Genomic DNA, 106,194 nt, shown 5'->3' with positions numbered 1-106,194 from the left:
TGAGAAGTTCTTTAATTAAAGCGGGATCAATCGAATTCATGTTAATTCTCCTGTGTAAATGCTTCTCTTTTTAATTTCGAAGCATAATCAATTATTTACATTTACACAAAATTCCTTACAGGCTCTTGTATCCCACCCATTGGGTCGTACATTATCCCGAAAACCACAATTTATTCAAAAATTTCTCAGCATTACCGGAGCTCAAAGCCTTTAATTGATTTTCATTCAAATCATTCGACAAAGATTTAAAAACCTCGGGTATTTTCCCGGCATGTTCATGTTCCTCATAATAAAACGGCGCCCGGCTTTGATCATCGAAATTCTTTGTATAAAAGAAATCAGCGCCAATGCACAAAGAATTTTCTCCGCCCAATTCCAAACCGTGTAAGATATGCTCTTTTAATAGATGCGGTCCGTCCAATCCAACCATCCTACGAATGAAAGTCATTCCGATTATGCCTTTTCTTCTGATTATTTCAAGAGATATATTTTCAGGCAAGTTTCTCACAATTGGAGCGAGCTTCCTAAAATTCGAATGACTGGCCATCACCGGGATATTAAGGTTCTTTTTATCAATATGTTCAATAATATCATTTGCCAATGCTTCGCTGGTATGAGAGAAATCGACCGCGATCTGCTTCCCATCCATAAATTCCAACAAACTCTTACCATCATCTTTCAAACCAAGCTTTGAATCATTTCCTCCCCCAAATCGGTTTTCCTCAACATGAGTCAGACTGATATAAATTATTCTATGACCGGCGTTCAATATCTCATCCACTCGGGGAAAAGCCAAATCCAGTTTCTCATCCTCCTCGCAAAGTCCAGCAGCGCTTTCAATCGATAAAGCAGTAATTACTTTTCCCGATTCCAAATTAGGCACTTCAGTCATTGAAGTAGTTATTGGAACCAGAATATTGTCAAATTTCCGAGTCATCTCTTCATAGATCGAGATTTCATTCTTAGCCATTTCCACACTGCCCGGCTCGGTGGGAGCATAAACGGCCATGACCTGAAATCCAACACCGCCTTTAATCAACCAGGGAAGAGCACATCCGATATCGCCCATCTTTTCGGGATGACCATCGCTAATCTCATATAAATAGTGCAACATATCACAATGCATGTCTGCGATTTTATGGTCCCTTAATCCGTTTTTTATATAATTAGACATGTTTCTCCCAATTTTGAAGTTCCAAAATATTTCCTTCAGGATCGGCCAGATAGGCAAAGGTTATTTTTCCCACCCCCTCAATTTTACGGGTGGATAGATTCCCTATCCGAGTCCCACCGTTGGATAAAACCAACCTGCTTGTTTCTTCCACATCTTTTACCTCAAAGGCTATATGAGCAAATCCCGAACGATTTATCGGTTTTCCATCTGCTTCAGCAATATTGTTATATTGGAAAATTTCCAAAGTCGGACCCACCTCTCCAAATCCCGGTAATCGCAGATGAATCCCTGTTATTTGCGCGTTGTTAACTCCGGTAGCCTCATCAACCCATTTCCCCGAAAGATTTCGTTCAGGGGGCAAGGGAAAGCAACCAAAAACAGCCTGATAGAAATCGGCAAGCCGTCTCCAGTTATTTGACACTATATTAATATGCACAAATTTGATAAATCCTCCTCTTCCATCTCCATGATAGTTGATAGAAATGTCCTATGGTTTACAATTTCGACACGGGGATAGTCCTTCAAAAAATGGCTCTACCCGATCGGTATATACAATCTTCCGCGAATCCGGAATGTTTTCCACCGATTTGCAGTCCGGTCGATGAAAACGGTACGTTTTTGAATTGCCTATATAATGAGACTCCGGATTATATGGATTCGCCCAAATGCCCAAAGTATCCAAAATCGCCTGTCGTTGAGCGTTGAGAAGCCTTTCCAAAAGATCCCGGTCTTGAAAATTGTCCGGAAATAAATAAACATTGGCCAGTCCGGCCTGCAGAATCCTTTCATTAATTAATATTGAATCCCGATAAGTATATGCCAGCAATCGACCGTAACCATCTCTTTTGCGTGAACCAAATTTAAGGGTTACCTGCTTATTTAGTATCAGTGATGATAAAAATGATTTTGCCGAATCATACAATAAATCGCCTTTTTCCGGAGTATCAATCCCCAACAATCTTACTTTCCCACGACCTTCCAATTCAAATGAATCACCATCGATAACTTTAATTACGAAAAATTCATCAGGAGAATTTATCCCCATTTGCCCGATAAACCTGAAAAGTAGAAAAAACGCTGTCAGAACTATTAAAAAGATATAATGGCGTTTTCTCATAAATCACCAATAACGGAGACATGGCTCAATCCCGAGTCTTCTGCTTCAATCGCGATTATATTTTCCGCAAGCTCTTTGACTTCTTCGATATGAGATACAATTATTATTTGCCGAAATCTGTTTTTCAGCTTCGCCAGCCCATTGATAATCAATTCCTGTCTAACGCTGTCCTGGGAACCGAAAATTTCGTCAAGAATAATAAAGCTCTGGTCAATTCCGGCCGTTTCAGCCATTTCGATTGAAATCGCCAGTCTAAAGCATAAATTGGCAAGGTCGATTTCTCCGCCTGAAAAACGGTCTATCGGGAAACTCTCGCCTCTATCAAAGAGACACAAATTGTAGTTTTCATCGAGTTCCGCCTGCTGGTAACGACCGTCGGTCATTTCGTTGAATAATTGCGAGGTACGCGTCGATAAGGCAGGTCGAATCCGGCCAATTAAATACACTCGAAATTCGGCGAATAATAAATTTAACTTTTCCTGATACGTCAATTGCTCCCGCAGGATCGAAATTTCGGATTTTACCTGATGATATTGTTCAAGCTGGGATTCAATGGTTTTAATTTCACTTTCAATTAACCGAATACCGCCCTTTAATCGTTCCAGATTCAACTCTGTTTTGCCAATTTCATCTCTTTGAGACTCAACTTCTGTTTGAAGATTCGAATAAGTCTCCGGATCATAATTCAATTTATCGAGTTCACTATTGAGTTCCTGCTCACGAGTATTACTTTGCGACAATTCCTTTTCCAAGTGATTAATGCTTGACAGAATTTCATCCCGTTGTTTGGCCTTTTCGCATAAACTTAGAAATAAATCTCTCTCTTCTTGCAGCCGTTTGAAATCATTTTCCGTTTGAATCAGGGTTTCCGGGGAGAATTCAACCTGTCCAATCTCAGATATTCGCCCTGCAATTTTTTCCCTGGCGCTCAAATTATCGCTGATTATCTGTTCCGCGGCCTTGAATTCGGCTTCGGCGGCTGCCAACTGAAGGGTAATTTTCTCCAATTTCCTTTTCTCATTGCGGGCCGACTCGATTTTCATATTAAGCTCAGTTCCGGCCGATTTTAATTCCTCCAAATACGATTTTAACGGCCCTGTTTTTTCTTCAAGCGATAGCATTTCCTGTTTGAAATGAGTTTCTATCTGCGAAAACTCATCTCCAAACGGGCGCAAACATAATTCACAAACAGCATCGGGGCCCAGCTTTTTAATTTGTTTTTTTTGGGCTTTGAGCTTTTGTAATTCCGAGTTCAAGGCCGCCAATTTCTGTGATTCGTCAAGATATTTTTTGCGGAGATAATCCTGCTTTTTTTCAAATTCTCCGATTGCTGATTCGGGATCACCAAATTGCTCTTTATTGTCCGTTAATTCAGATATTTCCCGAGATAACTCGGATCGCCGCCCATTATTACGATTTTCTTTGGCATTAAGCTCATCAAGATCGTTTATCAGGTGTGTTCTTTCATCCCATCTGACTTTGGCTTCCATTAAATCCTCAACCTGATTCTTTAGCTTGTCCAATCCCTTGACACTCTTTTCCAATTCGGGTAATTGCTTAACCGCCTGCTCCAACTCGCCATGCTTGCGCTCAAGATCTTTTTTCCCCCGCGAAAGACTATCTCGTCCGGCTGCGATCGCGGCTTTTTCCTTATCCAAACGGTTAAATGAAGTTTCAGCCCTTTGATATGATTTAATCTCGTCTGAAATTTTCTGGAATTTTCCATTCAATCCCGTCAAATGCTCCTGCTCAGCCGATTCTTCCTTTACAAGAGTCTCCAAACCATCCTTTTTATGAGCCAGGTTAGATTTGGTCTCTTGAGGATCGATCTGCACACTTTCAAGAGTTTTTATCTTCTCCCGGGTCAGTCTTATATCGGCTTTCAGAGATTCAATCGCGGCATCCAGCCGGCCAACCCCAAGCATTTTAGCCAGGTGATTCCGGCGCTCGGCCGGTCGAGCGTCGGAAAGAGCGTTGAGTTCTTTTTGACGGGCGAAAAAGCTGGAGAGAAATCCTTTCAGATTAAGACCGAGAAGACGAATCAAATATAGCTCAACCTCTTTAGTCGTAACGGCATCTAATTCACCCTGACGGGTAAGAGAAGTATCGGTTCTATTCGATTTTCCGGATATTGTTCGCGTCAGGCAATAAGCGTTACCGCCAAGCTCGAACTCCAATTCAACTAAACAGGCATCTTTTTCTTCGGCGGTTTGGCGTTTTATTCCGTCTTTTCCTGTTCGGGCCGCTTTATTACCGTATAGGCACCACAAAATGGCTTCGAGGATGGTTGATTTCCCCGCCCCGTTGCGCCCCACAATTCCGATAATCCCATCGACAAATCGAATTTCCAGATTTTCAAACCGGCGAAAATTGCTCAATCGGAGTTTTCTCAGAATCATATTCTATCTTAGTATAAAAGCCGAATCGAAGCAAGGCTCAAATCGGCTAAACACCTGAATTTGGTGGCCTTGAGTGTAATTTTTTTTACCTGAAAAGGCCAAATAATCCTTGACAAAAAAAGATAATATCCTATTTTGACTCTGAGCGTGTGTTATTGGTTATTTGGGGTTTGAGCCGAACTTGCCAAAATAACCACAAGAATACCTCTTATACTGGCCTTTGATGTATCGTAAAAAACTTGAGAAACTACTCAAGGTTCTTTATGTTTTTTACAGGGGTCTATTAATACTGCTAACGTACAACACGTAACAGAAACCCCTCAGGGTTATAACCTGATATATCCGTCAGGCGTAGTTATCTTTTTCAGTATCCAACTTAATTAATGAGAATTAAACACAGTAGATATATAGGAGGACGTTATTCCGCTCAGAAGTCTTTTGTAAGAGTCGGGTGCTAAAAAGCAAAACACAGCTTATTTGGAGTTAAGCGTCCACCTCAGAAAAATACTGAGAAAAGCTTTCACTCCTTACTCCATAATAGGAATCTTTAGAATAGTTCATTAAAATTTATTTCCGCACCATCCCTAGACAAGATCCGCGGAAACAAGCAATCTTCTTACCGGTAGTTCGGTAAGATTCTGCTCAATGAACGATTCTGAAAGATTGCCAGAGAAAAAAAGAAGAATATTTTATAAAATGAACTTTCTCTGCCTTTCCTAATTTTAAGGAGGAAATAAATGTCTAAAAAATTGTTAATCGCAGTACTAACTCTCGGGTTATTAGTTGCTTTCGGCGGAGTTGCGATTGCGGGCGATATTGATAATCGGAAAACTGAAAATGAAGAACTGATTACCTATAAGTCTCGCCCCAACGACATTCCAGTGGAAATAGTAAATGAAGCATCTAACGCCCTTGAGAAACCTGCTGCATATCGCCACCTGTACGCATCACCAACAACCGTCTTCCCTCCGGCCCCGGTGGTATGTTCATCAATTGTTCCTCACTCCGATGTTGTTTTAGGGTACGAACCAGTCCCTATATACTCATATGGAGTTGATTTTATGAACATGAGGTTCAGATTGCCGGCCCCATATCCATGCACATTGACGGCAATTAACATTGGCATTGATCAGGACGCGTATGTTGGGAACCCGGATATGGAAGTATCCATATTTAGTGGTTGCGCCCTTAACCCGGGTACCACAGTACCGGTTGATGAATATTACCGGTTTACTGTGCCGTGGGCTGAACTACCTCAGGGTACGGGCCCGGCATGGGTCACCATTGATTTAACCGGAATGGGCGTTGTATTTGATGGTGGTACAATGATAAAAGTCGGCGTAACAGTGGATGCCGCTTCCCAGGCTCTCGAAGAAAGCTTCGGGATACTCTGGGATGATGCCTCGGTGACCACCTTTGACTATCGCTTCGGTGTTCCAGCTGGCGCTAGTGCCTGTTATGTCTGGACAGGTTGCTCAGAAAACCCTGGTACTTATTGTTATCAGGCTTACCTGATCAACATTGAGATATGTTCCGGCGAAGATCTATTCTCAAATTGCGATCAAATCCAGGATTATGTGAATTACCCGTATACTACATACTGGTGGTTCTCTGATGATCCGGACTATATTGATTATCGCAACGTTCGTTTTACCGGTCTTGACGATACACTCACTGGTCTAACGGTCGGTATCTACGCTCTTGAAGATATGAGTGAAGTATATAATACCGAAGTTGACATTGACGTAATTGTTACCGGCTCATCCGGTGGTTATCCGGATATGTCCGATATCCTCTGGTCAACGACTATTCAGGGTGAAGATGTAAATGTCGGTACAATGACTGGAAATTTCGTCTCTCTTGGCTCACCTATTGCTGTGAAAGGTGATTTCCACGGCGTTGTTTCCATCGGCGATGGTGGATTACCCGGATATGCCGGTATTCTCTCAGGTGCTGCAGGTGCAGGTACCGGACGAAGCGGCGCTCTTGATAACTCCGTGGAACCGCCGGAATGGTATACCTCCGGACGTAACTACGGTATCCAAGCGCATCTTTGCTTAAATAGATACGGTACATGCATTACTGATGCCGACTATCTCGATTACGGTCCGTATTTTATTCGCAGACTGCCCGGTAGTTATGGCACCAGAGGTTATTTCCAGAAGATTCAAAGCATCGGTCTGGGATGTCGATTGGAAGAAATCCGCGCGTATTTTTATCAGAGCGAAACTGCAGCGCCTTACGCAACTTCAGCTCAGATAAGAATTTACGACAACGATGGCGCTCATGATATATATGATCCAGGCGGTCCCGATGAATTTGATTTTGAAGCCGGTCTCCCGGGTACTCTGGTTCATACTATCGAAGTAACCGGTGCTGAAATTATCGCCAACGGATTCCAGCCGAACGCTTACGTCTTTGATGTATCGGCCGAAAATATCCGTTTTGATGAATATGTCTGGGTCGGTATTGAAATTATGGCTCCCGATGGCGGCCAGGATATGATTTTGCGGTTTAATCCTGGCGCGGCCAACGGCTACTATACTGAATACGAAACAGCTCTGTTCGGTAACGGCCCTTTTGCTCCGTGGGAATATAATACCCAGGGCTTTACTTATGAGCAGAATTTCTGGTCAAATCCGAAACATCAGATGATTGATGTTGATGTCTGCTGTGAGCCTCCTCCGGAAGCTGAATGCAGCGAAACCGGTGATGACTGGCCGACCGCGTCGCACGACTTCCGTCGGACAGCGCGTTCGTTCTCATCGTCCGGCGACGCTCGTTGCCTCCAGGACTTGGCTTGGGATTACAAGGACCCTCTTAGCTTAAGCTATGGCCGCGGCTTAATTGCCGACGGCATCCTGGTCGTTCCGTTTGCCTCGGCTGTCAGAGCCTGGGATCTTGCTTTAGACTCTGACGTGCCGATTTGGGAAGTTAGCGGTCTGCCGAATATGGGTACCGCTAACGATGGTTCTGTCGCACAAGTCGACGGAAAGGTCGTATTCCCGAATGGTAACGGTCAGGGATTGACTTGCGTCGATCTCTATACCGGAGCTATAATCTGGTGTCGCGGTTTATTCCCGACCGGATTCACTACCGGATACAGTGTTGCCTGGGTTCAGCCTGTAATTCTTGGCGATGTCGTATATGCCAGCTCGCAAGAGGGTACGGATGGTACCGCTGAACTTCGTGCCTGGAATATGGCTGACGGTACCGATTTTGGCGGCTGGGCTGTTCAACCGGTACTCTTGGATGGCGCCACCTATACATCGCTGAGTTCTAACGGCGCTGACGTTCTTTACGTCGGCACCAATGGTAACGGCAATACGGGCGACCTCGAAGGTGTAGGTTCCTTCTATGCTATTGATGCCGCCGACGGCTCCATCATCTTCCAGATGCAGGGCGACGACTGGGGTACTTACCGTTATGATATCGACGGCGCTGAAAACACTATTGAGACATGGCAAGAGGGTTCGGCTGTCATCGATGTTAATGGTGATATCTATGTACGCTCTGACTTCCAGGTCGAAGCCTCCGGCGCTCCTGCTGCTGCTCTGTATAAACTGAATTCGGCCGGCGTCATACAATGGGGCGTTGCAACCGAATATCCTTCTCGTGGAGCTCTTTTGCTTGACGTCAATATTGTTTATGTCGGGTCATGGGCAGGCTGGGCCAATGAAACAGGCGGTCTTAAGGCATATAATAAGATCAGTGGAAATATGCTCTGGGATGCCGCAGTTGTTAATGCGGGTAACATAGGCCCATTAGATGCCTGGGAATTCTATAACACAACCAATGGTTGGGGTGCGATTGATTGTCAGACGCTCATGCGTGACCTCGTTTATATGCCAACGGGACGCTTAGAAGGCTATGCCGTATATAACGGAGAAAATGGTACGCTTGAATTTGAATATCTGCTCGATCCGTCTTCCAATTACTCATCCGGTGTTTTGCTTGATGATAATCATGTCGTCTTCCAGAACCGTGCCGGTGAAGTGTATGTCATGGAAAATGGTGCGGAAGAAATCGCTCGTCTGCGTATCTTAAAGGCAGAAGAATTCCAACCCGTTCCGTTCCTGGTTGGCCCCGGCTATGCCGTACCTACTTTTGAGGATGTCTTCATGAATGCCGGTTGTGCAAACTTAACCGGTACTCTGACGGCTGATGAAGTAGCTCCCTCGATTTCAATCACATCGGTGGATCCATCCCGTATTAGACGCATGGGTTCACTGGCTAATAAAATGATCCGCAACAGCTATCCCGAAATGATTGAAGGCAGTGGCAAACTTATCGGTATTAATGACGTTGATATTGACATGACCGCCTTTGCCAAAGATAGCTATAGCAACAGTGCCGCTTATGCTCAACCGGCCTGGTTAACCAGCTTCACCGAAACCTTTAATCTCGGCGATGGCGACATGTTTAGTATGGATTATATCGTTGACGGTGATCTGGTTACTCGTGGTGCGCATGACTGCTACTTTACGATTAATTCCAATGCTCAATATTATTTGAACAATCCGGAATTTATGCCAGCCGTTAACCTTGGTGTTATCGGTGGTTGCTTGGCATCCTTCGATACTCTGTACTGGGGTACCGAAATTCAGCATTATTCCATTATTTACAACAATGGTATGATCGCGCAAGATGCTCGTGATTTAGGTCTTCAGTTCTGGGTTGGCGGTAGTGAGGATTACTGGTGTTACTTCATCGGTTTCCTGATGTTCGGTCAGGATGACCGGAGCTTCGCGGTGACTAACGCAACATGGGCAGCCGACGATTACGAAACTCTCCTGGCGGATCCGAACTGCTCCGGTGAATGTATCAGTTATGTCGAACGCGACATCGTTCTCGGCTCATTCAAACCCGAAGGAGAAACGAGCTACCAGGATATCCGTGGTGAAGCCGTTACATATGCCTATATTGACTCTGTTATCGATTTCGGTTGCCATGGCGACTGGGATTGGACCGCGCTTGATTGTAACTACAGCAACGATCTCACTATGGGTATGAGCTTCAAGTGTACCGAATACGGCGCCTATGGCGTTCCTGATCTCAACAACATTCTGATTACCAGGCTTGAAATATCCAACCGTAATACTACTGCGATTGATGACCCGGTTTACTGGGCTCAGCATGTTGATCATGACCTTGGCTACGCTTATCCCTCGGGCGAGGTATTAGGCGGTTACAACTTTGGACGATTCTTCTTCCTTGATGATTATGATGTTGCCTGGGGTGGCGCTTGTAGTGACGGCTATGAAGTAAATACCAACGTTTTTGGTTCCGGAACTATCGGAATACCCATGAATGGAGTTGTAACTTGTGGGCAGGACCTCATAAACGTCTTTGACGACGCTGAGGTTCCCAGTTTGTATGACCTGGTCATAGATTGGTGTAAGACTGTCGACGGCGAATTCTTCTATCCTGAGGAACTCGATCCGGATCCGGATGGTGACGGTGTTTATGAATGTACACCATTTGAGGATGCAGGTGACATTCAAGCCACTTATCTGTACGATGGATTTACCCTCGCTGCTGCTGGTGAAGAAGGCGACATGGTCGACATCGGTATGTATCGTTTTGGGTATAGTTTGGACTATGAAACACTCGTTGGCCCTAACACCTTTGATACTGCACTTATAGAGAATACCGCAATAGTGGCTCAGCAATTCGCAGGCTTCAACCGTGGCGATGGTAATGGCGATGGCGTCATTAATCTCGCTGATGTCGTTTACCTGTACAACTACATAAACGGCGAGGTCGAAGGCCCGAAATTCCAACATCTGGCTGATGTCGACGCTTCCGGCGAAGTTGATCTTGGTGACGTTCGTTACTTGTGCGACTTCTGCTTCTGCGTTGGAAACGCTCCGATTGGCGAATGGGTTTTACCCGATATTTGCCCGGAACCGTAAATTAGCTGAGATATATATTTCTTTAGGAAGCAAGGTTTTTCCTTGCTTCCTTTTTTTTTGCCCGTATCATTATAAAAATCAAATCAAACACTCAAAAAACGATGATGTAATGCCGCCTGAAAACGATATAGATTTATTTGCGCTTTCCGCATTCAAAATCATAAGAGATTATTTTGATATAATTCTCTATCGCGCTGACGGCGGCCGAGTAATGTTTCGCGCCAACCCCATCTTGAGAAAAAAAGGATGGGAACGGGAATTGAACAAACGCCTGAAAACAATCAATGCCCGCATTAAAATTGTTCGAGACAAGGATGCTTACAATATCACTGTTTATTCGACTCCGTTCAAAATAGGTAAGCCCCCTCTGGTCAATATCCTTCTGTTTATCCTGACTCTGCTCACCGTCTTGATTATTTCCGCTTATCGCGAGGTCGGCCCCGCGGTTTTTTCCAGCCCGGAATTACTACTCGTCGGATTGCCTTTCACAATAACATTAATGATTATTTTACTCGTTCACGAAATGGGACATTTTTGGGCAGGATATCGGCGGGGAGTGTTGATGAGCTATCCATTCTTCATCCCGGCTCCGACTTTTATTGGCACCTTCGGAGCCATTATCAAAGGCCGCTCACCTATCCGAACTAAAAATGATTTGATATTCATCGGCGCCGCCGGGCCGTTAGCCGGGGCAATCCCGTCAATAATTGCCGTTATATGGGGACAAATGAGTTCCCAGGTAGCGCCTCTGTCCGCCGACGTTACTTATCTTTCATTTGGAAGCTCCATCTTTACCTATGTAATCAGTCATATCCTCTATGGCAATCTACCGCAGGGAATGGGAATATTCCTGTCACCAATAGCCCTTGCCGGGCAAGTCGGGCTCTTGATAACTATGATTAACCTGCTTCCCCTGGGTCAACTTGATGGTGGTCATATTTTCTATGGGCTATTCGGGAAAAAACAACGATTCCTGGCTGTAGTCTTCATGTTGTTTTTGTTAATAATCGGCTACTTTTGGAAAGGATGGTGGCTATGGTTATTTTTGGCTTTTATAATGAGACCTTTTCACCCGCCTGTTATTGAGGACGCTATCCCCCCCGATAGAAAACATAAAATCATAGCTTGGATAGCGATTATTCTATTTATTTTGACTTTTGTACCCCGCCCGATTTATTATGCCGGTTGAGTTTCAACACATGATTCGGTAGGATAAATTCCAAGCTGTTCAATTAAGCCTTCTTTCCACGCGCTGACTATAACATCAACAATTATCGGGTCAAACTGTTTCCCCTTGAATTTTTCAAGCTCATCGATGGCTTTTTCCGGGTCGGCGCCCTGACGATAAGGGCGATGAGTCACAATCGCGTCATAAGTATCAACCACGGCCAGCAGGCGACCTTCGATTGGAATTTCCTCGCCGGCCAAACCCCGCGGATATCCCGAACCATCATATTGCTCGTGATGATATAAGATGTATGGAACGGCCGCTTCGAGATAATCAATCCCTTCAATCATCTTCGCTCCCAGTTCCGGATGCATCTGAATTTGTGCTCGCTCTTCATCAGTCAGCCGACCGGGCTTGTTTAAAATGGCATCGGGTATTCCGATTTTTCCAATATCATGCAGCGTACACCCCATTTTGAGTTCGGCTCGTTTATCCATCGACCAGTTCAACCTTGAAGCAAGCAAATCGGCCAGAACCGTCACCCGATCAGTATGCCCTCGAGTATACGGATCACGGGCTTCAATGGCGTTGGCCAGGGCTTTAATGGCTTTGAGATACGATGATTGCAGGTATTCATATAAGCGATTATTTTCAATTGCTGAAGCGACCTTGGCCGCAATAATCGACAACAGATGCAATTGCCCCGGTTTAAGAGGCATAAATTTTTCTTCATGGGCGACATTTAAAAGGCCGATAGCCTTACCCCGGGACATTAACGGATATGCCGCCAGCGTCCGAATCGATTTTTCTTTCTTTATGATTTCCTCACAACTCGATTGCACATCAGTCTTATCCAGGGCGGCGGCGCATAACTTGTGATTTCCGTTTAAAAAGGCATCCATCTGTTCATCAATCGAACTGCCTCTTATGATATAAGGGATAGGAACTTGCTCCTCACTATCGCGAACCAGCACTGAGACGGCGCCCACTCCGATTACGGTTTTGGCAGTGTCAGCCGCCATATCCAGTATCGATTGAAGACTGGTTGATGATCCGATGGCTTCTGACAATTTATGCAAAGCCAATTGCTCTTTTAGATGAACGTTTTCGCGGGCAAGAGCCTGGTGCCGTAACCCTCGCACAACGGCGCTTTTTAGAGTTTCCAGCTTAAATGGTTTGACCAGGTAATCATATGCCCCTTTTTTCAGCACCGAAATAGCGTTATTGACGGTCGGATGCGCTGTCATAAGAATCAGGATACAATCGGGATGTTCTCGAAACGCCGTCTCCAGAATATCCACGCCGGAAAATTCGCCCATAACCAAATCAGTCAATACAAGATCAACGTGATTTTTCTCCAGATAAGTTAAGGCCTTACCGGGATCAGAAAATGATTTTACCCGGTATGCTTCATTAGATGACAAAGCTTCCTTAACGATATTGCAAATATACGTTTCATCATCAATGACTATTATGCTGTATTTTTCATTTCGGTTAGTCATCATGAGTGCTTTCCAATCAAAAATCGGAAAGTCGGGAAATTAATTAATACTTTCAGGAAGAAATGATGAAATTAGGTACAAAACCGGAAATTATCTATTGCAAAACTTCATGAGCACGATAGGAGGATCTTACCAGAGGGCCGGAAATAACCTTTTCAATACCCGAATTTTCAGCCTGAATCGCAAATTGCGAAAATTCTTCGGGGGTATAATATTTGCGTACAGGGGCATGCTGTTTCGAAGGTGAAAGGTATTGACCAATAGTTAATACTTTGACTTTAATAGCGGCCAGATCGGCGAAAAGTTCATTGAGCTCCGAAACCGTTTCTCCAAGTCCAACCATAATGCCGGACTTGACCAATATTATCGGATAATTGATTATAACATATTCCAATACTCTCAATGATCGTTTATATTCTGACTGCGGTCGGGCTTCGGGATATAGGCGAGGTATGGTTTCGACGTTATGATTGAAAACCGTCGGCCGTTCGCTTAATGCCAGATCAATCAATTCCGGACGAGCATGAAAATCCGGAGTTAAAATTTCTGTAGTCGCCTGAGGTAATCTTCTTTTAATCTCGGCAACTGTCCGGGCAAATTGTCGCGAACCCTGGTCAGGTAAGTCATCCCGGGTAACCGAAGTCAAGACAACATGAGATAAATCCAAATATTCGACCATTTCAGCAACCTTGACAGGTTCGGTCGGATCAAGAGGATTGGGCTTGCCGCTGGCAATATCACAAAATCGACAATTACGAGTACATTTCGGTCCCAATAGAAGAAACGACGCCGTACCGGCGTTGAAACATTCCCCTCGATTGGGGCAATTTGCTTCCTCGCAAACGGTATGCAGAGTCAAACCCCGCAACCGTTTTCTGACATCGTGATATTTATCTCCGCCAAAAGCGGTCACTTTGAACCACGGAGGCCGTCTTAAATTATTCTTTGTCATATTCATCTTAAGTTTCGAAAATTGCCAATACTAATATACGCAGCTAATTCTAATTTTAAACCACAATCTTTCATTAAGTTATGCTTTTCCCTTTCGATATTTATAATAACAGTCAACATTGCAATCTGTCGTTTTTTGGAGATTTTATGAAATTCAGCTTCCGTTCAAAAGTCATAGGAATTTTCATATCATTTTTGCTATTGTTTACAATATCAAGCCATGGAAAAGAGGCTTCGCGAGTTAAATCTCTCGAAAATATCAAACCCAAATCAATCCTGCCAAAAGGCGCTTCAACTTCCATAAGCGCATTGGACACTTGCGCCGTATATGAAGGCGGAGACCCAGCCTGGCTCGTTTATCCCTGGGTTGAGGGTAATGAATTATTCAAAGTCTACCAGAATCCATCGGCCACTTGTACCAATCCATACCCCTTTTCAATCAATCAAGTCCATCTAATACTATATTGTGTTGACATTGGAATCCTTCATCTCTCCGCTGATATCGAAGCGGTTGATAATTCCGTTCCCGGCTGTCCCCATCCGGGAGAGATGCTTGATATAACTCCTCTTTATCAATATGTGATCCCCGCCGAAGATTTGTATTTTATCACCGTTCCTCTCGATAGTCCGGTAGTTGTCGAAGGACCCTTTTTTGTTGGTTTATATATTGCCTTTTCCGGCAATCCGCAGATAGCGGCCATTGTTACCGACGACACGCCCGTTGGCTGCGTCTCATATAATGACTGGGGATATGGTTATGTTGACCTTGATACGGTTTATACCAATCCCGATGGTACCGGTCCGATAAAAACATTTCCGGGACGAATGATTCTATATTCCAGCGGTTTTCCCGGAGGAAATTCCGGAGGCGGCACCGATCCGCCCCCGGTCGCAGAATTTATTTCTCCGCAGCCAAACGATGATGTTGGTTCCGGCGTTGACCTCTGGGTCAATGATATCTCAGGATCTTCAATAATTGCCCGCGCTGACTTTTATTATCAACAAACCGGCTCGTGGATTTATCTTGCTACCGATAAGGATGACGATCCACCGTTGAGAAACGGAATTATTTCTTCCGGCTTGGGTAACGGGCTCTCATATTATTGGAATACCACCGACCTGCCAGAGGAAGATTATCAGGTCAGGGCAGTTTTAACAGATACTCTTGGCCAGGCGGATACAGCTCAGATTACGATCCATATCGATCCGACCCCGCCTATTCCGAATTTCATAAATCCCCTTATGGGGCATAATGTATCAGGTAACATTGATGTTGAGCTTACCTGTCCCGACGAAAATTTAAGTTATATGACTTTTTCGGGAAGAAGCAAACCGATCGATAACACCCTGGCGATTCCGATTATTAATCAAAATCTCGGCGGTGATACCAACGGCAATCAATTCGACGGTAATTCTTCAGCATCCGGTGAATTTGGCGATTTCTGTTCCGGCCCTGCGGTGGCCGCAATGGCGCTGAAGTATTGGTCCCATCAAGGATATTCAGATATTACTCGGGAGGGTTTTACAGATTTAACTGACGACCAGTTAATGCAACGATTATTCTCCGCCATGCGCGTTGAAGAAAATATGGGAACCTATGACGGAGAATTCATCGCCGGAATAAACGAATATATTTTATCTCACGGCGGAGGATTTTCGGTCAAGGCAAATCGTAATCCCGGCATCGCCGATATTTATGATTGGGGCTTGAACAATGAATATACGACCATGCTGGGTTTGTCGGGTAATCCCGGGTTGTGGTTGATACTGGCCGGTAACAAAGGCGTTGCTCGTCATAATGAAGACCATACACTGACTTTGATTGACCCGGTTACTGCGACGATTTCGGATTATACCATTCACGAACTATATGGAATCCTCACTCTGAACTATAATTCAATTTGGTACGAAGTTGATATTATCGTCAGCCTGTATCCTGATGACTGGAACCTCCCCCGAAACGGTTATGGTTATGACGGTAATGATTCCGACGGTTGGGGAATGGTCTGGAATACTTCAACTCTGGAACCGAATAAACTGCATTTCCTGACAGCTCAGGCGACAGATACTGATAACAATTCATGGATTACATCGGTACCGGTTAGAAATGACGGGGCTCAAAGTTACATCCCGGGAGATGTAAATGATGATGGTTTTGTCAATCCGGGTGATCTAATCTATCTGATAAATTATGTCTATCTGCATTCGGCTCCTCCACCCGCCGGAAATGAAGCCGCCAATATCAACGGCGATTCAACCATTGATCTGGCTGACGTAATTTACCTTTATAATTATCTCTTTCTGGGTGGACCAACGCCGAAATAAAATGAGACTGAAAATTGAATATAAAAAACCCGGTCAATTTTCTGACCGGATTTATTTTTTGGGTTAAGCCTTCCGAGGGGCTGCGGCTCGAATCGCTCGTTCGGCCACTTCCTTATTAATGCCGCAGATTTCAATGATTTTATCTACCGCCTTATCCAGTTCTTCAATCCATTTTTTCCCCGGATATCTGGCGACCAGATCATCAGTCAATTCATCAGCGATTGCCGCAATCCAACCGGCATATTTTCTTCTCTTTTCAACTTTAAGCATTGGAATCAAATATTTTTTGGCCACATAAGATATAATGATGCCGGCCAGCGCCCATATTCCGCCGGCAAGAGCCAATAAATTATCGCCTATAAATCCGGTTATGCTTGAAAATATTGACATAAATCCTCTCTTTCTTTTACCAGTTTATTTGCCAGTTGTCGTCATCCGGTACAATTATCGTCTTTTTCAGGATAGTTCCGGCCGGATAACTGGCTGAAATCATGTATTGCGAACCCGCCGGGTTCATATTTGCAGACGGAATCAAATCGAGATAAAAATAACCGTTCGAATTTGTCGTCGTGGATTTTTTGTAGGGACTAATGATCAAGTTATCCTTTCGAATATCATTGCCGACTAAAGCCGCCGTCACCTCAACATTTTCTATGGGTTGGCCGTCCACCGAATAAAAATAACCGTACACGCGGCATAAATCAGGTGACGCGGGAGCACCCGGATCAAATTGATACCCCATAAGGCTGTCAGTCTGAGATCCGGAAATAGATATCGTATCATAAGCGTTAAACATATATCCCGGCGCCAGGCAGGAAACGACATAATCTCCCGAATTTAGATTAACCTGTAAACTGCCCTGCTGACCGGTCAATCCCACTGCCGACAATGACGATAAATCGACATTGAATATCGACATTCTAACATTGGAAACAATCATGCTATTGGCGGTATCATAAGCAATTAGCGTTACCGGGTAGCTGCCGGCTCCAATGGGTGATTTATCTGACCAGGTCTTTGCCGAATCCCCGAATGATCCCGCTACCCAGGCGCTATCGATGTCGTATCCCCAAAAAGTCTGAGCTATCTCAGATCGAGTTTCGGAATCAAGATTATTTCCGCTTTCAGAAGTTATCGAAATTCCATGACCATCAGTGCCCCGGCCAAGAATCCTGATAGCGTCTCCACCATTTCCTGTTCCTCCATCTACTTGAATTCCGTGAACATTGGTCTGATCGCCGGCGCTAAGCCATACGGCATCATCACGAGGTGCTTTTACACGTAATCCGCTTGCCAACTCACTGGCGTTGGCTTCATCACCGCCGAGTAAATACATTCCTGCTCCGGAATCCTGAGCCTCGGCATAAAACCCGGATTTTTCTTTCGAACCATAAATGGCTATGCCATGCCCGTCATACGTCCAGGCTGTGATACCATTGCCCGATGTTGTCCCGCCCCGGAAATATGCCGCGTCGCCGGTTGTACCGCCGAATACTTTTAATCCTATACCAGTTCCTGAGCCGGTGAATGTCACGGCATCTTCGTTATTATGTCCGGTTACAGTAATTGTTCTCAATTGCAAAGTTGTATCAGCGTTCATGGCCGCAATTACAGCCCCCTGAACCGTCGCAGAATCGAGTCCGGATGCGGCCCCCTGCACATAAGTCTTATTATTCAGAGAATCACCCATAGTTCCGGCCGTGAATGCCGTATTGAAAGCCTTATTCCAGGTTGAATCGGAAATGGCCGTCATGTCGGCATCGGATATACTTACTTCGCCTCCTTGCGTTATCCAATATCCCATATTGGGTTCTGTCTTATGTCCGGTTGTGTCTTCATCCCAGATATCATCAACCAATTCCACTCTCAAGCTGGCATCCAGTTCGTTACCGGTCGTCACTGATGTTGATATTGCGTCACCGGATGTACTACCACCAATAAATTGCACTCCCGCACCAGTTGCGCCACCCCTCGCATAAAGTCCGGGGGCGGCTCCGTAGCCCTGAAGGTAAAGGCTGGCATGATTAGTCCCGCTTTGAACATAACCATAGATAGCATTCCCGTTATTGCCTTCAATAACAATTCCGTGTCCATCATTATTATCAATCGTTACCGAACCGCTTGCCCCATTTGTCCCAATGACAGCCAACCTGCCAAGCGACAATACCTGTCCGCCCGTCCCATCAAGCATGGTTTCCAAATTATTCGCAGCAGTAGCGTCCCCGGAAATCTGGCTTATATTAACGTCCGTAGCGGTAATGAGATATTGAGCCGTATCTCGAACCGCCAGAGAATTCACGGCGGCATTGGTCGCTGAATCCTCGGCCGCGCTCAAGTATTGTTCCAGGGAATCATTGATTATTTGAACCGTCCCGAAGGAAAATGTCGGGATATCATTATAAAAAGTGGATACCTGAATGCCGAGCGTATAATGCCCTCCCGCGCCATCTATATCCTGAATCTGGTCAACGAGCCAGTATTTCACTTGCCCATATTGGTTGCTTGTGTCAATGCTTATGTCCGAAAATGGAGCAGTGGTACTGCGCGCGTTATACGCCGTCACATTCCCATTATCGGCAAAGGTAACAATATGTACCGAATCAGGTGTGCGAGGTATTCCATATAAGGAATCCAGAGCCAGGTGTACCGGCATGGATATAAACTCACTCACCTTTTTAATTCCCAGGAAATCACACCACCCCACCTTGAACGGCAGCAGGGTTAAAAGCATCAGCAATAAAAATATCTTCTTCATTATTATCGACCTCCGGTTAATACTTTTCTTCTGCGTGATGTAGTACTCGGCGGTTCCTCGGCGTCACTATGCCAGACAATCAATTCGGGTGCCCTGCCCGTGCCCGATTCTTCAGTAGAGCTAATCATCATTGCGCCACCCTTATATTCGGTCTGCATCATCAATCCATAATTTGTACTTGTTCCGTCAATCCAATCCTCGACCACTTCAGCAAGACCGCCATCAGCCAGACTCTTTATTCCGATTTCCTGAAAATAACCAAAGTCCCCCATATCAGTTAAACTGTCACACCATTCGCCACCGCATAACGAATAATCGCCACCGCCCGTTGACCAGGCTGTGCCGGTTATCCTGTCATTCCATGTTGCTTGAGTTTCAATCCACGTTGCAGTCATGGGTGCCACATATACTTGGCTGTCATTATGATTAGGAGTAACCCGAAACAGGTCTAAATAGCATGAGTCAACCTGTTGGTCAGAACCTATAACAGATATATCAATATACATCAAACCATTTAATTGAAGTAACTCGCTTTCCGTTAAATTAATCACATTGCCCGTACCATTATTATCATCAGCGTCATTCATCTCAAGAAAACAATCGTCAATATCGTCTTTATCAAGTGTCGTCTCCGTGTTATGCCAGATTACTTCTGTTGGATTATCTTCGTGGAATTGCCTAACGTCCGACATCATCATGTACTCGATGCAGTAAATCTTCCCGGCGAGCTTGACCCATCTTTGCAATACTTGAATATCTGTATGAACCGTATCATGCCATAATCTCTGTTGACTGATTTCAAAAACAAAATCCTTCAGTTTCTTCAGCACTCGCTTTGGGACGTTCCCAATCCCAATATCAGCATTGTCCACGCCCGTCAATGAATACTCATTCACATTCCCTAATGCGATGGTGGATGAGTCGGCCCGTTGATTATATAGCGTCACCGCCGAATCGAGAAAAGCGGGCTTAAACATTACCGCATGGGGAACCGCCCCGTTACGTTTAGTAATCCGATAGTTGACGCCGGGGAAAATATTATTCCACGATAGAATATTCCCGTTTACTGTCGGAGTTGGCCATGTTGTTGATGGGAATATATCAACCCAATCCCATGTATCGGTCTTGAGCCAGATTAATTTTTTCGGTATCTGCGTAACGGTATAAGTATTGCCTTTATATTTGAGCGTGACAACCGATTGCCCTTTATCCGTAACTTCGCTTTGCAATATCGCCCGATAATTTGTAAACAGCGTATCGCCGTCGCTTATCCAGTCATTTTCAATCTCCGCCCAGGATGAATCGGGCTTCATGTAATTATGGAATATCCCGCCGAATTGAGATTGGTATTTTCCTTCAGACAATTCCCATTTATTATAGCCGACAGGCGTTTGCCCCATGCAAACAGACGAAAGCATAAATATCAGGATGATAAACCGCATTAGGATTCCCCCTGATTTATCCACCTGAAATAGTGTAAATGTCTATTCACTGCCAAGTTCCTCCTGTCGTATTTTTTCGATAATTTCCCAAAATTTCGCTTCGGCATTATTATCCGAAGAAAGCTTTCTTTGAATTTCCAGTATTTTCAAAAAATCACCTACTTTCAGGCTGATTTTTCCTTCCTCAATCTGATCGACAATTGTGTTCTTCAGGAAGTTCAATAATTCCTTATCCGAGGAAAACCGCCTCTTTTTTTTCCGGCCCATATTTCAATTTATGCTCCGATTTCAAAAATTAATAAGTCTACGAGGGCTGGAGCCGAATCTTCATCGTTCCGCACGATTGTGAATCCGGAATCGCCCGACACGTTTTTGATAAACGCCCCCTGTGATGATCGCGGAATGATTACAATAGCCGGTTTCTTTATCGCAGCTGGCAGTGAGTTGCCTCGATTATCGATTAAATTTGAGAATGTGATTTCTTGCTGCTGCCCGCCCAGCGATATTTTCCAAAATCCGATCCGTTTATCGGAGCCGACAACTTCCAGCGCCGCAATAAAAAATTCGGCGTCATTATCAACTCCCCATACGGATAAATTCTCTATAAGCCACGCCCGGCGGCCTCGTAAATAGGCAAGCGTCGTACTCATCTCAATTCTCCCTTAAGTCAATTTTGGTGTATGTAAAAGTGGGCTCTCGGGGCGAAACCAATTCAACAGCCTCATTGCTGTTTCCCTATACGAGGCCGAAAGTTCCAGCCACAATCTGGCATCTTTGGTGCTACTCGATGCCCCCGCCTGAGCAAAGCCGATCGAATTACGGCACAGGAGCGAAAGGGATAAGTATGTCGCGGCCGTTTGGAGCGCCGGGTCCACCGATTCTTTGAATGAATCGTCAATCAATAATCCAATTTCAGCCTCGGCCTCCAAAATACATTGATTTACTTCTTCATCCGAAAATTCGGTTGCCCCCAACTGATAATCAATAAGGAGTTCCTGGCCATCTTCGATGCTGCCTGAAGCCAGCCTATTGACGTGACCTCGCGTGTAATCAATTGTGTAATCAATGTTCTTTTGATAGGCATGATAAAACAAATACCAAATCGATACGGTGCTTCCCGATGAAATTGACCCGCCCTCAATACGTCGTACCGTACCGTTGAGATAGTCGATCGAAAAATCGATATTTTCCTGATAAACGGTTGTGAGCGAACTATCATTGGCGCACACAACCGTTCCGGCCGCAACCATTTGATTTGACAAAGAAACCGGATCATCATTCAATGTTATATTTTCTTGAGTGGGAACGCTGCTTTCAATCGCCTTGATAGCCTCCGATGATGTTACAATATGCGAATGAGGCAAACTTACATGATTATCCGATACCAATCTGATTGCAAAATTCCTGATCTCGCTTTGTCCCAGATTTAATCGATATAAATGCTTGCGCACTGTGCTGATGCTGGTAAGACTCATATTAATCCTTTACCGAAACCGCTCCCAAATCGGACGCCGCCGTTATTTGACTACCAATCGGTGCGGTTGTATATGCCGTGGTTACCGTCGCTGCCACCCAATACATGGCCGCGCCGTTAAGTATTTTTTTCTGCCAATCATCAGGGATAGACGAATAATCCGCCCATAATAAAACGTCATGATTCGTCGTTGTGAAATGCCAGGCGCCTGATGATGGTGTGAACGATTGCCAGGTTTGACCGGTAAAATACCGCCAAAGAACTTCGCCCCCCTCGCCGGCAGTCGACAATATTAAATTCAAAGCATGAAACGGCCTGTCCATTCCAAAAAATATCGAATCGCCCGAATCGACCATCATCGCTCCGGTGCCCGAATGAAGAATATCCGCGCTATCGGCTGACGATCCCGCGGATGTCAAATCCTCGATAGAACCGGCCGATTCGTCATATAACAGCAGACTCTGAAAAAACGATTTTCGTGAATCAAGAATGGCAGGCGTAGAAAAAGAATCTTCTTCCTTTTTGGTATAATAAACAACATCCATATTACTCCCTACACTGCGGGAGTAAGTAACAAATGGTATACCTCCCTGGTATGTTACCGATGGATTCGAAACCGTATTGGATTCGAGCGACATCTCTCCCGACCAGACCGAACCGGAATACTCACGAAACATCAATCCGCTCGAGGTCGCGTATGCGGTTCCGATACGTCCATCGGGATTGACGGCAGTATCAAAATTCTCACTAAACCCTGAGCCGGTTGCCAGTGATACCGCACTCTCCCAGGTCGATCCGCTAACCGACCGCCGGCGATAACCAAAGCCTGTTCCCCCTTCGGTATAAAATGTATAAACAAACCCCTGAGATTCCAATAATTGTCCAAAAGCCGAAGCCGCCCCCGAAGTCAAGGTATCTCCCGGATCGGATACAGTGCCCCAACTCGACCCATCATCTGTTGATTTTTTATAATTTATATATTTGTTTCCCCCTGATTCCCTTGTAAATGCGATACCAATCTCATCTGAAGTCAATTTCAAGAGCGAGGGGTAATAATTATCATCCGCGTTATACACTATAACAGGTGATCCAACCGACCAAACTCCACCGCTAAATGTTAGCTTTACGAATCCAAGATTGTTACTCGTTCCGATTGTATATGCAAAATAAATATTGCCGTCGGAATCCATCTCGGCGTCAAAAGGCATATCTGCCGAATCAGTCACAATCGTTGTCGGAGACGAAATGTTTGTGTACGGGGGATCCGCAGAAACTAACACTATATTTGATGAAGACGAGGCATATAATATGGCCAGACGATTGGCGTATTGACCGCTGGTTACGCGGAAACACTTTCTCCCGGTTGAAATCCCCAGCGGATTCGTAGCGCTGCTGTTGGCAATATACTTGTCCATTTATTCCTCAATCATAGCCCGATCCGTACGGACCGGGCTAATAGGTTTAGTTTAGAAATTATAATCGAGCACCGATGACGATTCGTTGACTACTTTGGCGTACGATACTGATTCGGAAATGACCGCTTCCTCAAACTTCTGATCGATAATTTTATCAAATTCGACCATCAGCGGCTGACTGATAACTTCCTCAACCGCGAAACGTGAATCAAGGCCGAGAACCTTGTCGGTCGCGACATCATCACTGCGCACCAATGTTGCTCCCAGGGGAGTAAACAATTCACCCGTCCGACGAAAACGATATCCGGCCAGCGGATCTTTGAATTCATCCAGGGCCAGAATAGTTTTGAGCGTATCGATGTGACAGATGATATGATTCATTTCAAACGGCGCGAATTCCGCCCACAATTTAACCAGATCCGCGTATGCCAGAGTTCCTGATGAAGCCGAATTAATAGTATTGGCCGCGTTGTCATTCCCGTCGCCGTTGACGATGGTATCGACTATTAGAGCAATCTTATCGGTTTGTAGTCTAAATCCGATATACCATAACAATACCTTGAACTGGGAAGTACTGCGATGCCGCAGGGTTTTGTACGAGGTTTTAAGAGCCAGGCCGTAATCCATAACGTTTATGGAATGCTTCTGCTCATTAACGGTCAGTGATGGAATCTCGGCCCCCTCTCCCACCGGACGCAGCGAAAACTTAGTCGTATCCGATGTATCGATATAAAACGGCGTATAGCGGTTACTGTTGATAACCGTACTACCGGAAATCAATCGATCCAGCTCAGGGCGCATCATCTGTCCCTTGCGAACTTCGCGAAGGATAAACTCGGGAAGCAGCGCCGGTGCGTTTTTATAAAACAAATCCACCGTACTACTGTTTTTGCCGCCGATTTTGATACCGCTTAACGCCAACTGTCGTTCAAAGGCGTCCAGAGGACATCCGTACTGTGACGGATCATAATCTTCCGTTTCCAGTAAATCACTCAAAGTTACACCGCGTGATTGCGCCTCAAGATATGTATCACGGGACACCTCGATTTCCGACGCACGCGAAAGATCAATTGGACCGGTTTTTTCGGGTTCGGCTTCGGCCATCTCCAAAAAACCGGTACCGGCCTGACCTGCGAAAAATCTATCCAGATTCATTTTCATTTCCTCCTAATTGAGAATTAAGGTACAGGATGTAGAACCGCTGACTGCGATAACCGTACCACGGTCAATATTACCGCCGGCCGGATCATCAGCCGCCAGAACCGGCGCCTGCTTGACAGTACCTGCCGTTCCGCCAACAACTCGATTACCCACGCTCGGTACCGTAGCGGATACGGCCAGAGTGCAAATACCGCCGATTTGCACGGTCGCCAAACGATCGCCGTCGTTGTCGGTTAGAGTCAGAGCCACCAGCTTTCCCAATAAAATCGAACCGGCCGATGTCTGGCCCGCTTCATAATTTCCGGTAAGACTTACCGGCTCTCCGATATTGGCGTCTTTTAAATCATCGACACTGCTGGTTTGATGGATATTAAAAGTTGCGTATACCGGATTAATCGCTTCTAAATTTTGAGCGCGTATAGTCACAAGCTCTCCTTTCGTTACTTAGACTGGCCTGTTTCGTAAAACTCCAGCCGGGGAAAACTTCCCTCATCCAATTTTAAGATTTATATTGAGCGAACTCCGCGCCGTGTCGGGCGCGTGAAATAGACAGTCTTGAATTGTTACTTATGTTTCGCCGCAATTGTGATGCCTGATTTTCATACTCTCTAATCAGCGTCGCCATCGTGCAATCATTTAATTCGTCAAAATCACCCTGAGATGACTGGCTATGCAAAAAACTGCGAGCCCGACGAAACGCGCAAATACGATCAATTAACCATTTTCGTGACAAATCATTGTCATTCTTATTCCGCGAATAATCCTTAAGATGTGATGCGACAAATCCCAATTCATCATGTAACTTATCAAAATCTATTTTTTCAATTCTTGGAGTTGATTTATCACCATCCCTAAGTTGCCTGTCAGTAGTATTCGTTAGCTGTTTCAGTGTGTTCAATAGCGATTGACAGATAGTCTCAATATTATTTTCCGGCATTTTCAGCCCTTTCACTTGATCGCTGCATCTCAACAGCCAGTTCATTTAATTTTCTTTCGAGGCGTTGATGCAGATTGAAAATTTCCTGTTTCGATATAAGCGCCTCTTCCAGCTTTACCTCAATTCTTGTAAGTTTTTTGTCGAGCATATCCACTTCGCTTCGTTCTGCCTTACTGACCAAAGCCATCTTCAGACTATTAATCGTGGATAGATGCGTCCCCAGGAGATATCCCAGTGTTATCAATATCATCAAAATTGATTGAAAAGATTTAACGCGAGACCAAATTATCTGGTTCATCTTCGTAACCTCTCCTTTTTTTTATTGACATAATGGCAATAATTCCGCTTTACTAAAATCAAAAGGAATCATGTTATGAAAAATCCCATACTCATCATCCTTGTGATCTCATTTTCGATAATCAGTTTTGGATGTAATAAATCCTCAGAAAAACCCGTAGCCGTAACATACCCGTATGGGGCTGATTTGCTTGGCCTCAATCGGGACCACCAGCTTCGTTATGTCATTTTTGACAGCCTGGTAACATTCTATCCCGACTATTCCGTTGATGTTGACACAACATTTTTAAATATTGATATCATATCCGGCCAAAACAACCAGGTTCAGCTTGCCGTTAACGATACCGCCCGGGACTTGCTGACTATTGATAACATCGGTGTTCTGCATTCCGGTCAGATTCGGCTCGACGCAACGCCGCCTGATACATTATTCTTCGTGCCCACTCCTGTTATTCTCCCCCGTTCCTATTCAATTGGTTCGACTCTATATATAACGACTCCGCCGTTCGTAACAGATACTGGCGAAATTCGAACCTCATTCCTCAATCTGAATTATGGCTTTTTTACTGAACGTACTTTTATTGAACGAAGCGAAGTCATCCTCCCCACCAGTTCCTATAACGCTTATCACTTTCGCTCGCATATTTTCTTAAACGAACTTTCTACCGATACCCTTATGACCGTTGACGAATACTATGCTGATAACGTCGGCCTGGTGATGCTCGCTTCAAAAGCGGCCGCAACCCAGCGTCTTATAATTCTTCTCGCTGATAATTAACGCTGCCGCCGTAAAACAAATATCTTTCTTCTCCGTCAATAAGAACCGGCCGTAGCCATAATGTCTGGCAATCCCCGAACAACCTGGTTTTATCCGCCAATTTCAAACGAATTAGCTTCCCGGCCGCGGTCACCGAACTCAAACGGATCTCTTCGCCCCGTATATTTTCCTTATTAGCTGCCCGAGTAATCTTTAAGTCAGCGATAAATTTTCGCTTTTGATTGAGCAGCCTTTGCGAGTAATAATAAATTAAAGCCCGGTAAATATTATTGCCGGATATAAATTCGACCATCATTTGCTTATCATTCTGACAGGCATACATGACGGTTTCCTGATTTTTATCATAGTGCGAAACATCAATTCGATCCGCACCCATTCCAACCAGGATATCCACTACCTGATACTTGTCAGATTTATTTTTAGAATTCCCATTTCTCTCGGATAATAAAAGAACCGTACCAGGATTGATACCATCATGCACGGGTATTTTTATCTGAAGCGTCGTATCCCGATCATGAATCAAACTCACTCCGCAAGTCACTTGTGACTTACTTCTTTTGTCAACCGATTTCACTTCCCCTGCGATCAAATTACTCCCATTGGTTAAGAATCGTGAGAGACCTTTTGCGTCATCTTCCGTGAGTATTTCGAGACCGAAATTAAATCGGGTTGATTTATCCTTCATGAGGTTTTTTGATAATTCGTCTTGAGTAATCAGGACAGGATTGAAAATTTCAATTTCAGGATATTTATTAAAAATTCCGGATAACCTCTCCAAACGAGACGCGTAATCCTTCTTCGTAAAGGACTCGCCTTCGTGTTCCAGCAGATCACAAAACCGAATTTTTAAGCGATGCAATTGCCGTTCCGATTCCAAAAGCTGTGCCAATCCGTAACCGCTTAATCGGTCTTTGCCGCGGGTGGCATACAAAAGAGTGTCAATAATAAATGATTTCCCCGGCACCCGCTTTACAACAGCATTCAAATGGTCCCGGATATTTTCCGACAGCAAAACCGGTGACTCATAATCGATTTTTTTGTTTTGCTTTTTAATTCTGATTAATAATCCCGGCTGATACGGACATATCCAAAATTTCTGACCATTGGGAATCGTCGAAGTGTTCGGATTCAGGCAAACCAGGCGTGAGCGCGAAAGGCCGATTTTATAATCTGATACATCCTCAATTTCTGTTTTAGAAAATAACAGTACTTTTTCCTTATCCTTCTCCAGCAATTTGTCCGTAATCCGTGTATCCGGGATTGCGCCTCTGAAAACCAGGGATGTTTCAAGTATTTTTTCAATTTTACGATACCAGAAGTGTGTAATTGCCCGGCCCCCTTCGGGCAAATCATATTCTTCAAACGGCACATGATGGCATTGCCGAATATCCTTACCGCAAATGCTGCATTCGGGCAGAGAAAACAAAAAGCTTATTGAGCATTCCTTGTAAATACCGCCATCTATATTATTCTTGAAGTCAACGGCGCCCTCACTGTCCTTTATCCAATAGAAATAAGTCTTGACCCATTGCCGCCCGTCAACTGTTACTTTTTCAGCCTTGAAATTCCGCGCCACCGGCAAACTATCACGGCGATGCCCAATCATCACCGGCGCGTCAATAATCAATTCTGTCAAAGCATCAAGCTCATTTTCGCCAAACCGTCCCCCTTGACTATTAATATTATCCGAAACGATATACATGGCCCGGATATAAACATCTTTTTCTAGAATTGGTCGGGGTGGTTTAATTCGCTGATTGATTTCGTCAACCAACGATTGATCGTATGTTTCGCTCTTTTCGGCCAGCTTGGCTGTCAGCCGTCCTGATAATTTAGCCATTCAACCTCCAGCTTTTTAATTAAGCCGGAGGTTTCATAATCTGCGGTAATTTGCCGTTAATATCGTCCGAGTTTAACATTAGTTTGCAAACTAATTCCGGACATATTGCCAATTATCAATCATGGTTTTGGATTTTGTTATACGTTAAGCGGTTAGCGCTGTTCAAATTTTGAACACCAATCAGGCACATGCATTGCACTGCCATATACAAACGCCAAACGGAGACGGGTATCATGGTCACATACAAAAAAAGAAAAAAATCATACGCCTGGTTGGCCGGACTAATCGTCTTTATCCTGGGAATGATAATCACCTTTGCCGACGTATACAGTTTGTAAAATCAACAATTCTTAAATTATAAATCAGCGCTCCGACCGCCCCTGCCCTGGGGCGGTTTTTTATATGGTTGAAACCCTGACCGGAACCGGACCGCTGGTTGGGAATAAAATCCGATTTCTCTTGGGCCATACGGCCAGTGCCATAGCCATCACGGCGTCATATTTGTTATTATTTTCCCACGTTATCTCCCGCATCTCATCTTCCAGACTCCACCGGATTCCTTTTTCTTCATATTGAACAATATCACAATACCTTATTTCCTTGCGATTATGAAGAAGCAACAAATTCCCCAATAGCTCCGATTTAGTCTTCGGCGTAAAAACCACTCCTTCAGGTTTTAAATCCGATAACTCGGAGATAATCACATCGCCCAACCCTGTCGCGTCAACGACTAACTTACTTTTATACTCATCCTGCCGGCGCCTGATGGCTGCTACCACATCCGACCAATCGCGATTGTTAAATCGATCAAATGCGACCAGTTTATACGGTTTATCGGTAACATCGAATGTCATCCCTGCCGTATGGGTCTGCTTGCGAGCAAGATCCCACCCCGAAATATATTTCCGTTCGGAGTTAAATGATTCAAGTTCTCCTGACGTCAAAGCCCGGTCGATATCTACCGAAGAGAATATCGTCCGATTGTTATCAATAAATTGCCCCGCTATATTCTGAGCCACGCGATCCGCCGGCAACTGTTTTAATCGCGCTTTCAGTGCCATCCTCGAAAGGTAAGGATTATCTCGACTATCCCCGAACTGCACATACCCTCGTTCGGAATCCTTTTGCAACTCACACATCCGCCGATAAAACCAGTTTTTACCATTAGGTGTTGAAATCAAATCCAATCGACCGTTTCTATCAGCCAGCCGCATCATGATAACATCATTTATCACATACTCCGATTCGATCTCAAATGCGGCTTCATCAAACGAAAAAAAATCATAATCATTGCCTAGCAAATAATTGCCCCGGTTTTGGGTCGTTCGTGCCGTTATAACGGCGTCATTGCCAAATATCATTATCGGATACGGCGTTCTTTTAATTGACTTCACCAATCCCGAAAATAACTGATTCGACCGCACAATTCGCACTGCGGTATTAAAAATTATATTGGCCTGATCCTGGGTTATCGACGCCGCCACAATATTATAATGACCGTCGCCGTCATTTTCCGGGGAACGAATTTTAAATAACGCGCGATGGAGAATCTTTATCGCCTGAACGTATGATTTACCCCAGCGATTACCGGTTGCCAACAGATTCTCCGGACGATTAGAGCCAAGTAACCAGGCCACCTGACCCGGGTGAGGATTTATCCCCAATACCTTTTGAGAAAAATAAACCGGGTCGCGCAGAGCCTTTCTCCAAATTATTCGACCCGGTTCAAAGAGTTTTTTACCGTTTCCGATTAAATTAACCCTGCCGCTTTTTTCGCGGCCTCGTCACGATCAATCAATCCGGCGTTAAACAAATCGATAATATAGGCCGCCTGTTTGCTTTTAGTCTCGGTTTGCTCCTTTGCCAGAGCCGAAAAACTATTATCAAATTCCCAGTCCGCCCTCAGATTAAATCCCTTCAAGGCCAATTCAATATTTGCCAGCCAGCTCATAAAATTCCTGGCCGCATATTGCGCCGAATGGACTTGGCGCATGACCAAATCATATTTAAACTGAGCCCAGTTGGTCGTAGTGTTATAGGAATATCCCAGAAGAAACGGCGCCAAATTCGTCCCGCTGCAAATTTCCTCAATCATTGCCCGATGCGTCAAATACCAGTTACTTGTGCGAACGCCACCCTGCGTCCGCGGACCGATATATTCGATCGCGACGTCATCCCAGGTTACCGGATTATCTTCCGTCTCGATATCACGAATCATCGAAACTGTTTCGTCAAAATAGCCATTGGCCCTGCGAACATACGCCTCATCACTCTCATCCTCTTTCTTTTCCGGTGGTTTTATCTTGACATGCAACCTGTGATAACCGGCATTATGCGTCGCTCGCCTCATATCATCTACCAATTGCTGTTCCACGTATGAAACGAATGATACCGCTTTTAAAATCGACTTACCATACGGATTGGATAAATCGCTATTATGACCGTAAAAAAATAAATCATTCCCTGAATATGTTCTCTCGCCTTTTTCATCCGCTGACGTAATTTTGATATCTCCTTGAGATGAAATTTTAACTTCGCTTTTGGACATATCAAAAAATCGAAAACTCTCAATTCCGGATAGATCCTGATGCAATCTAAACCGTCCCGCGACATTCCCGTCCAGAAACAACGATTGGAAAAATGCCGGCAAAATTTCGTTTTCCGACCCGCTGTGGCCGAAATTTTCCTTAATAATCCGTTTGAATAACTCCTCAATAGTCCGCTGGGCCTGACTATTTTCAATCTGCTTATTATCTTTCAATAAATGAAATTTCCCCGGAGCCGCCGCCAGACGGCTCCATGTCCAGATTACCGAACTAACCAGGGGAATTGATTCCGCCATAAAACGATACAATTTAATCCGAAATCTACTTTCCCGGTATTCCCCGGATTGAAAGCTTAAACTGTTTTTTAAAAATCTTTTGTCGGCTAACCGGCCTCTTATCGACCTGTCGCCCCGAATCGAACTAACCATAACCGGTTCTGAAACATCATTATACTTGTCTTGTTTTTCGCGCATTGAGATACCTCCGCCTGCTTTTTATTAATGGGGAACATTCGGAAATATTACAAAATTGCCTTTGAAATTGAAAAAACCGAAAAATCAAATGCAATCGCTTTTCTTGACATATTACTCCCAATCAACTAAATTCTTATAGGCCATTTTAGTAACGAAAATTGATGAGGCGCAAAAAAGAGTCACTAATTTGACAATTATTTCGTAAATTCTCAATTAAGTGATCCAAAATTGACTTTGTTGGGGCTTTAAGAACAATATATTGGTATAAGGAACAAACAATTGATAAGATTTTCAAATATGACTCGTTTAGCAACGATACTATCCATAATCGCCAGTTTATTTATCATAGCGGCATGTACTCAGGATAGCCCTGCAAGAATCCGCTATGAAATGGAAAAAATCGCCTTTCAGGCCGAAAAGATGACGGAGCAACTTAGCATTCAACCCGAACTGATAACAGTTGATGATAATTTGAGATTAAAAACCGCCCACGAAAATATCATTGCCTATTATCATCGCCATAAAACCGATGAGAATATTGTCGCCGATACAATAACTTTGCGACAAATGGCCCGAATTGCCCTCGGCTCACAACTGCATTTAGCAAGATATTATCAGACCGGAAGACAGGTCGATTCGCTAATCGCCGCGTTTAGGCGCATAGGCAATGAAATTCCAGCCCTGCCCGATGATATTGTTTCGGCCCAACTTAATCTCGCCATAGCATATAAGGGCTTCAGACAGTATGATTCGACCCTTGCTATATATGACCGAGTCCTTGAAAATTATTTCCCCCCACTTGATTACAAGCAGCGAGTAAATATAAATATCATGAATATACCGCTGGATATGATTAAAATATCGAAATCATTAAAAGATGATCGGCGGTTTGCCAGCTTTACCAACAGCGCTCTGGAATACTATGGCAGATTAAAATCGGAATTTTCGAGTAATCAGGAATTAAATCGTTCAGCCAGGATTCATACTGCTCGAGTATTTGCCCTTGCTGAAAAATGGCGTGATGCTATTGACCAGCTTTATGATATCAAAGACACTACCGGTCAACTTGATATTAACTCGGCTATCCTGATTGGCAATATTTTTAACGGCCCCCTAAACAAACTCGATAGCGCCCTGGAAATGTATCATTCTATTATCGACCGGAAATCGGATAGCGCTATTATAGGACAAATGCTTCTGGACATTGGAAAAATATATTGTTCCAAGGGTGATTATGTCGAAGGACGAAAGCACTTTGCCGATTTAAAAAGGAAATTTCCTTATAGCCCACGCCTCATGTCTCAAACTCAACTGGTTTATGCCCAGTCATTTCAAGCCGACAATGACTGGGATCGCGCCCTTCTGGAATTTCAATGGCTGCTTGACAATTACCCCTATACCGAACCGGCGTTCCAGGCCGCCCGTTTTATACCCGAATATTTCATGGCGGACGGCGATATTGAATTGGCAGATATATGGTATAAAAAAGCCCTTGAATTTTACCGGCAGGCCGCGGAAAATAAGCAGGGTCAGCCGACTGAGCTCGCCGCTTATACATATATGGCCGATATATATCGGTACACCAATCGAATTCCAGATGCTTTTGAAACTCTTGAAAGAATTCATACCCTGGCCCCAAAGTCATTAATCGGCGCCAAGGCCTTATATAACGCGGCCGCTATCGCCTATAAAGACTTGGGTGATTCAGTACGGGCCCAAAACTACCTCGACCGGCTAAATAAAGAATTCGGAACCACCGATAGCACAATTATTAACCAGGACGAAAAAACAAATATAAATATAGAATCCTTGCAATAAACGGAGGGATAAATGAAATACAATAAACTGCTCTTTTTGATTCTCGCCCTTTCCATTTTAATATCAGGAACATCTATGGCTCAATCGGACCCTGTCGGCGCGATTGATACCCTGACTCTGGTTGTCAATAAAATTGAAGACGGCAAATGGATGATCTCCGTCCAGTTGTGGAATGATGAAGAACTCGCCGCCCTGGATATACCCCTCGGATATACGGCCGGAATCGCCAAACTCGTCGTTGACAGTGTCTCTTACGCCGGAACCAGAATTGACTATTTCGCCCAAAAATATATGCAGGCCGATTCCATCGGTCAGGTCATGCACTTCGGCGGCATAGCCTATATGGGCCCGGATAAGCCGCCCCTGGAACCCGGGCAGGGCGAAATAGGGAAAGTATATATTTCGGTCATTGGCTCAAAAAAGCCGGGACCATTCGCGGTCGATACCGCTTTTTACGCCCCCAACAATCATCTCATGCTGGTTGACACCGAAGCCAAGACAATCATCCCCGCGTTGAAAATTGAAACAAAAAAATAGTCCCTTTTTAAAGCCAAACTAAAAAAGACGCCTATCAGAATGGCGTCTTTTTTTGCTAATGAACAATTACAAGGCAAATTGCTACTTAATTTTTATTGATGCCTTAGTTGTTTTTTCTGTCAACTCAGCCAACCTTTCCTGAACTTCTTCCGGAAAATCAAAATTATCGAAAGCCTTCTGTACTTTTCTTATATCAAGCAATGAATATTTATCATACAATCCGCGATCATATATCACGTCATTTATTATTCCAAATTTCCTCGAATCAGCCGATTTGGTCGGCAGCTTTTCAGTTTTTCGTATCGATATCAATACCCCCTTATCCCCACTTCCATCGATATAAATATCGCGGCCTTCATGCCCAAGCTCCAGTAATTTCTCCTTTAACCGTTTTTGGTCCTCAGAAAGGCTTTTAATTCTCGCTTCATTAGAGATATACTGATCGACCGACTTTTTCTGATTTTCCGCACCCGATAATGATAATTCAGTCTGCATCTCCCCGTCTTTAGAATTTATATCAACCTTTGCCGGACATATTGAATTATACTCGCACCAGTCACACAACCGGGTTTCATTAACCGGAAAATCATCCAGGCCAACCGCCTTCTCAATCCTCTTTATTTTCTTAATATATTCCAAGCATAAATTATCCAACTCCTCCGAACTCCTGTGCGACACCAAACTCGTATCAAATCGCACATAATGCCAGACCAGCTCGATGCCATTATTATCCGGCCACATCTCATCGACCGCAACCTGATATAAAGCCAGCTGCGTATCTGACTCAATCTCCTCCTGAGTCGGCAATCGCCCCCCGGTTTTGTAATCCTGAACCCGCAAACGCCCCGAGCTATCCCGGGATAATCGATCAATATAGCCTTGCATTTTGAACCGGCCTTCTTCATCGAGCGAAAATATGATGTTTTTCTCAAGACCAATCGTAAGTTCATCATCAAAAGGAAAATGTCTTTGATGAAACCGCCGCAATGCTTTCTCTCCCATTCTACAATAATCATCCCCCGTTAACTCCGAATCGACGATTCTAAGATTATCCGGAATCGATTCAGACCATCCTCTCTTATAAATCGCGATCAATTCCTCTTCATCAGGAACCCTTTCAGACATCACCATTCGATAACATTTTTCGAGCGTTTCATGAACCATTGTGCCCATGAACGCCTCGATTCCGGTCACTTTTTCAATAGGCGGTTTTTCAATATATTTAAACTTGTACTGGCGGGGGCAATTTTCAAAACACCCTATTCTCGAATATGAATATACAGGCACGTAACCTCCCGGATTGTGATTTATCCCATTTCAATTTCAATTATATTGTACGAATGTGAAAATTCGCGGGCAATAAAAAACCCGGATCGTTCAATGATTCCGGGGACATTTTCTTAGTTTAAAAGATCTTAAGGAAGACTTAAAAATATTCCCATCGCGAAACTCTTATATTCAATATCCTCAGCCGGCAAATTTACGCGATTAAATTTACTTTCGGCATATATACCAACCGGTAAACCCGGCAAATCATATTTCATCCCGGCGATAGCATGATAGCCAAAATAGGTAGATACTTCCGGGATAATTACGCCGTTTGCGGTCAATGATAAATCCCGAGGCCTGACATATTCAAATGCCAATGAATGCGAACCGCATCCCGCGCCGATAAATAAATCTAATGATGAAAATTCAATAGGAATAACTAACGAAGCCGTTACGGCCATATCCCTCATGCGCAAATTAATTTCATGTCCTTCCAATAAATAATCTCTCTTTTGCTGAAACAAGTCGACTCCGACTATTAAATCAAATATCTCGGGTTGCGAAAAATAAAACTGCCCTCCCGCAAGATCCTGGCGATCGAAATTTTGATCTGGAAGACGCAGTCCTGGATGTTGAAAATCATCGACAAATCCACCCTTAATTATAAAATCGGTTCCACTGTCGCTGAGACAAAAAGTGGGTAATAGCATTACTGCAGCCAGGAATATCAATCCCGTTTTCATATCTTCCTCCTCTATAGTCTATCGGAAAGACATGAAAGAAATTAACCGGATAAAAATTATGGTGTGTGAGATTTAAGATATTTCAGAAATTATCTTTCGGAAAATGTGCCATAATAATCTTTGTCATCAACCAGCTTTATAATTTCGCTGGCCAAGGAGCTATAACTATCCCGGGATATTGTGATACATTTTCGGTTATCAAAAGTATTCGAATAATTTATATCATTCAGTATTACCGGGCATCCGGCCGCATAAGCTCGTTTGATAAAATAACGATTCAAACCCCCGGAAGACAAAACTGCCAATATATCTGCCTCGGCATATATATCTCTTAAATGATTCTCATCTTCAGGTCGCGCAATATCTATTGCCGGTTTATTTTCGATAACCGCCATTCGATCCTCGCCATAGAATGTCGGACATATCAGGATAAATTCTGTCCGAGGATATTTTTGTTTTACTATCTCAAAAGCTCCGTTCACTATGGATATATTCTTCTTCAGTTCAAAATCACCATATATCATAACTCTGGGGGCAATCGATTCATTCTGCGTTTTCCTGTATTCCGCCAAATTCTTGAATTCACAAAAATGGGCAAAGGCAGTGGAGGATAAATAACTTTTGACCCGTCTGGTCTCATCGCCAATCATTACTAAATCGCTTAGACAATATAGCCATTGCGTCTTTCCGCTTTCATTATTTTGATTAAAGCAAAAATCATGATGTATGATTTTGACTCCAAATAGCCTGCACATCATAGCAGTTACAAACAGGAAAGGAAAATCCAATTTGCTTGAAAAACTGTACGTTTCAATTGTGTCAGACTGACGAGCAAGCCGAATTATCCTATAAAGATGAGAAGACAACGATATTAATTTTCTCCAAAACCACCCCGACCGGCATTCAAATCGGTAATGATCGGTATTATTTCCGTAATTTTCACCTCTCACTGATATGAAAGCGGCATAAAAAAGATAATCTGGATATACAATACACGTTCTAATATGATCTTTAACCGCCGGACAGTCGACTCGGCCCGTTTCACCTACCGCAAATCTTTCAATCAAATCGCCAATCATTGAGTTATCCTCATACATGAATTATACATAATTCTTGAAACTATAATACAATAAATAAAGGATATGAGGCAATTAGTTCATCGTGCGTATAAATTTACAAAAAAAAATCAGCCTGCAGTTATTCTGCAGGCTGATCCCCCTTTTGATTCTAATATCCTTGAGGTCCCCTCAAACCTTCCATGATATCCCCCTTTTGCAATTCAAGAGGGCAATAACTCTTGTCATTCTCTTCCCCTCACGGCCCCCTATGAGGAATTGAATTACTATTACTTAAGCAGTAAGTGTGCCAGAATGACTAAAAAGAGCGGGTGTGCGAAAAATGCTTTTTTATTTGCTGTCATACAACAACTTGTGGCGAGAAAAAAACTAATTAATCATTGAAAATAGACTTAATGAATCCCCCCGTGTCTAATGATGAAACATTAAATTGTTTCAGTCATTCTAAATTGAAACGGCTGTATCAAAAATCAAAATCGGTATACGTTGGGGTCGACAGATATCTTTCCCCGGTATCACAAATCAAAGTCACAATTGTCTTGCCCTTATTTTCCGGCCTTGACGCGACTTTTATCGCCGCGGCGACATTGGCCCCCGAAGATATTCCTGCCAGAATCCCTTCCTGCCTGACAATATTCCGAGTCGTTTCAATCGCTTCGTCATTGGTAATAGTCACTATTTCATCAATCAGATCAAGATCAACAATATCAGGCTTGAAACCGGCTCCGATACCCTGCAGAGGATGAGGTCCCTTTTCACCCTTCGATAAAAACGGCGATGCCGCAGGTTCCACAGCAATAGCCTTGAAGTCCGGGTTATGTTTTCTAATATATCTGGTCACTCCCATGATGGTACCGCCGGTACCTATACCGGTAACAATTAAATCAACCTTACCTTCGGTGTCTTCCCATATTTCAGGTCCGGTAGTCTTCTCATGAATCAATGGATTAGAAGGATTATTAAACTGTTGCAACATCACCGCGCCGGGATACTTATCTACTAACTCCTCGGCGGCTGATACCGCCCCGCTCATACCTTCCGCTCCGGGAGTCAGGACTATTTCCGCTCCGTATGCCTTGAGCAAATTCCGTCTCTCGACCGACATCGTTTCAGGCATCGTAAGAATTAGCTTGTAATCCCTGACGGCACACACAAACGCCAGGGCGATGCCGGTATTTCCGGACGTGGGCTCTATAATTACGGAACCTTTTTTAAGCAGCCCTTCTTCCTCGGCGGCATCTATCATGGCATATCCGATTCTATCCTTTACCGATGAAGCCGGGTTTTGTGATTCCATTTTGCCCAGCACCCTGGCCGGTAATCCGCCTGCTACTCTATCAAGCGCCAACAGAGGCGTTTTGCCTATTAAATCTATGACATTATCTAATATTCTCGACATAACCAATCTCCACTTAAATGTAATACATCTGTTCGTCCGAATCGGCCTTTTGCAGCAATTCCTCAATACCTGTCTGCTGCAAACTCCGGATCAACAAATCTTGAGCCGAATTCCAGTAATCGGCAACTACCATCTCTATGGGATCGTTTTCCTTTATTTCATGAGACGAGATAAAAGAAATTTGACCTTCCAACGCGATAATTATATCATAGACTTTTATACTGGAAGCCTGCTCCCCCAAAAAGTAACCTCCCAGTTTCCCTCGGTTCGAATTAATTATTCTGGCCTTTTTCAACTGAGACAATAATAATTCCAGGTACCTGACCGGAACATTCTGTGAACTGGCTATTTCCTTGGCCTGTACGGGACCCTTGCCGGCCATTTTCGCCAAATAAATGACCGCCTTCAGACCATAATGAGCTTTCGCTGAAAACATAAATCGTCCACCCCTATTTAATCATTCTCGGTTTCCCAGCTGCAAAACTAAAGAAAGAACAAATGCATACGCTTCTCGAAGGGTTGATTAAACCAGCCCTTGAAATCCAGCCGGAGACAATTCCTTTATCTGGCATATATACGCAAAGATATGGGCATTAATGTGCCATTTTATTAATTTCGGTTGAAATCATTGAACCTTTATCTGCAAAAATTTGAAATCAATAATTCTATTCAGCATTATTATTCTTTGAGGCCATACCATATCTGACGAGGTTTTTCGGCCGTTAAAGCTCCTCCTGAATAGTCACCAAGCACTCCAATCGCTTTCAGTTTTGCCGATTTTATTAATGATCCAAACTGTTCCGGGCGGTAGAGACGTACACTTTCTACATATTCATTTATTCCCCGCTGGTCTTCGACAATTATATTCTTTATAACTCTCCCTCTGGAAATTTTTCTACTTTCATAGATATGAGCTTTTCCATACGGCCCGTTTTTAATTCGCCTGGATTCATCTATGAGATTTTTCCCTAACCAGGATGGATTTGGCAAATCAATCCACCACCAGCCTCCGGATTTTAACGCCCTATGAACCCCTCTTAATACAATCCTGTCATCAACCATGGTAGGAAAATATCCAAAAGAGCTAAACCACATCGTTATGCCATCAAATTCATCTTGAAAATTAAGCTCGCGCATATCCTGATTTATCAATTTTGCCTGAATGCCTTTTTCCTTAAGCTTTTTGCGAGCGGCTCTGATTAACACCGGCGATAAATCAATTCCGGTCATACGGGCTCCCAGACGGGCAAAGGCCAAAACATGCCGGCCGGCTCCGCAGGCCACATCAAGTATCTTCTGCCCTTTTTCAAAGGGCAGTAATTTCACCGCTGCCTTGACCTGCCGGAAGGCCTCCGTGTCATTACGATGGGCGTAGAGCCATAAATAATCATCCGAAAATGACTCACGAAACCAGCTATGTTCTTTCTTTTTCAGATTTTTCTTATCATTCTTCATATTCTGCTCTTTATGGCTTGGGCTGTCATTTTATGCATTCATTAACTGATATGGTAACCATAGATAAATAAAAATCAATTATTCCTTAACCGCCATAACAATAAAAATAGCAATTTCAGCGGTATTGCTGATCAAATAGTGATTTCTGACAATCGTAAAACGTATGCGGATTTCACAATTATCTATTCATCAGAGATTAATTTCGCTGCAGGATAATCCGATATTAAAAATAGGCTCTTTATAACAATATCATTAAGAGGTACGTATGGTAAAGGAAATTAAGCGCTCCGATTGGAAGCGATTTTGCCGACGATTCAACCTTGAAAATCAATACCGCCATGCCAGGATAACACTTCGGGATATGCACCAAAATCGCGAAACTATCCCTTTAGAACCGTTCTTAGGCATCAAACCAAGCAAAAAGGGTAGATTTATCAATGGCCTTCAGCTTTATACGGCAAGCTGGGACCCCAATAATCTGGCCATTCCGGAAGTAACATTACCCGACCCGGATACTATTCAAATCGAAAAACAAAAAAACGGCTTGAGTTTGTCGCTTCATGTAAAATCTAAAAACGGTTCCGAACTGATGCTTGAGATATCCGGAGATCAGGACAGAAGCAAGGCGGGAGGGGTAGTCGAAAAAGTCGCCTACTCGCTATACCAAAATCGCGGCGCTGACAATGGCCGCGATATCGATGACTGGTTTGAAGCGGAAAATAGATTGCGGTTTACCGAAGAATCTTTGACCACTTAGCTTTATTTCCAGGCATAAATATAGCCGTATCCAATTAAATTGGGTACGGCTATGATCGAAGGTTAGGGAGTAACTGCGCTTTTCTTGACAGATTCGCGATAATACTCGTTAACTTTATCCCAGTTGATGACATTGAAAAACCCTTTCAGGTAATCCGGGCGCCTGTTTTGGTAGTTCAGGTAATAGGCATGTTCCCAAACATCTACGGCTAAGATCGGTGTCTTGCCATAACTCAAAGGAGTATCCTGATTAGCCGTCGCCATAATTTCCAGATCGCCATCCGAGACCACCAACCACGCCCAGCCGCTGCCAAACTGTCCCAGAGCGGCTTGAGTAAACTGTTCCCTGAAATGTTCAAAACTGCCAAACTTGGCGTTGATCGCCTCAGCGACTTCGCCTCTAAATTCTGCGTCCTTTTTCAAAATACTCCAGAAAAACGAATGATTGGCAACTCCGCCGCCATTATTGCGAATCCCGGTCCGAACTTTCTCCGGAATGTTATTCAAATTAACCAGCAATTCTTCCGGAGATTGTTTCGCCAGATCGGCATGATTCTCAACGATCGCATTGAGATTATTAACGTAAGTCTGGTGATGCTTGCTATGGTGAATCTCCATTGTCCGCGCGTCAATATGCGGTTCCAGCGCATCGTATGAGTACTGTAATTCCGGTAATTTATAAGCCATGTTAAACCTCCAATTTCTCCCAATTAAGCCTGCCAGGTAACCCCTGTATTAGGCAATTAAGTTATTTACGGTTTCTACAGTTATTTTATGGATTATAACAGTCCAGTTATTAAAATGTTCCCGAAAATTAGATAATTAAAGCTAACGGTAAAAGAAAAAAAGCCATTGGCCTTGACAAAATCAGACCATCATGAAATCTTTAAGAAAATGCGAGAAAAATCAACAATAGACGAACAAAAGCGTCGGGAAATAAAATCTTACCTCGAAAAAACCCTGGGCTACCCCATTCGAGATAAAAAAATCGCGGCTTTGGGCGTCAATCCCCTATATCATGACCAGCCAAAACGGCTCATCGAAGTCGGTAAATATTATTCCGATCTGGAACCAGGCTCCCCCAGCGAGCAGGTCATCGCGATTTTTGAGACGAAGTTATTTTGCGTTTGTACGGAAAGTCGCGGTTGCCTTCAAGGCCTACCCTATTTCTTTACTCGCGATACGGTTTATGAAGTAATCGAAGACAAATAAATTATTAAATAGTTGTTTCGCTGCTTATTAAGTAATTCCAATTATCTGACAATCAGTCGCACCCGGGTTCGGGACCGCCTTTAAACACATGGTTGATGATATAGACGGCATCGCCGACATTAACGTCATCATCACAATTCGCGTCCCCGGATATCAGAGGATATGGAGCCGGTCCCTGTTTAAATACATGGTTAATTAAAAATACGGCATCGCCGACATTGACATTATCATCACCATTGGCATCACCATCGATATATTCAAAATTCATCTCATACGTCCGCTCCTGCCAACTGCCTGTAATATCAGATACATAAACTGTAAAACTTATCAATCTTGGATCCTCAACCGCTCCCGAGACTAAACCCATCGAAGATAAGGTTAATCCCGTTCCGGTTAAATCTCCATACTTGTCTATCCACGTCAACTCACCCGTACCACCATCGGCATTCAACTGCTGTGAATAACTCTCTCGAATCAATCCCCCGGGAAGACTGAAGGTATGCAATGCAACCGGCTCATTGACTGTAAAATATATTGTGCCTGATGCAGTATTAAATATCTCGGTAATCGCATCCGCCAATAATCTCAACTGACCGGTAGTCGTCGGCTGACCCTCAACCGTCCCATCCGAATTTAACGTCAAGCCGGCCATACTAAAACTACTTTCACGCTCAACCCATATCCGGTTACCCAAACCCCCGGTAGCGTATAGTCGGGCAGAAAAAGGCCGGTTCTTCGTCCATTCAGGTAGTGTTTGATCCGGTATCTCAAACGGTTCAGAACTATGAAGCAATACCTTAAATCCATCCAATCCCGCTTCAACCGTCGACTCCATGCCATAATCAGTGGCCTCAAACTTCACCCGCACGGTCGAACTGAAATCCATAAATTCATTAACTATAAACGAACGACTTTGCCAACCTCCGGCTGCGTCATAGGGAAAAGGACCCAGAGTATCAACCTGAATCCATGTCTGCCCGTCATCACCGCTCACATATACATCAAATAAATCATCACGGATTATACTATTACTATACCAAACCGCATATCTTACCTCGCTATAATAACTTGACATATCAAACGAAGGTGATATCAAGGATGTGGCACCATTATCTACATCCGAATCACCAATAGCATTCCCCGTTATATAACACCAACCATTCCCGTCAAAATCCTCAATCGGATCACCATAGCTGCCATCTCCCACAGGTATCCCACGCTCCCAATCACCGGCCGTAGCATTACCCTCGACTATCCACCCTTGATCTGACGAAAAATCATCTGAAAATAATAATGATTCAAAATACAAATATGATCCCGCGTTCGCACTTGGCTCCGTTTCGCCACTTATGAGACCCGTCGCTGACTCCTGGGCTGTCACATAATATGAAATCCGGGTCCCCGCTGGATAACCATCCATCTCAACCCCATAAAGACCGGCGCTTTTCTCAGTCAATGGAATCGTAACGTAATCCCCGCCATCAATCGACCAATGCAATTCGACTGTCCCTGCCACAACTGAGCCACCATGAATACCTTCAACCTGAACTACAAAAGATGATAACTCATTGGCCGGAAACGACAATGGCAAACCCTCAGGATAGGTCACCGATATCGAACGAATCGGAATAACTAAAAAATCAGCCGAATATGCCGTCGCCAATGCTATCTTTGTCATCTTGGTCATGTAGTCAAAATCCATATGAATCGTTAAATCTTCTGGTGTATGAATGTAATCTGATAAATAGTACTCCCGCAGAAATGTAACAGTATAACCAAGCTCCCTGAAGGGCCTCTGATCTGAAAAGTAAGGACCCAGCAAATAGGCGTTAAAGTTAAATAGGGTATCGGCCAGGTACTTACACAATTCTGCAAATTTCATATCATCGCCGTGATAGAGATTTGCCTCACTCTCATTGCCTACGGCCGCAATCATATCTATATTAAGCATATACACAATCGTATCACCTCTGGCATATGCCTCGTTGGCATAATGGTAGGAACCACTCATCCCAAATTCCTCGCCATCAAATAAGATAAAGACAAAAGTGATATTTGTTTCCACATCCCTTAATACTTTGGCAATCTCCAAAACCGCAGACGTCCCCGATCCATTATCATCCGCACCCGGAGAACCTTCACCACCAGTATACCATAAGTCAGCGGCGTCAAAATGGGCGCCAACAATAATATGACAATTTGGATGTTTTATACCAGGCTTAACTGCGATAACATTGTTACAATACAAAGTATTCCCGTAACCAGCGTGAATGCATTCAAAAGGATCTAAATAAACTGAATCGTATCCAAATGAATAAAATTTATCCATTAACCATTCCTGAACAGTATCCATTGCCAATGAGCCTGCAAATCGGTTACTAAAACTTTCCAGCCTACTTGTATTTGAAAATAATGCGGCCTCATCTATCTGTCCAATTAACTCGTCCAATCCGACCGGCAGGACATAAGAATCAGTATCGTATTCAATATTCTCGATATATGAAAATACTATATTATCTCCCCGTACGGGCATCACCTCATCACCAAGTAATATTTCCAACTTCGCATCAGAAGCAATCCGATATAATCGAAACTCCCCCTCCTCATAAAGCAACTCATACCTTTCAACATTCTTGCGATCGCGACGAAGGTCAATGCCAAGTTGACTCTTAAACACGCCTGACTCGATTAACTCCAATTCTATTCCATGCGACACCATCGCTTCCGCCTGATTCCCATCCGCCAATATCAAATAACCGCGAAGAAGCATTGCTATTGCTTCAATCCCCGATGAATTCAAATATGCAGCGCTCTGTGAACTGGTTAATCTTATCCGATACAAATCATCACTAAATGATAAAGAATTAAGAAACAGTAGTATCAATAACAGAAGCACCCTGTTCTTCATACCACACCTTCTTTCATGCACCTATTTATTTTATCTAACACCCGGGTTCGGGACCGCCTTTAAACACGTGGTTGATGATATAGACGGCATCGCCGACATTAACGTCATTATCGCAATTTGCGTCCCCGGAAACCAGCGGATATGGAGCCGGTCCCTGTTTAAATACATGGTTAATTAAAAATACGGCGTCGCCAACATTGACTGCATTATCACCATTGGCGTCACCGGGAATATAAATATATACAAATTCAATCGAAAATTCCCGTTCATCATAACTTCCGGTAACATCCTCAACACGAGCGGTAAAATTAATCTCCAGAGATGACAATACAATACCTGATAATATCCCATTATCGGATAAGGTTAGTCCGGTTGATTCAAGACCGTTACCTACTTCTGTCCATGTATTTGTCTCGGTACCTCCATCGGCTTCGAGCAATTCATTGTAGGCGATATCCACCTCGCCGTCAGGCAATGTTTCCGTATCAATACTCACCGATTCATTTATGGTAAACGTAAAAGACTTTTCGTAATTATTATACATTTCGTCACCTATCCACGCGGTGAAATCTACCGTACCTGCAGAGGTCGGAATACCGGATATTAATCCATCTTCCAGAGAAATCGACAACCCAAACGGCAATAGTCCTTGGCTGTAATCAGCCCAGAGATATTCGCCAACGCCGCCTTCGGCGTTTAGTTGGAAGGAATATGGCTGTCCCATCGTCCAGTCAACCGGAACATTATCTAAAATGGTCAACGGATCCGGCAAATATTTGGTAACCGAAAAAGCGTCAACCGCGGCTTCTACCCGGGAATCAAATCCCTCATCGGCGGCGTCAATCCTGAGATCGAATATTCCTCCCGCAGGATAAATATGGTTTACCCAGAAAGAATATTCGTTCCAACCGCCGGAAGCGTTCTCGACCGGTCCAAACGATTTTACCAAAACCCATTGATCAACACCCTGTTTTTTCAAATAGATGTTTAGTGTCTCTGACTTGGGCGAACCGTTGTTGAACCAAAAAGAAAAATTCACCAGTCCATAACCGTCAAGTAAATCAAACGAAGGGGAATAAAGCGACACCGTGCCATTATCTACATCCGAACCCTCAGTTGGGCCCGTTAAAAAACATGAACCGCTTCCGTCATAATCCGATGTCGGTTCTCCATCATTGCCACTACCTCCCGGGATTCCTCTTTCCCAATTTCCATCCGACGCGTTACCTCCAACCGACCACCCCAAATCACTCTCAAAATCATCAGAAAACAATACTCCTTCAAAATAAAGTGATATCGCGCGATAAGGATTATCAGGCGATCCGGCAGCAAACGAAAAACCATCTGTATCCTGAACCGTAATATAAAAATCAAAATAACAACCGCTTTCCAATGCAGGGAAATCCTCCTCATACCGACCATATTCAACCTCAGTCATATATTCTGTTATTAATGTTCCATCCTCTGCCCAATAATGCAACTGGCAGCTATTAGCCATATGCTGACCGCCATATAACTCGTTTATATCAACTCGCAACAAATATTGCTCATCAGCCGGAATTGTGAGAGGGACTCCGTCCGGAAACTCTATTGTCAGAGACGGCTCGGGAATAAAGGCATAATCTATTGAATAAGTAGTCGCGGCTGCCAGCTTCACCATCCTGGTCATATATTCGAAATTCATATAAGTTGTACTATCGTGACTACTATGATAAACATCGGAGAATATGCGTTCCGCCAGAAAACCGACTTCCCAGCCATAAGTCGAAAAAGGATAGTGATCCGAACCACCTGACGTTCCGCCAAATTCAACTGTCAAATCCAGCAACGAATCACCTAAATGAGAACATAGATAGGCGTATTCCAGAAAATCACTGTGAAACAGGTTGGCGCTATCCGAATTCGGATAATGAGCTATCATATCCAGGTTGAGAATATATTCGATATTATCCCCTAGGGTAAATGCCTCCCCGGCGTAATGATATGAACCGTAAAGCCCTACTTCTTCGGCATCAAACAATATAAAAACAAATGATAAATCGGTTTCAATATCTTTCAATATCCTCGCAAGTTCTAATACTCCGGCCGTACCGGAGCCATTATCATCGGCACCCGGAGAACCTGGCACAGCATCAAAATGGGCGCATAAAATTATCTGATTTTCAGGCGAGGCAAGTCCCGTTTTTATCGCAACAACATTTCGCGCGTTTACGGTACCGTTATATCTTGTGAATGTAAAATCATCGAACTGAGAAACATATCCAAATTCTCCCAGCTTGTCATAAATCCACTGACTTGACGCATAATTGGAATCTGTATCAACAACTCGGCCATTAAATGCCTGCAATCTTTCCGCATAAGAAATTAAAGAATCAGTGTTCACACGAGACATTATATATTCAAGGTCCGGAGCATTATAAAGGGCATGCGCATTATAGCCCTTCGATTCAAAATATTGAAAGCTCAAATTCGTATCATATGCAGGCCATAATTCATGGGGTAAATCCACCGCAGACTTATCTAAACCTGCCACCGATACCAATCGCAATTCATCCTTTTCATAAACAGTCGGAAACTCATCAATAAATTTACCATCCCGCCGGGCATCTATATACAGATTATCAAGTTCAATATCATCTGCCTGCAATTCAATCTCTATACCCGCTTTTTCAATAGCCATAGCCTCATCATCGCTGGCGACTATCAAATATCCCTGGAATATTTTTGCGACGGGATGTATTCCTGTCGAATTCAAAAACTCCGCGTCGGCATGACTCGATAAACTGACCCGATAAAGATCATCTGCTAATGAAATCGAACCAAATACCAGGAGTATGAGGAACGACGATGTAATCTTAACCAAAATACACAGTCCTTCTCTAAGATTTAATTTAACAGCCCGGTGCCGGCCAATCCTTGAAGATATGATTCACTAAATAAACCGCATCACCGATGTTTACATCACCATCACAATTAGTATCGGCCGCAAGGTAAGGATAAGGAGACGGACCATGCTTGAAAACATGATTGATAATAAATACCGCATCACCAACATTGACTACATTATCACCATTAGCGTCACCATCGATATATTCAAAATTCATCTCATACGTCCATTCCTGATCACTACCTGTTATATCCGATATGTAAACCGTGAAACCAATCAACCTGGGATCCTCAACCACCCCCGAGACCAATCCCGTCGACGATAAACTCAATCCCGTCCCCTCCAAATCTCCATACTTATCAATCCATATCAACTCACCCGTACCGCCATCAGCATTCAACTGCTGAGAATAACTCTCACGAATCATCCCTCCCGGAAGACTGAACGTATGCAACGCCACCGGCTCATTGACCAAAAAGGATATCATACCCATTGCGCTATTACCAACTTCATTGAGGGCTTCAACCAACAAATTCAATTGACCGCTTTTTGTCAGTTGCCCCTCAATCAATCCGTCACTATGCAATACCAATCCGGCCAAACTAAAACTGTCGTCTATATCGTTAAATGCAATATCACCTAACCCCCCAATGGCATACACCTGCGCTGTATATGGCTCCCCTTTCGTCCATTCCGAAAAAGCTTGATCGGGTATTTCTAATGGATCTGAACTATGTAGCAAAACTCTGAATGCATCCAAACCGGCTTCAATGCCTGATTGATTATAGTCGGAGACAACAAATTTCACTCGGACTTGTGAACTATTGCCGATATGGAAATTCATCAGGAACGATCGAGTTTGCCAACTCCCCCCGCACCCTGAAACCGGGCCGATAGAATCAACCTTTATCCAATCAATCCCCCCATTTCCACTCAAATAGACAGACATTATATCTTCCCGATAAGGTCCGTTTTCAAACCATATCGCGTATCTGACCTCGCCATATTTATCCGATAAATCAAACATAGGAGAAATTAGAGATGTCACTCCATTTACTCTCTCAGAATTTCCGATATTATTACCGGTTAAATAACACCAACCATCGCCGTCAAAATCTTCCAATGGATCACCATTTAATCCGTCGCCTTCAGGTATGCCACGCTCCCAGATCCCCTCAGAAGCATTACCCTCTACCTGCCAGCCAAAATCCTGGGCAAAACCGTCCTCAAACAAAGATTGTTCAGGATATAAATAATATGCATTGTCAGCCGATGCTATATTTCCCCCTGAAACAACACCTGTGTTGATCTCTTCAGCATCGGCATAATAGGATATTTGTGTACCGGATAGCATTCCTGGAATTTCGACTTCATAAATTCCTGAACTCTTCTCTGTCATCGGTACCGTAACGTAATTCTCACCGGAAATTGAATAATGCCAGTTGATAGTCCCCGGCATAACCTCACCGCCATACAAACCCTCCAATTGAACCTCTAAAAACGATGTTTCGCCCGCAGGCAATGAAGAAGGCAATCCCAACGGGTAACTTATCAGAAGCGAGGGATTGGGTGAGGCAATATTATCAATTGAATAAACGGTCGCCAATGCCAATTTGGTCATAGATGTCATATAGTCATACGTTAAGAATTGCACAAGGTCATCAACAGTATGCCAAACTTCAGAAAATTCATACTCATGAATCATGAGAGCATTGTAGCCAACTTCCCAGAATTTTCTTTGATCCGAGGCGTATTCAGTAATAAAATGTCCATTAATATTTAGTAATGTATCTCCCAGTAACTCGCATAAATAGGCGTATTTCATATCATTGCCATGGTTAATATAGACCGAGCTTCCATTACGCCGGGCTCCTATCATATCCAAATTCAACATAAAGATAATATCATCACCTCGTGCATAAGCCTCATTTGCGTAATGGCCAGATCCCTTACAAAGAAATTCCTCGCCATCAAATAAAATAAAGAGGATAGTCACATCTGTTTCAATATCTTTTAGAACTCTTGCAATTTCCAAAACAGCGGCCATTCCTGAACCATTATCATCTGCCCCGGGAGAAACTCCCGTATCAAAAACCCATCCGCTATATGTATCATAATGAGCCCCAATGATTATTTGATGATCCGGATACTTTGTCCCTTCCTTGACCGCAATAACATTGCGGCAATTCTTCGTTGAGCCATCAAAATTAAATGTAAACCGGTCGTAATATACATCCGTATAACCCATCTCTATAAATTTGTTTGAAAGCCATTCCTGAACCTGGAAATTGACAATGGTACCCGTAACGCGTCCCATATAAGATTCCAGATGTTCGGAAAAAGCAACTAGAGAATCTATGCTTATTTGCCCTATCAATTCTTCCAATCCGCCAGGCAGCACATACGAACTTTCGTCATACTCAACACTCTCAACATAAGTAAAGATAATATTCCTATCTGCTACCGGCATGATCTCAGTACCAGTCAGTATCCTGGACTTCTCCATTGGTTCAAGGCGAAATAAACGAAATGCCCCCTCTTCATATATCAAATCAAACCTGTCTACATTCTTACGATCGCGACGCATATCAATACCAAGGAACGATTTGTCTACGCCCGCTTCTATTAACCTTAACTCAATCCCGCGGGATTCCATCTCATACGCTTGAGATTTATCCGCCATTACTAAATATCCACGAAACAGCATCGCCACCGGCTCTACACCTGTCGAATTCAAATACTCCGCGTCGGCATGACTCGATAATTTAATCCTATATAAATCAGCGCTAATAGATAATGATCTGAGAATTAGTACTATCAAAACCAATAGTAATGTATTCTTCATATCTCATCAACTTTCTTAGCCCCACATCTAAACCTCAACAACCCGGTGCCGGCCAACCCTTGAAGATATGATTCACCAAATAAACAGCGTCACCGACGTTTACATCTCCATCACAATTCGTATCCGCCGCAAGGTAAGGATAAGGAGACGGACCCTGCTTGAAAACATGATTGATGATAAATACCGCATCCCCCACATTTACCGTATTATCTCCGTTGGCGTCACCATCGATATATTCAAAATTCATCTCATACGTCCATTCCTGATCACTACCTGTTATATCCGATATGTAAACCGTGAAACCAATCAACCTGGGATCCTCTACCACCCCCGAGACCAATCCTGTCGATGATAAACTCAATCCCGTCTCCTCCAAATCTCCATACTTATCAATCCATATTAACTCACCCGTACCGCCATCAGCATCCAATTGCTGAGAATAACTCTCACGAATCATACCACCTGGCAAACTGAACGTATGCAACGCCACCGGCTCATTGACCATGAACGACAATGTCCGCTGAGCCGTATTAAGCACCTCGTCGTAAGCCTCAGCCAACAAACTCAACTGACCGGTCCTCGTCGGAGAACCTTCTACCGTTCCATCCGGGTTTAACGTCAAACCAACCAGACTAAAACTGCCATTAATTTCACTCCACCTCCGAACGCCAACTCCCCCGGTTGCCTTTAAGATCGCCGAAAAAGGCTGCTTCTTCGTCCACTCCAAAAATGTCTGTTCCGGAATCTCAAACGACTCAGAACTGTGAAGCAATACCTTAATTCCATCCAATCCCGCCTCTACCATTGATTCTTTGCCGTAATCAGATACTTCAAATTTCACCCGCACGGTCGAACTGAAATCAATATACTTATTGACGATAAACGAACGACTCTGCCAACCTCCGGCAGCGTCATCCGAAAAAGGACCCAGAGTTCCTGTCTTGACCCATGTTTGACCTTCATCTCCGCTCACGTATACATGAAATAAATCCTCGCGATCGAGGCTATTGCTAAACCACACCGAATAACGAACCTCGCCATAACCGCCCGATAAATCAAATACAGGTGAAATAAGTGAAGTCTTACCGCCATCTACATTAGAATCCCCTGATGAATTACCCGTCAAATAACACCAGCCGTTACCGTCGAAATCTTCCACGGGGTCGCCATTAATACCATCTCCCGAAGGTATCCCGCGTTCCCATTGACCGACAACCGCATCACCCTCGACCGTCCAACCCTCGTCCAATGAAAAATCATCCTCAAATACTAATGACTCAAAATATAAGTATGATCCTGCGTTAGCCTTCGACTCTACTTCGCCTGAAATCAAACCCGTCGACGCTTCCTGTGCGTTGACATAATAGGATATTGGAGTTCCCGCCGGATAACCCTCCATCTCAACTTCATAAAGACCTGCGCTCTTCTCAGTCAACGGAACCGTAACGTAATCTCCGCCATCGATCGAGCAATTAAATTCGGCTGTTCCCGGCACAACCGAACCGCCGTGAATCCCTTCAACACGAACCTCAAACGATGATAATTCATCCGCCGCAAAAGACAATGGCAAACCGTTAGGATATGTTACCGACACCGAACGATTCGGTGACGCCAACCAATCTACCGAATAGGCCGTCGCCATTGCTATCTTTACTACATCCGTCATATAACCAAAATCCATACGGTTGGTATTATCACCTGAAGTATGATATACATCTGAAAATACCCATTCTTGAAAAAACGAAACGTCATAACCCAAAGATTGAAAACTATAATGATCGGAGCGAGATGAAGTACCCGCCTTGGAAGCGTCAAAATTCAATAATGAATCCGCTAATTGCTGGAGAATATTGATATATTTTAAATCATCCCCATGATAAATTCTAACCATGTCTTCATCATTATCCTCGGCGCCAACCATATCCAGATTAATCATAAATATAATTGTTTCGCCATTGGAATAAGCATTATTCGCGTAATGACGGGAGCCATGTAATCCATATTCCTCGGCATCAAAAAGAGCAAAAACAAACGTTAGATTCGTCTCGATATTCTTGAATACTCTTGCCAGCTCTATGACCGCTGACGTTCCCGAACCATTATCATCGGCTCCCGGCGAACCGGGAACGGCATCGAAATGCGCCCCGATTACAATTTTCGCCTCCGGAGTTACCAGCCCCGGTTTAACCGCTATTACATTCCGACAATCTCTATTTGCTCCCTGGATATAAACCGTAAATTCATCCAGATATAACGAATCATACCCAAAAGAACTTAGTCTATTATAAATCCAATTCTGGGCTTCTTCACCAACGGCCGAACCTGCTACCCTGTCTCCCAGGTTTTGAAGATTTCTTGTATTTGAGAAAAGATTGGACCTACTTACCGAATCAATCAAATCGTCCAATCCCGGAGGTAACAATAATTTATCGATATTTAAGTCTACCACTTCAAAATATTGAAAATTAGCATGTATTTGAAACACCGGCATAAAATCAAACTCATTACCCGGTAGCGATTTCTCGCTCAAATCCAGACGTAATATCCGAATCCCCTCTTCCTCAAACACTACATCATCTAAGCCTTCGCTCTGTTCATCATGCCGCATGTCAAAAACCAGCTTGTCGATTACAACATCACTTTCAATTAAAAATATTTCTATACCCTGAGATTCTATTAAAGCCGCCTGCGATTTATCAGCGATAATTAAATAGCCCTGGGACAGTACGGCAATTGGTAAAGTTTCCGATGAATTCAAGTATTCGGCATCTGCATGTTCTGACAATCTAATTCTATATAAATCGTTTCCATGAGATAACGAAAACGCAAAAATCAGTATCAATAATACCCAATATAAATTCCTCACAGATTCCTCCTGGCCATCCACAGGTTTTATTACGCGTATATATTCAAAAAAAGCCCGCCGGTATTATGACGGGCCTCTTTGTATTTATCTCTTTCTCAAATCGCAATCAATTTATATCAAGCCTTTTCGGGTCGATATCGTATTGTTTCAGCTTTAAGCGCAGGGTTGACTCCGGTATTTTCAGAGAGTCAGCCGCCCGCTTTTTGACCCCACGCTGTTCTTTTAAAGCCTTAACAATAAATCGCTTCTCAAATTCAGCGATATAGTCATAAAGAGAAAAGCTGCCCTCGGTAAAATACGCTTCCTCGTTAGGAATTCTCATCACATTATTCTGATCCTCACCAAGAATTCTCCGCGATAACAGAGCGGAGGTTATTGGTCCTTCATTGTTAGCCAACAATACCGTTTTCTTGATTTCATTTTCAAGTTCCCGAATATTCCCCGGCCAATCATAATCAATTAAATATTTCATCGCATCCGGCATAACCTGGCAATTACTACCGTCAAGGAAATGCTCTACCAATAGTGGAATATCCTCTTTACGTTCCCGCAAAGGCGGAATAGAGAAATGCAAAGCGCATAAACGATAATACAAATCGCTTCGGAAACGTTTTTGCTCCATTTCCTTTTTCAAATCCTTATTCGTCGCCGAAATCACACGTACATCCACCTTCCGTGGATGTGTATCTCCCAGACGAGTAATTTCCATATTCTCCAAAAGGCGCAGCACCTTGGCTTGAAGCGATAAAGGCATATCGGCAATTTCATCAAGGAAAAAAGTCCCGCCGTCAGCCTCTTCGAATAAACCGGGTTTATCACGATCAGCCCCGGTGAAAGCTCCCCTCTTGTAGCCGAACAACTCTGACTCCAAAAGAGATTCCGGTAACGCCGCGCAATTAACGGAAATAAATCTCTTATCGCGTCGAGCTGAATTATAATGAATGGCCTTGGCCAATAAATCCTTACCCGTTCCGGTCGCGCCCGTAATGGAAATGGCCATATTGGAATTTGCCACTTGACGAACGCGCGCCAATATCTCCATAAACGCCCGCGATTGGGTGATAATATTAGGGAAAGCACAGGTTTCCAATAACTGAGCCTTCAATCGCAAATTATCTTCCAATAGTTTTTCCTTCTGCAAATCTGCCGTCTTAAACGCGACTAAATCGGCAAACCCTACCGAAAAATCAATATCATTTTGACTAAACGGATTTATCCCTTTTCCAGGCGATTGGCTTATGCGGTCAAGATAAATATATCCAATTACTTCTGTGGCAAGAGTCAGGGGTAAAACTATCAAACAGGCTATATCATTTTCCGGCGTCGGAACCAAATCCATAAACTCGGCTCCATTTGAGCCATCCAATACCAATATTGGCCTATCAGAAATGATTCCTTCTTCTATAAGTTCTGAAAATCCGGATATCGCCGTTTCGAAGTCCGGTTCCTCGAATCCGTATAAGGCGTTTATCTCGGGATGGCCGTTTTCAGATAAATCAATAATCAATCCGCGGTCGGCTTGAATTTTCCGACATAGAATTTCAAGCAGATTTTCTAACCGGCCGCTTTTTATATTCTCAATTTCTGAGCCGGAAACAAGATTGCTAAATAATTTAAATTCATTCTTGTTTGAAAGCGCCCTTATAACGGCGTTCCGAGACAACGAATCCAGAAAATCGCTTACAGTTTTTGCCCCGGCCTTATCGCCGATACTGCGGAACCCCTCATAAGATAATTTTAGGTATTCAAGCGCCTCGCCATTTTTCCCCAAATGATAGCATAATCTGCCCAGCTCAAAGCGACACCGAGATACATAATAATCATCGCCGAGAACCGTGAATATCTTTTCCGCTTCACGTAATAACGGAATAGCCTTGCGGTCGCTGATACTTACTCCAGCCGGTGGAATAGCGCCGTATTGAATTATTGAACGACCTAATTCAAAACTATCTCCGATCTCGCGTAAAATATCGATACTCATCGAACCATGACGCCGGGCGTCCGCGCTTTCTCCGCGTGATAAAAATATGGCCGATATTACCCGATGCGACATACCAATCTCTGATTTCTCGCCTATTTCTTTCGCCAGGTTTAACGCCTTTTGTACATGACGCATCGCCACATCATCATGCCCCAGTTCCAATTCAGTTTCCGCAAAGCGTCGCAAACATTGACTCATAAGCGTAGATTGAGGAGCCAGTTCATTGGCCAACGAAATCGCTTCTTCCAAATGATTCTTGGCCGCCACAAAATCCTGCTTCTCGTAACATAACTCGCCCTGGTACTCGAGAGATATCACTCTCTCTCGCTTAAAACCAAACTCGCGAATTAAATTATCCGCGGCGGTCAACTCAATTCCGGCCTGATAAAAATGCCGCCGCCGAATATACAGATAACCAAGAGAAAGCTGATTTAGGACGATTGAAGAAGCCAGTTCCAATTCTTTGCCCAAATTCAGGGCTTTTTCAAGATTTTCCTGAGCCTTATCCAAATCGCCCGTTAAAAGATAAATTCGACCGAGGTTTCCCAACAACTGAACCGTTTTCTTAGAATCTTGCGCCGAGTATTGGATGGCTTCGTTGACATATTCTGCGGCAGTGCCATAATCAGATCGGATAAAATATATTTTGCCCAGAGCATTATAGGCGTCAATAATACCGGCGTCGTCTTTTACCCGGCGATACGATGCCAACGAATCGCGCGCCGCTTGCTCAGCGGCTTTCAAATCACCAAGAGATGAATAAGCCAGATAAACCAAATACTGAAGTCTGCCAATCCGGTAATTGAGACTGGTTGTACCTAACTCATCCAAAGCCACGCGACAATTATCAAGCATCATCTTATAATCATTGTCATAATAACCTCGCTCGGCCAATAGCAAAGAATATAGCCCCAAATCTAAGCCCTCAGGCGAATACTCAACCTGATCCAGCTTATCCAACGCCGACAATCCCTGCCTGATTTTCCGCTGCTTGAATAGACCTTCTATTTCCAACAGCCTTGGGCTTAGTCTTGCCGTATGTTGTGAGGTATTGTCCATTTTTGCATCCTCTGAAGTTAGTTTAAATAGACTACGGACACATTAAATCATAATGTGTGTACACCTATCAACCTGCTGACGCATTCGTGCCAGCCGAATTACCTGTCATCCAATCCCAAAGACTTTCCCACCAATTGCTGTTGATTGATGTTCCATCCGGTTCAGGCGGTTCATCGCCCGGATCGGGATCATCTACGTCTGGATCATCTGTCACCGTCGGGTCTTCAATAACCGGCGGTGGCTCAACTAATGGGTTCCCGGGATTCAGGTTATTTTCATCCCAGGGATGTTCACCCTTGGTGACACCGGGATAAAACACAAAGAATGCAAACAACAAGAATACAAAAGACAGCATCCGAGTCATCTTTGATACCTTCATGGTACCTACCTCCTATAGAAATTATTAAATTATCAAAATAAAGAACAGTGGCAACTCTCAAAGTAGATATTCGCAGATTTTGCTCACCCGTAACTTACTATTTTACAAATGGCTTGTCAAGTATTTTTTATAAATTCGCAGATTATGCGACGCAGTTTCTGCTGTTAATTATTAACAATATTTCTCCCCAACCAGTTACTGATCTTACGGGAAAAAAATATTACAAAATCGCAAATTCATATAATCGCTTGACTTTCAGTGGCATAATAGGTTATTTTGATGTGTGAAATCTGGGAATCCTATATCAAAATTCTCGCTCGCATTCGAAAAAATCGCCAATGTAGGACGTATTCTATATGATAAAGGGTTAATTGTGGCAAGCGAAGGAAACATCTCTCTGCGATTGGAATCGGGAAATATAATGATTACTCCCTCGGGAAAAAATAAGGGATTTCTCATTTTCGAAGATATGGTCACTATTGACCTGGCCGGAATTCAAGTTTCAGGAAAGCAAAAACCATCATCAGAATTCCGAATGCATCTTTTTGCATATAATAACCGCGATGACATCTCCGCCTGTATTCATGCCCATCCGCCATTTACTACCGCTCTCTCAGTTGCCGGAATCTCGGATAACAATGCCATTTTGCCTGAAACCGTTATTTCGGCAGGTAGGATCCCAGTGACCCAATACGCTACTCCCGGAACCGATGAACTTACTTTATCTATTTCCCCATTTATTGAAGAATGTGACGCCATAATTATAAAAAATCATGGGCTTGTATGTTTTGGGAAAGATTTGGATTCGGCGTTAAATCTACTCGAAATAGTAGAACACAATTCAAAAATACTATATCTTTCCCGTCAGCTGGGAAATATCGACTATTTATCCGAATCTGAAGTGGAAAAGCTCTTGACTATCAAAGAATCCAAAAAACCGGCCGCGGGGTCAGGCATTTCAGGAAAAACAAAAGGCGGAAAGAACAATAATGATTAGAAAACTTGTACTCGAAAAGGCCGACCGGCTTTATCATCTTCCTTCTATCGTGGATGATTTCCTGCCACGCAAAACAAAAAGGAAGGTTATCCGGCATGAAATTTTGGATCTGGCTCGATTCAAATGGCGCAATGAGCCTGATCCTCAGCACAATTCAAACAGCCTTACTGCCGCCTCGGAAATTGATTTACAAAACTTGTCTCAAAAAACAGCTGATTGGTATCTGGAAAGGTTTGGAGCAAAAATCATTCCTGCTAAGGAAATTTATATTGGGGGCAGCATCCGGCAAATTCTTGTTTTATTTTCACTGGCCTATTTAAATCCGGGCGATCTGCTCCTCATCCCCGATCCCGGCATCTGGCACTACCGTGCTGCCGCGGCATTAGCCTCCGCCGAAGCGGTTCCTTATCATCTCCTCGAAAGAAATGACTGTAAACCCGCTCTATCCGGATTTTCGGAAAGCTTGATTCGAGTTGCCCGTGGTATGGTATTAAATTCAACGCACAATCCCACCGGACAATCTCTTAATAAAGAAGACCTGACCAAGATGGTGCGTACTGCGAGGAAAGAAAATTTAATATTAATCCTCGATCAAGCCTTTGAGGGATTCAAGGAGAACGATCATTCGGCATCTCTCTTTTCAGTTCCCGGCGGGCGTAAAGTTGGGCTTGAATTGTATTCATATTCTTACAATTTCGGAAAATCTCTTCCGTCGTTAGGTTTTGCCATTGGCCAACCTGCCCTGATTTCTTCACTAAAGCATATCGCCTCCCGACTTGGAATACTTCCAATATCACTGCAAATTAATGACGCAATTGGGGTTTTTGACAATTACTTAAAGCGATTGAACGAGTTAAAAGCGCATTTTGCGCATAATCGGGAGCTGGCCGATCAGCTCTGCGACAAACTTCGTATTATGCCGGCCCGGATTCGACAGGGACCTTTTTATTGGGCCAAATTACCGGGACGTAAGCAATCACGCCGATTTTGTCGCCTCTTATATCTTAGATGCGGCATTTTAGTCCTGCCCGGGATAGCCTTTGGCGAAAACGGCGAAGGATTTATTCGCTTTTCATTGACTCCGCGGCCGGAAGTCTATGAAAAAGCGATTTCAGTCGCGGGAGGATTTTTCCAAAAAACAAGGAAATCTGTTGATGGATAGAATACGGCTTGTCAATATGTCGTTTTATGGTTATCATGGGGTTTCCGCCTCGGAAAAAGAAACCGGGCGGCGATTTGAAGTTGACTGTGAACTATTGGTTGACCTGGTTCAACCGGGAAAAACCGATGAATTGGGAGATACTATTGACTATTCCGCGGTTTACCGGCTCATCGCGGAAATCGTCCAGAACAAATCTTTCTCCCTCCTGGAAGGATTAGCCGGATATCTGGCCGATGAGATTTTGAATGCCTTTGATGTCATTGAGGTAACCATTAAAACGCGGAAAATTATGCCTCCCATAAACGGGAATATTGACTATATTGAAGTGGAAGTAACGCGTCGCCAGCCGACTCCGGAAAAACTCCTTCCCCCGGAGGAAAATAATGAATGAAATTGTCTTTTTATCGCTCGGCTCAAACCTCGGAGACCGCGCCGGCTACCTAAAAAAAGCCACCGCAAAACTGGCCGAATCTATGGGATTGAAACTTTTGGCGGAATCGTCGATTTATCGTTCCGTTCCCCTCGATTGCCCTGAAGGCTGTCCCGAATTTCTAAATAAACTCATCAAGCTCGAATGCGCCCTTAAACCCGTACAACTTCTTGATGTTGCCGAACGGCTCGAAATATCGCTGGGAAGAAGAAGAAAAGGCTTTTTTGTTAATCGTGTTATTGATATTGACATTATCCTCTTTGGTGATAGAATCTTTAAGAACGAACGCCTCGAAATTCCACACCCGCGCATGAAACAAAGAGCATTTGTCCTGATTCCCTTGAAAGAAATTGAACCCGATATTATTGATCCGATTGATCACCGGCCCCTGGCGAATTTAATTGAAAATCTTGGAGAACAAAGTGTCGTGCCTTTTGAGGAGGCGACCGGTGCCTGACGATATTCCTCGTTACATTGCCGTTGAAGGAGTAATCGGCGTTGGGAAATCCAGCCTCGCCAAATTACTGGCGGAAAAAATCAACGCCGATCTTATGCTTGAAGAGACTTTCAATAATCCTTTTCTCGCCGATTTCTATAAACATCGCAAGCGATATGCTTTCCCCACCCAAATATTTTTTCTCCTGTCTCGCTTTCAGCAACTTCAATCCCTGATTGAACGTGATTTATTCGTCGAGCATATAATTGCCGATTATATTTTCGAGAAAGACGCTCTCTTCGCTTCCGTCACTCTATCAGAACGGGAATTCGCTCTCTATGAAAAAATGGCCTCGATTCTAAAGCGAGATATTGCACGGCCGGATTTAGTCATTTATCTGCAGGCTTCAACTCCTGTCATACTTAAACGGATTCGTAAAAGAAACCTATCTGTCGAAAAACCGATTAATGCCGAATATATCGACGAACTCAACGATGCTTATAACTCCTTCTTCTTTCACTATACCAATATTCCGCTTCTCGTCGTTAAAACCGATAGCATCGATTTCATCAAAAATCCCCATCATCTGGATGACTTAATTGAACAAATCAAAAAGCCCCAACCCCAAACGATGTATTACGCCCCCGCAGGGGATATCGATAACCGGGTTCTATAGGATTAACAGGCGCAAAGATGTCAGTAACTAAAAAAAATAATAAAGTCACGACTCGAACCTTTTTCCGAAAGAAACGCAAAGGCGAAAAACTTGTAGTTTTAACCGCCTATGATTATTACACCGCACGAATCCTTGAGGAAAACGGAGTTGATTCCATCTTAGTCGGCGATTCATTGAATATGGTTATTTACGGCAAAAACACTACCCTTTCCGCCGAAATGGAGCAAATGCTCTACCACACCCGCGCCGTGGCCGACGCTTCCCAGAGAACTCTCGTCATAGCCGATATGCCGTTTATGTCATATCAATCTTCTCGGGAAACCGCAATTGTCAATGCCGGACGATTCCTCAAAGAAGCTGGAGCCGAAGCCGTCAAATTAGAGGGGGGGATCGAAATCGTACCCACGGTTAAAAGACTTATCGAACTCGGTATCCCCGTTATGGGTCATATCGGATTAACGCCCCAATCTATAAATCGCATCGGAGGAGCCCGCGTTCAGGGACGCAGCGAAAAAGGCCGAAATTACTTTATAGAATCAGCCCAGGCTCTCAATGAAGCCGGTTGCTTCTCGTGTGTGCTGGAACTCATGACCGCCCCGCTGGCCGCAGAAATTACCAAACAGGTAAAAATGGCTACCATCGGAATCGGAGCCGGGCCTTATTGCGACGGTCAGGTCCTCGTCATTAATGATATTATTGGATTATATGAAGAATTCAAGCCCCGCTTTGTCCGACGTTATGCGAATGTCGCCGAAGAAATTGCCAAATCCGCTCGGCAGTTCGTGGATGACGTTAAATCCGGAAATTATCCCAACGAAGAAGAATCCTTCATGGAATGAAAAATTTCAAAATAATCCGCAGTATCAAATCCCAGAGCGCTCTTTCAAGAAAATTAATTCGCGCCGGAAAAACAATCGCCGTAGTACCGACAATGGGTTATCTCCATGACGGCCATATGTCCCTGTTAAAACAAGGTTTGAAAAAAGCTGATATTGTCGTTACCACAATATTTGTCAACCCCACACAATTCTCACCGAATGAGGATTTTGACATTTATCCTCGAGATGAAAAAGGAGATATTCAAAAAATTAAAAACGCCGGAGGGCAGATCGTCTTCATTCCCAAAATGAAAGACATATACCCGGATGATTTTGAAACCTTCGTAAACGTTGAAAACCTGACAACCTTATTAGAGAGCAAACAACGCTCCGATCATTTTCGAGGTGTGACCACAATCGTGACCAAATTATTTAATATCACTCAGCCCGATTTTGCCATGTTCGGTATGAAAGATTATCAGCAGGCTATGGTCATAAGGAAAATGATCGCCGACCTCAATTGGCCCATAAAAATCGTTATTTGTCCAACTGTCAGGGAAAAAGACGGTTTGGCCATGTCGTCAAGAAACAACTATTTGGATTCTACCCAGCGACGGGAAGCCCGCGCTTTATATCTCTCATTAACTTATGCCAGAAAAACATATCTTTCGGGAAAAAAAAATGTCAATACAATCAGAAATCAAATGAAGAGTATTATTTCAACGATAGCTCCTTCAGCAAATATTGAATACATTGAGTTTACAGAAATGAATTCTCTCCGACCGGTAAAAAAGATCGATAAAAATACCGTTGTATCGTTGGCCGTCAAAATCGGTCCGGTGCGTCTAATCGATAACATGAAAATTAGTTGATTTCATATCCATCAATAAGCTACATTTGTGCATGAGTATCGATTTTATTGAATAACAAGGCAAAAACGGAGTACCAAAAATGAAAAAAGTAATACCGACTCTCTTTTTAGTAGTCTTAATATTCTCCGGGTCCGCGATATCAAAAGACGGAGATTTTGGCTTAGGCATCATCATCGGAGAACCGACCGGACCCTCATTCAAACTCTGGACCGGTGGAAAAACAGCCCTTGCCGGGGCCGCGGCCTGGTCCCTTGATGAAAAAAATTCCTTCCACCTCCACCTTGATTACCTGGTTCACAACTTTACCGCCATAAAAGTACAAAAGGGTGAATTGCCGGTTTATTTCGGAATTGGCGGTAGAATGAAATTTGGTGAAGGCCCGGATGATGATATTATCGGCGTGCGCATTCCGGTCGGTCTGGAATATCTACCGGTTAATACACCTCTCGGAATCTTCTTCGAATTAGTTCCGGTTCTTGATTTGAATCCTAAGACAGACGTTGACATCGAAGGAGCTATCGGCATTCGATATTTCTTTTGAGATTAATCGATTGTTATTTTACGGGTGAGTTTGAATCAACGGATATTATAATTTAACATATCCGGCGGGACTGGTAATTCTTCCCGTCAAAGCCGAAGCCGAAGCGGTAGCGGGTGACACAAAATATATTTGTTTATCCAAATCTGAAATATCAATAAAATCGGTCGAAAGACCCTTCTCGTTATCAGCCAGAAAATTGGATTGGCTCATCGAATTATTCCATCCCGGAGGAACGATTACGGCTCCCGCTTCAATAAATGCCCGTATTATTCCTTTTTTAACTGACTCCAGATAAACGGCACGCGAACCCGGCTGAATAAAGAGTCTGACATCAGGGGCGATTTTTTTACCCTTCAAAATTTCCGCCGAAATTTTCAAATCATCGAACTTGCCGTTAACCGCGCCTCCGATAAAAATCGATTGGATGGGAATCCCGTTTAATTCCTCGATCGGCCTAATTTCTCTAATCGATTTGTTGCCGGCAGAACAGGGCTTGATTGAATTCACGTCAAATGTGTATTCGGCCGAATATACGGCATTTCGATCGGCCAGTATTGGTGTGAAAGCCTTTTGAACCCTTGAATTTATATAACGCCGGATGGTTGCGTCATAAGGGCATATTGCGCCTATCGCTCCGGTCACCGAACTCAAGGCACACAGAGTAAATCGCTCAGAAACAGACATGCGATCAACTGCACTGCCATAAAATTCAATAATTTTATTCTCGGCGACGCCGTTCTCCAAACTTGAAATAACATGATGAATCACGTCGCGAGAAAATACGGATCTGGGTAAGCGGCCCGATAAATTCACCTTGAGCGTTTCGGGTACGTTAAATTCATACTTGCCCGTTGACATTACTCCGGATAATTCGTTACCGTCCATTCTTATAGAAAGCGCTCCGATAGCTCCCATTGCCGCCAATGGATTACAATTCCCCAGCGCCAATTGCCCCGGTAAAACCAGTCCCTTTTCCAGAACCGCCAGGCACAAATCACCCTCACCGATATCGAAAAATCCTGTTATATTCTGAAACCGAACGAATTCCCTGATGATTTTTCCCGTTGAAGCCGTTTCAACCTGATTCTGATGCTCCGTCATACCGTCAAGCCCGACTGCGACCCGGTTGGAATTCCAAACGTAAGTGGTCCCCAGTTTATGAAATTTCTGAACGATACTCCACCCTTCTCTATCGAAGGCGATCAAATCCGGCTCAATTTCATACTCCTGCCCGTATTGGATATCCTTTTCGCCGATCTTTTGAGATACCATTTTTTGTATAATCGTTTGCCGTCCTTTTCCCAATCGGAAACGACTCCGATTATCCCGAGTATATAATTCAAGCGATAGCTGTTCCAGTTTCAGGGCCTCGGGTTTTTTGTCTATCTTATATCGCCGCCGCCAGTTATAAAACGCGGCCTTGGAAATCCCCAGTTCCAGCCCGGCGTGAAAATCGTCTCCAAACCGATCCCAAACCTCGCAAATTTCCTTTTCGGAAAACTTGGGAAAACTATAATTGGATATGCCTTTCTTGCGCCGCCAGTAGGCAACCAGATGTTCAGTCACGCCACCGCCCAAAATCTCAGCGATACGCTTGTCGGTACGATACAGTTTCTGTAAACGCAAAAGTTCTGCCTTATTGGGCATCCGGCGAGGACTCATAATTTAGAAAATCCCTTGAGCAAAGTTTCATATATTAATTTCATCGGTATCGAATGAACGCGTGTATCCCCAACGGTCGGCATGAAATTAGAATCGCCAATCCAACGAGGAACGATATGCATGTGTAAATGTCGCGGTATCCCCGCCCCCGCCGCTTGCCCCAGGTTCATACCGAGATTAAACGCGTTCGGGCGCAGATTTATCTTCATCACTTTCAGCGATAATTGACAGAGTCGCATCATTTCCCCTGACTCAAAATCAGTCAATCGTTCAAGAACTCCCACGTGTCGCCGGGGAACAATAAGCAGATGCCCCCCCGTATAGGGAAACTTATTCATCACGATATAGCTTTTTTCGGTCTGGTACAATAAAAGGTTCTTAATGCTCGGCCTTTTTATCCTTGCCAAAGTACAAAAAGGACAACCCTTCTCCTTTTCGCCCAAAATAAATTCTGAACGCCAGGGAGCCTGAATACTCTTTTTTGCCATAGAGATTAAATATAATACATGACCAGAGGAAATAAAGTGAATTTTTTAAACTAATGCATATTGGACATGTAAGGATTCCAAATTAATCGAATGCGAGTTTCCCAAAGCATTTATTTTTTCCGTTCCCAAATAAATTATTTGCCGTGAAGAAGACATCTGATTAAGAATTTTATACAAATTATTTCGTCTTTCCATATCAAATCGAGAATCAGCCTGATAGAAAAATAACGGCAATGAGCTAATTCGTTGATTTGACGATACCATTGACAGGAATATACTCAATTCAGTCACATCCTTAAGCGAAGATGACTCGAATTGCGATACCTCCAGCCATGGTTGAGAATTATTCGATCTTGCTTCTAACGTTTGTATATCTCTTCTGAAACGGACGCCGTCATGTCGGCCCGAAGTCAACCGCCTGATATATCCCGAGGCATGATTGTTATATTCTTCATATGTATTCTCAATAATGCGATTGGCCGCTCGATTCAACGCCAACCGAGTTATCTTCAACACCTCTATCTTCTCATTGATGTCCTTAAAATTTCCTTTAAACTCTTCAATTTCCTTATCCAGCTCTTTAAGCTCTGATTCGAGTCGAGCAATATCCTGACATTCTCCGGCAAGAACGGTAATCCGCTCATTTAGGGGGTTCAATCTAACTCTCCGGGCCGTCAATTCCTCTTCCAATTCCGGAATTCTATTAGACGCTCCGGCATATTTCTTAACCGATGACAGCTTCTTATTCAGTTCGGCCAGTTCCGCCTCCATTTTTCCTTTTAGCTCGCTGAGATATTCCATACCCTTGTCTTCCGATAGATGGCCAATCGTCCCTGATAAATTTTCAAAACCCATTTCCAAAATTTGCCTTCGTCGTATCTCTCCCTGCAAAGCTTCTACCGGATCGGCCGCGCCCAACCCATACTTGCTGTTTATGGCCCCATAGAGTCCATCGAGACGCGCGACTTCCGCCCTGAATTCTTTGGTTGCTCTGGTTTTCCTTGACTGACGGAATGAGTACATTCCCAATCTGAAAAACCAGAACCCCAGAACCAGCATAATTGCCACAGGAATATATTGCGATATAAAACCGGTCTCCAAATAACCGTTATTCTGAAATACATACACGAAACACATTAACACCAAAAGTAGCGATGTCAGGGCAAACCCTCGCCCGGAATTATTCCTCAAAATGATTAAATCGTCCATCTTGTCTTTGGCCGCGTCTATAACTTCTGTAAGAGCTTCCTTCTGCCTGCAAAAGCCTTCCATCTCATCCGCTTCGGGGACATTGAGCCTATCGAGTTCTTTTTCAATGCGATCCAGATCATCAGAAATCTGTGAAGCGCGAGAATATATTGATAAATGATTTTCCAATCTCAGCTGCAAATCATCCATCCGATTATTGATTTGACCGTATTCAACCGCCCCTTCAATCTCGCATTTTAATTGTGAAATTTCCGAATCGAGTTCTTTTGCCTGATCACGGATCGATTCCAATTCTGCATTTTTCTTCTTTAGGTGATCGAGACTTGTCTCAATTGACGATTCTTTCTTTAAGCGTTCACTTATCTTATTAGATATATATTGCAGACTATTTAAATCGTCACCGGTGCCGTTTTCAAGATTTTCAACTTCATCTTGAATTGCTTTATCTGCTCCCGCCGGGTCATAACTTTCAAATACCGGTTCCTCCAGAACGAACCGCAATAATTCACCAACACCTTCAATCGGATGAGAAGAGTAGGATGAAAAATAAATTAATTCCGAAAGTCTGGATAAATATCCCTTCCCGAATATCCGGCATAGCTCTTCCTCCACCGATTTACTGGTAAATTCTTCCCCGTTTTCCATTAGCAGTTTATCTGTTTTCTGCGCATAGTTCCTGATAAGCAAATAGTTAAGCTGACAATTTGAAATCACAACGCTCAGACAGGTACTTGAGGAAATCATACTATTTGGAGAATTTGTACTATCAAAGCTATCAGCCGGTACTGATATAGCCGTCATAAGCCCCTTCATCATAACCGTTTTGCCGCTTTCATTTGGCCCGATAATCTGATTGATTCCGGGTTCAAAAGTTATGTCCAAATCATTAAACGGCCCAAAATTCTCAAACCTGATTGATTTTATATAAAGCTCTGAAAGCATTTATCTTTCGCCCCTAATAATTTGACCTCCGATAAATTCTGCCTGATCGTATAATCGGGAACGTGCCTCGCTATCCGCTTCGCGAAGAATGTTCAATTCATCGCAAAAGACCTCAACCAATCGCTTCTGAAATTCCAACGTCCCGGACTCAGATGAAAAATTATAATTTTCTTCGTTACAGTCATTCATAAAACCGCTAACCTCTTACAGGATATTATAGTTTCCTATTAAAGATTATCGGGTCTTTCAATTCAGTTCTTAAATACTTCGGGGCGTATAATATAATTTTGGGGAAGATAACGGCTTACGAAGTTGTAAAGAGAGAAATAAGCTCAATATGCATCGTATGTGGAAACATATCAAAAGGGACTATTTTTTCGAGATTATACCCGCTATTGACGATTTCCGCCGCGTCTCTTGAAAAAGTAGCCGGGTTGCAGGAAATATAGATAATCCGTTGAGCCCCAATCTCAAGCAAACGTTTTAACGCTTTAGGGTGCATACCGGCTCGAGGCGGATCTAAAAATATCGCAGAAAATGATTTATTCTTCAGATTATTATCGAGCATAACTTTGCGAACCGGTCCGCAATAAAACGAGCAATTTCCCAGATTATTTATTTTCGCATTTTCAACAGCCGCCGTGACCGATTCTTCCTCAATTTCAATCCCCACAATTTCATCCGCGTTTTCCGACGCGCAAATTCCAATCGTTCCCGCCCCGCAATACAAATCAAGAACCGTATCACCGGTTTTAATATCGGCCAGCTCAATCGCACAACGATATAAAGCTTCAGTCTGACGGCTGTTAGTTTGAAAAAACGCTCCCGGATTTATACGAAATTTATACCCGAGTATCTCTTCATAAATATACCCGGGACCACGCAATATCTCCCTGACCTCGCCCCTGGCAATATTCGACTTTTCCGGATTGACCGTCCACGCTATAGTCGTAATTTCAGGAAAGGCGGCAATAAGTCGAGACGTAAACTCATCTTTATTTTTGAAATCCCCTTCACCGGTGACGATATTCACCATCACCTGTCCCGTATTTTTTCCCTCCCGAATAATCACAAACCTCATAAATCCCCGATGTGTAATCAAATCATAAACCGGTATTGATAATTCCCCGATTATTTCCCGCAATTTTCGCACGATGCGGTTGGATAATTGCGATTGCAGGTGACATTCCTCGATATCAAAAATGTGGTCAAACCGCCCTCGCTCATGCAGTCCCAATACGAACTGCTCCCGCCCGTCCCGAGTCGCCAGAACATGAAATGAATATTCCATTTTATTGCGATAAAAGAAAACATCCGGAGAAGGAGTTATCTCCTCAACATTAATATCCTTCAAACCTCCGACATGCTCAAGGCAGGCTATAACCTGGCGACGCTTATAATAAAGCTGCCGCGTATACTCTAAGTCCTGCCAGATACAACCGCCGCATATATCATAATGCTTACAGACCGCTTCGATTCGCTCCGGCGCTTTGGTAATAATTTTTAAAAGTTTCGCCTGATTATAATTTCTCCTGGATTTAATAATCAGCGCTTCGACCCGTTCCCCCGGCAAGCCCCCCTTGACAAAAGTCACTTTGCCGTTATCGTACCCAATCGATTTGCCGTTATAAGCCAAATCCTCAATGTCTATTTCAATTATCCGTCCCATATTTATTTGCGATCCGCTTTATCGAGATTTATCGGCCGCGACGACTCGGGACAAAAATCTCCCTCCGGTTGAATCGTCGCATGATCAATACCGAATCTGTCGCCCAAAAGATTATGTATCTTCCCGATTATCTCCGTACAACCCCGGCAATCCGACTGATTCAGAACAATATGGCAAGACAACGCAATCTGCGAACTGGATATCGACCAGATATGAGTATGATGCACGCCTCTTATTCCGGGCAAATTCGATATGGATTTTTCTACTTCATCGATATCGATACCTCTGGGTACGGCTTCCATGAAAATCCCGGAAGCCTCTTTGAGAATATCGATGTTGGACCACAAAATCATAAAAGCGATAAAAACCGAAAGAATTAAATCAAGGAGATACCAGCCCGAGAACATGATTATTATACCGCCAATTATTACCGCCACGGATGACACTGCGTCATAAAGCATATGGATAAAAGCGGCTCGATTATTTATTGTCCTGTTCCTGTCGCGATGCAAAATCCAAACCGAAAACAGGTTTCCGAGAAGCCCAATCGCCGCCACCGAAAGCATAATGGCGCTGTTGATTGGCCGAGGATCATTATACCGCTCAAACGCCTCATAAATGATATACACCGCGATTGCCGCCAATGACACGGCGTTGATAAAGGCCGTAACCACTTCGAGTCGTTTGAAACCGTAAGTTGACCGTTTGGTCGGTTTCATCGCGGCGCCTTTGGCTCCCAGCCAGGCCAGCACCAGGGCGATTACATCCGACAGATTATGTCCGGCATCGGATAATAGAGCCAGAGAACCCGAGAGTATCCCACCAATGAATTCCGCCGCCGTGATGACCAGATTCAATAAGATCGTCCACCCGATCTTTTTCGAACTGATCTTTTGGCTATCTGAATGATTTCCGCTCATAAAAATATTATCGGCCTTTTTTCAATCCGCCAAATCTATACGATTACGGCGCCGGACACAATAGCTATATTCATAAATATGCCCGCGTAAAATTTTTCAAAATAAATTTGACGTTTATATGATTTTTTCGTCAAATAAAAGTATAAATGATCCCACGTCTTGTATGCTTGAAAGGAGCCGATAGTGACGGTTAAAAATATTATTGCCGAAAGAGTTCATCATTTATTCTGGGATAAAGACTGGCCCTGCGTCCCCGCGGTATTAACTATCTATAAAGAAATATTCAAGGCAGATATCAACGATGACGTTATCGCCGCCTCACGCGGATTGAACGGAGGCGGCCAATACGGCGCCCAATGCGGACTTCTGGAAGCAAATTTGATGTTTATCGCCCTGCTTGGAAAAGAAAGAGACTATACTCAGGAGCAAATAAACGAGCTTTGCGCTGAATTCTCCGGTTGTTTCGAAAAGAAATTCAAATCTCTCTTGTGCCGGGAAATCCGCCCCGAAGGATTCGTCCCGGAAAACCCGCCTCACCTGTGCGAAACCCGCACCGTTGACAGCATGCTCTTCGCCCTTGAGTTTTACGGAGACAAAATGAACCTGACTCCGATAGTTACGTAGTTATAACGCTGTTCGTGGCTGGTGTACGTCCCCGTGCATCAGTTACATCCCGATCCGCTCTAATATAATAACTATCCGGATTTAAGATACAAGGGAAGGAGCCCGCAGGGCTCCTGCCAAAAGATGGGCTATCTTATGGATGAACTACTTATATGATATTATTTTATCGTAATAAGACAGGATTCTGTCCGGGATGCTTCCCCCGAATAATCCGGAATCGCCTTTTATCCCTTGGAATGTCGACAGCAAGCCGTAGGGAAGGAGCCCGCAGGGCTCCTGCCAAAACCTCTGTAACGACAACTCTCGAGTTGTCGTCTTCCCGTGCTGTCGAGTCCTGATTTTGTGAAAACAAAATTGTGACCTGACAGTTTCCCAGATTAATCCCCGGTGTCATTCCAGCGAACGCTGGAATCCATGCAAAATCCAACTTTATTCAAATTGACCTTGAATTTTCCCTGCCATTTGATACACTACGCGACAGCTGAAAACAGGCTTTCGCCTGTGACATCCCCAATAGCCAAAAACAGGCCTTCGCCTGTTCCCCAACCAGGCCTTTGCCTCTCGAGAGGGGTGGCTCCGCGCAGCGGAGACGGGGTGTGTTCTCAGTCATTCCTGTAAATTATATTCCCCATAGCTAAGCTGTGTGCTAGGCGTCAATCGAATTCAGTTGAAAAATAAAAGACTTAAGATCGTGTTATAAGAAGGCAGATGAATTGAATGTTCATGAAGTTTCAGTTCTTTATCCTTAATAGTTTCATCTAACCAACATTCTTCATTGACAATTTTTGGTTGATTAGGAATAGACTCACCACCAAGACTCGCACCAGCTATTGAAAATTCATGGAGCGGTGTGTCTACACCTTTAATTATGTGAGAAAAATCATGACTCCAAGACCGCCATTTTATACGGCCATTCAAAGATGCTACTAATGCACAAGGGAAGTATCCTTTTTCAACATACCGGAATGCTGTAGCGGTCAGGCTAGTATTGAATTTAGCAGCCAAAGTGCTTATTATATTGAAATCAGGTTCATCTCTTGGACAAAACTCCCTAAACATATCAACTGGCATTAGTAATTCTGCAGCAAAAATATTCGCCTCAGTTTCGTCAATTTTTTCTCGATACCAATTGAGGAAATCTCTATCGTTACAGATATATGTCTTGGATTTATCTATATGTAGTTCAAAATGTCCCAATTCATGAGCAATAGCAAATCTTCTTTTACCAGATTCTTTAATACATCTGTTTACCGAGATTATCCCAAACTTATTTTTGACCTGAAGCCTTGCTACCGAACCCTCTATGACGATATCATTCACAAAAACCCTTCGATCTAGTGCAATTGCCTCAATATCAATTTCCGACGGAGTTGTTATTCCGTAATATTTAATAATTTCCTGGGCTACTCTTTCTGCAATTCTATGGCCCATTTTAAATCCTTTGATTATTCCTCAACCTCATTAAATATTTCAATAAAACTATCAAGAATGCTTTGCTCTTTAACCATGTTTTCTAAATCCGAGTCGGTAATGTCCTCAAATTTGTGCCAATAAACCATTGCCAGTTGTTCGTTGTCTCCTGCAACAATATCAACCAATTTCTTTTTTAGATTTTCCTTAGGTGTTAAAGCTAATTGTGGCCATACATCTTGGAGCCTTTTCTTAATTGTCTCGAACTGTGATCGCCTTTTTTCCAGACGGACTTTATTTTTCCACTGATTTACAATACTTAGTCCATCCTTCAATAACTTGTTGGCGTCAACTCCTTGTGATTCCAGATATTCTTCTGGAGTAGAGTGTTCGTTTAATTCGTTTTCAATTAGGGAATCTATAATCTTGTTATAGAGTTCCTCACTTTTCATTTTTTTTGGTTTCTCTCGCATTATTTTTCCATTATTTTTTTTAAGTCTGCGATTTTTCTTCCCATCCTTTTCTTCATATTGCATACATCTTTAACGTCTTTTCCTAAAGCCTTTGCCAAATCTATATTGCTGTAATTTCCTTCCTGCGTGGCGTAAAATAATAGCAAAAGGTCATCATTATCTTTAAGTCTATCTTCAATTTCATCCATATAACCCTTATAAAGCTCTTCTCTATCATGCTCATCCATTTTCCGTTGAGCAGTGTTTTCAGATTCTTTTTCAGTAATTTTATTGTAGCACTCCTTTCTCTTTTTAACAGAATTCCATGCTTGATTTGTCATACTTTTTATAACAGAAAATTTCATAAAAATTAAAATGTCAGGATCACTATGGGGGTCCCATTTCCGCTTACCAGATAATACTCTTAATACCGCTTCATTTACCAAATCCTCTGGGGATGTTGAAGCCTGCATACCAGGATAGTTGCAATACGCATATGCATAGGCATATAATTTTGGTAAAATCGACTCCCAATCAAGATTATATAGTTTTTCTTTAATATCGTTATCCAACAATGTAATCCTTTATATCCGAGAAATCGGAGATATACCTGCCTCCAATAATATATGCCCATAAAATAGGAAATTTTGCCATCAAATGGCAAAAAAAATGATTTACTCGGCTTAATAGTATGGAAACAGATAATTTAAACCTCAAAGTATTAAGGGAGGTGAATGCAGGAAGATAAAGATAATGTTTATTTTAGAAAACGGGTATTGCTAAAGATTACCCATATTGTCAATAACTTAAAAAAAAGGAATCAGAATGAAAATTGGAAATTATGATTTTGAGGGGCCTTTTCAATTACAGAGTTGGAATGCCCCACAGAAAGCTGGCGCTTACAGTATACTTCACAACAATGGCTCAACTTACAATGTGGATTACGTGGGCAAAAGCGAAAACCTTGCTGACAGAGGTTTCCCATGGAGTCATCATCGCTCTAATTGTTGGGTAAACAGTGCCGGCTCAAAGTCGAATGTTTATATTGCAGTGCATTTTATGCCAGGCTCGACTAAGCAGCAAAGAACAGCGGTTGAAGGCGAGCTTATCGCCAAGTATAATCCGCCCTGTAATAGGTAAGTAGGCGTGTATTAAGGGGTTTTCTGTTCTCTATAAACGGGGAACCCTAAATAATATATTGATCGGTGGCCCATTATCCCGCTTTTGCCGGACGGTGGGTTCCCGCAAAGAGCATTTACATTTATCCAACCAATCTGACGTATTTTCAGAATTCATCCTTATATGTAAGATGGAACATATTGTAAATATGCAATCGCCCATAGGGGCTTGTCGCGACGAGCCCGTATCACCAATCTATATTTTTCGCAAGGGGGGGACACCGCGCGACAGCCAAAAAACAGGCCTTTGCCTGCCCGAATCACCACCGAGTTGATATGACCAAAAACGTTAATCTGAGGAAACAAACCCATTTTTCCAGCAAATGTGGACACATACAGGGCATCAAATCTTTGGCCAAAAATCCGGGTCATCTACGCGACAGCCAAAAAGGGATGACATCCCCGAAAGCCAAAAACAGGCCTTCGCCTGCCCTGAATCACCACCGAATTGATATGACCCAAAACGTTAATTTGAGGAAACAAACCCATTTCCCCGGCAAATGTAGACAAATGCCAAACACCAAATCTTTGACCAAAACCCAGGCCATCTACGCGACAGCAAAAAAAGTGGCGTCGCCACCCCGACAGCAGAAAACAGGCCCCCGCCTGCGAAAAGGACAAAACGAACCCAATTCCCCGCAATCCAAACCACAACAATATATTACAGGGAATTCTCAAAAATGCGAATGTGGATAACTATTTCTCACCATAATATATCATCGCCGTCCCTGGAGTCTGCCGGTAAGCATGGACATTGACAAATCCGCATTCTTCCATCAGAATGCAAAATTCTTTCGGCTCCGGAAACGACTCAACCGATTTATCGAGATATTTATACGCCTTATAATCTCCCGACAAAATCCCGCCGATAATCGGCATGATTTTGCGAAAATAGAATTTGAAAAGTCCCGCGATAATTTTATTGCCGGGAATCGCCGGTTCGATTATGACCAGCCGTCCTCCCGGAGCCAGGGCCCGAATAATATCTTCCAGTGCCTCTTTTTTCTCGATAATATTTCTGATGCCGAAACCGATGGTCACGGCATGAACGGATTTATCAGAACAGGGCAATTTGAGAGCATCCCCCTGGCACAAGACAAGATTTCCCGATCCGGACAGATTCAATCTGTGCCCCGCAATTCGAAGCATCCCTCCGGCGAAATCAATCCCGATTAGATTTATATTTTCGTGATATTTATCTTCCAAAATTTTCAAAAAATCACCCGTCCCGCAACATAGATCAAGAGCATTCTTACCGGACAAGTCTCCCAGGAGCCCCACGGCCTTGCGCCTCCAACGCATATCATTGAATCCGGACAGCAGCCTGTTCAATAGATCATATCGGGGACTAATCCGGTCGAACATCGTCCTGATTTTTTGTCCATGACTTTCAGCCATAGAAAAGAAAGTAACAATTAGTATTGAAGAGAGCAAGCTCTTCAAAATAATTTGAGAATTCAAAATTTTAAGACAACCTTCTCAATTGAAATATCGTCTTTAAAGTACATAAAAGATAGAACGAGTTTGTTATCCATAAGGAGGCAAAGTATGCGGGTAAGCAGGCAAGTTATTGGAATTCTCGCTCTGTCAACCCTTCTACTAATTGGTACTATCTCAGCCGGTGATGCTGAGAATGAAGAAAGAATCGTACCGGAACTAAAAGCGTACCGGATCAATCCTCATCCTCCCAAAATCGATGGTCTGCTTGATGATGCTGTCTGGCAATCCAGGGGTGTCGAGTTTGCCCGGGATTTTATTCAGCGCATTCCTGACGAAGGAGAGCTGGCCAGCGAATCGACTCTGGTGGCCGTCGTTTATGACGATGAAGCGATTTATTTCGCTTTCTGGAATTATGACAGCGAACCGGACAAAATTCAAAAGCAATTGGTAAGAAGGGATAGGTACGCCGAAACCGATTGGGTCGCCGTCAGAATAGATCCTTATCATGATCATCAAACAGGATACGATTTTACCGTCACCTCGGCCGGAGTCCAAAGAGATATTAGTATATATAATGATTCCTGGACAGATAATTCCTGGAATTCGGTCTGGGAAAGCTCCGTTCAGATGCAGCCCTGGGGATGGTCGGCGGAGGTCAAGATTCCGTATCATTGCCTGAGGTTTCCCGAAAAGGAAGAACATACCTGGGGCATTGATTTTACCCGATGGATCAATCGCAACAATGAAGGCGCTCGCTGGGCATTCACTCCTGTCAGCGAAGGTGGATATGTTTCAAAATTCGGGCATCTCAGCGGCCTGACCAATATAAAACCGGTCCGGCATCTGGAAATTATGCCTTATGTTGTTTCCAGTACAGAGTTCAAACCGTCCACTCTCGGCAATCCCAACGGCAAAGATTTTTTTGGCAATACCGGGATCGATATTAAGTACGGTTTAACTTCCAATTTGACTCTGGACGCGACCATCAATCCCGATTTCGGGCAGGTTGAACTCGATCGTCCGGTTTTGAATCTTTCGGCATTTGAAACCTATTTCCCCGAACGCCGACCGTTTTTTATTGAAGGTTCCAGCCTCTTTGACACTCAATTCGGGCTGTTCTATTCCCGCCGAATTGGTCGTCAGCCTCGAGGTTATGCAGAACATGATTCACTCCTTTACTCAACCGATCGACCGGACGCCTCATCAATAATTGGCGCGGCCAAAATAACCGGTAAATTATCCAACGGCACGTCGCTGGCATTTCTCACCGCTCAGACGGCCGAAGAACAGGAGGAATTTGCGGTTGGTTACATTGATACTATCAGGTATGATGACAACGGTGAACCAATTGAAAAGTATGTTGAAACCGGTCGTCAAAAACAAACCATCGAACCAACTGCCAACTATTCCGTTCTCAGGCTGAAACAGGATATTTTTAATAATTCATATGTTGGTGTAATGTTTACCAATGCCAGCCAGAAGTCACGTGATCCTGCCAATGCTGGCGGAGTTGACTGGCGCCTGAACGCTAACAATAATTCCTGGGGTACTAATGGCCAGCTCGTTTATAGTAAGATTGATGGACAGAAAACAGGTTTTGGTTTCTATGGAGAAATTAAAAAACTATCCGGGAAGCACTGGCTCGGCGCGGCATATATTAAAATTATCAATCCACATCTAAATCTCAACCATCTCGGGAGAACGACAGTCAACGGTTTGAGAGAAGGCGCTATGTGGATACAATATCGCACCGATGATCCCTGGTGGATTTTCAGAAGAACCTGGAATAATTTCAATATGTATATGGGCTGGACCTATGATGGGTACAATTACAAAAAAGGCAGCAATTACAATTTCCAGGCCGAATTCACTAATTACTGGTCACTCGGAGGAGGTTTTAACATTCAAGCCGACGAATATGCCCCATGGGAATTACGTGGCAATGGTATCTGGGAATGGCCTAATAATCCAATTTATAGTTGGTGGGCCAGCCTTAATACCGATTCACGCAAAAAGCTGAATTTCAATATTAACCCCGGCAGCGGTGGTGATCGCGAGGGTCATTGGTGGGCCAATTATATAGGGTTTAATTATCGCCCTGCCAGCAATATGGAAGTGTCGCTTGGCGCGAATGTTCACAAAACTGTTGGAACAACTCATTGGGTTGAAAACGTCGACGAGACGAATGCTTCAGGCGAAACAATTACTACATCGATATTCGGTACCAGATTCCAGGATCGATTCACTCCCGGTTTTACGTTTAGTTACGTTCCCAGCCCGAAAATATCGATTCAGTTTTCGGCGCAAACATTAATTACGTCGGTTTCCCATTCTGATTTTAGATATTATCGAGACGGGAAAAATTATGAAGCTTTGACTGATGATCCGGATGTTGATTCAACCGAAGCGGTCTTGTATGAATCATTGAACGCTGGCAATAACTATAATTACTCAGCAATCAATTCGACCCTGCTTCTGCGCTGGGAATATCTACCGGGAAGCACTCTGTATCTGGTGTGGACTCGGTCGCGACCAGAAGTTGATATGAATGTCAATAACTTGGATGTTTCTCGCGATTTGAAAAAACTATTTTCCGGAAATGACAACAATCTCTTTCTCATAAAGGCATCTTACTGGTGGAATATATAACTATTAACACCATGCTCGCTCCAACCCGCCCCCAGGTTTATATCCTGGGGGCAATAAAATAACGCGATCATGGCATTAAAAAATATTGAAAGGTTTTCTTAATTGATTTGATATTGATAAAAATAGTGGCTTAGGGGCTGGTCACCAGGTTAAGGAGGAATAAATGTTATTTCAACCGTGTCGAATTGGATTAAGCTCCATTCTCGTTTTTCTAACCTTTTCAATCGTAGCTGGACAGGAAAGCGCTGATAATGCCGACGAAGTTCGGGAGGTAAAGGCTTATCGAGTAAACCCTCACCCGCCTAAGATAGATGGATTTTTAGATGATAATGTATGGAATACCGATGAGATCGAAATAACCAGCGGATTTTTACAGCGGCTGCCCGACGACGGAGTGGCGGCGACGGAATCAACCAGTGTCGCAGTGGTCTATGATGATGACGCGATATATTTCGCTTTATGGAATTTTGATTCGGAACCGGATAATATCGTAAAGCAGATGGTGCGCCGTGACCGGATCGGCTTAGCTGATAATATCAGCATCATTATGGATCCCTATCATGATCATCAAACCGGTGTCGAATTTTGCATAAGTTCTGTAAACGTCCAGGTAGATCGGATTTATTATAATGACTCCTGGTCAGATCATTCCTGGAATGGTGTTTGGGAAAGTGCCGTACAGATTCAACCCTGGGGCTGGTCGGCGGAAATAAAAATCCCCTATCATTGCCTGAGGTTTACGGAGAAAGATGTTCATACCTGGGGAATCAATTTCTCGAGGTGGATCTATCGTAAAATGGAAGATGTCTATTGGTCGCACTGGCCGCTGAGTGAAACCGGATTTATATCTCATAGTGGTCATTTGACGGGACTAACCGAGATAACGCCGTCTAAGCATTTGGAAATAATGCCTTTCGCGGTTTCCAGTTCAGAATTAAAACCTTCTACGCCGGGAAATGACGGAAAAGATTATTATGGCAATACCGGAGTTGATATTAAATACGGAGTGACTTCCAATCTTACCCTGGACGCTACCATAAATCCCGATTTCGGTCAGGTAGAACTCGATGCGCCGGTTCTTAATTTATCCGCATTTGAGACATGGTACCCGGAACGGAGGCCATTTTTTATTGAGGGCATGGATCTGTTTCGAACGGACTTTCAATTATTCTATTCCCGTCGCATCGGTCGCCAGCCTCGCGGTTGGATTTCTGATACTTTAAAAATTTATGAAACTAACAGACCTGACGCGACTTCCATAATAGGGGCCGCCAAACTGACGGGGAAATTGGCCAATGGTACATCATTAGCGTTTTTGACTGCACAAACGGCGGAAGAAACAGAAGAATATGCCATCGGTTATACGGACACTGTCGGTTATGATGCAAATGGAGATCCAATTCCCGAATATATCGAAACCGGCCGCCCGACCGAAGTCATTGAGCCATCTGCGAATTATTCGGTAATGAGATTGAAACAAGATATATTCAACAATTCCTATGTTGGTATTATGTTTACCAATACCGCGCAGGATACCCGCTATCCAGTCAATACCGGGGGATTCGATTGGAGGCTTAATACCAACAATAATGCCTGGCATACCACCGGACAGATTGTATATAGTCGAGTTCACGGTCAAAAAACCGGATTTGGATTTGGTGGAGAAATCGAAAAAGCATCAGGCGAACACTGGCGGGGAGGAATATATCTTAATGTTAAAGATCCCTATTTAGATCTTAACCATCTGGGTAGATTAAACACTAACGGCACCCGAAGCGGCTCAGTTTGGATTGGATACAGGGAAGATAATCCCCAATGGATTATTCGAAGAATGAGTCATAATTTCAACACCCATGTCGGGTGGACTTACGATGATTATAATTACAGCCGTAATACGAATTACAATTTTTATATGCAATTTTTGAATTTCTGGTCGATGGACGGCGGAATAAGTTTGGACGCGATTGATTATGATCCGTGGGAAACGAGAGGTAACGGCAACTGGGAATTGCCCGATAATAAAACTTACAATTGGTGGGCTGGCCTGAATTCCGATTCGAGGAAAAAATTATCATTTTCAATACATCCGGAAGGCGGATCCCGTCGCAGTGGAAATTGGTGGTCTAATTATTTAGGTGTTGTATATAGAGCTGCCAGTAACATTCAAATATCTGTCGGTGCGAATTATAGTAAGACTACTAGTCAATTGAGATGGGTGGAAAATGCGGAATATAAAAGAGATACCGATACCATTTTGGTTCCCGTATTTGGCAAGATGGATCAAACCTCTTTCAGACCCAGAGTTACTTTTACTTATGTTCCCAGTCCTTCATTATCAATTCAATTCTCGGCACAAACTCTGATATCAGCATTAAACCATAATGATTTTTCGGTGTACGGCGGAGGACAGGATTACAATTATGACCATTCCGTTCTAAGCGATACCGTTGATTATGAAGTCATTAATGGAGAATCCATTCCAATCAGTCGTCGAGAAATGAACAGGAGGGACAATCGATTCAACCATTCGTCCATTAACTCGACGCTTATAATGCGCTGGGAATATCGGCCGGGAAGTACTCTCTATCTGGTTTGGACTCGTTCCCGTTTAGAGCGTGATTATACGACAGGAGAATTCGACATGTCCCGCGACGTCAATCGCTTTTTCAAGGGAAATGACAACAATCTCTTTCTTATAAAAGCGTCCTATTGGTGGAATATATAACAATCAACACCATGCTCGCTCCAATATCCCCTCAGGGCAAAAGCCCTGAGGGATTTATCTATCGATTAAGTTTTCAGGATATTAAAAACTATAACTTCCAGCCCCTTGGTTCTTCATGATAATCCTGAATCATCTGCCAGGCCTCTTCCGCTGTTGACGCATAACGGAAAAGATCGAGATCATGAGAATCAATAGTGCCTTCATTTACGAGAAAATCAAAATTAATCAGTTGCGCCCAAAAATCTTTACCGAATAATATAATAGGGATGCGCTTGGTCTTATCCGTCTGAACCAGTGTCAGGGCTTCAAATAATTCATCAAGTGTTCCATAGCCGCCGGGGAAGGCAACAAGGGCTTTTGCCCGCATAAGAAAATGCATTTTCCGGACGGCAAAATACCGGAATTGGAAACACAATTCGGGAGTTATATATTCATTGGGTCTTTGCTCCATCGGCAGGGTAATATTCAAACCTATTGATTTGGCGCCGCAGTCGCGGGCGCCCCGATTGGCGGCTTCCATAATACCCGGCCCGCCCCCGGTTACGACCACAAAATCAGCCCCATGCGAATTCTGGGATTCGCGCGAAACCAACTCGGCAAACCGGCGGGCTTCATCATAAAATCCTGATTTGGCTTCCACGCGCCGGGCGATTGCCAGCTCTTTTAAAAGTTGTGGATCGCGAGGTTTCTTCTTAAGCCGCCCTTCAATCTTTTTGATATATTTATCGCATTCTTTCGGCTCAGCAATCCGTGTTCCGCCAAATACGACAATTGTTGAACGAATATTATGCTCACGAAGAGACAACTCAGTCTTAGCTAATTCCAATTGCAGGCGAACCGGCCGAAGTTCGTCGAGCATTAAAAAATCCGAATCCTCAAATGCCAGTCGATAAGAAGGTTCTGCCTTCCACCATTTATTTTTTCCGTTTTTCTTTTTGGTTGTCATTATTGGGTCGCTTCCTTAATTAGATAATTTTTCAGCTTACTTGAATTTACGTTCCAGCCCCATATCTTCTTAATCGGTACTGGAGACGACTAAGTCAACCTCTTCGCCGGGTAAAAGTTCGGTGCCAGGATCCTCGGATTGTTCCAGAACAGTTTCAGGCAAGTAGTTTTCATTGACAATCCGAGTAATTAATCCCACCGCCAATCCTTTTTCCTCAAGGCGCATAGTTGCCTCATCGAGCGATAATCCGATTAGGCGGGGTACGAATACTGTCCGTTGATAGGATCCTTGATTGACCATAAGATTAACTTCGCTGCCATAAGGTATCTTTTTGCCCGAAGCTGGAAACGAGAATACGACTACTTTTTCAGGCAATGAATCGGTGCTGGTCCATTCAATATCACCTAGAACAAAACCTTCCGCCTCAAGATTTAGTTTAGCCTGCCGTACAGAAAAACCCCGCAGTTCGGGGACTTCGACCGCCTTCTGACCCAACGAAACGACAACTTTCACGATTCGTCCCGCCTTCACCAAGGTGCCTCCGGAAGGGAATTGCGAAAGTATCGTCCCGGTTGGTTTATCGGGATGATATTCCTCGGATGTGATTTGCAAAGATATATCAGCTTCCATTAATATCGGTTCGGCTTCGACGACCGTCATTCCTTCGACGTTAGGCAACGAAAATTCATTGCCGTGACGAGTGACTATCGGCATAACAATTGAATTAACGATTAAAAATAAAATATAAAGAATTACAAGCGTCGCTATCACCCTTATCGTGATTCTTCCCCATTTAGTTGTTGTCCAGAGTATCTTTCTTTCCAGATGTGATTTTATCGACATAATGGATTACAATGCCTCACAATTGAATTGTCATACATTAATTATACCAAAAAAACATGTTAGAGATTTTTTTAAGTCGTGCCAAGTCTTTTCTTGAGTCTGACACAAAAAGCGCCGTCCAAATTTTCGATAGCGGGATAAGTTTTCGTGAAACCTCGTTCATTGACTAATTTAGGCGGTATGATTCGACTGGGAACATCGACCGTAAAGTCGCGCCTTTCCAATAGAAATTCTTCGATGATGGAATCATTTTCATAGCGTATAATAGTGCAGGTTGAATAAACCAGAATTCCACCCGGAGCGACAAGATTGGCGGCATGCCTGAGCATCCGCGCCTGTAAATCCGCCAGCTTCAACGAATCGCCGCGATCCTTCATCCATCTCAGATCGCTATGCTTGCCCACGACGCCCCAGCCGCTGCAAGGGACATCAATGAGAACTCTATTGCAGGTCGGTCCTTTGAAGTCAAAAACATCGCACACAACCGGAATTATATTGGTCACGCCAAGTTTTTTGGCATTAGTCAGTAGCGTCTCTAATCGATTGAAATTAATATCGACCGCCGTTATTCTACCCCGATTATTCATCAGGAGCGCGGCATATGTCGCTTTCCCGCCCGGAGCCGAGCAAAAATCTATAATCTTATCATCCGGCTGAGGATTTAAAAGTCTCACGGGAAATCCGGCCGATTCATCTTGAATATAAACCCGCCCCTGTTCAATTAATTCATTTTCCAGAGGAATGCCCCGCTGATGAATATAAAAATAATCCTCAAGGTAAGTTCCCCGGATATAGTGAATATTGTTTTTCTCGAATAGCTCGATAAGATTTTCTGAACTGAAATTGAGCCCGTTGACGCGATAGGTCAACCGAGGCGGTTGATTACCCTGGTGCAACACCTTTTCGGCGCGCGTCATCCCAAATTCATTGATACAATATTCAACGAACCAATCGGGATAGCTGTAGAAATTCGCCAGATACTCGACCGGAAATTCACGACGATCAGGGAAGACCACTTTTTCCGGAGAGCGCAGATAATTCCTTAAAACAGCATTAACAAAGGCGCCTCGCGATTGATGTACCAATCCCCTCGCAAGGTTTACCGATTCAGAAACCGCCGCTCCGGGCGGAATACGATCGGTGTAAATCAATTGATACAATCCGAGGCAAAGAATGTTTCTGGTAACATTATCGAGTCGGGCGTTGGGCCGTTGAAGGAAAAATGAATAGGTAAAATCAAGCCGCCTTTTCATTTTTATTACGCCATGACAGAGTTGCTTTAGGAAGCGGCGGTCAAGATCGGTAAAATCCAATTCTTCGATTACATTATTGATAGCGTTATCGCTGTGCCATCCCTTATCGAAGACCAGGGCCAGGGCATGAATACATGCTGCCCTGACGGGATCATATTTCTTACCTTTTTTACCTTGGGGGTTCGTCAAAATGTCTCCATTTTGTCCCGACTCAAAAGGCCGGAGTTGCTGCTTAAACTAAGGTGCTCTTTCAATTTATCGGTCTATTCTTTTATTTGTTAATGCCAAATTACAGTAATGCGCTAATCGGGTCAAGGTATGTTTCTTCTTCATTTACGTAACCCATCTTCGCCCGGTGGAAATGAAACGACGACATTTGAGCCGCGTCAAAAAGGAATATCGATTCAAGCACTTCGCTGGGTTTGGTGTATCCGCCCTGACCGAGTCCCAATTCCATTTCAATAACGGCATTCGGCAATAAATCATTTAATTCCAGACGGTAGATTGCCGGTCTTATCTCAACTTCTTTTCCACCATCTTTGGTTGTTCGTAAGGCGATAATCGAATCCCGTTCCAGCAATTTCTCAATTGCTGACCCCAAAGGACCAGGATCTCCAAAATCCCCGCTTATTTGATAAGTAGCTCGATTTAATAGCGTCGAGATGGCGGGGGCTTTCGAAAAAATTTGTTTATATTCCCGGATAAAAAAACCTTCCGGTAAAGTATGCGATAACGCATCCAGATGAGCCTTAAGGCAGCTTCCTTCCGTTTGAATATCCAGATACTCCTCATCGGAACTATAACCAAGAGGCAAAGGCGGGCCGAAAGACAATTTCTGATGAGGATGAAAACCCTGACTATATACAACCGGGAGCCGGGCCCTTCGAATCGCCCGCTCAAATACTCTGTTATTTTCGAGATGCGAAAGAAACCGGACTAAACCTTTTTTACCCCATTTGATCCTTAGTTTGCCCCTGGCGGGACTGACTACGGACGCCGCCACCGTAATCTTGCGTTTGCGGCGGCCAAACATGTTGGACTCGTTTTCTTTAACCGCGAAAGATTCCATATTATCCCCGGCTTCAAGAACCTTAATGGCATCTGCCGATGATTTAGAACGTTCCTTCTGGAGTTTCTCTTTCGATTGCCCTCGGTCAATATGATCCCAGGGGAGCTTGGCCGAAAAAATCAAAGCTCGAGCATAATCGCTTATCTTCAAATTTTGGCTTTCAAAGGCGGCATGCCAGACTTCGGGTCTGAAATATTCCGACCAGCCGTCAAAACGAGCGCCATTCTTATAGGCTTCAAGAATAACTTTCCCGAGCTTTCGATCGCCGCGGCCAATAACTCCCTCAAGATATGAAAGTTGCGGATTTCTAAATTTGAGATTTACCTCTCTTGCCTGAATGCCCCGCCCGATCATTTCCTGCTTTCTTTTAATTTCCTCGGGAGTACAAATTTCATCCCATTGATATGGAGTATGCGATTTGGGAGAGAATGGGGATATTGTGACATTTATTCTTTTTTGTCCCTTGAATTTTCGCCCCAGCCGGACGACTTTCATTATCAAATCCATGATACCATAAATATCATCATCGGTTTCCATCGGCAGCCCTATCATAAAATAGAGCTTTACCAGTTGCCAGCCCCTTTCGAAAGCGATCTGGCAGGCGTTTAGCAAATCGTCTTCCTTGATGTTTTTATTGATTACCCGGCGCATCCTTTCGCTTCCGACTTCGGGAGCAAACGTCAAACCGGTTTTATGAGATTTACTTGCGGCATCGGCCATTTTCTCATTAAAGCTGGCGGGCCTTAATGAAGGAAAAGAGACCGATACTCTGTGTTTTTCAAGTTCGGCCGACAACGAGACAGTCAAATTCTCAATCCCGGGATAATCGGTGCTGGATAACGATAACAATCCGACTTCATTGTAGCCGGTAACAGCGATATTCTTTATCACCTGTTCCTTTATTTTCGACGATTTGCGAACCCGAACCGGCTTATAGATTTTGCCTGCCTGACAAAAACGGCAACCCTGAGGACAACCCCGCATAATCTCTATCGCGATCCGATCATGAGTCGTCTCAGTCAGCGGCATGAGGGGCAGTTCGGGATAATATTCGGTTTTTAATTCGCTGACATGACTTGAAATAATTTTTTCGGGAATTCCGTCAACGGTTGGCCGTAAAGTTTCAGCATCGTAAAATGAAGGAACATATATCGACTTCAATCCGGCTAGTTGCCGCAGGCGATCCTGTCGAGATTGACCCATACTTGATATTGAAATATCTAAAAGCCCAGGTATTTGCTCTTCGACTTCACCGATATAAATGAAATCGAAAAAATCTGCCATCGGCTCAGGATTAAAGCAAATCGGTCCCCCAGCGGCGATTAACGGATGACTGTCATTCCTGTCGCGCGCCAATAAAGGAATTCCAGCCAAATCCAGCATCGCCAATACATTGGTATAGACCATTTCATAAGACAGGCTGAAACCGATCAGATCGAATTGACTTATCGGACGATGAGTTTCAAGAGAGAAAAGAGGGATATTTTCCCGGCGCATTAGATCGCTGGCGTCTGGTGCAGGAGCGTAAACCCGTTCGCAAAGAACATCGTCACGCCTATTGAAAAGATGATACAGAATTTGACCGCCCAGATATGACATCCCGACTTCATACATGTCGGGATAGGCCAGGACAATCTGAAATTTGTCTAATGGATCTTTTTTTATTTGCCCGATTTCACAGCCAATATAACGGGCGGGTTTTTCCACAAAGGGGAAGAATTTTCTCTCGAGTTCTTCTCTCAGCATAAGAAAAAACCCCGGCTTGGCCGGGGTTCGAGTTAGCCGTAAATTTCGGCTTCGTTACATTTGCAAACCCCGACAGGTTTATTGGAAAATCTCCAATTGCCTTCTTTCTTCTGCGCGCGCACCAGCTTTATGTAGCTGATTTCGTTTTGGCAGATGGGGCAAACATTAACCTGTTTTTTCTTGTTTATTTTGTCCGCAAATGACTGCTTTTTCGCCATGACTCAAATTCTCCTCTATCGCGATTTCAGTTTTCTCAAGTTTTAATTTCTCAATTCTCAAAACGGCCATTAATTTAGTGGCTTCTTTTATAATTTTCAACCCTTGACTGCCGGAAAAATTATTTCCGCTGGCCTCAAATTCTTTATCGGCAGAAATATAATCTTTATTGCGCAAAGCTCCAAGAGCTCGGCAGTAAGCTTTTTCCTCAAAACTCAGCATAATTCTATACGCTTATCCCGACGTTCGGGTTTTAATTTCTTTCAATTTTTTTACGTAAGGATCGACTTTATACCCTTCCATTTGAAGGAAATATATAACCGAGGCGGCCATGTGGAGATAAACCGAATCGGTTTTTGATTCTGCTGATTTTATAATATCGTTAAGACAGGTTAGCAAATGGCCATGCTTTTCAATCAGGTTATCCATTTCCAATACTTCTCGGCGGAGCATTAATTGGTACTGATCAGTCAAAGGAACTTTCTCCTCGCCTTTTTTAAGCGTTAATTTGAATGATCCCTGACCCAGCGATTTAATCCAGATTTTCAGCTCTTCCGCGAGCTTTTGATAACTTGCGTCATCGTAATAAATCAGTTCGTTATACAGTCCGCTCAGAAGTCTAGCGGCCTGCGATTGTTGAGAGGGTAAGGATTGAATCGTTTCCAGCCAACCCTTTTTCTCGGATAAAAATCTCGTTAGTTTTTCTTCATTCAAAGTTCCCCGGCGACATTCGCTATAAATATCATCCAGCTGGTTCAACCCAATTAAAAAATCAATCTGCGGTGATTTTTGGGTGATCATATCATCCAATAACCGTGAGACTTGGCGCTCCAATTTGTCTATTGCCTGAATATGGCTCAAGATTTCTCTCCGGTTCCCAGACGGGAATCGAATGTTCGTTCCATTTTATCGGTCAGATAATCTTCAATCAATTGACTGAGGCGATCGACCATGCCTTCAAGCCGATCTGATCTTTTAGATGGATTCTGAACCGGACATATTAATCCCGCTAGTTTCAATGTCGCCACGGTTTTTAGCACATGATACGAATCCAGCGAAGAAACCGCGATAATATCATTTATATTGCGATGGCCGTCAATTAAAGCCAGGATATTCCACTCGTTCGGCTCCAGTGTGACTTCCCGCTTCTGATCATGCTCCGAAGGCGACAGGGCAAAAACTACCGAAAAATCAGGTAAAAATTCCTTAACTCGTGTTATCTCATCGAGCCGGCGCATTCCTTCCAGAACGATATTTTCCGTGGATAGATTGACCGTGATTTCCTCTTCGGTAGGGAATTGATTTTCGTAAAATTTAAATGACCCTTGATCCCAGGCCATTAGTGAATAGATTAATTCCTCGACCTGATTTCGTACCACATGTTCAAGATCAGCCCGATCAATATAGCTTTTTTCAATTAATATCTGGCCAAGTCGGCGACCCGAAGATTTTTCATTAGCCTGAATCGAGATAGCCTCATCCAGTTGTCCCGAGGTCAATCTACCGTTTTCAACCAGCATTCGCCCCACATGATAGGTTTTGCGAGGACCGTAACCGTATATTACCGAACCATTTTTGAAATATACCATGACGATATCATCATCGCGCTGGATACCCAGCGTACCGGTCTTGCGGCTGGTCAACACCAACTGAAAAATCTCAGGAAGAGTAAACCGTTCAATATTTCCCTGTAAATCCAAATCCATATATTAATTTCCATCCCAAAATTTGATAACCTAACAATATAAAATTTCTCGGGCAATTGTCAATGGTATTCAATTTTATTGTCAAGGCCAAATACAAATGTCCTGTTTTGTTAATTGAGCATCCATCTTTATTCGTGCGATAGATTTCAAATTTAGCGACTATATGTCGTTAGACAATTTGGACACGAGTAGTTAGACATAATTTGTCTTTTATCAATCAGAAAACGTCGAAGGAGCGGCTTCTGTCGCTGAAGGGTTGGGGATAATCTCAAAGAGGATGTAGGGTGTTCTGTCTATATAAAGATAAGCTGATTTTCACAAGTCGTGTCGTGAGAATATTGGATGAAAGAAATCGAATTTGCAGGCGAACCATAAAACAGTAGAAAAGAGAATACAAAATAAAAAACTATTGCCATTAGATAAAGTGCGTCTTAATTTAAGGTATCACCGTTTTCGGTTTGTCCGGCAACATACCATGGAAAGGTTTTGATTGTTTAACGCTTCTAAATATCTGAATAAATTCAGGTTATTGAATATTCGATTACTGTTAAAATCTTTTCTATATTTGATTATTCTTTTCTGCGTTTTTGCATATGGCGTATATGTGGGGCATTTTAAGGTATTCCCTTTTGAGGTCATTATCCATACAAAGAATTTATCTCAGAATTTCATTCTGGGCTCATCCTATAATAGGAAATTTAAAAACACAGTCGAGCGTATTCATAAAAATACTCTGACGGGTAATTATGGTAAACCAATAGATGAGACAAAAACCATGGGAAATCATCGGTATTCTTTTTATGTCGCCGGGCATACTTACGGAACCCCGGCATCATGGATCGATGCTAAGGGGTTATATGAACCTTTTGTTGAAAAATTTGATCTAATCAGGAATCATGAATCAATGAGCTTCGGCTTTTTAACTGGCGATGTTGTTAGATCGGCAAACAATGACGCATGGGATTTGGTGGAAAAGGATATAGCTCTATTAGGAATCAAGACATATATAGCTCCGGGAAATCATGATGTAAAATTGGGTATGTCAAATCCGCAGCGCGACCTGTTTCAACAACGATTCGGAAAGACATATTTTTCGTTTTTATATAACGGGGATCTTTTCATAGTCCTTGACCCAAACCTTGATGGATGGAATATTTCCGGGAAGCAATTAGACTTCTTGAAGAGTACTTTGGAGATAAATCAAAATCAGGTGACAAATATTTTCGTATTTTCTCATCAACTTATATGGTGGGACATTAAAAGGCTGAATTTTGCGAGTATTAAGCCCAATTCTTTGAATGGACGGTCACAAAACACTAATTTTTGGGATGAAGTCTTTCCGCTGTTTTCCAGCCTTAATAATAAAGTGTATATGTTTGCCGGGGATGTTGGTGCACACCCGAAAGGAAATGAACTGTTTTTTACAAAACACAAAAATGTTTCGTTTTTTGCATCAGGAATGGGGGGTGGATATAGAGACAATTTTTTAATCGTCGATGTAAACGAGAAATATGTTTATGTCGACGTCATCCTTCTTAATTAATTTGACATTTATGAATAAGGACAATTACTTAAGCGTGTCAATACCGCTGACATATTTAGAACTTTTGGTTATGCGGAATGGAAAGAACCGGGTAATTTCATGAGCCATGCTGTCATATTCAGGTTCATATTTCAACTCCAATATGGTATCTGTATAATTTTGTGACCGGTTTACAAAACAATTATTAAATATACCTATTTTGGTGAAGGACATATCAGTGTCAATCGTTATCCGGAATTTGCCGTCCGTCGAAAGATAATATTTCCTCTGATAACTATTTAGCAATGCCGGTTCGAGCAGCCCGACAAATAGTTTTAATCTATCGGGGATATCTGAACTTTTAATCAAGTCGATAATTGTGCAATAATCAAATCCCGATTCGATTAAGAAAGATTTCAGGCGGTAAGAATCTTTCCACCCCACTAATCCTTCCTTTATTTTTAATTCGAGGGTTGGCTTTTCGGCCAAGCCAAAAGTCTCGCCATACCATCGGATGCGAACCTTCAGGCGCGATTGCGAACCGATTACATTCTCCCGATAGTTATGAAGACTATAAGAATCAAGATAGATATTATTAACGGTGCGCTCATAAAAGACTTCTTTAAACATGACGGAGTTAAGTCGTACGAGGGCGCATATTTCATGCTTTGTTAATGAAGAGATGTAGAACTTTCTCTCAAATCGAGCACTGTCTAAATTTAGAAAATTATGTACCGTAGCGATATTTCCCACAAAGGTACGTTTTTCCTTATTTACTGCTTTTTCCATATTCAACGCCATATAACATTTCTTTAACCTGCGTTTGATCCGATGTAACAGAAGTATTATCAATAATCAATTTTGATAAATCTTCAACCAGATATGGAATGACAACTCTATCTGAGTTCAGCCTATCAACGGTTATCGTACCAGGACCAAATTCCGGCTTTTTTTGATAAACCGCAAATCCGACTCGGCATTGGATTATATCCAAATCACTCATTGCGATACTCGACATATCCTTTGACGCAACAGCAATTTCAGCATTCTCGATTATTGTCTTATAAGCTTCAATCTGGCTGTTCTCACCGGCCGATATCCCCTTATCACCGGCCCCATCGATAGTAATATCAGTTAGCTTTATTATAGAACCTGACACATCAAGAGCATCATTGCCGCAATTTTCAAAATGTAGAAATCGTGCGGTCCCTTTAACAAAATCACCGTCAAAAGCATCACTAAAGCTGTTTTTGAACAGCAAGTTTTCGAGTACAAATTCAGTCCGAATAATATTGAGATAATCTTCACATTGATTATTTTGCAAAATACAGTTTCTCATTTCAACCGGAGACTCAAAGAAATTGACCGCTCCGGAAACCGCCCACCCGCCCTGCGCCGGATTAGAAAGATTATCAAATATTACATACTCCAGAACAGATACAGAATCCGCGTTGACTATGATTAGCCCCTGACCGGTAGAGTCTGCCGAAATTATCTTTACAGGATTACCCGGCTCGCCAGTAAAATAGAGAGGCGAATAAGAAAGAATAGCGGCGTCATTTATAAGATTCAGAGTCGTCCCGCCCAAACAAATCAATTTGTAATCTGGCGGGATAATCATATTTCGATCTATTTTCCAATTTCCGTGACGAACAATAATTGTTTTGTTCTCGCGATTCAGATCAAGAAATTCAAATCCATTCGGGTTTGGTTTTTCATGCATGATATTGCTATTTAATAGACCATTATTGATCCGTTTCCAGCTAAAAATCGAAATTGAATCGATTCGACTGGAGCCTAATATTGAATAATTGAGATATATTTCATTGATAGTCGAATCGGTCCATTCAAGATTATCCTGTAATTTGAATATTAAATTTTGAAATTCCGCCGGTTTTGATTTAACCATTGCGGCGAAGATTGTATTGCCGGAAGGTTCCGCAATCTTTTGGCCGAATCTTGACAAATAACGAATTTCAACTGGAAGGAGTTGAATATTGCCGATTTCAAGATCCAATTCAGTTCCTTTTTTTGAATTTAGATAAGCATGGATCGCTTTGGTTGGCCGTAGAGCCGCTTGAATTACTTGCTGGTTATTATATAGTATTCTCTCGGAATAATGAAAATAAGGAAATTCGCTGTATATAATTCTCAGGTTTTCCTGAAGGTCATCATCAACTTCCGTCAAAAGCGAATCGAGATATTCTTTTTGCGAAATCTTCTCCAACACTTTTACGTATTCACGGAAGATTTCGGCATCCGCAAAGATTTTTCGCTCGATATCATTTAACGGGCCGCCAAGAAAGTTATGGGTAGAGGTCAGATGTGAAATCGGATTTCCAGCATCATTGTCAAAACCGATCGGTTCCAAACGGGATGTAATCGGATTATAATAAAATCTCAGGTTATGCCATGACAGGGCGTGCCCTCCACCCATCAGATCAATCAACGCGCGATGCATCGCCGTCTTTGGTATGTCAAAAACTTCTCTGGCTGGAAGTTCTCCATGGCGAAATTTTTCCAAAAGAGAATGCCCCAGGAAAAATTGTTTGGATAAGATCGGATCATTTAAGATAGTATTGCTTTTAAACATATCAATATTGGCCGCATTGAGTGAACTAAGTCCGGTGCTCCCTCCGATATGCCAGTGAGCCTGCAGATCCTGCCAGAAGAGATTTTCATTGAATTTAATTATCGGACCTTCCCGATTCTCGGTATGCTCAATCAATCTTTTTTCAAAATGTTCTTCGAGGGCATAAATGCCGACATCTTTTCCGTTGAGCGAAACCCTGACGAATTTATATCTGAGATTGACGATTTTTTCTCGTGCCAGCGCTTTTTGAAAAAGCCACTCATAGACATAATCCCGTGCGCGGGGATGATGCAGAGAAAACTGCTTCATTCCAAAAAGGGCGCTATCGCCTCTAATTTTTACCCGATACGACCATTTATCACCCTGAAGGTTGTCCTTGGTCCAATCGCCTTTGAGTCGGATTTTGGCACGGTAAATATCATCCCCATAACGTATTTCCGCAGGGACAAAATTATCGGAGCTTGATATTAATATCTGTTTTTCAAGAGCCACGGCTCTGTCATAAACAAGTTTTTGAAAGTCCTTAAACTTTATATCGATCTGAATATAATCGGGATGCGACGACAGGCCCTTGATATAATTGCCAATCACTCCGATCCGGGTTTGCATAATATTTTCGACAATATGATCTAAATTATGCGCATCACCTCGCTTAAATAACATCATACCGTAGTATGCGCCTGACAAACCGACGCCCAATAGAACTACTATATGGATACCTATTAGAATTAGAAGTTTCAGAGAACGTGGAAATGTTTTTGCATATCCAAATAGAGAGGAAACCCAGCCGCCTCGTGGATGCGGTTCTTTGAGTTTCATTTATGCCAGACCTTTGTTATCCATAAGAGTAATCTGGATTTTATCGTTTAGCCCATAAAGCTCATCGCGGGCTTTTCCAAGCTGATCATAACCTTCAGATTCAACTACAAATGAGGCTTCGGTTAATTCCTTGTTTTCGTCGGAACGTTTGAGATCTATTCCTTTGCAGTATTTTGATAATATATCAATGATCTGTTTCAATTCCAGTTTCTTCTCACCGGTTGATGTTACGGTTAAATAGATGCTGTTTCCATCTATCCTTTTGCGCGATTTCCGAGTTATAATTATACTGAGCCCAATCAGGATGAATGCTATGATTGTAATCTTGCGCTGGTCGGCTCCAAGCCCCAAGCCTACCGCTATCGCCAGGAACAGATATGCCAATTCTTCCGGTTCTTTAATTGCGGCTCTGAATCTAACGATTGATAACGCTCCGACCAATCCGAGCGATAATGCCAAGGATGATTTGACAATAGTGATTATTACCATCGTTGTCATTGTTATCATCAGAAAATTGCGGGCGAACATATTGCGATTGGATAAAGATGTGCCATAACGCTGGTACAAATATCCGAGAATTAACGCCAGAATACCGGCCAGGATTATATTAAATATGAATCCCAGTATTTCTATTTCGATAGATTGCGTCGATAAAAATTGCTGAAATGAGTCAAATTTATTCATGCCCGTATCTCCTCATACGACAGTAAATTAAACCTTGGCATTGATGCGAAAAGCTTCCAATAGTTTGCTTTATCACTTTCGCTATGAGCATTATCCTGGTAAATACGTGATTACAACCTTAGCCTTGGATTAAACAACAACCTTTCGTAAAATTGTAGTCTCTCAAATAATCCACGTCAACAAGAAAATAAATATTCCTCAGAGTCCGCTACACCTAAACCAAAACGAATAAGAAAATATCGAAACGAAAACTAATATCGAGAGGATTGCCAAAACTGGCATCGAATCAAAGGCACATGGATTCTGACACTTCCCCCGGTTTAGTGGACATTCAGTTAAGTTAGGGTAGCCGCCCTTTCGAAATCAACCGGGCTTTTATAGCCCAGGCTCGAATGGCGGCGTTGACGGTTATAAAACATCTCAATATAATCAAATATTTTCAATCTGGCATCCTCTCTATTGATAAATTATTCATGATAGATCAGTTCCGTCTTCAAAGTCCCAAAGAATGAATCCCTCGGGGCATTGTCCCAACAATCGCCCCGGCGACTCATACTGCGGGTTATGCGATTCTCTTTCAGCAATTTCTGATAGTTGTCCGAGGCGTACTGACGGCCTCGATCGCTGTCAGGTGATGTCCGAAACCCAGACCGTATTGGGAGTTGTAACTTCAAAACGACGGTTTAGAAGATTCGGGATTGACGGATAACTATGCTTAGAATTAGTCGTGGCACGAAACTTCCCCATCCTCTTGGCCCGTATCCCGTTCTCTCGCATCAATCGAGCAACTCGAATCTCACCACAGGCGAGACCCGACTCATTTAATTTTACCCTCATGCGAGGCGATCCATAGGTCGCTCGACTCTGTTTATGAACGATCCGAATATGAGTCAACAAAACACGATTATCTATCGACCGCCTACTCTCACAGCAACCTCGCCAATCATAATAACCGCTCCTCAATACTCGCATAGCCCGGCACATCTTCGTTACTCTCGATTCAGAGCGGCGATCCTCTATAAATTGATACTTCATCGAGGCTTCTTCGAGAAAATGGCCAAGGCTTTTTTTAAGATATCGCGCTCTTCTTTGACATCGGTAAGCTCACGTTACAATCGACGAAGTTCCGCATCGGATGCTCTCAACTTACCAAGACCCGGAAATGCTTCTTCAGAATCTTCAGCCAATTGTTTCTTCCAAAGATAAATCAGATTGACGTGAATGCCAGGATGACAGGCGACTTCGGTCGCTGTGCGGCCATCTTCAACAATTAAACCAACTGCTTCAACTTTGAAAACCCGATCATAGTGGCCACGATTCCCATTCTCCGACATCTGAACACCTCCTGAAAGAATCATAACACTATCCTTTCTCCGTGGCCACTAAACCCGGGGGAGGGTCAATCGAGCGCTATCATCGGTCGATGAAAAACATCCTGCTGTTGGACAACTATTATCCACCGGATGATCTGAAAGCCCAGATTGAATCCTTTGTAGAATATTACAATTATTAGCGATATCACGAATCGCTGGATAATGTGACCCCGGCCGATGTCTATACTGGCCAGGCGGTGCGAATACTGAAGGAAAGGGATCGAATTAAAAAACGAACCATGAAACAGAGGAAACTTTTCGGTTCAGGTTTTGCCCGTTGACAATTAAAGAAGATTTAAGTAAATTTGGCATAATGAAAGATGTGAATCGTGGTTTCTAAACACCTATATGGGAAATCTCGGTAAAGATAAGATCGCCTCTCATCCGGCTTTGGTTCTTATTCTGGGGACTGTCCTCTATCTCTGTCTCGGCTTTGCACAACCCGGAATGAATTTTGATTCCGCTACATACTCAGTCATTGCTCGCAATATGGTTGATGAAGGACGTTGGTTCAATCCCACATACACCGATTTCTACCTCAACGACTTTGTAACCCATCCACCTCTTGTAATGTGGGCCAATGCAGTAGTATTTTCCGCGTTAGGCGCCAACGATAGTACAGCCCGACTTTTCGGTGCCCTGTGCACACTCGGCGCGATCATCGCAGCTTTTTCTCTGGGAAAGGAAATAGGCGGTAAATCATACGGATTTCTATCGGGATTGGTGTTGCTGTTGACCTACAACTTCATCCAAAACGGAAACTCCGGCCTGCTCGACGTTCCGTTGAGTTTTTTCATGCTCGTGGTCCTGTGGGGTATCGCCCGGATGCAGAACTCAAATCTGCGGTGGAAACCACACATCATCGCCGGTGTGGCCCTCGGTTGTGCTTTCCTCTCAAAGGGAGTGGTTTCAGCTCCTGTTTGGGCCACCTTAGTGGCCATTGCGCTCTTTATAAGGAGGGATTGGCTAAGATCATATCGATTCTGGTGCATTCCCGGAATAGCTATCCTTCTCGTCTCTGTCTACCTCGTTATGGATCAGATCTACGCTGGCGGCGTGTTTCTCCGAAGCTACTTCTTTCACCAGATCTGGAATCACTGGATCCGAAGTGATGGGCAAACCGGTTCTGGCTGGTGGTTTTTCACATATCGCTTTGCCCAGTTGTATCTGCCGTTTATCGTGTTGCTTCCAGTCGGTATGTACATGATGGTGCGAAAGAAAGTCATACTTCTGTTTCCGGCAGCCATAACCCTCATTGTGTTTTTCCTGTTCTCATCCGCTGCGACCGTGCTGTACCATCATTACTTCTGTCCTGCTTATGCCCTATCGGCCCCTGTGATTGCACTCCCTCTGTATTATTTACTTAAGAAAAACCACGTGCAGTGGCTGACCGTAGGATTTGCGATAGTATGGCTCTCGCTCGGTGTGGGAGTAACTGCTGCCGGTGTACGGATTCACACGGTTCGCGCGCCCGAAATCTACAATGCCCGTGAGTCGCTTCAATCGTTGCTCCGGGATCACCCTACTCGCTACGGCATATTTGTTCACCCCGGCAATCCTCGTTGGAATTATGTTGCCAATACAGCCTGGTATTGGCGGTCAGATATCAAGCAGTTGAGTAGCATAGAGGAAGCCGCATTGCTTCTACGTTCCGACATGCGTTTTGCATATCTATTTGTCGAATCAATGAACAGACTCACAGGTGAAGAAGCAAAAGGACTCCACCTCAGTTCATTCCTCGAGGCGGACGGAATCGTTGTATATATATCTGTTGGCGGTGTGTCGGGAAAAAGAGCCGAGTACTATAACACCCAGCTGCGCTGCAATTTTCCCTGAATCATTGCTCATCTGTGATGTGCTAAACCTCGTTTGACAGAGATTTTTGATTATCTATTTTTTCTTTCAGCACCTTATATGGGGATTTTCCTTTTAATGCACAATGTGGTCTATTGAAGTTATAGTAATCTTCCCATTGTTTCAATTTTTCATTAAGATCAACATCACCAGTATATTCTAAAAGCTGATAAAATTCGACTTCATCGGTTCCGTGAGATCGTTCAACTTTTCCATTAAGCCGAGGCGTTCGTGGTTTAATATAAACATGCCGAATCCATAAATCCGCCAAGTGCCAGTGGAATTTTGCATGAAATTCATGGCCGTTGTCAGTACGAACAGTATGAATTCGGAAGGGAAATTTGTCAATCACATAATTAACAAATTTTATAGCATTTTTCTGTATGTGTCGGCTATATATCTTTAAGGCTCTTATACGAGTGGCATCATCAATGGCTGTATATTGAAAACGGCGAATCTTTTTGCCTTCTCTGTCTTCAAATTTAGGAAACTTCACACCGACTTGGAGTGATGACCGGAAACCTGTTTTTCGTAGCGATGGGTCTGAACTGTCCGAGGTTTAATGTTCCTGGGCAAGCGATTTAATCCATTTCGCTGTAATACTCCTCGAACACCGCCGGGGGAAACCTTGATCCCATGATAACGATCCAGAAACCAAGATATGCAAAGCCGACCCAAATGATATTTCCTGCGAAGATAAATAATTTTTTTCTCAATTTCAGAGGCAAATCGTAATTTCGGATTCTGAGGACATGGCTTACTATTTATTAAGCTCTCTTCACCGTACTTCTCGCAATACCTTCTCCACTGGTAAAAAATCTCATGAGATATACCAAAATAACGGCAAGTTTTTGAAACATTTCCTGTTTCCTTAGCATGATTTAGTATCCGAAGCTTCCGGCCAATATCTCGTTGTGCTTTTGTTACCTAATACGACCTCCATATTTTTACTCTGAATCTAATTCCAAATAGAAGCGCATTTTGAAGCAAATAGCGGGCGAACCGTTTGCAGTAGGCTACTCTAAAGTGTCAGATCAAATCATCTATGAGGTACGCGAGGAATTAGAACTTTTTTGTGGTCTTGAACTCCCCGCGTCCCTAATGTTTGGCAGCGGTACGGGGAAATGTAACATTATTACACTTTTCGATTCCAATAAATATTTACCGCCCGCCAACAGCCAGAAGGCTTCGGGAATCAGCTTAATCCATTGCAAATTGGTTGGCCACATATATACACCCTGAGAATATTCCGAGCAAATAGTGATTTCAGTGATTTTCCCATTTTGCCTTAATCTGGACACAAATTAGACCCTCGTATGGCCAATACGACGCACACCGAGACGGCTTTTCCGCCGTCAGTGAAATATCAAGAAATAGGTTGACAATGTTACATAAAAGGGATATAATCAATTGCAGGAATATTATTTTATATTTTTAGGGTTCTTCCTAAGTACAGCATAAATCATCCAGGTGTCCTGCAGATAGAGGATATTTTCACGGACTGATAGCAAGGTTCTCAGAAATCAACAATTTAATCTCTAATTCCCTACAGGGGGTAATCATGCGAAAAATTAACATTTTGCTAATCCTGCTGGCTATTCTGGTCATGGCGTCGTTCATCACGGCTGAGGTGCCGCAGCTCATCAACTTCCAGGGCTTCTTGGCGGCCGCCAACGGCGAACCGGTGATTGACCCGGTCAACGTGGTGTTTACCATTTGGACTCTCCCGACGCCAGACGCCGATGAGTGCTGGGCTCAAGAGCGGATTATCGACCCGGACGACAACGGGGGATTCAACGTCATCCTGGGTATATTGAATCCCATATCGGATGCTGAGTTTGACGGGCCTGATCGTTGGCTTGGCATTCGCGTCCTCCCCGACCCCGATGAACTAATACCCCGAACGCGACTGACCTCTGCCCCCTATGCGCACCGGGTCGCCACTGTTGATGGCGCCGCAGGCGGCATCATATCCAGCGACGTATCAATTCAAGGCGACCTTACTGTAACCGGTGTATCCGGCAAGGCCACCATTGGCCCGGGCCATACTAATACGGGCGGTTTTGCCTTCGTCGCCGGTAACCGCAACATCGTGACCGGCAATTGGTCGACAATTGCTGGCGGATCACACAATACCGTAGAGGGCGACCATTCCGCCATCGGCGGAGGCAGAAGAAATCTTGTCGCTGGCAATGGTGGCTCCATCGCGGGGGGCGAGTGGAATACCGTAACCCTTGACCAAGGGTTTGTCGGCGGCGGATCTGAAAACACCGCCAGCGGCCCTGCCAGTACTGTTGGCGGCGGCGCCGGAAACGACGCCGTGGGTGAAAGCTCTGTTATCAGCGGTGGTGGAGGGGAATTCGAGAATGGAAACACGGCAGAGGGCGACTATTCTGCCATCGGTGGGGGCAGAAGAAATCTTGTCGCTGGCAATGGTGGCTCCATCGCGGGGGGGGAGGGGAATACTGTAATCCTTGACCACGGATTTGTCGGCGGCGGATCTGAAAACACCGCCAGCGGCCCTGCCAGCACTGTCGGTGGCGGCGGTCACAATATTGCCAGTAATGATTCGTGTACAGTCGCCGGCGGGGGGTGGAACACAGCCAACGGCTTTGCGAGTACCGTCGGCGGCGGGGGTAACAACACCGCCAGCGGCACGGGCAGCACAGTCCCCGGGGGGGAGAACAATACTGCAGCTGGATCGTATTCTTTTGCCGCAGGCCAAAACGCCCGAGCGATTCATAATGGAACCTTCGTATGGTCAGACATGGACCCGCTTGGTTTCGCTTCGACCGGTGACTTCCAGTTCCTGATACAGGCTTCGGGAGGTGTAGGTATCGGCACCGCAATTACCCCGGAACAGCTTACTGTTCAAGGGAATATCCTGCAAACTAATGCCGACGGAGACAATCTTTGTCTGATATCTCCTACGCAGGATGGAGGAGGCAGTATTCAAACGTTTGATCCGGCGACCGGTAGAATGATTTGCGGAATTGCAGACGGGGAAGCGGGCGGCGGCGCAATGGCGACGTTCGGCCCGAACGGCAATCTTAATATACTGTTGAGCGACCTTCGGGATAACCCTGACCATGGTTTTATATCTGTAGGAGGTGCCGATGGGTTTCCTCGGGCAAACATGTTTGTGGATGATATTGGCAACGGGGAAATAAGTATAATAAATGACCTCGGAGAACCTCTGGCACGCCTGTTTGTGAATGGTGACGGCTTTGGTGAGATCGAAGCCCAAGTCAAGGGTTTCCGTGTGGCGAATCCCGACCAGCCAGGAACTGATATCAGGTATGCTTGCCCCGAAGGCCCGGAGGCAGCCGCCTATGTGCGAGGAACCGGGCATCTGGAAAATGGAATAGCGAAAGTCACTCTTCCTGAACATTTCGGGGCTGTTGCGGTGTCTGAGGGAATCACGATTCAGCTTACGCCCCTTTCTGCTGAATCCAGAGGACTGGCAGTGGTGGAAAAAAGCCCTGATCGATTTGTTGTCCGCGAACTCAGTAACGGAGAGGGTACTTACGATTTTGACTTTATTGTCATGGCTGTCAGGAAAGGCCATGAGGATTATCAGGTGATAAGACCGGCCATGGCATATCAGCCAGCTGTGTCGAAAGGTCAGCCTGGTGAGGCACCACTGGGCTCTCTGGAGGGAGCGAAATGAAGAGGCAATTTTATATAAATATCGTAACGGTGGCGGCCTTTGTGTTTCCGGTGGCGGTCGCAGATTCCGTGGCCGGAGATAAATCTAAGGAGCCTATAAGAGTTAAAGTAACCACTGTCAAAAAGATCAAGGATACGGCGCAGCCGACTACTCAGGACAAGATTCAGCCATCGACTCCTCTGCTATCTCCGACAGAACCAGAGTCCGGCGAGCAGATCAAATGGCAGGTGATTTCATCAGGCAGTGGAAAAAGCACGTCTACAACCTACACCCTCATCGGCACCGCCGGGCAGACCGCCGTCGGCTTTGGCTCATCGACCAGCTATGACCTCAACCACGGTTTTTGGAAGGAGTCTGGAGAATCTCCGGCTCCCTATATATGTGGTGATGCCAATGGCGATGACTATGTCAACGTTGGCGACGCAGTATTCATTATAAATCATGTTTTCAAAGGTGGTCCCGCACCCGATCCGGTATGTAGCGGCGATGCAAATGATGACGACGGAGTAAATGTCGGCGACGCTGTCTATTTGATAAACCACGTTTTTAAAGGCGGCGATCCACCGAGGGAGCCGTGCTGTCCGTGATTACGGTAATCTGAGTTCATTTGATAAATCAAAAGGCCGGAATCTCTTCCAGCCTTTTGCCAAAAAAGCAGCGGTACGGGGAATCGAACCCCGGTTTGATGGCTGAGAACCACCCGTCCTAACCACTAGACGATACCGCCGTAAATTTTTTGCCCGGACTTTAAAGCCCGGGCGTGACCTTCCTTTGTGGAGTTCACACACCATTAACCACATCTAACCACATCGGAGGGTATTCAAATATACGGTCATTTTGGTTAATGTCAATAATCTTGTCTTAAAATCTAATGACAATATTTGGGATTGAGTTTAAAATTCGGATGACTAAGATGTTGCGGGACAATCGAATATTCGATTAAAACCGTCTCGTTTGAGAACCTTCTATCTCCAAATGACTTAAGCTGATAGAATTTTCCCAGGCGAGCCATAATTTTTCTTAAAAAAGTCCCCAAATACCCAAGAATGTGACAAATTCATGACAATATTGATCCCGAAAATCATAACTTTCTGCCATGAAACAGGTATTGCAGACTTTGAGGGCGATTTAATGCAGTTTATTGGAGTTGTCGGAGTTAGCATTTGCACCGAGGGATGTGGAGCCCAGAGCGTTAAGCTTATGGGGGAGTTGACAATAGACCCTAAAAACAGAGATGAAAAGCTGAATGACCTTAAAAAACTGGCCGGAATTGACGAACTGGTTTATTTGGCGACCTGTAATAGAGTTGAATTTGTTTTTACTACCTCAAATTTAGCCGGAGTCAATGAGGTTCGCAATAGAATACTTGATTTCTTTTCCCAGAGCAAAGGCAGCCAAAGTATTTCTCCCAATGATTTATACTGCAAATTTGGTCTCGAGGCGGTTCGCCATTTATTCTCCGTCGCCAGCGCAATTGATTCCTTAGTAATCGGTGAGTCTCAGATTTTGGGTCAGGTTAAAAATGCTTATTTCTATGCGTTGGAGAATAATTTGGCCGGAGATAGCCTGGGGCGGATATTTCAACAAGCGTTCCGGGTTGCCAGGAAAATTCGTACCGAAACCGAGATGGGCAAAAAATCGGTTTCGATGGTGTCGTTAGTTACTTCCCTTATAAAAGATATAGTTGAAAAAGAGGGCAATGTGCCCGTGGCTTTGGTAGGCGTCGGTGAAATGTCTCGCAAGCTGGCTGGCTTTTTAATCGATAATGAAGTCAGCGATTTGGTATTTGTTAATCGCACGGTTAACAACGCGCAATCGTTTGTAGAAAAGTACGGCGGGCGGGCAATCTCGCTTAATGACTTTTTGAATAGTCCGCCCGACGTACGAATTATCTGTACGGCTACTTCGAGCACCGATCCGATTTTTACCAGGACTTCCACGGAAAATCTCTTGACTCATAACAATGAATTACTTTTTGTAGATTTGGCGATTCCCTGTGATGTTGATATTGACCTGGAAAAATCTGTTGATAATCGGCCCAAAATTTATAATATTTCGACCTTAAAGACAATTTCGGAACAAAATCGGAAACAGCGGTTCCGTGATGTGGATAAGGCGCGTGCCATTATTTCTACCGAGGTGATTCGATATCATCAGAGTTTGATTGAAAATGAGTTGAAACCGGTTTTCAATTTATCGTATCAGCTAGCCAGAGAGTACGCCGAAAAAGGTCTGGAAAATCTATTCAATAAGAATTTGTCTCACCTTGAGGAGTCAGACCGGGATCGGATTACCCATCTGGTAAATAAATTGGTAAGTTATTCGACCTTTCTACCGGCCCGGACAATGGCCGATAGAATATCCTCGAGGAGTGATTCTGACACCGGCGCCGAATTAATGCCCGCTCAGCATGGACAATTTGTTCATGTTGAGACATTTCGTAAAGGAGCGTAGGTGCGGGAAATAAGGATTGGTACCCGGGGTTCTGATCTGGCCCTGTGGCAGGCCAATTTTATCAAGAGCCGATTGGAAAGCATTACCGAGCTTCCCGTAATCCTGAAAATTATTAAGACGCAGGGCGATAAGATCACCAATCTGTCTTTCAGTAAGATGGAAGGTAAGGGATTTTTTACCAAAGAGCTTGAGGATGCTCTGCTCAATAAAGACGTCGATCTGGCGGTACACTCTCTGAAGGATTTGCAGACGGTTATGCCGGAAGGGTTGGCTCTGACCGCGGTTGGGTTTCGTGAAGATAATCGCGAAGCGTTACTCATCAGAAAAGAATCGTTTTCTCCGGATAATCCGCTAAAAGTGAAATCGGGAGGAATAATCGGCAGTTCTTCGGTTCGGCGGTTGTGTCAAATCGCTCATATCCAGCCTGATTTGCAAATGAAGGATTTGCGCGGAAATATCCCGACCCGGGTGGGCAAACTACGCGAGGAACTTTATGACGCGATCATTATTGCCCACGCCGGAATTAAAAGACTCGAACTAAACCTGTCCGATTTGCATCTGGAACTTCTGGATGAGGAATTTTTTCTGCCGGCCCCGGCTCAGGGAATGCTTGGGCTCCAGACCCGCACCGGCGATAAGCCGGTTATCGATATTGTGTCGCAATTGAATGATACAACGGCTCGCATTCAGACCGATCTGGAACGGGGTTTAATGAAGCGAATGGAGGGAGGGTGTCAGCTTCCTTTGGGCGCTTTTTCCCGGATTGAAAGCAATAATTATCGGTTGTGCGCGGTTTATGGACTGGAAGAAAATCAAAAATGGGCAGGATTGAATCGAGCCGATGTATCGGGAAGCGATATAGCCGCAATGATTGAAGAAGCATATCGTTTATTAAAAGCCTAAAATGACCGTATTTTAGAGCGTATACAAATAAAGGATAATTGGGGCCGGAGGAAAATATGATTGATTTTTTATATAGGCCACGCCGATTAAGGCGAACTCACCTTATCAGAGATACTTTCGCCGAAACGAGATTGAATGTCGATGGAATGATTCAGCCTTATTTCGTATGCGACGGTAGGGGCATAAAACATGAGATCGAGTCGATGCCCGGAATATATCGCGAGTCTCTTGATTCTCTATTAAAGTCGATTGATGAAGATTATAAACTGGGTATCCGCCGGATAATGCTGTTTGGCGTTCCGGATTATAAAGACGCCGAGGCATCCTCGGCTTTGGGTGATGACTCGATAGCCACTCAGGCGGTTCGTTCATTAAAAGATAAATATGGGGATGACCTTTTTGTCGCCGCCGATGTATGTTTATGCGCCTACACCGATAGCGGGCATTGCGGTCTAATTACCAACGGTGAAATTGACAATGATAAAACTCTGCCTGTGCTGGGGCTGATGGCGTTATCATTGGCTAAAGCGGGATGTGATTGCCTGGGACCTTCGGATATGATGGATGGTCGGATTGGTTTTATTCGAGAGGCTCTGGAAGAAAATGGATTTTCTAATACGTTGATTATGGCATATACCGCTAAATACGCGTCATCGTACTATGGTCCGTTTCGGGACGCCTGCGATTCAGCTCCCGACAAGGGAGATCGTAAAGGTTATCAAATGGATTGGCGTAATCGCCGTGAAGCGATAGTTGAGCTTTCTCTGGATGTTGAAGAAGGGGCCGATATCGTCATGGTGAAGCCGGCTCTGGCGTATCTGGATATTATCTCAGATTTTCGAAATAATTGCGAACTCCCCGTAGCGGCCTATAATGTTTCGGGCGAGTATACAATGGTTAAGGTGATGGCCAGAGAAAATATAGTCGAGGAAAGTCAATTAGTTTTGGAAAATTTGACGGCAATTACCCGAGCCGGAGCTGATATAATTTTGACTTATCATTTACGTGATGCCTTAACAGGAGAATGGTTTGTCTGATTATCACAAATCTGAAGAGTTGTTCAGTCGCGCTATAAAAGTAACACCCGGCGGGGTCAATTCACCGGTTCGGGCATTTTCGGCGGTGGGAGGTAATCCTCCCTTTATAGAACGAGGCGAGGGCGCGTATCTATACGACTATGATGGAAACAAGTACATAGATTTTTGCTGTAGCTGGGGTCCGCTCATTTTGGGTCATGCCTGCCCCGAAGTCATAGAGGCAATTAAGAAAACGGCTGAGAAGGGCACCAGTTTTGGAGCGACGACTAAGTTGGAAGTTCAGCTGGCCGAGAAAATCGTTGGGAAAATCAACCCGATAGAAAGTATCAGGTTCGTTTCGTCGGGGACGGAAGCGGTTATGTCAGCGATTCGCCTGGCGCGCGGTTTTACCGGTCGGGACAAGATTATCAAATTTAACGGATGCTATCACGGTCACAGCGACTATCTACTGGTAAAAGCCGGTTCCGGGCTGGCGACGCTGGGTGAACCGTCTTCGGGAGGTGTACCGGCCGATTTCGCCAAGCATACGCTGATTGCAGACCTCGATGATGAAGAATCGGTTAAAGGATATTTTGATAAATACGGAAATGAAATCGCGTGCGTCGTGATTGAACCGATACCAGCCAATAATGGCTTGCTCTTACAGCGTCGTGAATTCCTGCGGTTTTTGCGCGATATAACCGAAAAAAATGGGTCACTCCTGATATTTGATGAAGTCATATCCGGTTTTCGTGTAGGTTGGGGCGGGGCCGCGGAGTTGTATGATATCGTTCCTGACCTGATGACGTTCGGCAAAGTCATTGGCGGCGGTATGCCGGTTGGAGCTTTCGGCGGCCGGAGTGAAATAATGTATAAACTGGCGCCTTTAGGATCTGTTTATCAGGCCGGAACGCTATCGGGAAATCCGGTAGCGATGGCCGCGGGATTGGAAACTCTTAATATCCTTGAGAATCGGGACGGTTATACAAAACTTGAAAATCTCGGTTCACATTTTAAAAAGGCCTTAAAGCAGAATCTGGACGGTATCGTTTGTTCCATTATTCGCCAGGGATCGATTATCTGGATATGGTTCCAGTCCGAAGTTCCTCGTCGCGCTGATGCGATTGATTCAGGCGCGATCGAGAAATATAATTTGGTGCATCGGAAAATCCTGGATAGCGGAGTTTATTTGCCTCCCTCAGGCTATGAAGTAATGTTCGTATCGCTGGCGCATACTGCCGATATGCTTGATGAAGCGGCAAAGAAAATAGGTCAGGCGGTCAAAGCATAATTGATATTATACGGAGTATTCATTGTCGAATTATAAATTTATCCAAGCCGCATTTGGTCAACCTCATGAGAGCGTGC

The 106,194-nt window shown here is 43.7% G+C and carries 82 protein-coding genes, 1 tRNA gene and 3 pseudogenes (1 of these 86 running past the window's edge); 30 read left to right on the top strand and 56 right to left on the bottom strand.

Going from position 1 to position 106,194, the window contains the following annotated elements; translation table 11 throughout:
* Positions 1-151: 151 nt before the first annotated feature.
* From V3V99_09510 to V3V99_09495, 4 genes are read right to left on the bottom strand one after another with little or no spacing between them, the layout of a single operon-like run.
* On the bottom strand, positions 152-1,174 hold the full coding sequence (locus tag V3V99_09510) for a membrane dipeptidase (protein ID MEE9442889.1): 1,023 nt from the start codon (positions 1,172-1,174) through the stop codon (positions 152-154).
* Positions 1,167-1,610, bottom strand: coding sequence for a VOC family protein (locus tag V3V99_09505; GenBank protein ID MEE9442888.1), 444 nt, complete (start codon positions 1,608-1,610; stop codon positions 1,167-1,169). Before V3V99_09505 ends, V3V99_09510 begins: the two co-directional genes overlap by 8 nt.
* A 51-nt stretch (positions 1,611-1,661) precedes the next feature.
* Complete coding sequence (locus V3V99_09500; GenBank protein MEE9442887.1) at positions 1,662-2,291, bottom strand: thermonuclease family protein; 630 nt, start codon at positions 2,289-2,291, stop codon at positions 1,662-1,664.
* Positions 2,288-4,690: an SMC family ATPase gene (locus V3V99_09495; GenBank protein ID MEE9442886.1), complete on the bottom strand. Its 2,403-nt coding sequence runs from the start codon at positions 4,688-4,690 to the stop codon at positions 2,288-2,290. Before V3V99_09495 ends, V3V99_09500 begins: the two co-directional genes overlap by 4 nt.
* A 737-nt stretch (positions 4,691-5,427) precedes the next feature.
* Between V3V99_09495 and V3V99_09490 the strand changes: the two genes are divergently transcribed.
* The gene (locus tag V3V99_09490; GenBank protein ID MEE9442885.1) at positions 5,428-10,605 is read left to right on the top strand and encodes a dockerin type I domain-containing protein; all 5,178 of its coding nucleotides are present in this window, start codon (positions 5,428-5,430) and stop codon (positions 10,603-10,605) included.
* Positions 10,606-10,714: 109 nt separating this feature from the next.
* Entirely contained in the window at positions 10,715-11,794 is a 1,080-nt protein-coding gene (locus V3V99_09485) for a site-2 protease family protein (protein MEE9442884.1), read from the top strand.
* On the opposite strand, the gene V3V99_09480 is transcribed toward V3V99_09485, so the two are convergent.
* Both V3V99_09480 and lipA read right to left on the bottom strand, forming a co-directional pair.
* A complete protein-coding gene (locus V3V99_09480; protein MEE9442883.1) occupies positions 11,782-13,278 on the bottom strand; it encodes an HD domain-containing phosphohydrolase in 1,497 nt (498 codons plus the stop codon). The two genes, V3V99_09485 and V3V99_09480, sit on opposite strands and share 13 nt — an antisense overlap.
* A gap of 91 nt (positions 13,279-13,369) precedes the next feature.
* Positions 13,370-14,233, bottom strand: coding sequence for a lipoyl synthase (gene lipA / locus V3V99_09475; protein ID MEE9442882.1), 864 nt, complete (start codon positions 14,231-14,233; stop codon positions 13,370-13,372).
* A 140-nt stretch (positions 14,234-14,373) separates the two neighbouring features.
* Between lipA and V3V99_09470 the strand changes: the two genes are divergently transcribed.
* Entirely contained in the window at positions 14,374-16,551 is a 2,178-nt protein-coding gene (locus V3V99_09470) for a dockerin type I repeat-containing protein (protein MEE9442881.1), read from the top strand.
* 63 nt (positions 16,552-16,614) lie between these two features.
* Here the strand turns inward: V3V99_09470 and V3V99_09465 are convergent, their stop codons facing one another.
* The 11 genes from V3V99_09465 to V3V99_09415 form a co-directional block, all read right to left on the bottom strand.
* Positions 16,615-16,941 (bottom strand): hypothetical protein, encoded by a 327-nt coding sequence (locus V3V99_09465; protein ID MEE9442880.1) that lies wholly within the window; start codon positions 16,939-16,941, stop codon positions 16,615-16,617.
* Between the two features lie 16 nt (positions 16,942-16,957).
* A complete protein-coding gene (locus V3V99_09460; protein MEE9442879.1) occupies positions 16,958-19,306 on the bottom strand; it encodes a hypothetical protein in 2,349 nt (782 codons plus the stop codon).
* 2 nt (positions 19,307-19,308) lie between these two features.
* Positions 19,309-20,748: a DNRLRE domain-containing protein gene (locus V3V99_09455; protein ID MEE9442878.1), complete on the bottom strand. Its 1,440-nt coding sequence runs from the start codon at positions 20,746-20,748 to the stop codon at positions 19,309-19,311.
* A gap of 42 nt (positions 20,749-20,790) precedes the next feature.
* Complete coding sequence (locus tag V3V99_09450; protein ID MEE9442877.1) at positions 20,791-21,015, bottom strand: hypothetical protein; 225 nt, start codon at positions 21,013-21,015, stop codon at positions 20,791-20,793.
* 8 nt (positions 21,016-21,023) lie between these two features.
* Positions 21,024-21,398, bottom strand: coding sequence for a hypothetical protein (locus V3V99_09445; protein ID MEE9442876.1), 375 nt, complete (start codon positions 21,396-21,398; stop codon positions 21,024-21,026).
* A 12-nt stretch (positions 21,399-21,410) separates the two neighbouring features.
* Positions 21,411-22,223, bottom strand: a complete 813-nt coding sequence (locus V3V99_09440; GenBank protein MEE9442875.1) for a hypothetical protein — start codon at positions 22,221-22,223, stop codon at positions 21,411-21,413.
* Between the two features lies 1 nt (position 22,224).
* Positions 22,225-23,637: a sialidase family protein gene (locus tag V3V99_09435; protein MEE9442874.1), complete on the bottom strand. Its 1,413-nt coding sequence runs from the start codon at positions 23,635-23,637 to the stop codon at positions 22,225-22,227.
* Positions 23,638-23,688: 51 nt separating this feature from the next.
* Entirely contained in the window at positions 23,689-24,792 is a 1,104-nt protein-coding gene (locus tag V3V99_09430; GenBank protein MEE9442873.1) for a hypothetical protein, read from the bottom strand.
* Positions 24,793-24,804: 12 nt separating this feature from the next.
* Positions 24,805-25,224: a hypothetical protein gene (locus V3V99_09425; protein ID MEE9442872.1), complete on the bottom strand. Its 420-nt coding sequence runs from the start codon at positions 25,222-25,224 to the stop codon at positions 24,805-24,807.
* 73 nt (positions 25,225-25,297) lie between these two features.
* A complete protein-coding gene (locus V3V99_09420; GenBank protein MEE9442871.1) occupies positions 25,298-25,735 on the bottom strand; it encodes a hypothetical protein in 438 nt (145 codons plus the stop codon).
* The gene (locus tag V3V99_09415) at positions 25,722-26,033 is read right to left on the bottom strand and encodes a hypothetical protein (protein ID MEE9442870.1); all 312 of its coding nucleotides are present in this window, start codon (positions 26,031-26,033) and stop codon (positions 25,722-25,724) included. The genes V3V99_09420 and V3V99_09415 overlap by 14 nt, the downstream gene beginning before the upstream one ends.
* A gap of 75 nt (positions 26,034-26,108) precedes the next feature.
* On the opposite strand from V3V99_09415, the gene V3V99_09410 reads away from it, so the two are divergent.
* On the top strand, positions 26,109-26,810 hold the full coding sequence (locus V3V99_09410; GenBank protein MEE9442869.1) for a hypothetical protein: 702 nt from the start codon (positions 26,109-26,111) through the stop codon (positions 26,808-26,810).
* Here the strand turns inward: V3V99_09410 and V3V99_09405 are convergent.
* From V3V99_09405 to V3V99_09395, 3 genes are all read right to left on the bottom strand, one after another.
* Entirely contained in the window at positions 26,785-28,650 is a 1,866-nt protein-coding gene (locus V3V99_09405) for a hypothetical protein (GenBank protein MEE9442868.1), read from the bottom strand. The two genes, V3V99_09410 and V3V99_09405, sit on opposite strands and share 26 nt — an antisense overlap.
* 398 nt (positions 28,651-29,048) lie before the next feature.
* Positions 29,049-30,287, bottom strand: coding sequence for a terminase family protein (locus V3V99_09400; protein MEE9442867.1), 1,239 nt, complete (start codon positions 30,285-30,287; stop codon positions 29,049-29,051).
* 113 nt (positions 30,288-30,400) lie between these two features.
* Entirely contained in the window at positions 30,401-31,669 is a 1,269-nt protein-coding gene (locus V3V99_09395) for a hypothetical protein (GenBank protein MEE9442866.1), read from the bottom strand.
* 297 nt (positions 31,670-31,966) lie between these two features.
* Here V3V99_09395 and V3V99_09390 point away from each other — a divergent pair, with 297 nt between their 5' ends.
* Positions 31,967-33,487 (top strand): tetratricopeptide repeat protein, encoded by a 1,521-nt coding sequence (locus V3V99_09390; protein MEE9442865.1) that lies wholly within the window; start codon positions 31,967-31,969, stop codon positions 33,485-33,487.
* A 12-nt stretch (positions 33,488-33,499) separates the two neighbouring features.
* The gene (locus V3V99_09385) at positions 33,500-34,024 is read left to right on the top strand and encodes a hypothetical protein (GenBank protein MEE9442864.1); all 525 of its coding nucleotides are present in this window, start codon (positions 33,500-33,502) and stop codon (positions 34,022-34,024) included.
* An 81-nt stretch (positions 34,025-34,105) separates the two neighbouring features.
* Here V3V99_09385 and V3V99_09380 read toward each other — a convergent pair whose 3' ends face one another.
* The 6 genes from V3V99_09380 to V3V99_09355 all read right to left on the bottom strand — a co-directional run bounded on the left by V3V99_09380 (position 34,106) and on the right by V3V99_09355 (position 39,966).
* Positions 34,106-35,311 (bottom strand): PD-(D/E)XK nuclease family protein, encoded by a 1,206-nt coding sequence (locus tag V3V99_09380; protein ID MEE9442863.1) that lies wholly within the window; start codon positions 35,309-35,311, stop codon positions 34,106-34,108.
* 128 nt (positions 35,312-35,439) lie between these two features.
* Complete coding sequence (locus V3V99_09375) at positions 35,440-36,036, bottom strand: hypothetical protein (GenBank protein MEE9442862.1); 597 nt, start codon at positions 36,034-36,036, stop codon at positions 35,440-35,442.
* A gap of 89 nt (positions 36,037-36,125) precedes the next feature.
* Positions 36,126-37,115 (bottom strand): hypothetical protein, encoded by a 990-nt coding sequence (locus tag V3V99_09370; protein MEE9442861.1) that lies wholly within the window; start codon positions 37,113-37,115, stop codon positions 36,126-36,128.
* A gap of 460 nt (positions 37,116-37,575) precedes the next feature.
* Positions 37,576-38,511: a cysteine synthase A gene (cysK, locus tag V3V99_09365; protein ID MEE9442860.1), complete on the bottom strand. Its 936-nt coding sequence runs from the start codon at positions 38,509-38,511 to the stop codon at positions 37,576-37,578.
* 13 nt (positions 38,512-38,524) lie between these two features.
* On the bottom strand, positions 38,525-38,947 hold the full coding sequence (locus V3V99_09360) for an Rrf2 family transcriptional regulator (protein ID MEE9442859.1): 423 nt from the start codon (positions 38,945-38,947) through the stop codon (positions 38,525-38,527).
* Between the two features lie 242 nt (positions 38,948-39,189).
* Entirely contained in the window at positions 39,190-39,966 is a 777-nt protein-coding gene (locus tag V3V99_09355) for a methyltransferase domain-containing protein (protein MEE9442858.1), read from the bottom strand.
* Between the two features lie 265 nt (positions 39,967-40,231).
* Here V3V99_09355 and V3V99_09350 point away from each other — a divergent pair, with 265 nt between their 5' ends.
* Complete coding sequence (locus tag V3V99_09350; GenBank protein MEE9442857.1) at positions 40,232-40,723, top strand: DUF2934 domain-containing protein; 492 nt, start codon at positions 40,232-40,234, stop codon at positions 40,721-40,723.
* Positions 40,724-40,785: 62 nt separating this feature from the next.
* Here the strand turns inward: V3V99_09350 and V3V99_09345 are convergent, their stop codons facing one another.
* On the bottom strand, positions 40,786-41,409 hold the full coding sequence (locus V3V99_09345; GenBank protein ID MEE9442856.1) for a superoxide dismutase: 624 nt from the start codon (positions 41,407-41,409) through the stop codon (positions 40,786-40,788).
* Between the two features lie 165 nt (positions 41,410-41,574).
* Here V3V99_09345 and V3V99_09340 point away from each other — a divergent pair, with 165 nt between their 5' ends.
* Positions 41,575-41,934, top strand: a complete 360-nt coding sequence (locus tag V3V99_09340) for a hypothetical protein (protein ID MEE9442855.1) — start codon at positions 41,575-41,577, stop codon at positions 41,932-41,934.
* A 52-nt stretch (positions 41,935-41,986) separates the two neighbouring features.
* Here V3V99_09340 and V3V99_09335 read toward each other — a convergent pair whose 3' ends face one another.
* From V3V99_09335 to V3V99_09310, 6 genes are all read right to left on the bottom strand, one after another.
* Positions 41,987-44,842, bottom strand: a complete 2,856-nt coding sequence (locus V3V99_09335) for a M28 family peptidase (GenBank protein MEE9442854.1) — start codon at positions 44,840-44,842, stop codon at positions 41,987-41,989.
* Between the two features lie 34 nt (positions 44,843-44,876).
* A complete protein-coding gene (locus V3V99_09330) occupies positions 44,877-47,705 on the bottom strand; it encodes a M28 family peptidase (GenBank protein ID MEE9442853.1) in 2,829 nt (942 codons plus the stop codon).
* Positions 47,706-47,733: 28 nt separating this feature from the next.
* Positions 47,734-50,574: a M28 family peptidase gene (locus tag V3V99_09325; GenBank protein ID MEE9442852.1), complete on the bottom strand. Its 2,841-nt coding sequence runs from the start codon at positions 50,572-50,574 to the stop codon at positions 47,734-47,736.
* Positions 50,575-50,608: 34 nt separating this feature from the next.
* The gene (locus V3V99_09320) at positions 50,609-53,440 is read right to left on the bottom strand and encodes a M28 family peptidase (protein MEE9442851.1); all 2,832 of its coding nucleotides are present in this window, start codon (positions 53,438-53,440) and stop codon (positions 50,609-50,611) included.
* 106 nt (positions 53,441-53,546) lie between these two features.
* Positions 53,547-56,480 (bottom strand): sigma 54-interacting transcriptional regulator, encoded by a 2,934-nt coding sequence (locus V3V99_09315; GenBank protein ID MEE9442850.1) that lies wholly within the window; start codon positions 56,478-56,480, stop codon positions 53,547-53,549.
* 67 nt (positions 56,481-56,547) lie between these two features.
* Positions 56,548-56,859 carry a hypothetical protein gene (locus tag V3V99_09310; protein MEE9442849.1) on the bottom strand — a complete coding sequence of 104 codons (312 nt, stop codon included), beginning with the start codon at positions 56,857-56,859 and terminating at the stop codon, positions 56,548-56,550.
* A 283-nt stretch (positions 56,860-57,142) separates the two neighbouring features.
* Here V3V99_09310 and V3V99_09305 point away from each other — a divergent pair, with 283 nt between their 5' ends.
* The 8 genes from V3V99_09305 (at position 57,143) to V3V99_09270 (ending at position 62,791) form a co-directional block, all read left to right on the top strand.
* Entirely contained in the window at positions 57,143-57,856 is a 714-nt protein-coding gene (locus V3V99_09305; protein MEE9442848.1) for a class II aldolase/adducin family protein, read from the top strand.
* A complete protein-coding gene (locus tag V3V99_09300) occupies positions 57,849-59,018 on the top strand; it encodes a pyridoxal phosphate-dependent aminotransferase (protein MEE9442847.1) in 1,170 nt (389 codons plus the stop codon). Before V3V99_09305 ends, V3V99_09300 begins: the two co-directional genes overlap by 8 nt.
* Entirely contained in the window at positions 59,011-59,409 is a 399-nt protein-coding gene (gene folB / locus V3V99_09295; protein MEE9442846.1) for a dihydroneopterin aldolase, read from the top strand. The genes V3V99_09300 and folB overlap by 8 nt, the downstream gene beginning before the upstream one ends.
* Positions 59,402-59,905, top strand: coding sequence for a 2-amino-4-hydroxy-6-hydroxymethyldihydropteridine diphosphokinase (folK, locus tag V3V99_09290; protein MEE9442845.1), 504 nt, complete (start codon positions 59,402-59,404; stop codon positions 59,903-59,905). The genes folB and folK overlap by 8 nt, the downstream gene beginning before the upstream one ends.
* Complete coding sequence (locus V3V99_09285; protein ID MEE9442844.1) at positions 59,898-60,560, top strand: deoxynucleoside kinase; 663 nt, start codon at positions 59,898-59,900, stop codon at positions 60,558-60,560. The genes folK and V3V99_09285 overlap by 8 nt, the downstream gene beginning before the upstream one ends.
* A gap of 17 nt (positions 60,561-60,577) precedes the next feature.
* On the top strand, positions 60,578-61,399 hold the full coding sequence (panB, locus tag V3V99_09280; GenBank protein MEE9442843.1) for a 3-methyl-2-oxobutanoate hydroxymethyltransferase: 822 nt from the start codon (positions 60,578-60,580) through the stop codon (positions 61,397-61,399).
* Complete coding sequence (panC, locus tag V3V99_09275) at positions 61,396-62,250, top strand: pantoate--beta-alanine ligase (GenBank protein MEE9442842.1); 855 nt, start codon at positions 61,396-61,398, stop codon at positions 62,248-62,250. The genes panB and panC overlap by 4 nt, the downstream gene beginning before the upstream one ends.
* Before the next feature lie 79 nt (positions 62,251-62,329).
* The gene (locus tag V3V99_09270) at positions 62,330-62,791 is read left to right on the top strand and encodes a hypothetical protein (GenBank protein MEE9442841.1); all 462 of its coding nucleotides are present in this window, start codon (positions 62,330-62,332) and stop codon (positions 62,789-62,791) included.
* Positions 62,792-62,836: 45 nt separating this feature from the next.
* On the opposite strand, the gene V3V99_09265 is transcribed toward V3V99_09270, so the two are convergent.
* From V3V99_09265 to V3V99_09240, 6 genes are all read right to left on the bottom strand, one after another.
* Positions 62,837-64,453 (bottom strand): aconitase family protein, encoded by a 1,617-nt coding sequence (locus tag V3V99_09265; GenBank protein MEE9442840.1) that lies wholly within the window; start codon positions 64,451-64,453, stop codon positions 62,837-62,839.
* The gene (locus V3V99_09260; GenBank protein ID MEE9442839.1) at positions 64,450-64,941 is read right to left on the bottom strand and encodes an HIT domain-containing protein; all 492 of its coding nucleotides are present in this window, start codon (positions 64,939-64,941) and stop codon (positions 64,450-64,452) included. Before V3V99_09260 ends, V3V99_09265 begins: the two co-directional genes overlap by 4 nt.
* A 45-nt stretch (positions 64,942-64,986) precedes the next feature.
* Positions 64,987-67,092, bottom strand: coding sequence for an AAA family ATPase (locus V3V99_09255; GenBank protein ID MEE9442838.1), 2,106 nt, complete (start codon positions 67,090-67,092; stop codon positions 64,987-64,989).
* Positions 67,093-67,281, bottom strand: coding sequence for a hypothetical protein (locus tag V3V99_09250; protein ID MEE9442837.1), 189 nt, complete (start codon positions 67,279-67,281; stop codon positions 67,093-67,095).
* Positions 67,282-67,396: 115 nt separating this feature from the next.
* On the bottom strand, positions 67,397-68,761 hold the full coding sequence (gene rlmD / locus V3V99_09245) for a 23S rRNA (uracil(1939)-C(5))-methyltransferase RlmD (GenBank protein ID MEE9442836.1): 1,365 nt from the start codon (positions 68,759-68,761) through the stop codon (positions 67,397-67,399).
* A gap of 2 nt (positions 68,762-68,763) precedes the next feature.
* The gene (locus V3V99_09240; protein ID MEE9442835.1) at positions 68,764-69,681 is read right to left on the bottom strand and encodes a cation diffusion facilitator family transporter; all 918 of its coding nucleotides are present in this window, start codon (positions 69,679-69,681) and stop codon (positions 68,764-68,766) included.
* Between the two features lie 183 nt (positions 69,682-69,864).
* Here V3V99_09240 and V3V99_09235 point away from each other — a divergent pair, with 183 nt between their 5' ends.
* Positions 69,865-70,305, top strand: a complete 441-nt coding sequence (locus V3V99_09235; GenBank protein MEE9442834.1) for a C-GCAxxG-C-C family protein — start codon at positions 69,865-69,867, stop codon at positions 70,303-70,305.
* A gap of 663 nt (positions 70,306-70,968) precedes the next feature.
* Here V3V99_09235 and V3V99_09230 read toward each other — a convergent pair.
* Genes V3V99_09230 through V3V99_09220 form a run of 3 tightly spaced genes read right to left on the bottom strand, consistent with a single transcriptional unit; the run spans position 70,969 to position 72,739 of the window.
* Positions 70,969-71,736, bottom strand: a complete 768-nt coding sequence (locus tag V3V99_09230) for an ImmA/IrrE family metallo-endopeptidase (protein ID MEE9442833.1) — start codon at positions 71,734-71,736, stop codon at positions 70,969-70,971.
* A 14-nt stretch (positions 71,737-71,750) separates the two neighbouring features.
* Positions 71,751-72,188 carry a hypothetical protein gene (locus V3V99_09225; GenBank protein ID MEE9442832.1) on the bottom strand — a complete coding sequence of 146 codons (438 nt, stop codon included), beginning with the start codon at positions 72,186-72,188 and terminating at the stop codon, positions 71,751-71,753.
* A complete protein-coding gene (locus tag V3V99_09220; protein ID MEE9442831.1) occupies positions 72,188-72,739 on the bottom strand; it encodes a hypothetical protein in 552 nt (183 codons plus the stop codon). The genes V3V99_09225 and V3V99_09220 overlap by 1 nt, the downstream gene beginning before the upstream one ends.
* A gap of 253 nt (positions 72,740-72,992) precedes the next feature.
* Here V3V99_09220 and V3V99_09215 point away from each other — a divergent pair, with 253 nt between their 5' ends.
* Positions 72,993-73,307 carry a hypothetical protein gene (locus V3V99_09215; protein MEE9442830.1) on the top strand — a complete coding sequence of 105 codons (315 nt, stop codon included), beginning with the start codon at positions 72,993-72,995 and terminating at the stop codon, positions 73,305-73,307.
* Between the two features lie 734 nt (positions 73,308-74,041).
* Here V3V99_09215 and ubiE read toward each other — a convergent pair.
* The gene (gene ubiE, locus V3V99_09210) at positions 74,042-74,743 is read right to left on the bottom strand and encodes a bifunctional demethylmenaquinone methyltransferase/2-methoxy-6-polyprenyl-1,4-benzoquinol methylase UbiE (protein ID MEE9442829.1); all 702 of its coding nucleotides are present in this window, start codon (positions 74,741-74,743) and stop codon (positions 74,042-74,044) included.
* Between the two features lie 150 nt (positions 74,744-74,893).
* Between ubiE and V3V99_09205 the strand changes: the two genes are divergently transcribed.
* Together V3V99_09205 and V3V99_09200 are read left to right on the top strand one after the other, a co-directional pair.
* A complete protein-coding gene (locus V3V99_09205) occupies positions 74,894-77,434 on the top strand; it encodes a DUF5916 domain-containing protein (GenBank protein MEE9442828.1) in 2,541 nt (846 codons plus the stop codon).
* 163 nt (positions 77,435-77,597) lie between these two features.
* Positions 77,598-80,159, top strand: a complete 2,562-nt coding sequence (locus V3V99_09200) for a DUF5916 domain-containing protein (protein ID MEE9442827.1) — start codon at positions 77,598-77,600, stop codon at positions 80,157-80,159.
* A gap of 88 nt (positions 80,160-80,247) precedes the next feature.
* Here the strand turns inward: V3V99_09200 and V3V99_09195 are convergent, their stop codons facing one another.
* The 7 genes from V3V99_09195 to V3V99_09165 form a co-directional block, all read right to left on the bottom strand.
* Positions 80,248-81,105, bottom strand: coding sequence for a TIGR00730 family Rossman fold protein (locus V3V99_09195; protein ID MEE9442826.1), 858 nt, complete (start codon positions 81,103-81,105; stop codon positions 80,248-80,250).
* A gap of 69 nt (positions 81,106-81,174) precedes the next feature.
* The gene (locus V3V99_09190; protein MEE9442825.1) at positions 81,175-81,948 is read right to left on the bottom strand and encodes a PASTA domain-containing protein; all 774 of its coding nucleotides are present in this window, start codon (positions 81,946-81,948) and stop codon (positions 81,175-81,177) included.
* A gap of 71 nt (positions 81,949-82,019) precedes the next feature.
* Positions 82,020-83,390, bottom strand: a complete 1,371-nt coding sequence (rsmB, locus tag V3V99_09185) for a 16S rRNA (cytosine(967)-C(5))-methyltransferase RsmB (GenBank protein MEE9442824.1) — start codon at positions 83,388-83,390, stop codon at positions 82,020-82,022.
* A 100-nt stretch (positions 83,391-83,490) separates the two neighbouring features.
* A complete protein-coding gene (locus V3V99_09180) occupies positions 83,491-86,016 on the bottom strand; it encodes a TIGR03960 family B12-binding radical SAM protein (GenBank protein ID MEE9442823.1) in 2,526 nt (841 codons plus the stop codon).
* Positions 86,017-86,181: 165 nt separating this feature from the next.
* Positions 86,182-86,454 (bottom strand): hypothetical protein, encoded by a 273-nt coding sequence (locus V3V99_09175; protein MEE9442822.1) that lies wholly within the window; start codon positions 86,452-86,454, stop codon positions 86,182-86,184.
* Positions 86,455-86,466: 12 nt separating this feature from the next.
* Positions 86,467-87,033, bottom strand: coding sequence for a hypothetical protein (locus V3V99_09170; GenBank protein ID MEE9442821.1), 567 nt, complete (start codon positions 87,031-87,033; stop codon positions 86,467-86,469).
* A gap of 56 nt (positions 87,034-87,089) precedes the next feature.
* A complete protein-coding gene (locus tag V3V99_09165; GenBank protein MEE9442820.1) occupies positions 87,090-87,938 on the bottom strand; it encodes a DUF4388 domain-containing protein in 849 nt (282 codons plus the stop codon).
* Positions 87,939-88,542: 604 nt separating this feature from the next.
* Here V3V99_09165 and V3V99_09160 point away from each other — a divergent pair.
* Positions 88,543-89,481 (top strand): metallophosphoesterase, encoded by a 939-nt coding sequence (locus V3V99_09160; protein MEE9442819.1) that lies wholly within the window; start codon positions 88,543-88,545, stop codon positions 89,479-89,481.
* 24 nt (positions 89,482-89,505) lie between these two features.
* Here V3V99_09160 and V3V99_09155 read toward each other — a convergent pair whose 3' ends face one another.
* The 4 genes and pseudogenes from V3V99_09155 to V3V99_09140 all read right to left on the bottom strand — a co-directional run bounded on the left by V3V99_09155 (position 89,506) and on the right by V3V99_09140 (position 94,890).
* Positions 89,506-90,249, bottom strand: coding sequence for a VTC domain-containing protein (locus V3V99_09155; protein MEE9442818.1), 744 nt, complete (start codon positions 90,247-90,249; stop codon positions 89,506-89,508).
* Positions 90,230-92,872 (bottom strand): CotH kinase family protein, encoded by a 2,643-nt coding sequence (locus V3V99_09150; GenBank protein ID MEE9442817.1) that lies wholly within the window; start codon positions 92,870-92,872, stop codon positions 90,230-90,232. Before V3V99_09150 ends, V3V99_09155 begins: the two co-directional genes overlap by 20 nt.
* Entirely contained in the window at positions 92,873-93,556 is a 684-nt protein-coding gene (locus tag V3V99_09145) for a DUF4956 domain-containing protein (protein ID MEE9442816.1), read from the bottom strand. It abuts the gene before it with no gap.
* Positions 93,557-93,891: 335 nt separating this feature from the next.
* Positions 93,892-94,890 (bottom strand): annotated as a pseudogene (locus V3V99_09140) (IS3 family transposase).
* 68 nt (positions 94,891-94,958) lie between these two features.
* Here V3V99_09140 and V3V99_09135 point away from each other — a divergent pair.
* Together V3V99_09135 and V3V99_09130 are read left to right on the top strand one after the other, a co-directional pair.
* Positions 94,959-95,210: pseudogene (locus V3V99_09135) on the top strand (integrase core domain-containing protein).
* A 67-nt stretch (positions 95,211-95,277) separates the two neighbouring features.
* A complete protein-coding gene (locus V3V99_09130) occupies positions 95,278-96,765 on the top strand; it encodes a glycosyltransferase family 39 protein (protein ID MEE9442815.1) in 1,488 nt (495 codons plus the stop codon).
* Positions 96,766-96,787: 22 nt separating this feature from the next.
* Here V3V99_09130 and V3V99_09125 read toward each other — a convergent pair.
* Positions 96,788-97,689: pseudogene (locus V3V99_09125) on the bottom strand (IS481 family transposase).
* A 673-nt stretch (positions 97,690-98,362) separates the two neighbouring features.
* Between V3V99_09125 and V3V99_09120 the strand changes: the two are divergent.
* The gene (locus V3V99_09120) at positions 98,363-100,453 is read left to right on the top strand and encodes a hypothetical protein (GenBank protein MEE9442814.1); all 2,091 of its coding nucleotides are present in this window, start codon (positions 98,363-98,365) and stop codon (positions 100,451-100,453) included.
* Entirely contained in the window at positions 100,450-101,040 is a 591-nt protein-coding gene (locus V3V99_09115) for a dockerin type I repeat-containing protein (GenBank protein MEE9442813.1), read from the top strand. Before V3V99_09120 ends, V3V99_09115 begins: the two co-directional genes overlap by 4 nt.
* A 68-nt stretch (positions 101,041-101,108) precedes the next feature.
* Here V3V99_09115 and V3V99_09110 read toward each other — a convergent pair.
* Positions 101,109-101,180: transfer RNA gene (locus tag V3V99_09110), tRNA-Glu, on the bottom strand.
* A gap of 404 nt (positions 101,181-101,584) precedes the next feature.
* Between V3V99_09110 and hemA the strand changes: the two genes are divergently transcribed.
* The 5 genes in view from hemA to hemE are tightly spaced (at most 59 nt apart) and all read left to right on the top strand, a layout consistent with a single transcriptional unit that may run on beyond the window.
* Positions 101,585-102,907 (top strand): glutamyl-tRNA reductase, encoded by a 1,323-nt coding sequence (gene hemA / locus V3V99_09105; protein ID MEE9442812.1) that lies wholly within the window; start codon positions 101,585-101,587, stop codon positions 102,905-102,907.
* Complete coding sequence (hemC, locus tag V3V99_09100) at positions 102,908-103,810, top strand: hydroxymethylbilane synthase (GenBank protein MEE9442811.1); 903 nt, start codon at positions 102,908-102,910, stop codon at positions 103,808-103,810. It begins immediately after the preceding gene.
* A gap of 59 nt (positions 103,811-103,869) precedes the next feature.
* Positions 103,870-104,847 carry a porphobilinogen synthase gene (hemB, locus tag V3V99_09095; protein MEE9442810.1) on the top strand — a complete coding sequence of 326 codons (978 nt, stop codon included), beginning with the start codon at positions 103,870-103,872 and terminating at the stop codon, positions 104,845-104,847.
* Positions 104,840-106,117 (top strand): glutamate-1-semialdehyde 2,1-aminomutase, encoded by a 1,278-nt coding sequence (hemL, locus tag V3V99_09090; protein MEE9442809.1) that lies wholly within the window; start codon positions 104,840-104,842, stop codon positions 106,115-106,117. Before hemB ends, hemL begins: the two co-directional genes overlap by 8 nt.
* Positions 106,118-106,139: 22 nt before the next feature.
* Positions 106,140-106,194, top strand: the beginning of a protein-coding gene (gene hemE / locus V3V99_09085) for a uroporphyrinogen decarboxylase (protein MEE9442808.1). It continues 977 nt past the right edge of the window; 55 of the gene's 1,032 nt are visible here — the first part of the coding sequence; its start codon is at positions 106,140-106,142; the stop codon falls past the right edge of the window.

This window comes from Candidatus Zixiibacteriota bacterium (genome assembly GCA_036480375.1).
GTDB lineage: Bacteria > Zixibacteria > MSB-5A5 > GN15 > JAAZOE01 > JAZGGI01.
The sequence above is the reverse complement of the archived record's forward strand: the minus strand, read 5'-3'. Positions and strand labels throughout refer to the sequence as shown.

Excerpts from the sequence above, each read along its gene's own strand:
- V3V99_09480 (MEE9442883.1), bottom strand. The coding sequence starts at position 13,278 with ATGATGACTAACCGAAATGAAAAATACAGCATAATAGTCATTGATGAT.
- folK (MEE9442845.1), top strand. The coding sequence starts at position 59,402 with ATGAATGAAATTGTCTTTTTATCGCTCGGCTCAAACCTCGGAGACCGC.
- folB (MEE9442846.1), top strand. The coding sequence starts at position 59,011 with ATGGATAGAATACGGCTTGTCAATATGTCGTTTTATGGTTATCATGGG.
- V3V99_09190 (MEE9442825.1), bottom strand. The coding sequence starts at position 81,948 with ATGTCGATAAAATCACATCTGGAAAGAAAGATACTCTGGACAACAACT.
- lipA (MEE9442882.1), bottom strand. The coding sequence starts at position 14,233 with ATGAATATGACAAAGAATAATTTAAGACGGCCTCCGTGGTTCAAAGTG.
- V3V99_09115 (MEE9442813.1), top strand. The coding sequence starts at position 100,450 with ATGAAGAGGCAATTTTATATAAATATCGTAACGGTGGCGGCCTTTGTG.
- V3V99_09360 (MEE9442859.1), bottom strand. The coding sequence starts at position 38,947 with ATGTTTTCAGCGAAAGCTCATTATGGTCTGAAGGCGGTCATTTATTTG.
- rlmD (MEE9442836.1), bottom strand. The coding sequence starts at position 68,761 with ATGGGACGGATAATTGAAATAGACATTGAGGATTTGGCTTATAACGGC.
- V3V99_09145 (MEE9442816.1), bottom strand. The coding sequence starts at position 93,556 with ATGAATAAATTTGACTCATTTCAGCAATTTTTATCGACGCAATCTATC.
- V3V99_09270 (MEE9442841.1), top strand. The coding sequence starts at position 62,330 with ATGAAAAAAGTAATACCGACTCTCTTTTTAGTAGTCTTAATATTCTCC.
- V3V99_09430 (MEE9442873.1), bottom strand. The coding sequence starts at position 24,792 with ATGAATCTGGATAGATTTTTCGCAGGTCAGGCCGGTACCGGTTTTTTG.
- V3V99_09415 (MEE9442870.1), bottom strand. The coding sequence starts at position 26,033 with ATGAACCAGATAATTTGGTCTCGCGTTAAATCTTTTCAATCAATTTTG.
- V3V99_09460 (MEE9442879.1), bottom strand. The coding sequence starts at position 19,306 with ATGAAGAAGATATTTTTATTGCTGATGCTTTTAACCCTGCTGCCGTTC.
- V3V99_09265 (MEE9442840.1), bottom strand. The coding sequence starts at position 64,453 with ATGAGTCCTCGCCGGATGCCCAATAAGGCAGAACTTTTGCGTTTACAG.
- V3V99_09150 (MEE9442817.1), bottom strand. The coding sequence starts at position 92,872 with ATGAAACTCAAAGAACCGCATCCACGAGGCGGCTGGGTTTCCTCTCTA.
- hemA (MEE9442812.1), top strand. The coding sequence starts at position 101,585 with ATGCAGTTTATTGGAGTTGTCGGAGTTAGCATTTGCACCGAGGGATGT.
- V3V99_09215 (MEE9442830.1), top strand. The coding sequence starts at position 72,993 with ATGAAAATTGGAAATTATGATTTTGAGGGGCCTTTTCAATTACAGAGT.
- V3V99_09230 (MEE9442833.1), bottom strand. The coding sequence starts at position 71,736 with ATGGGCCATAGAATTGCAGAAAGAGTAGCCCAGGAAATTATTAAATAT.
- V3V99_09395 (MEE9442866.1), bottom strand. The coding sequence starts at position 31,669 with ATGCGCGAAAAACAAGACAAGTATAATGATGTTTCAGAACCGGTTATG.
- V3V99_09310 (MEE9442849.1), bottom strand. The coding sequence starts at position 56,859 with ATGAAGGTATCAAAGATGACTCGGATGCTGTCTTTTGTATTCTTGTTG.
- V3V99_09375 (MEE9442862.1), bottom strand. The coding sequence starts at position 36,036 with ATGAAAACGGGATTGATATTCCTGGCTGCAGTAATGCTATTACCCACT.
- V3V99_09205 (MEE9442828.1), top strand. The coding sequence starts at position 74,894 with ATGCGGGTAAGCAGGCAAGTTATTGGAATTCTCGCTCTGTCAACCCTT.
- V3V99_09435 (MEE9442874.1), bottom strand. The coding sequence starts at position 23,637 with ATGGACAAGTATATTGCCAACAGCAGCGCTACGAATCCGCTGGGGATT.
- V3V99_09490 (MEE9442885.1), top strand. The coding sequence starts at position 5,428 with ATGTCTAAAAAATTGTTAATCGCAGTACTAACTCTCGGGTTATTAGTT.
- V3V99_09195 (MEE9442826.1), bottom strand. The coding sequence starts at position 81,105 with ATGACAACCAAAAAGAAAAACGGAAAAAATAAATGGTGGAAGGCAGAA.
- V3V99_09385 (MEE9442864.1), top strand. The coding sequence starts at position 33,500 with ATGAAATACAATAAACTGCTCTTTTTGATTCTCGCCCTTTCCATTTTA.
- V3V99_09300 (MEE9442847.1), top strand. The coding sequence starts at position 57,849 with ATGATTAGAAAACTTGTACTCGAAAAGGCCGACCGGCTTTATCATCTT.
- V3V99_09130 (MEE9442815.1), top strand. The coding sequence starts at position 95,278 with ATGGGAAATCTCGGTAAAGATAAGATCGCCTCTCATCCGGCTTTGGTT.
- V3V99_09510 (MEE9442889.1), bottom strand. The coding sequence starts at position 1,174 with ATGTCTAATTATATAAAAAACGGATTAAGGGACCATAAAATCGCAGAC.
- V3V99_09350 (MEE9442857.1), top strand. The coding sequence starts at position 40,232 with ATGGTAAAGGAAATTAAGCGCTCCGATTGGAAGCGATTTTGCCGACGA.
- V3V99_09170 (MEE9442821.1), bottom strand. The coding sequence starts at position 87,033 with ATGATCACCCAAAAATCACCGCAGATTGATTTTTTAATTGGGTTGAAC.
- V3V99_09240 (MEE9442835.1), bottom strand. The coding sequence starts at position 69,681 with ATGAGCGGAAATCATTCAGATAGCCAAAAGATCAGTTCGAAAAAGATC.
- V3V99_09335 (MEE9442854.1), bottom strand. The coding sequence starts at position 44,842 with ATGAAGAACAGGGTGCTTCTGTTATTGATACTACTGTTTCTTAATTCT.
- V3V99_09500 (MEE9442887.1), bottom strand. The coding sequence starts at position 2,291 with ATGAGAAAACGCCATTATATCTTTTTAATAGTTCTGACAGCGTTTTTT.
- V3V99_09345 (MEE9442856.1), bottom strand. The coding sequence starts at position 41,409 with ATGGCTTATAAATTACCGGAATTACAGTACTCATACGATGCGCTGGAA.
- panC (MEE9442842.1), top strand. The coding sequence starts at position 61,396 with ATGAAAAATTTCAAAATAATCCGCAGTATCAAATCCCAGAGCGCTCTT.
- V3V99_09405 (MEE9442868.1), bottom strand. The coding sequence starts at position 28,650 with ATGGCTAAATTATCAGGACGGCTGACAGCCAAGCTGGCCGAAAAGAGC.
- V3V99_09200 (MEE9442827.1), top strand. The coding sequence starts at position 77,598 with ATGTTATTTCAACCGTGTCGAATTGGATTAAGCTCCATTCTCGTTTTT.
- ubiE (MEE9442829.1), bottom strand. The coding sequence starts at position 74,743 with ATGGCTGAAAGTCATGGACAAAAAATCAGGACGATGTTCGACCGGATT.
- V3V99_09260 (MEE9442839.1), bottom strand. The coding sequence starts at position 64,941 with ATGGCAAAAAAGAGTATTCAGGCTCCCTGGCGTTCAGAATTTATTTTG.
- V3V99_09250 (MEE9442837.1), bottom strand. The coding sequence starts at position 67,281 with ATGAATGACTGTAACGAAGAAAATTATAATTTTTCATCTGAGTCCGGG.
- V3V99_09495 (MEE9442886.1), bottom strand. The coding sequence starts at position 4,690 with ATGATTCTGAGAAAACTCCGATTGAGCAATTTTCGCCGGTTTGAAAAT.
- V3V99_09420 (MEE9442871.1), bottom strand. The coding sequence starts at position 25,735 with ATGCCGGAAAATAATATTGAGACTATCTGTCAATCGCTATTGAACACA.
- V3V99_09440 (MEE9442875.1), bottom strand. The coding sequence starts at position 22,223 with ATGAGTCTTACCAGCATCAGCACAGTGCGCAAGCATTTATATCGATTA.
- V3V99_09390 (MEE9442865.1), top strand. The coding sequence starts at position 31,967 with ATGACTCGTTTAGCAACGATACTATCCATAATCGCCAGTTTATTTATC.
- V3V99_09225 (MEE9442832.1), bottom strand. The coding sequence starts at position 72,188 with ATGCGAGAGAAACCAAAAAAAATGAAAAGTGAGGAACTCTATAACAAG.
- V3V99_09325 (MEE9442852.1), bottom strand. The coding sequence starts at position 50,574 with ATGAAGAATACATTACTATTGGTTTTGATAGTACTAATTCTCAGATCA.
- V3V99_09445 (MEE9442876.1), bottom strand. The coding sequence starts at position 21,398 with ATGAGTACGACGCTTGCCTATTTACGAGGCCGCCGGGCGTGGCTTATA.
- cysK (MEE9442860.1), bottom strand. The coding sequence starts at position 38,511 with ATGTCGAGAATATTAGATAATGTCATAGATTTAATAGGCAAAACGCCT.
- V3V99_09410 (MEE9442869.1), top strand. The coding sequence starts at position 26,109 with ATGAAAAATCCCATACTCATCATCCTTGTGATCTCATTTTCGATAATC.
- V3V99_09455 (MEE9442878.1), bottom strand. The coding sequence starts at position 20,748 with ATGCGGTTTATCATCCTGATATTTATGCTTTCGTCTGTTTGCATGGGG.
- V3V99_09450 (MEE9442877.1), bottom strand. The coding sequence starts at position 21,015 with ATGGGCCGGAAAAAAAAGAGGCGGTTTTCCTCGGATAAGGAATTATTG.
- V3V99_09315 (MEE9442850.1), bottom strand. The coding sequence starts at position 56,480 with ATGGACAATACCTCACAACATACGGCAAGACTAAGCCCAAGGCTGTTG.
- V3V99_09485 (MEE9442884.1), top strand. The coding sequence starts at position 10,715 with ATGCCGCCTGAAAACGATATAGATTTATTTGCGCTTTCCGCATTCAAA.
- V3V99_09470 (MEE9442881.1), top strand. The coding sequence starts at position 14,374 with ATGAAATTCAGCTTCCGTTCAAAAGTCATAGGAATTTTCATATCATTT.
- V3V99_09180 (MEE9442823.1), bottom strand. The coding sequence starts at position 86,016 with ATGCTGAGAGAAGAACTCGAGAGAAAATTCTTCCCCTTTGTGGAAAAA.
- V3V99_09370 (MEE9442861.1), bottom strand. The coding sequence starts at position 37,115 with ATGATTGGCGATTTGATTGAAAGATTTGCGGTAGGTGAAACGGGCCGA.
- V3V99_09255 (MEE9442838.1), bottom strand. The coding sequence starts at position 67,092 with ATGCTTTCAGAGCTTTATATAAAATCAATCAGGTTTGAGAATTTTGGG.
- V3V99_09155 (MEE9442818.1), bottom strand. The coding sequence starts at position 90,249 with ATGGAAAAAGCAGTAAATAAGGAAAAACGTACCTTTGTGGGAAATATC.
- V3V99_09165 (MEE9442820.1), bottom strand. The coding sequence starts at position 87,938 with ATGGATTTGGATTTACAGGGAAATATTGAACGGTTTACTCTTCCTGAG.
- V3V99_09465 (MEE9442880.1), bottom strand. The coding sequence starts at position 16,941 with ATGTCAATATTTTCAAGCATAACCGGATTTATAGGCGATAATTTATTG.
- V3V99_09175 (MEE9442822.1), bottom strand. The coding sequence starts at position 86,454 with ATGCTGAGTTTTGAGGAAAAAGCTTACTGCCGAGCTCTTGGAGCTTTG.
- panB (MEE9442843.1), top strand. The coding sequence starts at position 60,578 with ATGTCAGTAACTAAAAAAAATAATAAAGTCACGACTCGAACCTTTTTC.
- V3V99_09355 (MEE9442858.1), bottom strand. The coding sequence starts at position 39,966 with ATGAAGAATGATAAGAAAAATCTGAAAAAGAAAGAACATAGCTGGTTT.